General features: G+C 62.5%; 118 protein-coding genes and 3 pseudogenes (1 of these 121 running past the window's edge). 51 read left to right on the forward strand and 70 right to left on the reverse strand.

All coding sequences use genetic code 11. From position 1 onward, the window contains the following. On the forward strand, positions 1-717 hold a 717-nt coding region (locus BM110_RS05280), incomplete at its 5' end, for an RHS repeat-associated core domain-containing protein (protein ID WP_139220310.1). Beyond that, positions 717-1133, forward strand: a complete 417-nt coding sequence (locus tag BM110_RS05285) for a hypothetical protein (RefSeq protein ID WP_071493052.1) — start codon at positions 717-719, stop codon at positions 1131-1133. The genes BM110_RS05280 and BM110_RS05285, both read left to right, overlap by 1 nt. 216 nt (positions 1134-1349) lie before the next feature. On the opposite strand, the gene BM110_RS05290 is transcribed toward BM110_RS05285, so the two are convergent. Continuing rightward, complete coding sequence (locus BM110_RS05290; protein ID WP_071491699.1) at positions 1350-1937, reverse strand: NUDIX domain-containing protein; 588 nt, start codon at positions 1935-1937, stop codon at positions 1350-1352. 245 nt (positions 1938-2182) lie between these two features. Here BM110_RS05290 and BM110_RS05295 point away from each other — a divergent pair, with 245 nt between their 5' ends. Then, complete coding sequence (locus tag BM110_RS05295) at positions 2183-3109, forward strand: alpha/beta hydrolase (RefSeq protein WP_093512619.1); 927 nt, start codon at positions 2183-2185, stop codon at positions 3107-3109. 192 nt (positions 3110-3301) lie between these two features. Here the strand turns inward: BM110_RS05295 and BM110_RS05300 are convergent, their stop codons facing one another. After that, complete coding sequence (locus tag BM110_RS05300) at positions 3302-4462, reverse strand: alpha-hydroxy acid oxidase (RefSeq protein WP_092245482.1); 1161 nt, start codon at positions 4460-4462, stop codon at positions 3302-3304. A gap of 121 nt (positions 4463-4583) precedes the next feature. On the opposite strand from BM110_RS05300, the gene BM110_RS05305 reads away from it, so the two are divergent. Beyond that, positions 4584-5369 carry a DeoR/GlpR family DNA-binding transcription regulator gene (locus BM110_RS05305; RefSeq protein ID WP_093123406.1) on the forward strand — a complete coding sequence of 262 codons (786 nt, stop codon included), beginning with the start codon at positions 4584-4586 and terminating at the stop codon, positions 5367-5369. On the opposite strand, the gene BM110_RS05310 is transcribed toward BM110_RS05305, so the two are convergent. The 3 genes from BM110_RS05310 to BM110_RS05320 are packed head-to-tail and all read right to left on the reverse strand — an operon-like array spanning position 5334 to position 6714. Then, entirely contained in the window at positions 5334-6071 is a 738-nt protein-coding gene (locus tag BM110_RS05310) for a DUF72 domain-containing protein (protein WP_093512622.1), read from the reverse strand. The two genes, BM110_RS05305 and BM110_RS05310, sit on opposite strands and share 36 nt — an antisense overlap. Next, positions 6068-6499: a DNA methylase gene (locus tag BM110_RS05315; protein ID WP_071491704.1), complete on the reverse strand. Its 432-nt coding sequence runs from the start codon at positions 6497-6499 to the stop codon at positions 6068-6070. The genes BM110_RS05310 and BM110_RS05315 overlap by 4 nt, the downstream gene beginning before the upstream one ends. A 2-nt stretch (positions 6500-6501) precedes the next feature. Continuing rightward, a complete protein-coding gene (locus BM110_RS05320; protein ID WP_093512624.1) occupies positions 6502-6714 on the reverse strand; it encodes a hypothetical protein in 213 nt (70 codons plus the stop codon). A 193-nt stretch (positions 6715-6907) separates the two neighbouring features. On the opposite strand from BM110_RS05320, the gene BM110_RS05325 reads away from it, so the two are divergent. After that, a complete protein-coding gene (locus BM110_RS05325; RefSeq protein WP_071491706.1) occupies positions 6908-7468 on the forward strand; it encodes a type 1 glutamine amidotransferase domain-containing protein in 561 nt (186 codons plus the stop codon). Positions 7469-7529: 61 nt separating this feature from the next. On the opposite strand, the gene BM110_RS05330 is transcribed toward BM110_RS05325, so the two are convergent. Continuing rightward, entirely contained in the window at positions 7530-7736 is a 207-nt protein-coding gene (locus BM110_RS05330; RefSeq protein ID WP_071491707.1) for a PLDc N-terminal domain-containing protein, read from the reverse strand. A gap of 266 nt (positions 7737-8002) precedes the next feature. Between BM110_RS05330 and BM110_RS05335 the strand changes: the two genes are divergently transcribed. Further along, entirely contained in the window at positions 8003-8479 is a 477-nt protein-coding gene (locus tag BM110_RS05335) for a hemerythrin domain-containing protein (RefSeq protein ID WP_092245471.1), read from the forward strand. A gap of 8 nt (positions 8480-8487) precedes the next feature. On the opposite strand, the gene BM110_RS05340 is transcribed toward BM110_RS05335, so the two are convergent. Continuing rightward, positions 8488-8718 (reverse strand): DUF3079 domain-containing protein, encoded by a 231-nt coding sequence (locus BM110_RS05340; RefSeq protein ID WP_093123420.1) that lies wholly within the window; start codon positions 8716-8718, stop codon positions 8488-8490. 179 nt (positions 8719-8897) lie between these two features. On the opposite strand from BM110_RS05340, the gene BM110_RS05345 reads away from it, so the two are divergent. Genes BM110_RS05345 through BM110_RS05360 form a run of 4 tightly spaced genes read left to right on the forward strand, consistent with a single transcriptional unit; the run spans position 8898 to position 11943 of the window. Further along, positions 8898-9428 (forward strand): iron transporter, encoded by a 531-nt coding sequence (locus BM110_RS05345; RefSeq protein ID WP_093123425.1) that lies wholly within the window; start codon positions 8898-8900, stop codon positions 9426-9428. Beyond that, positions 9428-9751, forward strand: coding sequence for a cupredoxin domain-containing protein (locus tag BM110_RS05350; RefSeq protein ID WP_093512626.1), 324 nt, complete (start codon positions 9428-9430; stop codon positions 9749-9751). Before BM110_RS05345 ends, BM110_RS05350 begins: the two co-directional genes overlap by 1 nt. A 9-nt stretch (positions 9752-9760) precedes the next feature. Then, positions 9761-10600, forward strand: coding sequence for an FTR1 family iron permease (locus tag BM110_RS05355; protein ID WP_093512628.1), 840 nt, complete (start codon positions 9761-9763; stop codon positions 10598-10600). Then, complete coding sequence (locus BM110_RS05360; RefSeq protein ID WP_093512630.1) at positions 10597-11943, forward strand: 4Fe-4S binding protein; 1347 nt, start codon at positions 10597-10599, stop codon at positions 11941-11943. The genes BM110_RS05355 and BM110_RS05360 overlap by 4 nt, the downstream gene beginning before the upstream one ends. Positions 11944-12136: 193 nt before the next feature. Here BM110_RS05360 and BM110_RS05365 read toward each other — a convergent pair whose 3' ends face one another. From BM110_RS05365 to BM110_RS05415, 11 genes and pseudogenes are all read right to left on the reverse strand, one after another. Continuing rightward, positions 12137-12832, reverse strand: a complete 696-nt coding sequence (locus BM110_RS05365; RefSeq protein WP_093512632.1) for an anaerobic ribonucleoside-triphosphate reductase activating protein — start codon at positions 12830-12832, stop codon at positions 12137-12139. Next, a complete protein-coding gene (gene nrdD / locus BM110_RS05370) occupies positions 12829-12984 on the reverse strand; it encodes an anaerobic ribonucleoside-triphosphate reductase (protein ID WP_093123442.1) in 156 nt (51 codons plus the stop codon). Before nrdD ends, BM110_RS05365 begins: the two co-directional genes overlap by 4 nt. A gap of 31 nt (positions 12985-13015) precedes the next feature. Next, positions 13016-15024: pseudogene (locus tag BM110_RS05375) on the reverse strand (ribonucleoside triphosphate reductase). Between the two features lie 565 nt (positions 15025-15589). Continuing rightward, positions 15590-16576 (reverse strand): GTP 3',8-cyclase MoaA, encoded by a 987-nt coding sequence (moaA, locus tag BM110_RS05380; protein ID WP_093123450.1) that lies wholly within the window; start codon positions 16574-16576, stop codon positions 15590-15592. Position 16577: 1 nt separating this feature from the next. Further along, positions 16578-17393 carry a peptidylprolyl isomerase gene (locus BM110_RS05385; protein ID WP_092245442.1) on the reverse strand — a complete coding sequence of 272 codons (816 nt, stop codon included), beginning with the start codon at positions 17391-17393 and terminating at the stop codon, positions 16578-16580. Positions 17394-17403: 10 nt separating this feature from the next. Then, positions 17404-18084 carry a respiratory nitrate reductase subunit gamma gene (gene narI, locus BM110_RS05390; RefSeq protein WP_093123456.1) on the reverse strand — a complete coding sequence of 227 codons (681 nt, stop codon included), beginning with the start codon at positions 18082-18084 and terminating at the stop codon, positions 17404-17406. After that, a complete protein-coding gene (gene narJ / locus BM110_RS05395; RefSeq protein WP_092245436.1) occupies positions 18077-18832 on the reverse strand; it encodes a nitrate reductase molybdenum cofactor assembly chaperone in 756 nt (251 codons plus the stop codon). Before narJ ends, narI begins: the two co-directional genes overlap by 8 nt. Positions 18833-18835: 3 nt before the next feature. Then, positions 18836-20374, reverse strand: a complete 1539-nt coding sequence (gene narH, locus BM110_RS05400; protein ID WP_093512636.1) for a nitrate reductase subunit beta — start codon at positions 20372-20374, stop codon at positions 18836-18838. 1 nt (position 20375) lies between these two features. Next, positions 20376-24149: a nitrate reductase subunit alpha gene (locus tag BM110_RS05405; protein WP_093512638.1), complete on the reverse strand. Its 3774-nt coding sequence runs from the start codon at positions 24147-24149 to the stop codon at positions 20376-20378. Positions 24150-24206: 57 nt separating this feature from the next. Then, entirely contained in the window at positions 24207-25604 is a 1398-nt protein-coding gene (locus BM110_RS05410) for a NarK family nitrate/nitrite MFS transporter (RefSeq protein ID WP_093512640.1), read from the reverse strand. A 2-nt stretch (positions 25605-25606) separates the two neighbouring features. Then, complete coding sequence (locus tag BM110_RS05415) at positions 25607-26857, reverse strand: MFS transporter (RefSeq protein ID WP_093512642.1); 1251 nt, start codon at positions 26855-26857, stop codon at positions 25607-25609. 310 nt (positions 26858-27167) lie between these two features. Here BM110_RS05415 and BM110_RS05420 point away from each other — a divergent pair, with 310 nt between their 5' ends. After that, on the forward strand, positions 27168-28970 hold the full coding sequence (locus tag BM110_RS05420) for a HAMP domain-containing protein (RefSeq protein ID WP_093512644.1): 1803 nt from the start codon (positions 27168-27170) through the stop codon (positions 28968-28970). Continuing rightward, positions 28967-29614, forward strand: coding sequence for a two-component system response regulator NarL (gene narL / locus BM110_RS05425; RefSeq protein ID WP_092245419.1), 648 nt, complete (start codon positions 28967-28969; stop codon positions 29612-29614). Before BM110_RS05420 ends, narL begins: the two co-directional genes overlap by 4 nt. Before the next feature lie 425 nt (positions 29615-30039). Here the strand turns inward: narL and BM110_RS05430 are convergent, their stop codons facing one another. The 11 genes from BM110_RS05430 to BM110_RS05480 all read right to left on the reverse strand — a co-directional run bounded on the left by BM110_RS05430 (position 30040) and on the right by BM110_RS05480 (position 40018). Then, the gene (locus tag BM110_RS05430; RefSeq protein WP_092245416.1) at positions 30040-30507 is read right to left on the reverse strand and encodes a ubiquinone anaerobic biosynthesis accessory factor UbiT; all 468 of its coding nucleotides are present in this window, start codon (positions 30505-30507) and stop codon (positions 30040-30042) included. Further along, positions 30501-31391, reverse strand: coding sequence for a U32 family peptidase (locus BM110_RS05435; protein ID WP_092245413.1), 891 nt, complete (start codon positions 31389-31391; stop codon positions 30501-30503). The genes BM110_RS05430 and BM110_RS05435 overlap by 7 nt, the downstream gene beginning before the upstream one ends. Before the next feature lie 10 nt (positions 31392-31401). Next, positions 31402-32397 (reverse strand): ubiquinone anaerobic biosynthesis protein UbiU, encoded by a 996-nt coding sequence (locus BM110_RS05440; RefSeq protein ID WP_092245410.1) that lies wholly within the window; start codon positions 32395-32397, stop codon positions 31402-31404. A 9-nt stretch (positions 32398-32406) separates the two neighbouring features. After that, positions 32407-33633 carry a molybdopterin molybdotransferase MoeA gene (gene glp, locus BM110_RS05445; RefSeq protein ID WP_093512645.1) on the reverse strand — a complete coding sequence of 409 codons (1227 nt, stop codon included), beginning with the start codon at positions 33631-33633 and terminating at the stop codon, positions 32407-32409. Next, complete coding sequence (gene moaB / locus BM110_RS05450) at positions 33630-34184, reverse strand: molybdenum cofactor biosynthesis protein B (protein ID WP_093512647.1); 555 nt, start codon at positions 34182-34184, stop codon at positions 33630-33632. The genes glp and moaB overlap by 4 nt, the downstream gene beginning before the upstream one ends. An 83-nt stretch (positions 34185-34267) precedes the next feature. After that, entirely contained in the window at positions 34268-34915 is a 648-nt protein-coding gene (gene pdxH / locus BM110_RS05455) for a pyridoxamine 5'-phosphate oxidase (protein WP_092245401.1), read from the reverse strand. A 100-nt stretch (positions 34916-35015) separates the two neighbouring features. Next, entirely contained in the window at positions 35016-35432 is a 417-nt protein-coding gene (locus tag BM110_RS05460; RefSeq protein ID WP_093512649.1) for a hypothetical protein, read from the reverse strand. 9 nt (positions 35433-35441) lie between these two features. Continuing rightward, the gene (locus BM110_RS05465) at positions 35442-36617 is read right to left on the reverse strand and encodes an NnrS family protein (protein ID WP_093512651.1); all 1176 of its coding nucleotides are present in this window, start codon (positions 36615-36617) and stop codon (positions 35442-35444) included. A gap of 292 nt (positions 36618-36909) precedes the next feature. Continuing rightward, on the reverse strand, positions 36910-37353 hold the full coding sequence (locus tag BM110_RS05470) for a CopD family copper resistance protein (protein WP_092245392.1): 444 nt from the start codon (positions 37351-37353) through the stop codon (positions 36910-36912). A gap of 76 nt (positions 37354-37429) precedes the next feature. Next, positions 37430-38746 carry an OprD family outer membrane porin gene (locus BM110_RS05475; RefSeq protein WP_093512653.1) on the reverse strand — a complete coding sequence of 439 codons (1317 nt, stop codon included), beginning with the start codon at positions 38744-38746 and terminating at the stop codon, positions 37430-37432. 249 nt (positions 38747-38995) lie between these two features. Beyond that, entirely contained in the window at positions 38996-40018 is a 1023-nt protein-coding gene (locus BM110_RS05480; protein ID WP_093512655.1) for a zinc-dependent alcohol dehydrogenase family protein, read from the reverse strand. A 155-nt stretch (positions 40019-40173) separates the two neighbouring features. Between BM110_RS05480 and BM110_RS05485 the strand changes: the two genes are divergently transcribed. Further along, positions 40174-41055, forward strand: coding sequence for a LysR family transcriptional regulator (locus BM110_RS05485; RefSeq protein ID WP_093512657.1), 882 nt, complete (start codon positions 40174-40176; stop codon positions 41053-41055). Positions 41056-41122: 67 nt separating this feature from the next. On the opposite strand, the gene BM110_RS05490 is transcribed toward BM110_RS05485, so the two are convergent. Together BM110_RS05490 and BM110_RS05495 are read right to left on the reverse strand one after the other, a co-directional pair. Next, positions 41123-41668: a putative natural product biosynthesis protein gene (locus tag BM110_RS05490; protein WP_093512659.1), complete on the reverse strand. Its 546-nt coding sequence runs from the start codon at positions 41666-41668 to the stop codon at positions 41123-41125. A gap of 62 nt (positions 41669-41730) precedes the next feature. Further along, positions 41731-42114, reverse strand: a complete 384-nt coding sequence (locus BM110_RS05495; RefSeq protein ID WP_093512661.1) for a DUF2946 domain-containing protein — start codon at positions 42112-42114, stop codon at positions 41731-41733. Positions 42115-42278: 164 nt separating this feature from the next. Between BM110_RS05495 and BM110_RS05500 the strand changes: the two genes are divergently transcribed. After that, entirely contained in the window at positions 42279-42887 is a 609-nt protein-coding gene (locus BM110_RS05500; RefSeq protein WP_034106413.1) for an SCO family protein, read from the forward strand. Next, positions 42887-43369, forward strand: a complete 483-nt coding sequence (locus BM110_RS05505) for a copper chaperone PCu(A)C (protein ID WP_093512663.1) — start codon at positions 42887-42889, stop codon at positions 43367-43369. Before BM110_RS05500 ends, BM110_RS05505 begins: the two co-directional genes overlap by 1 nt. 16 nt (positions 43370-43385) lie before the next feature. On the opposite strand, the gene BM110_RS05510 is transcribed toward BM110_RS05505, so the two are convergent. Next, positions 43386-43715 carry a DHCW motif cupin fold protein gene (locus BM110_RS05510; protein WP_092245360.1) on the reverse strand — a complete coding sequence of 110 codons (330 nt, stop codon included), beginning with the start codon at positions 43713-43715 and terminating at the stop codon, positions 43386-43388. A gap of 125 nt (positions 43716-43840) precedes the next feature. On the opposite strand from BM110_RS05510, the gene BM110_RS05515 reads away from it, so the two are divergent. Next, positions 43841-44329 (forward strand): HIT family protein, encoded by a 489-nt coding sequence (locus BM110_RS05515; RefSeq protein WP_093512665.1) that lies wholly within the window; start codon positions 43841-43843, stop codon positions 44327-44329. Between the two features lie 9 nt (positions 44330-44338). On the opposite strand, the gene BM110_RS05520 is transcribed toward BM110_RS05515, so the two are convergent. After that, positions 44339-44809, reverse strand: coding sequence for a GNAT family N-acetyltransferase (locus BM110_RS05520; protein WP_071491718.1), 471 nt, complete (start codon positions 44807-44809; stop codon positions 44339-44341). Between the two features lie 175 nt (positions 44810-44984). Here BM110_RS05520 and BM110_RS05525 point away from each other — a divergent pair, with 175 nt between their 5' ends. Then, complete coding sequence (locus BM110_RS05525; RefSeq protein WP_033896666.1) at positions 44985-45320, forward strand: hypothetical protein; 336 nt, start codon at positions 44985-44987, stop codon at positions 45318-45320. Here BM110_RS05525 and BM110_RS05530 read toward each other — a convergent pair. Then, positions 45310-46923: an ATP-binding response regulator gene (locus BM110_RS05530; RefSeq protein WP_071491719.1), complete on the reverse strand. Its 1614-nt coding sequence runs from the start codon at positions 46921-46923 to the stop codon at positions 45310-45312. The genes BM110_RS05525 and BM110_RS05530 overlap by 11 nt on opposite strands. 116 nt (positions 46924-47039) lie before the next feature. Here BM110_RS05530 and BM110_RS05535 point away from each other — a divergent pair, with 116 nt between their 5' ends. Then, positions 47040-47642 carry a LuxR C-terminal-related transcriptional regulator gene (locus BM110_RS05535; RefSeq protein ID WP_093123539.1) on the forward strand — a complete coding sequence of 201 codons (603 nt, stop codon included), beginning with the start codon at positions 47040-47042 and terminating at the stop codon, positions 47640-47642. Here BM110_RS05535 and BM110_RS05540 read toward each other — a convergent pair. From BM110_RS05540 to BM110_RS05550, 3 genes are read right to left on the reverse strand one after another with little or no spacing between them, the layout of a single operon-like run. Next, a complete protein-coding gene (locus BM110_RS05540; RefSeq protein WP_092245349.1) occupies positions 47639-48073 on the reverse strand; it encodes a GNAT family N-acetyltransferase in 435 nt (144 codons plus the stop codon). The genes BM110_RS05535 and BM110_RS05540 overlap by 4 nt on opposite strands. Before the next feature lie 5 nt (positions 48074-48078). Beyond that, a complete protein-coding gene (locus tag BM110_RS05545) occupies positions 48079-48630 on the reverse strand; it encodes a hypothetical protein (RefSeq protein WP_093512667.1) in 552 nt (183 codons plus the stop codon). Positions 48631-48636: 6 nt separating this feature from the next. Beyond that, positions 48637-49137, reverse strand: a complete 501-nt coding sequence (locus BM110_RS05550; protein WP_092245344.1) for a hypothetical protein — start codon at positions 49135-49137, stop codon at positions 48637-48639. A 169-nt stretch (positions 49138-49306) separates the two neighbouring features. Here BM110_RS05550 and BM110_RS05555 point away from each other — a divergent pair. The 5 genes and pseudogenes from BM110_RS05555 (at position 49307) to BM110_RS05575 (ending at position 53413) form a co-directional block, all read left to right on the forward strand. Beyond that, a pseudogene (locus BM110_RS05555) lies at positions 49307-50639 on the forward strand (flavin-containing monooxygenase). Between the two features lie 24 nt (positions 50640-50663). Beyond that, a complete protein-coding gene (locus tag BM110_RS05560) occupies positions 50664-51074 on the forward strand; it encodes a RidA family protein (protein WP_016969085.1) in 411 nt (136 codons plus the stop codon). A 10-nt stretch (positions 51075-51084) separates the two neighbouring features. Continuing rightward, entirely contained in the window at positions 51085-51762 is a 678-nt protein-coding gene (locus tag BM110_RS05565) for a DUF1028 domain-containing protein (RefSeq protein ID WP_093123555.1), read from the forward strand. Continuing rightward, positions 51759-52901: an acetylornithine deacetylase gene (gene argE, locus BM110_RS05570; protein ID WP_093512671.1), complete on the forward strand. Its 1143-nt coding sequence runs from the start codon at positions 51759-51761 to the stop codon at positions 52899-52901. The genes BM110_RS05565 and argE overlap by 4 nt, the downstream gene beginning before the upstream one ends. Positions 52902-53092: 191 nt before the next feature. Beyond that, entirely contained in the window at positions 53093-53413 is a 321-nt protein-coding gene (locus tag BM110_RS05575) for a hypothetical protein (protein WP_093512673.1), read from the forward strand. 160 nt (positions 53414-53573) lie between these two features. Here the strand turns inward: BM110_RS05575 and BM110_RS05580 are convergent, their stop codons facing one another. Further along, entirely contained in the window at positions 53574-54485 is a 912-nt protein-coding gene (locus BM110_RS05580; protein ID WP_071491725.1) for a LysR family transcriptional regulator, read from the reverse strand. Between the two features lie 218 nt (positions 54486-54703). On the opposite strand from BM110_RS05580, the gene BM110_RS05585 reads away from it, so the two are divergent. The 3 genes and pseudogenes from BM110_RS05585 to BM110_RS29725 all read left to right on the forward strand — a co-directional run. After that, positions 54704-56119: a purine-cytosine permease family protein gene (locus tag BM110_RS05585; protein WP_092245328.1), complete on the forward strand. Its 1416-nt coding sequence runs from the start codon at positions 54704-54706 to the stop codon at positions 56117-56119. Positions 56120-56357: 238 nt separating this feature from the next. Beyond that, positions 56358-56849: a GNAT family N-acetyltransferase gene (locus BM110_RS05590; RefSeq protein WP_092245325.1), complete on the forward strand. Its 492-nt coding sequence runs from the start codon at positions 56358-56360 to the stop codon at positions 56847-56849. A 37-nt stretch (positions 56850-56886) separates the two neighbouring features. Beyond that, positions 56887-57033, forward strand: a pseudogene (locus BM110_RS29725) (GNAT family N-acetyltransferase); the annotation flags it as partial. Between the two features lie 4 nt (positions 57034-57037). On the opposite strand, the gene BM110_RS05600 reads toward BM110_RS29725, so the two are convergent. Then, positions 57038-58243 (reverse strand): TPM domain-containing protein, encoded by a 1206-nt coding sequence (locus tag BM110_RS05600; protein ID WP_093512676.1) that lies wholly within the window; start codon positions 58241-58243, stop codon positions 57038-57040. Positions 58244-58371: 128 nt separating this feature from the next. Here BM110_RS05600 and BM110_RS05605 point away from each other — a divergent pair, with 128 nt between their 5' ends. Both BM110_RS05605 and BM110_RS05610 read left to right on the forward strand, forming a co-directional pair. Next, positions 58372-59187, forward strand: coding sequence for an alpha/beta fold hydrolase (locus BM110_RS05605; RefSeq protein WP_093512678.1), 816 nt, complete (start codon positions 58372-58374; stop codon positions 59185-59187). Then, positions 59177-60319 (forward strand): PAS domain-containing sensor histidine kinase, encoded by a 1143-nt coding sequence (locus BM110_RS05610; protein WP_093513165.1) that lies wholly within the window; start codon positions 59177-59179, stop codon positions 60317-60319. The genes BM110_RS05605 and BM110_RS05610 overlap by 11 nt, the downstream gene beginning before the upstream one ends. Here BM110_RS05610 and dapF read toward each other — a convergent pair. Next, complete coding sequence (dapF, locus tag BM110_RS05615) at positions 60307-61110, reverse strand: diaminopimelate epimerase (protein WP_093512679.1); 804 nt, start codon at positions 61108-61110, stop codon at positions 60307-60309. The two genes, BM110_RS05610 and dapF, sit on opposite strands and share 13 nt — an antisense overlap. Positions 61111-61183: 73 nt before the next feature. On the opposite strand from dapF, the gene BM110_RS05620 reads away from it, so the two are divergent. Continuing rightward, entirely contained in the window at positions 61184-61726 is a 543-nt protein-coding gene (locus tag BM110_RS05620; RefSeq protein ID WP_092245314.1) for a P-loop nucleotide/nucleoside kinase family protein, read from the forward strand. Between the two features lie 135 nt (positions 61727-61861). On the opposite strand, the gene BM110_RS05625 is transcribed toward BM110_RS05620, so the two are convergent. Next, a complete protein-coding gene (locus BM110_RS05625) occupies positions 61862-63457 on the reverse strand; it encodes a L,D-transpeptidase family protein (protein ID WP_093123581.1) in 1596 nt (531 codons plus the stop codon). Positions 63458-63497: 40 nt separating this feature from the next. On the opposite strand from BM110_RS05625, the gene BM110_RS05630 reads away from it, so the two are divergent. Together BM110_RS05630 and BM110_RS05635 are read left to right on the forward strand one after the other, a co-directional pair. Next, on the forward strand, positions 63498-64211 hold the full coding sequence (locus tag BM110_RS05630; protein ID WP_071491735.1) for a murein L,D-transpeptidase catalytic domain family protein: 714 nt from the start codon (positions 63498-63500) through the stop codon (positions 64209-64211). 28 nt (positions 64212-64239) lie between these two features. Then, a complete protein-coding gene (locus tag BM110_RS05635; protein ID WP_092245308.1) occupies positions 64240-64986 on the forward strand; it encodes a creatininase family protein in 747 nt (248 codons plus the stop codon). A 131-nt stretch (positions 64987-65117) separates the two neighbouring features. Here the strand turns inward: BM110_RS05635 and BM110_RS05640 are convergent, their stop codons facing one another. Further along, positions 65118-65459, reverse strand: a complete 342-nt coding sequence (locus tag BM110_RS05640) for a hypothetical protein (protein ID WP_092245304.1) — start codon at positions 65457-65459, stop codon at positions 65118-65120. 34 nt (positions 65460-65493) lie between these two features. Further along, positions 65494-66138, reverse strand: coding sequence for an ATPase (locus BM110_RS05645; RefSeq protein WP_093512682.1), 645 nt, complete (start codon positions 66136-66138; stop codon positions 65494-65496). A gap of 131 nt (positions 66139-66269) precedes the next feature. On the opposite strand from BM110_RS05645, the gene BM110_RS05650 reads away from it, so the two are divergent. Then, positions 66270-66533: a hypothetical protein gene (locus BM110_RS05650; protein ID WP_071491739.1), complete on the forward strand. Its 264-nt coding sequence runs from the start codon at positions 66270-66272 to the stop codon at positions 66531-66533. Here the strand turns inward: BM110_RS05650 and BM110_RS05655 are convergent. From BM110_RS05655 to BM110_RS05675, 5 genes are all read right to left on the reverse strand, one after another. Then, the gene (locus BM110_RS05655; protein WP_093512684.1) at positions 66510-67343 is read right to left on the reverse strand and encodes an amidohydrolase family protein; all 834 of its coding nucleotides are present in this window, start codon (positions 67341-67343) and stop codon (positions 66510-66512) included. The genes BM110_RS05650 and BM110_RS05655 overlap by 24 nt on opposite strands. A gap of 27 nt (positions 67344-67370) precedes the next feature. Further along, positions 67371-68651: an MFS transporter gene (locus BM110_RS05660; RefSeq protein WP_093512686.1), complete on the reverse strand. Its 1281-nt coding sequence runs from the start codon at positions 68649-68651 to the stop codon at positions 67371-67373. 98 nt (positions 68652-68749) lie between these two features. Next, positions 68750-69481, reverse strand: a complete 732-nt coding sequence (locus BM110_RS05665; protein ID WP_093512688.1) for a GntR family transcriptional regulator — start codon at positions 69479-69481, stop codon at positions 68750-68752. Between the two features lie 110 nt (positions 69482-69591). Next, positions 69592-70209 carry a glutathione transferase gene (gene yfcF / locus BM110_RS05670; protein WP_092245290.1) on the reverse strand — a complete coding sequence of 206 codons (618 nt, stop codon included), beginning with the start codon at positions 70207-70209 and terminating at the stop codon, positions 69592-69594. 97 nt (positions 70210-70306) lie between these two features. Beyond that, positions 70307-70843, reverse strand: coding sequence for a DUF924 family protein (locus tag BM110_RS05675; protein ID WP_092245287.1), 537 nt, complete (start codon positions 70841-70843; stop codon positions 70307-70309). Positions 70844-70936: 93 nt separating this feature from the next. Here BM110_RS05675 and BM110_RS05680 point away from each other — a divergent pair, with 93 nt between their 5' ends. Then, a complete protein-coding gene (locus BM110_RS05680) occupies positions 70937-72091 on the forward strand; it encodes an acetyltransferase domain-containing protein (RefSeq protein WP_093512691.1) in 1155 nt (384 codons plus the stop codon). 39 nt (positions 72092-72130) lie between these two features. Here the strand turns inward: BM110_RS05680 and BM110_RS05685 are convergent, their stop codons facing one another. The 8 genes from BM110_RS05685 to BM110_RS05720 all read right to left on the reverse strand — a co-directional run bounded on the left by BM110_RS05685 (position 72131) and on the right by BM110_RS05720 (position 79804). Continuing rightward, positions 72131-72739 (reverse strand): LysE family translocator, encoded by a 609-nt coding sequence (locus tag BM110_RS05685; protein ID WP_093512693.1) that lies wholly within the window; start codon positions 72737-72739, stop codon positions 72131-72133. 249 nt (positions 72740-72988) lie between these two features. Then, positions 72989-74308 (reverse strand): OprD family porin, encoded by a 1320-nt coding sequence (locus BM110_RS05690; RefSeq protein WP_093512695.1) that lies wholly within the window; start codon positions 74306-74308, stop codon positions 72989-72991. A 7-nt stretch (positions 74309-74315) separates the two neighbouring features. Continuing rightward, a complete protein-coding gene (locus BM110_RS05695; RefSeq protein WP_093512696.1) occupies positions 74316-75149 on the reverse strand; it encodes a phosphodiesterase in 834 nt (277 codons plus the stop codon). Between the two features lie 9 nt (positions 75150-75158). Then, complete coding sequence (locus BM110_RS05700) at positions 75159-76190, reverse strand: ABC transporter ATP-binding protein (protein WP_093512698.1); 1032 nt, start codon at positions 76188-76190, stop codon at positions 75159-75161. Then, entirely contained in the window at positions 76187-76981 is a 795-nt protein-coding gene (locus tag BM110_RS05705) for an ABC transporter permease (RefSeq protein ID WP_093512700.1), read from the reverse strand. The genes BM110_RS05700 and BM110_RS05705 overlap by 4 nt, the downstream gene beginning before the upstream one ends. Further along, positions 76978-77796 (reverse strand): ABC transporter permease, encoded by an 819-nt coding sequence (locus tag BM110_RS05710; protein WP_093512702.1) that lies wholly within the window; start codon positions 77794-77796, stop codon positions 76978-76980. Before BM110_RS05710 ends, BM110_RS05705 begins: the two co-directional genes overlap by 4 nt. Beyond that, entirely contained in the window at positions 77797-78801 is a 1005-nt protein-coding gene (locus BM110_RS05715) for an ABC transporter substrate-binding protein (protein WP_071491753.1), read from the reverse strand. Continuing rightward, positions 78785-79804, reverse strand: coding sequence for a LacI family DNA-binding transcriptional regulator (locus tag BM110_RS05720; RefSeq protein ID WP_093512704.1), 1020 nt, complete (start codon positions 79802-79804; stop codon positions 78785-78787). The genes BM110_RS05715 and BM110_RS05720 overlap by 17 nt, the downstream gene beginning before the upstream one ends. 334 nt (positions 79805-80138) lie before the next feature. Between BM110_RS05720 and BM110_RS05725 the strand changes: the two genes are divergently transcribed. Together BM110_RS05725 and BM110_RS05730 are read left to right on the forward strand one after the other, a co-directional pair. Then, positions 80139-81236, forward strand: a complete 1098-nt coding sequence (locus tag BM110_RS05725; RefSeq protein WP_093512706.1) for a carboxynorspermidine decarboxylase — start codon at positions 80139-80141, stop codon at positions 81234-81236. Positions 81237-81264: 28 nt separating this feature from the next. Beyond that, positions 81265-82509 carry a saccharopine dehydrogenase family protein gene (locus BM110_RS05730; protein ID WP_093123631.1) on the forward strand — a complete coding sequence of 415 codons (1245 nt, stop codon included), beginning with the start codon at positions 81265-81267 and terminating at the stop codon, positions 82507-82509. A gap of 121 nt (positions 82510-82630) precedes the next feature. On the opposite strand, the gene BM110_RS05735 is transcribed toward BM110_RS05730, so the two are convergent. Beyond that, the gene (locus tag BM110_RS05735; protein ID WP_093512708.1) at positions 82631-83410 is read right to left on the reverse strand and encodes an IclR family transcriptional regulator; all 780 of its coding nucleotides are present in this window, start codon (positions 83408-83410) and stop codon (positions 82631-82633) included. A gap of 215 nt (positions 83411-83625) precedes the next feature. Here BM110_RS05735 and BM110_RS05740 point away from each other — a divergent pair, with 215 nt between their 5' ends. The 4 genes from BM110_RS05740 to BM110_RS05755 are packed head-to-tail and all read left to right on the forward strand — an operon-like array spanning position 83626 to position 87087. Continuing rightward, positions 83626-84408: an ABC transporter substrate-binding protein gene (locus BM110_RS05740; protein ID WP_093512710.1), complete on the forward strand. Its 783-nt coding sequence runs from the start codon at positions 83626-83628 to the stop codon at positions 84406-84408. Further along, positions 84405-85073 carry an amino acid ABC transporter permease gene (locus BM110_RS05745; protein ID WP_092245245.1) on the forward strand — a complete coding sequence of 223 codons (669 nt, stop codon included), beginning with the start codon at positions 84405-84407 and terminating at the stop codon, positions 85071-85073. The genes BM110_RS05740 and BM110_RS05745 overlap by 4 nt, the downstream gene beginning before the upstream one ends. After that, on the forward strand, positions 85070-85822 hold the full coding sequence (locus BM110_RS05750; protein ID WP_093512712.1) for an amino acid ABC transporter ATP-binding protein: 753 nt from the start codon (positions 85070-85072) through the stop codon (positions 85820-85822). The genes BM110_RS05745 and BM110_RS05750 overlap by 4 nt, the downstream gene beginning before the upstream one ends. Further along, the gene (locus tag BM110_RS05755; protein WP_092245242.1) at positions 85819-87087 is read left to right on the forward strand and encodes an NAD(P)/FAD-dependent oxidoreductase; all 1269 of its coding nucleotides are present in this window, start codon (positions 85819-85821) and stop codon (positions 87085-87087) included. The genes BM110_RS05750 and BM110_RS05755 overlap by 4 nt, the downstream gene beginning before the upstream one ends. A 213-nt stretch (positions 87088-87300) precedes the next feature. Here the strand turns inward: BM110_RS05755 and glsB are convergent, their stop codons facing one another. Continuing rightward, positions 87301-88209 (reverse strand): glutaminase B, encoded by a 909-nt coding sequence (glsB, locus tag BM110_RS05760; RefSeq protein ID WP_071491761.1) that lies wholly within the window; start codon positions 88207-88209, stop codon positions 87301-87303. 168 nt (positions 88210-88377) lie between these two features. Beyond that, entirely contained in the window at positions 88378-88788 is a 411-nt protein-coding gene (locus BM110_RS05765) for a hypothetical protein (protein ID WP_093512714.1), read from the reverse strand. Positions 88789-88899: 111 nt separating this feature from the next. On the opposite strand from BM110_RS05765, the gene BM110_RS05770 reads away from it, so the two are divergent. Then, positions 88900-89742, forward strand: coding sequence for an AraC family transcriptional regulator (locus BM110_RS05770; RefSeq protein WP_093512716.1), 843 nt, complete (start codon positions 88900-88902; stop codon positions 89740-89742). Positions 89743-89784: 42 nt separating this feature from the next. On the opposite strand, the gene BM110_RS05775 is transcribed toward BM110_RS05770, so the two are convergent. Then, positions 89785-91110, reverse strand: coding sequence for an LLM class flavin-dependent oxidoreductase (locus BM110_RS05775; RefSeq protein WP_071491764.1), 1326 nt, complete (start codon positions 91108-91110; stop codon positions 89785-89787). After that, positions 91107-92045 (reverse strand): aliphatic sulfonate ABC transporter substrate-binding protein, encoded by a 939-nt coding sequence (locus tag BM110_RS05780; RefSeq protein WP_093123661.1) that lies wholly within the window; start codon positions 92043-92045, stop codon positions 91107-91109. The genes BM110_RS05775 and BM110_RS05780 overlap by 4 nt, the downstream gene beginning before the upstream one ends. A 245-nt stretch (positions 92046-92290) precedes the next feature. On the opposite strand from BM110_RS05780, the gene BM110_RS05785 reads away from it, so the two are divergent. Beyond that, positions 92291-93235, forward strand: a complete 945-nt coding sequence (locus tag BM110_RS05785) for an aliphatic sulfonate ABC transporter substrate-binding protein (RefSeq protein WP_071491766.1) — start codon at positions 92291-92293, stop codon at positions 93233-93235. 175 nt (positions 93236-93410) lie between these two features. On the opposite strand, the gene BM110_RS05790 is transcribed toward BM110_RS05785, so the two are convergent. Genes BM110_RS05790 through BM110_RS05800 form a run of 3 tightly spaced genes read right to left on the reverse strand, consistent with a single transcriptional unit; the run spans position 93411 to position 96662 of the window. Further along, positions 93411-94898: an FGGY family carbohydrate kinase gene (locus BM110_RS05790; protein WP_093512718.1), complete on the reverse strand. Its 1488-nt coding sequence runs from the start codon at positions 94896-94898 to the stop codon at positions 93411-93413. Positions 94899-94903: 5 nt separating this feature from the next. Then, a complete protein-coding gene (locus BM110_RS05795; RefSeq protein ID WP_092245224.1) occupies positions 94904-95836 on the reverse strand; it encodes a transketolase family protein in 933 nt (310 codons plus the stop codon). Then, complete coding sequence (locus BM110_RS05800; protein ID WP_092245221.1) at positions 95826-96662, reverse strand: transketolase; 837 nt, start codon at positions 96660-96662, stop codon at positions 95826-95828. Before BM110_RS05800 ends, BM110_RS05795 begins: the two co-directional genes overlap by 11 nt. A gap of 362 nt (positions 96663-97024) precedes the next feature. Here BM110_RS05800 and BM110_RS05805 point away from each other — a divergent pair, with 362 nt between their 5' ends. The 7 genes from BM110_RS05805 to tal all read left to right on the forward strand — a co-directional run bounded on the left by BM110_RS05805 (position 97025) and on the right by tal (position 104225). Then, positions 97025-98032 (forward strand): ABC transporter permease, encoded by a 1008-nt coding sequence (locus BM110_RS05805; RefSeq protein ID WP_071491770.1) that lies wholly within the window; start codon positions 97025-97027, stop codon positions 98030-98032. A gap of 50 nt (positions 98033-98082) precedes the next feature. Then, a complete protein-coding gene (locus BM110_RS05810) occupies positions 98083-99015 on the forward strand; it encodes a sugar ABC transporter substrate-binding protein (RefSeq protein WP_092245215.1) in 933 nt (310 codons plus the stop codon). Positions 99016-99030: 15 nt separating this feature from the next. After that, complete coding sequence (locus tag BM110_RS05815; RefSeq protein ID WP_092245212.1) at positions 99031-100542, forward strand: sugar ABC transporter ATP-binding protein; 1512 nt, start codon at positions 99031-99033, stop codon at positions 100540-100542. A 131-nt stretch (positions 100543-100673) separates the two neighbouring features. After that, a complete protein-coding gene (locus BM110_RS05820; protein WP_256575376.1) occupies positions 100674-101453 on the forward strand; it encodes an SDR family oxidoreductase in 780 nt (259 codons plus the stop codon). Between the two features lie 9 nt (positions 101454-101462). Next, entirely contained in the window at positions 101463-102263 is an 801-nt protein-coding gene (locus tag BM110_RS05825) for a glucose 1-dehydrogenase (protein WP_092245205.1), read from the forward strand. Between the two features lie 62 nt (positions 102264-102325). Further along, on the forward strand, positions 102326-103279 hold the full coding sequence (locus BM110_RS05830) for a sugar-binding transcriptional regulator (protein WP_071491775.1): 954 nt from the start codon (positions 102326-102328) through the stop codon (positions 103277-103279). A 22-nt stretch (positions 103280-103301) separates the two neighbouring features. Beyond that, the gene (gene tal, locus BM110_RS05835) at positions 103302-104225 is read left to right on the forward strand and encodes a transaldolase (protein WP_093123694.1); all 924 of its coding nucleotides are present in this window, start codon (positions 103302-103304) and stop codon (positions 104223-104225) included. Between the two features lie 64 nt (positions 104226-104289). Here tal and aqpZ read toward each other — a convergent pair whose 3' ends face one another. From aqpZ to BM110_RS05850, 3 genes are all read right to left on the reverse strand, one after another. Beyond that, the gene (gene aqpZ / locus BM110_RS05840; RefSeq protein ID WP_092245530.1) at positions 104290-104991 is read right to left on the reverse strand and encodes an aquaporin Z; all 702 of its coding nucleotides are present in this window, start codon (positions 104989-104991) and stop codon (positions 104290-104292) included. Between the two features lie 103 nt (positions 104992-105094). Continuing rightward, positions 105095-106279: a sugar transporter gene (locus BM110_RS05845; RefSeq protein ID WP_093123699.1), complete on the reverse strand. Its 1185-nt coding sequence runs from the start codon at positions 106277-106279 to the stop codon at positions 105095-105097. 231 nt (positions 106280-106510) lie between these two features. Beyond that, positions 106511-107509 (reverse strand): bile acid:sodium symporter family protein, encoded by a 999-nt coding sequence (locus BM110_RS05850; protein ID WP_093512721.1) that lies wholly within the window; start codon positions 107507-107509, stop codon positions 106511-106513. 86 nt (positions 107510-107595) lie between these two features. Between BM110_RS05850 and BM110_RS05855 the strand changes: the two genes are divergently transcribed. Further along, positions 107596-108384, forward strand: a complete 789-nt coding sequence (locus tag BM110_RS05855) for an AraC family transcriptional regulator (protein ID WP_093512723.1) — start codon at positions 107596-107598, stop codon at positions 108382-108384. Here BM110_RS05855 and BM110_RS29250 read toward each other — a convergent pair whose 3' ends face one another. Beyond that, the gene (locus tag BM110_RS29250) at positions 108385-108909 is read right to left on the reverse strand and encodes a hypothetical protein (protein WP_170856074.1); all 525 of its coding nucleotides are present in this window, start codon (positions 108907-108909) and stop codon (positions 108385-108387) included. Here BM110_RS29250 and BM110_RS05865 point away from each other — a divergent pair. Continuing rightward, positions 108883-109287 carry an MFS transporter gene (locus tag BM110_RS05865; RefSeq protein WP_256575354.1) on the forward strand — a complete coding sequence of 135 codons (405 nt, stop codon included), beginning with the start codon at positions 108883-108885 and terminating at the stop codon, positions 109285-109287. The genes BM110_RS29250 and BM110_RS05865 overlap by 27 nt on opposite strands. Before the next feature lie 23 nt (positions 109288-109310). On the opposite strand, the gene BM110_RS05870 is transcribed toward BM110_RS05865, so the two are convergent. Continuing rightward, the gene (locus BM110_RS05870; protein ID WP_092245191.1) at positions 109311-110312 is read right to left on the reverse strand and encodes an ABC transporter substrate-binding protein; all 1002 of its coding nucleotides are present in this window, start codon (positions 110310-110312) and stop codon (positions 109311-109313) included. Positions 110313-110475: 163 nt separating this feature from the next. Between BM110_RS05870 and BM110_RS05875 the strand changes: the two genes are divergently transcribed. Then, positions 110476-110904 carry a hypothetical protein gene (locus BM110_RS05875; protein ID WP_093123719.1) on the forward strand — a complete coding sequence of 143 codons (429 nt, stop codon included), beginning with the start codon at positions 110476-110478 and terminating at the stop codon, positions 110902-110904. A gap of 16 nt (positions 110905-110920) precedes the next feature. Here the strand turns inward: BM110_RS05875 and BM110_RS05880 are convergent, their stop codons facing one another. Then, positions 110921-110999, reverse strand: the 3' portion of a protein-coding gene (locus BM110_RS05880) for a carboxylate-amine ligase (RefSeq protein ID WP_093512727.1). 1040 nt of this gene lie beyond the right edge of the window; only the last 79 of its 1119 coding nucleotides appear in the window; its start codon lies beyond the right edge, outside the window; the stop codon is at positions 110921-110923.

The following is a 110999-nucleotide window of genomic DNA, read 5'->3' on the forward strand; positions in this document are numbered from 1 at the left end:
CTGCACTACAACCGCCATCGCTACTACAATCCGGATGTTGGTCGGTACTTGACGCCGGATTCAGTGAAGTTGGCGGGTGGGATCAATGCTTACCAGTACGTACCCAACCCGACGGGATGGGTAGATCCATTAGGGCTGAGCTCATGTCCTGGCGCCGGTGAATGCAAGCCCGGCAGTGAGGTCGAAAACCCAATTATAAAAGCCAGGGCCAACGAAAGTCAGCCAGCACTACCGAGGCTAACAAGGAAAGATCGAAGCGAACGAATTGGGGCCCTAACTGAGGCAAATGCAAAACGACGCGTGTTAGAACTTGAAGAAAAATATGACATGCACACTGTCGCCAAGCACGGCCCTGAGATCACCGATACTGCGCTAAAACAGAGAGCAATTGATGGAACAGACCCGAGCACCGGATTGCATAAGCCTGGAGCGAAAGGAAACTTAAGCTCTCAGTTTCATGGTTGGAAAATGCAACTCAACGCATTGAACAAGGCGTTGACACGTGAATCGCTTGGGCTAGATCCGTTCAACGGAATGGATCACAATAAAAATCCGATGCTCAAGCTGGAATTACCCGGAGCAGGACGAGGCTATCGCCCTAACAAAAAACAGGTTGAAAGCCCAACCCTTAATGAAAACCTAAACTGGTTCGAAGTGAAATTTGATAAAAAAAATAACACCAGGCCATTTACCGCCTTTCCAGCCGAGAAGAAATAATGTTGAAAAACCCATTTTTAAATGAGCCGTTCGATCCTAGCCTGAAATGGTTCATTGGTGTATTTGATATATATGATCAAGAGCAAGGGCCAGGTCTAGACCTGGAGAAATATAATCCAAACGAAAGAGCCGACCGAGAGTTCCTCATAAAAAATTACGCCCTGAATTTAAGCTACCTTTCTTACAGACATAAATATGTTTTGATCAAGGCCCTAGAAAGCAGCCTGAACAATGAAAGTTATGACTTCCAGAGCTTATTCGATATAAATGAAGATGAGGCCGCGTCATGGCCAAGAGAAGAATGGTACGAACTTGAAAACCCTAGAGAATTTTTAGTGGATGTATATCAACTCGCTCAAATCAGTTGGAAAGAAGACCTCCAAAAAGCCAGCCTCGAAGACCAGTCAACCTGGTAACCGAAACACCGCCCTCCAAGGCAACACCGCCCCTCTGTGGCGAGCAGGCTTGCCCTGCGTTGGGCCGCGAAGCGGCCCCAGTCCAGGCGATGGGTGTTTTCAGGTAACCCCGCATTGTCTGTTTTGGGGCTGCTGCGCAGCCCAACGCAGGGCAAGCCTGCTCACCACAGGAAGGCTGCGAACCACAACAAGCGGGATCACCCAAACAAAGGGAGTTCACCAACCCTCTTTAAGCATCCGCAACTCCAAATGCTGCAACAACATGATGGTCTTGCCATCCACAATCTCGCCGTTTTGCACCCTTGCCAAAGCCTCCTCAAAGCCCAGCTCCAGCACTTCGATATCTTCGCCCTCCTCTTCCAAGCCACCGCCAGTCCCAACCCGATCACCCGGCTGGTACTCCCCCATGAAAAAGTGAATCCGCTCGGTCACCGACCCCGGGCTCATGAACGCTGCGTAGATTTTCTCGACATGGCCGACGCGATAGCCGGTCTCTTCCTCGGCCTCCAGGCGAATGCGCTCTTCGGGGCTGGCGTTATCCAGCAGCCCGGCCGCCGCTTCGATCAGGTAACCATGGTAGTCGTTGACGAACGTCGGCATGCGGAACTGGCGAATCAGCAACACCGTACGCTGGGCGCGGTTGTACAGCAGGATGGTCGCGCCATTGCCGCGGTCGTACACCTCGCGGGTCTGGGTTTGCCAGCTGCCGTCGCGGCGGCGCAGGTCGAAGCTGTACTTTTTCAGCAGGTACCAGTTCTTCGAAAGGGTCTCTTCGGCGGTGATGCGAACGGGGCTGGTGTCCATGGTCGTACTCTCAAGAAAGGGCGAGTGTTTGTTTCATGCGATCCCAGGCAAATGGATCATTGCTGGCGCGCAGGATGTAACCCACATGCGTCGCCGGTGACAATCACCCACCCTAACAATCTCTGCACGTCTTGTTCAATGCAGTAACACTTTGTAAGAAACACCCATGGGCGGCTGTCGAATTAATACCTGCCTGGGCAAGCCATCTGGTAAAACCCCAGCTTGACCTTTTACCTGGAACCTTCATGTCTTCACGTTTTCTCTCACGCCTGAGCCTGCGCTGGTTTCCCCTGGTGTGCATGGCGCTGCTGATTGTCGGCCTGCCGGTGGGCTGCGCCGTGCTGCAACACAAGGAACGCGAACTGGTGTTTCGCATCGAGCCAGGCACCGCCAGTTGGTACAGCGGCTTGCCCAAGGCGGTGCAGGAATTCGAACTCAAGCCGGCCAGCTTCAAATCGGGGCAGAACATCCATGGCTGGTGGTACCCGGCGGACAAGAAAGATGCTCCCGCGATCCTCTACCTGCACGGCGTGCGCTGGAACCTCACCGGGCAGCTGTTTCGCATCGAGCAACTGCACGCCCTGGGTTATTCGGTGCTGGCCATCGACTATCGCGGCTTCGGCAAGAGCCACGGCGAGCTGCCGTCGGAAACCACCGTGTACGAAGACGCACGCATCGCATGGGAACGCTTCCAGGTGCTGCAACCCGACCCACAGAAACGCCTGATCTACGGGCACTCGCTGGGGGGCGCGGTAGCCATCGACCTGGCTGCCGAATTGGGCAAACAGACACCGTTGCCGGTACGTGGCCTCGTCATCGAATCCACCTTTACGTCGCTGGCGGATGTGGCCACCGCCGTGGCGAATACCTCACTGCCGGTGCGTTGGTTGCTGTCACAGAAGTTCGACTCCATCGACAAGATCGCCGACATCCATATGCCGCTGCTGGTGGTGCATGGCCTTGACGACCGCTACGTACCGCCGCGCTTCAGCCAGCAGTTGTTTGAAGCCGCCCGGGAGCCCAAGCGGCTGTTACTGGTGCCCGGTGCCAGCCACAACAACAGCATGAGCCTGGCCGGTCGCAGTTATGGCCAGGCGCTGGACAAACTGATGCAAGCGAAGATGCCGACGCAGGTTGTCACCCACTCCACAGGCCGCAACGGCGACTCGTAAAAATGTTTTTCGGCACTGGGTTCGTGCTTGCCTGTCAAGCGCAAACCCAGGCCATGCTGGGCCAAATCCGAAGTTGATCAAATATTGATCTTGGCTTAAATCGCCAACCCTGCCGGGGCTTCGCAAAGTTATCCACAGAGATACCCACGGTTTTCGTGGACAACTCTTTTTATTTTTTTACGCTTTTTTTGCTCAGTAAACGTTTTCCGGGAATGTCCCCGGCAACAAAATTTCGCGATTCACATCGCGTATATCGTTATACCCACACAGCGCCATCGTCACGTCCAACTCGCGGGCAATGATCTCGAGCGCCTTGGTCACACCCGCCTCGCCCATCGCCCCCAGGCCATACAAATGCGGCCGACCGATCATCGTGCCTTTGGCACCCAACGCCACCGCCTTGAGCACGTCCTGGCCGGAGCGAATGCCGCCGTCGAGCCACACCTCGATGCGCTCCCCCACCGCCGCCACGATCGCCGGCAACTGGCTGATGCTCGACGGCGCGCCATCCAATTGCCGTCCTCCGTGGTTGCTCACCACCAGCGCATCGGCACCGGCATTTGCGGCCAAGCGTGCATCCTCCACATCAAGAATGCCCTTGATGATCAACTTGCCGCCCCAGCACTGCTTGATCCACTCCACATCGTCCCAACTCAGGCGCGGGTCGAATTGCTGGGCGGTCCAGGACGACAGCGAACTCATGTCGGCCACGCCTTTAACATGCCCGACGATATTGCCGAAGCCGCGCCGTTTAGTGCCAAGCATGCCCATCACCCAACGCGGCTTGGTGGCCATGTCGAGGATATTCGGCAGGGTCAGTTTGGGCGGCGCGGACAGGCCATTGATCAAGTCCTTGTGGCGTTGCCCGAGGATCTGCAAGTCGAGGGTCAGCACCAATGCATCCACGCCGGCGGCCTTGGCGCGCTCGATCAACTGCTCGATAAAGGCGCGGTCGCGCATCACGTACAACTGGAACCAGAACGGCTGGCCGACGTGCTCGGCGATGTCTTCCAGCGAACAGATGCTCATGGTCGACAAGGTGTAGCGCAGGCCAAATGCAGCGGCAGCGCGGGCGGTGAGAATCTCGCCATCGGCATGCTGCATGCCGGCCAAACCGGTCGGCGCCAGCGCGACGGGCATGGCCATGTCCTGGCCGATCATGCTGGCGCGGATCGAGCGCTCGTCGATATTGCGCGCCACCCGCTGGCGGAACTTGATGCGGGCAAAGTCGCTTTCGTTGGCGCGGTAGGTGCTCTCAGTCCAGGAGCCGGAATCGGCATAGTCGTAGAACATCCGTGGCACACGTTTTTGCGCGAGCTTGCGTAAATCTTCGATGGTTGTGATCAACGACATCTAGGTCACCTCTCCCTGGACTGAATGCTGAGAGTAACCGCCCATCGCCCGCACAACCAGCCATTGCGTTTACGGCATGAGACGACTAATCTCGCACAAACCCGCAAAAAGACGCAAAACCATGCACAACACCCATCAAGCCATCGACCTGCCTTCTTTGCGCAAACAGAAGATTTTGTTGCTGCTGGAACGCGACGGCAAAGTCACCGCCTCGGAGCTGGTGGAGCACTTCGCCGTGTCCCAGGACACCATCCGCCGCGACCTTGGCGAGCTCGCCGCTGCCGGCCTGCTGCAACGCGTGCACGGCGGCGCCCTGCCCCGACCCAAAGACACCGGCAAGGATTTTTTCACCCGAGTGGGCGAAACCAACGACGCCAAGCGCCATCTCGCCCGCCTGGCCGCCGAACGGGTCGAAGATGGCCAGATCGTGCTGTTCGATTCCGGCTCCACCACCCTGCAGATCGCTCAGTCCTTGCCGCACTCGATCCGCCTGACGGTGGTCACCACCTCGCCGATGATCGCCATCGCCCTGGCGGACCATCCCGATGTAAAAGTGATCCTCACCGGCGGCCAACTCAACCCGGCGACGCTGTCCACCAGCGGCCATGAAACCGTGCGGTTGATCCAGAGCATCAAGGCCGACCTGCTGTTTACCGGCGTGTGCGCGCTGCATCCGCAAGTCGGTATCAGTTCGCTGCATTTTGACGAGGTCGCGGTCAAGCAAGCCTTGCTCGACAGTGCGTCCCATGTGGTGGCGGTGACCATGGCCGACAAGATCGGCGCCGTGGAGCCGTTTGTGGTGGCACCGTGCAGCCGCATACACACGTTGATTACCGAATGGCACGTCCCGAATGTGCAAGCGTATGAACAGCTAGGTGTGGAAGTGCTGCGGGTAGAGGTCGAGTAGGCACAGCGCATCGGAGGTTGCCAGGCCGCTGGCCGTGTTGTCGAAGATGCACCAGGTGGGCACGCCATCCTCCATGGACGCGCTGACCAAACGGGCATAGGCCTGGACCCGTTCAGGTCCATAGGCGCTGTGATAAATGCGCGGCGTCCCGTGCAGGCGCCAATAACGCACGCCCTGCCAACCGGCCGGTGTGTCTCCCGACGCAATAAGCGGCGGGTCGGCCGCCACTCGCCCGACCTGCAGGTGGCGCAACATCTCCTCAGCCGCAAGCCAACTCCCATGACGTGGCTCAAGCACTACGTGGCCCATGAAACGTTGGCGCAACGCCGCGAAGAATGCGCTGGCAACGAGCGGTTCGTAATGCAACGAAGGCGGTAATTGCACCAACAGGCAACCCAGCTTTTCGCCCAGTTGCAGGCATTGCCCAAGAAACTCATCCAGTGCAGCCTCACAGCCTTGCAGGCGCAGCTCATGAGTGAGGCGCTTGGGCACTTTGACCGAGAAACGGAAGCCTGAGGGTACCGAATCCGCCCAGCGTGCATACGTCTTCGCCAGGTGCGGACGATAGAAGGAGCTGTTGATTTCCACCGCATTGAAGCGTGAAGCATAGCGCTGCAGGTGCGTGCCCTCACCGCTGAACCTCGGCCAGTATTCACGCGGCAAACTCCAGCCGGCACAGCCCACATAGGGAGCTGCAGTCAAAACAGCACCTTGGCAGCATCGCGCATGAAAATCTCGATGGTCTTGGGGCCCACCCCGTCGAATTCCCCAAGGCGTTTTTCGAAGGCCTCACGGCTTTCGCTGACACTGCGCATATGGGTGATCTTGCCGGCGTATTCGGCGTTCAACCTGGCGCTGAGGTCGAGCAAGCGTTGCGCGGTGGTTTCGTCATAGCGCACGTAATGCGCGCGTCCCAGCATGGCCACCAATTCACGCGATGTGCAGTGCTGCAGCTTGCGCGCAGTGTCACGGCCTTCTTCCTCGACAATCACCTTATAGGCCTGCGCGGCAATCGGTGCCTGGATACGCTTGCCCATCAGGAAGCTGGCGATAAACCACTTGAACAGACTGTGGTCGTCGCCGGGCTTGAGTTCAATGCCCAACTCCGACGCGCTGATGGCGCGGGCCATGTTCAGTGGCCCAGTTTGCGCTCGGCCTTGGCGGCCTGTTCATTGATGGCATCGGTCTGACGCTCGATGTCTTTGATCTCGGTGGGCGTCACTACTTTATCGACGGTTTCGGTCTTGGGATTCGGGCGTTCCAGAGTCTGGCCCTTGTCAGCCTTGTCGGTGCCCCGCTGGGCTTCTTCAGAGCTGATGGGTGCTGGGGTTTTATCGGCATTCATGGTGAGTCTCCAGTCAATTGAAGGCCCGTGAAAATGACGGGCGCTTAAGCAGCAGAGGCCTGCCGATGTGGATAGTTCAAGGAAATTGCCCGCGCCAACCGCCCGGAAAATAAGCGCAAATTAATTTAAACCTTTGTCGCCCGCGCTGGATCAACTCTCTCAGATCCCATTCCCCATCAGGAGACACTCGATCATGAGTTCACACCTAAACGGCAAGAATATTCTGGTTATCACCTCCAATACCGGCATTGAGCGCGATGAACTGCTCAAACCGTTGGAAGCACTGCGCGGGCATGGCGCGACGGTGACCCACGCCTCCAGCAAGGGCGGCACCACACAGACCTTCGTCGGCGACACCGAGAAAGACCAGACGGTGGAATCCGCTGCAAAACTGTCCGAGCTCTCCGGTGCTGATTTCGATGCACTGGTCATTCCCGGCGGCACCGTCAATGCGGACACGCTTCGCCAGGATGCAGCCGCGTTGAAGCTGATCAACGAATTCGTGCAGGCGGGTAAAACCGTCGCGGCGATTTGTCACGGACCCTGGGCACTGATTGACGCAGGCGTGATCAAGGGCAAGACCCTGACCTCCTACAAGAGCGTGCGTATTGACCTGGAAAACGCCGGTGCCGCCGGCTGGGTCGATGCCGAGGTCAAGGAATGCAAGGCCAACGGCTGGACCCTGATTACTTCGCGTACGCCGGACGATCTGCCGGCATTCAATGAGGCAATTGCGAGGGCTGTGGCAAGCTGATGCCCGAGTGCTGAACGAAAACAGGCGCCGTCGAGGCGCCTGTTTTTTATGGGCTGATGCCTCAGCTTTTACGATGCTCCGGCATTTCCCGTTTCGGCCCGAACATCGCCCAGGCGATCAGCCCCAACAGCGGCACAAAAATCAGCACCACCAGCCATAATCCTTTGGACTCCCAGCCCCCCGTGCTGCGCAACACGATATTGATCGCCCACAACTCCAGCAGCAACAGAATCACCGCCAGCCCAATCCAGATATATTGAATTTCCATGCTTCACCTCCTAGGTCGTATGCGTTAGGTCAAGCATCGGCCGTGAGGGTTCATTTAAATTTGCGCGAACCTTGCGCCGTGGTGGAATGCAATGCGCCACAGGGCCAACCATGCAACCTGCACGAACAGCACCGTCACGCACTCGCTGTAGGTCATTGAATTTGTAGAGGTATTTCAAAAATCTCAGGTTGGTACACCTGATGCACTCCTGCACTGGACGAGGCGTGCATTTCGACACGCCCTGAGTTTCCCGTGAGGTGTCACCCATGAATGCGATTGACCTGCTCAAAGCCGACCACGAACGCGTCAAAGCCCTGTTGACTCAACTGAGTGAATCCACCGAACGCGGGGTCAAGAAACGCACTGAACTGCTGGCCAAGCTGGAAGCGGAAATCAGCCTGCACACCAAGCTGGAGGAAGAAATCCTGTACCCGGCGTTCAGAAAAGCCGGCGGCAAGGAACAAGACATCATGTACCACGAGGCCAAGGAAGAGCACCGTACCGTCGACGCCCTGGTACTGCCCGACCTGAAGCAGACCGAACCTTCGACAACAGAGTTTTCCGGCCGCGTCAAAGTGGTCAAGGAGCTGTTGGAACACCATATCGAAGAGGAGGAAAGCGAGATGTTTCCTCAAGCGAGAAAATTACTCGGGAAAGCACAACTTGAAGAACTGGGCGCCGAGATGGAAGCGATGAAAACAGCGCATAAAAAGCAGCAGGCAACCAAGACCCTGGCAGCCTGAAGCATGTTTCACCGAAGCCTCACGGGTAGTGCCGGGGCTTCGGTGCAGGGTGCTGGCGAAGGTTCGGGCGCCAATCCCCAATCGCCCTGTTCGTACCAGTCATCACCGAGCATTTCGGCCGGATGCATGGTGCGATCGGCACCGTTGCCGCAGGCCAGGTCAGAGGCGCCGCAATAGCGGTCACACCCCCAGCAGATGCGTTCAGGGTGTTTGGGATGCAGCGGAAATGGCTTGGCCATGAAGCAGCTTCCTACCGGTGAACTGTAGGTCAAGTCTAATGCCACGATACCAACCCGGCCTTGACACGGATCAAGCCGGGCAATCATGAAATATCCTGCAAATTTGACAAGAATCATTATTATTCACGGCAGACCTTCCTAGACTCGGGCCCTCTCCCCTTTCCCGTCAGGAAGCCCTCATGCGTACCTCATCCCTGCTGCCCATTCTCCTGTTGATGACCACCTTCGCGGTGTCCGCCAAGGAGTACCCGATCGGCGAACCGCAACACTGCCCGGGGCTGGAAATCGGTGCGGTGTACCTGCAACCGATCGAGATGGCCCCCGCCGGCATGATGCGCGCCACCGCCGATTCCGACGTGCACCTGGAAGCCGATGTGCGCGCCACGGCAGACAACGCCCAAGGCTTTCAGGAAGGCAGTTTCGTGCCTTACCTGAACCTGTCCTTCGCGCTGAAAAAACAAGGTGACACGCCGCCCATCAACGGTGACTTCCACGCCATGGTCGCCAATGACGGCCCGCACTATGGCGACAACGTCAAACTACAAGGGCCGGGCAAGTACAGCCTGACCTTCACCGTTACCCCTCCTTCCGGCCACCCCTTCCTGGGCCGTCACACCGACAAGGAAACCGGCGTCGCCCCTTGGTTCGAACGCTGCGAAGTGCATTACGAATTCGTCTATGCCGGCATCGGCAAGAAAGGCGGCTATTGATGCGCCGCGCCCTGCTGCTCGGCGTTTTTTCGCTGAACGGTGCAGCCTTGGCGGCGCCTTTGCCCAGCTATGAGCTGACTCTGCAAGACGGCCGCTTCACGCCGCCCCAGTTGGCGGTCAAGGCCGGCGAGCGTTTCAAGATCGTACTCAAGAACCTCGGCCAAGGCCCGGCCGAATTCGAGAGCACACCGTTGCGGGTGGAGAAAGTCTTGTCCCCTGGGGTGACCACCTTTGTGGTGATCCATCCTCTGAAGCCAGGCACCTATCCGTTCTTCGACGAATTCAACCCTCAACTGCCCCAAGGCAGCATCCGCGCCGAATAGGAGCCGTTGATGAACACATCGATGTTTATTGTGTGGCGCGAAAGCGTCGAGGCGCTGCTGGTGATCGGCATTCTGCAGGCCTGGATCAGCTGCCAGGCCGGTCGCTCACGCCTGGCCCGTTACCTCTGGGCCGGCGTGCTGCTGGGCCTGCTCGGTTCCGCCGGGCTGGCGGGGTTGATGCTGTGGGCCGGCGAAACCATGACCGGCCCCGAGGGTGAATGGCTGCAAGCGGCGCTGACCCTGGTCGCCAGCGGCCTGATGGTGCAGATGGTGTTCTGGATGCATCGCCATGCGCCCACGCTCAAACACCGGCTGGTCAATGAAGCCGACCAGCACCTGGCCCGGCACGGCGGTTGGGGCGTGTTGCTGCTGGCCCTGCTGGCAGTGAGCCGCGAAGGCAGCGAGACCGTGGTGTTTTTGTATGGCGCCGGTGCCCGTCTGCACGACGAAGCTCTGGGCCTGTTCGCCGTCGGTGGCGTGCTGGGGCTGGTGCTGGCCGGGCTGAGCGTGGTGCTGTTGCGCAGCAGCCGACGCTTTATTTCCTGGGCACGTTTTTTTGCCGTCAGCGAAGCCTTGCTGTTGCTGCTGGGCGGCGCTTTGCTGGTGTCTGCGGTGGACCGCATCAGTGGGCAACTGTTGGCGATGGACATGCCCGACTGGGTCTACTCGGCCTTTGGCGACAGCCGCTGGGACAGCAGCCTGCTGCTCAGTGACAGCCATGGCCTGGGCGCGTTGCTGGCAGACTTCGCCGGCTACCGTGCCGCGCCCAGCCTGATCACGGTAATGGTGTTGCTCGGCTATTGGCTGCTGGTGGGTAACGGCCTGCGCCGGTCACGGCAAGCCGCATGAGCTGGCTACAGCGACTGGGCGATGGCATGCGCCGCCATGGGCGGCTGATCCAAATTGTGCAATGGGTGGTGGTGCTGGTGTACGCCGTGCTGCTGGTGTTGCCGACGCTGCTGCCCCTGCCGGACAGCCAGGCGCGCCTGCTCAACAACCTCACGCTGCTTGCACAATTCATCTTCTGGGGCCTCTGGTGGCCCTTCGTGTTGCTGTCGATGGTGCTGTTCGGGCGCCTGTGGTGCGGCGTGCTCTGCCCGGAAGGTGCCTTGAGCGAATGGGCCAGCCAGCACGGACGCGGCCTGGGCATTCCGCGCTGGCTACGCTGGGGCGGCTGGCCGACCCTGGGTTTTTGCTTGACCACGCTCTATGGCCAGTTGATCAGCGTGTACGACTACGCCCCGGCCGCGCTGCTGATCCTCGGTGGCTCGACTCTCGCGGCGGTTGTGGTGGGCCTGCTGTTCGTGCGCGGCAAACGCGTCTGGTGCCGCTACCTGTGCCCGGTCAGCGGCGTCTTCGCCCTGCTCGCCCGCCTGGCGCCGGTGCACTTCGCCGTGGATGAACAACGCTGGAAGGCCAACGCCGCGCCGCGCCTGCCGTTGCCCAACTGCGCGCCGCTGCTGGACATCCGTCGCCTGCAAGGCGCCAGCGAATGCCACGCCTGCGGCCGCTGCAGCGGGCAACGCGGCGCGGTGCAATTGATCGCCCGCTCATGCAACCAGGAAATTCTGCAGGCTCCGTTGCAACACGGTTCGGCCTGGGACGTACGCCTGCTGCTGTTCGGCGTGATCGGCCTGGCCATGGGCGCGTTTCAGTGGACGCTGAGCCCCTGGTTCATCGCCCTCAAGCAACACCTGGCCGAGTGGATGGTGAGCCGCGACTGGCTATGGCCGCTGCAAGACAACGCCCCCTGGTGGTTGCTCACCCATTATCCGCAACTCAATGACAGTTTCAGTTGGCTGGATGGGGCGTGCATCGTGCTGTATCTGGCCGCCAGTTCGCTGGTGGTGGGCGGCGGGTGCTGGCTGTTGTTGCACCTGGCTGCGCGCTGGGCGAGTGATGGCGCAATGTTTCGGCCCCTGGCATTGACGTTGACGCCCCTGGCGGGCGCAGGATTGTTCCTGGGGTTGTCGGCGACCACGGTGAAGCTGTTGCGGTATGAAGGCTTGGTATTGGCGTGGGTGCAACCGCTGCGAGCGGGGATCTTGATGGCGGCGATCGGCTGGTGCCTGTGGTTGGCGTGGCAACGACTCGAGGGACTGCCTCGCGGACGGGCGTTCCTATGCATGCTGATGAGTACCGGGTTGATCGGCTATGGCTGGTGGCTGCAGTTCTGGGGCTGGGCCCACTGAAGCAAGCGCTATATCAGAACCTGCCAGGATTGAAACTGTGGGAAGGGGCTTGCCCCGATGGCAGTGGGTCAGCCAGTCCATCTGTCACTGATACTGCGTCATCGGGGACAAGCCCCCCTCCCACATTTGCCAACCCGCGCACTGCTGCGGTGCATGGCTGGGGGCCAGCCAGGTCGTGCAAGGCGTAGGGTGATCACCCGCGCAAGACAAACGCGGGAAACAACTCGCGCAAACGGCCCCACAGCTCGGGTAACGCGGCCTGTGCCGGCGCACTCGGCAATTGCCGGTCGAGCATGCTGACGGTGCGCACCATTTGCACGGCGAAGCGCTGCACACCGGTGGCTTGCAGACGCTGGGCCAGCAGCAACAACCGGGGTGGGTCGATCAAGTGCCAATGCACCGTGGTGCGGCATTCATAGTCCACGCCACTGGCGAGCAAAGTGTCGAGGCTGCGCCAGTTGGCGGCGCCGCTGCCCTTGACCTGGGTGATCGACTGGCAGTCTTCGGCCAGGGCCTTCACGTCGAACCCGACCCAGTCGGCATGACGCAACGCATTGGCAAACCCTGCCGGTTTGATCCCCGCGCTGTGCAAGCCGATGTGAAAACCCATCGCCCGCACTTCATCCATCGCCGCCCGCAAGCCTTCCTGCAAGGTCGGCTCGCCGCCGCTGAACACCACGGCATCGAGCAGGTCCCGGCGCCGTTGCAGAAACAGCAGCACCCGGCGCCAATCCACTTGCGTGCTGGCGCGCGGCGGGATCAGGTCCGGGTTATGGCAATAACGACAACGCCAGGCACAGCCCTGGCAGAACAGCACGCAGGCGAGCATGCCGGGGTAGTCGAGGGTGGTCAGGGGCACCAGGCCCCCGACCCGTAGCGCTCGGCTCATTGACGCCCGGCCGCCGCAGCTGTTTCGGTGAAGTGCACGCGCTCCTTGTGCTCGGACTGCTTGCCGGGGTTGAACGCCGACACCGGCCGGTGATAACCCATCACCCGGGTCCAGACTTCGCAGCGCTGACGTTGTGGCTGGGATACTTGCATGGTGAATCTCCTTGGGGTTGAAAAGCTTGGTTTAACGAGCGGCTGCCAGCACTTCATCGCACTTGGGGCAGAACTCGTGTTCACCGGCCAGATAGCCATGCACCGGGCAGATCGAAAACGTCGGCGTCACCGTGAGGTACGGCAGGCGGAAGCGCCCCAGCGCCTTGCGCACCAACTGCTTGCAGGCCTGGGTCGAGGAAATCTGCTCGGCCATGTACAGGTGCAACACGGTGCCGCCGGTGTATTTGCATTGCAGTTCGTCTTGCAGTTCCAGGGCTTCGAACGGGTCCTGGGTAAAGCCCACCGGCAGTTGCGACGAGTTGGTGTAGTACGGCGCGACATCGCTGCCCGCCTGCAGGATGCCGGGGTAGCGCTTGCGGTCTTCCTTGGCGAAGCGATAGGTGGTGCCTTCGGCCGGCGTCGCCTCCAGGTTGTAGAGATGGCCGGTGTCCTCCTGGAAGCGCAGCAAGGTGGCGCGCACATGGTCGAGCAACTTGAGCGCAAAGGCGCGGCCCTGCTCGGTGTGCATGCCCTGTTCATCGCCGCTGAAATTGCGCAGCATCTCGTGCATGCCATTGAGGCCGATGGTGGAGAAGTGGTTGCGCAGCGTGCCCAGGTAGCGCTTGGTGTAGGGGTAGAGACCGGCGTCCATGTGATGCTGGATCACCTTGCGCTTGACCTCCAGGCTCTCCATGGCCATGTCCATCAGGCTGTCCAGGCGTTGCAGCAAGCCCGAGGGGTCACCCTTGAACAGGTAGCCCAGGCGCGCACAGTTGATGGTCACCACCCCCAGGCTGCCGGTCTGCTCCGCCGAGCCAAACAGCCCGCCGCCACGCTTGAGCAATTCGCGCACGTCCAGTTGCAGGCGACAGCACATCGAGCGCACCTGGTTGGGCTGCATGTCTGAATTGAGGAAGTTCTGGAAGTACGGCAGGCCGTAACGTGCGGTCATCTCGAACAGGCGATCAGCGTTGTCACTGTCCCAGGGAAAATCATGAGTGATGTTGTAGGTCGGGATCGGGAAGGTGAACACCCGGCCCTTGGCGTCCCCGGCCTGCATCACTTCGATGTAGGCGCGGTTGATCAACGCCATTTCGGCTTGCAGGTCGCCATAGGCAAACGGCATTTCCTCGCCGCCGATCACCGGCACCTGTTCACGCAGATCTTCGGGGCAAACCCAGTCGAACGTCAGGTTGGTAAACGGCGTCTGGGTGCCCCAGCGTGACGGCACGTTGAGGTTGTAGATGAACTCCTGCACCGCCTGGCGCACTTGCGAATAGCTCAGCTGATCCTTGCGCACATAGGGCGCCAGGTAGGTGTCGAAGGAACTGAACGCCTGTGCACCGGCCCATTCGTTCTGCAGGGTGCCGAGGAAGTTGACCATCTGCCCGAGCGCGCTGCTCAAGTGCTTGGGCGGCCCGGCCTCCACACGCCCCGGCACGCCATTGAGGCCTTCGTGCAACAACGAACGCAGGGACCAGCCGGCGCAGTAACCGGCGAGCATGTCCAGGTCATGGATATGCAGGTCGGCTTCGCGGTGCGCACGGCCGATCTGCTCGCTGTAGACCTCATCCAGCCAGTAATTGGCGGTGACCTTGCCCGCCACATTCAGCACCAGCCCACCGAGGGAGTAGCCCTGGTTGGCATTGGCCTGCACGCGCCAGTCTTCGCGGTCGAGGTATTCGTTCATGGAGGTGGCGACTTCCACCAGGGTCTTGCGGTCGCGGCGCAGGCGGCCGTGTTGTTCGCGGTAGACGATGTAGGCGCGCATCGACAGGAAGTAGCCGGCGTCCATCAACACGCGTTCGACACTGTCCTGGATTTGTTCGACGTCCAGTTGGTCGATGCCCCTCAGGCGGGCCAGAACGGCGCCCAGCAGCAGGTCGACGTCGGGGGGCTGGTATTCGCCGGTGGCGGTGCCGGCGGCGATCAGGGCCTGGCGGATTTTTTCGGCGTCGAAGGGGACGAGCGTGCCGTCGCGTTTGTGCAGGCGGGTGCTGGCCAGGGGGGTGAGCGTGGTTTGCATTGGGGAGGCTCCAAACACTACATATAGGTATTTTTTAGTCTTTAAACACAATATGCGGTGATATTACGAAGATTGGCCTTGGATGCCCTTGATCGGGGTCAAGGTTTTTCAGATCGGAGGCATATCCGTTTCTTCGGTAACGGCGGCTCACTTTTGAAAAGCGCAAAAGTAAGCAAAACGCTCTTGCCCTAACACTCGGCACCTCGCTTAGGCTCGGTGTACCCGTAATTCGACAGTGATTTGGGGGGCCGCCTAAGATCAAAATCAAAAGCCAGATCAAAAGCAGGCGGATATCTAACTGATGTATGGAGATCAAACTGTGGGAGGGGGCAAGCCCCCTCCCACACTTTGACCGAGTACCGGCCATACAATCCGGTCGGCTCTAAGGCCGCCGCGCTCTTGCTTTTGATCTGGGATCGCCCCGTCAAACACGCTGGCCGAACGCAGGCTTGAATCCGTGGGTAACCCGGCAGGACGCCGGGTTAGCCGCACTGGGCCATGGATGGCCCATTGCGGCGGAACCATAAGCCGCCGTGACCGAAGAAACGGATATGTACACGACGACCAAACAACCCACGATCACCCCCCACTCACGCTCATAAACCTCACCACCTGCACCTCCCCCGCCCCCGTAAAATCATGCCCCAAAGGCTTCCCCCGCAATGCCCGATGCAACGCCTCAACCAACGGCCCATCCTCCAAGGGATAGCGCCTGAGCAACCCACGCAGGTCCAGCGCATCCTCCTGCCCCAGACACAACAACAACCGCCCCTCCACCGTCATCCGCACCCGATTGCAACTGCCGCAAAAACTCTGCGAATTAGGCGAAATAAACCCGATCCGCGTCCGCGGATGCCCCACCAACCGCACATACCTGGCCGGCCCACCGCTGCTCTCGGTGCTGTCGAGCAACACATGCTCACGGGCAATCACCCCACGCACGTCATCACTGGCACAGAACGTCTCCCCGCGCGAACGCCCCACATCCCCCAAGGGCATTTCCTCGATAAAACTGATATCGATCCCGTGCTTGATCGCATACCGCACCAACCCCGGCACCTCGTCGAAATTGCGCCCTTTCATCACCACGCAATTGAGCTTGACCCGCTCGAACCCCGCATCCCGCGCCGCCTCGATACCGTCCAGTACCTGGCGCAGGTCACCGTTGCGGGTGATCGCCCGAAACCGCTCGGGGTCCAGGCTGTCGAGGCTGATGTTCATGCGCTTGACCCCTGCGTCCACCAGGGGGCGCGCCAATCGCGCCAGTTGCGAGCCGTTGCTGGTCATCACCAGTTCACGCAAGCCCGGCAGCGCCGCGATGTTGCGGCACAGCCCGACAATCCCCGGCCGGATCAGCGGCTCACCGCCGGTCAGGCGGATCTTGCGCACGCCCTGGCCCACGAACAGCCGGGCCAGGCGCTCCAGTTCCTCCAGGCTCAACACCTGCTGGCGCGGCAGGAAGGTCATGGTCTTCGCCATGCAGTACACACAGCGAAAATCACACCGGTCGGTCACCGACAAGCGCAGGTAATCGATGGTACGGCCGAGCCCATCCACCAGGCTCATGTCACTGCACCAGCGGCGAGTCGGCGCCCTGCAGCGCAAGGCCACGAATGTCCGCCGCGCCGATCAGGGTTTGCAGGTACTGCACCAATGCCCTCTGCCACACGCCTTGTTGCAGCTGGGTGCGAATCGCCCCGGCCACCGCTTCATAAGGCAACGGCTGCCCTTCGATACGCTGGTCGATGCTGATCACATGCCAGCCATAGCGGCTTTCCAACGGTTTGTCGGCCAGGCCCGGTGCCAGGGTGAACAGCTGGCGCTCCAGTTCAGGCACGGTCTGGCCCTTGCTGATCTGGCCCAGCGAACCGCCCTGGGCCTTGGAGGGGCACGCCGAATACTTCAGCGCCAGCTCGGCGAAACCGCCGGGGGTCTGTGCCAGGCTCAGCAACAGGATTTGCGCCTGCACATGGGCCATCTGGCGCGCCTCGGCATCGTCTGGCGCGCACTCGAACAGGATGTGCCGCACCGCCAGCAACGGCGCGCTGTGGAAGCGCCCGCGATTGCTCTCAAAGTAATGCCGGCATGTCGCTTCGTCGCACTGCGGCACGCTGATTTCGCGCTCCAGCAGCAAGCGCGTGGCCGCTTCCTCTTCGTTCTCGCCGGGGGCGATGTCCACCGTCAGGCCGAGCTCGGCAATGCGCTGTTGCAGCAACTCGCGAATCACCAGGGCGCGGGCCGCCAGGTACACCGCTGCTTCGCGGCTTTCGGCCGGGTGGTATTGCAACTCCAGGGCCATCGCCTCGGGCGTGATCGACACGCCGTTGACGCTGACGATGGGCCATTCCTGTTCACTGCTGGCAATCAATTCAGGCTGGGTCATCACGCGCTCCTCACGACTTCTGCCGCACGATTTGGTAGCGCCGCCCCAGGTACCAGATCGGCGCGCTGACCATGTGCACCAGGCGGGTAAACGGGAACAGCACGAACAGGGTCAAGCCCAATGCCACGTGGGCCTTGTAGATCAGCGACACCGGCGCAATCGATTCCGCCGCCTGCACCGGCCGCAGCAACACCACGTTCTGCGCCCAGTCGGCGAGCATCACCATCACCGAGCCGTCCATGTGCCCGGTCGAGGCGACGATGGTCAGTAAACCGAGCAGTAACTGCGCGAGCAGCACCAGCAGGACCAGGATGTCCGACGCACTCGATGTGGCGCGTACCCGCGGGTCGCTCAAGCGACGCTTGACCAGCATCAGTAACCCCACCAGACACAGCAGGCCGAAGAATCCGCCGGAGACCATCGCCAGCAGTTGCTTGTTTTCAGTGCTGATTACGTGGTGATAGACCGACGCCGGTGTGAGCAGGCCGACAAAATGCCCGGCCAGCACAAACAGCACGCCGATATGGAAAAAGTTGCTCGCCACGCGCATGCCACGGTTGTTCAGCATCTGGCTGGAGCCGGCCTTCCAGGTGTACTGCGACAGGTCGAACCGCGCCCAACTGCCCAGCAGACAGACCGCCAGGGCCACATAGGGGTACACCCCGAATACCAGCAAATTCCACTTAGACATTACCCACCTCCCCGGCCGGCATGGCGGCCGGCGCTGCTTGCTGAAAATCCACCCAATGCAGCGGCACGGCGCTTTCTTCCCGTGCCTTGCCGGGTGCGCTTGGCATCGCGCTGCAACGGTCCTGCTGCTCGGCCTGCATAAAGTCCACGGCCTCCTCTTCCCAGACCTTGTCGAGGGCTTCGAGGGAGTCGTCGCGTGGCTCGGCCGCCACTTGGGCGCGCACCTCGGCCACGGCCTGGTGCGGCTCGGTGCCGGCGATCTGCAACAGCGCACGCATGCAACTGGCGTAGGCGCTCTCACGCTCTTCCAGGCGCGCCGCAAGCAACGCCAACAGGTGCGCCACATCCGCCAGGCCTTCGCGGGCTTCGATGTCTTCGCGGGTGGAGAGGAACTCCAGGTACAGCGGGATATAGTCCGGCAGCTCCTTGACGCCGATGGCAAACCCCGCGGCCTCGTACTGGGCCATCATGTCGACCATCGCCTGGCCACGATCCCGGGACTCGCCGTGCACGTGTTCAAACAGCAGCAGCGACAGCGAACGACCACGACCGAACAACGCGCCGTAGTGTTCCTGGCCATCCATCAGGTCATTGGCGCAGATCAGCTCCAACAGCTCGAACAACGCGCCGCGTTGCTTGGGGCTGATTTCCCGCGACTCGATAATTGCCTGCTCCAGTTCATCGCGGCCATTCACCAGGGCCTCGGTGGGATAGTCCAGCAGCAACGAAATCACTTTAAGAATGCGCATGGCTCAGTCCTCCCAGATCTGGACGGTTTTCAGCACGTCGCGACGGTTGGCTTTCCTGGCACCGAACATGTTGGTGTCGGAACTGCCGCTGCAACCGCTGCCAAAGCTGAAGCCGCAACCGGAGCGTTCGGCGAAGGCGTCGCTCATGGCGTCCTCACGGTGCGCGCTCGGCACCACAAAGCGGTCTTCGTAGTTGGCAATCGCCAGGTAGCGGTACATCTCTTCCACCTGCGGCACGCTCAGGCCCACGTCTTCGAGCACTTGCAGGTCCTGCACGCCGTCCACCTGCTGCGAGCGCTTGAAAGCCCGCATCGCCAGCAGGCGTTTGAGGGCACGCTTGACCGGTTTCTCATCGCCGGCGGTGAGCATGTTGGCCAGGTAGCGCAGCGGAATGCGCAGGCTGTCCACGTCCGGAATCACCCCGTTCATGCCCACGGTGCCAGCAGCGGCAGCGTTCTGGATCGGCGACAGCGGCGGCACGTACCAGACCATCGGCAAGGTGCGGTATTCCGGGTGCAGCGGCAGTGCGAGCTTCCAGTCCACGGCCATTTTGTACACGGGGGAACGCTGCGCCGAGTCGATCACCGACTGCGGCACGCCATCGGCCAGGGCCTGGCGGATCACCGCCGGGTCATTCGGGTCGAGGAAGATCTCCAGTTGCTTTTCATACAGGTCGTGCTCGCCGGCCGTGCTCGCCACTTCGCTGATGCGGTCGGCGTCGTAGAGCAGAACGCCGAGGTAGCGGATGCGCCCGACGCAGGTTTCCGCACACACGGTGGGCATGCCGGCCTCAATGCGCGGGTAGCAGAAGATGCATTTCTCGGACTTGCCGCTCTTCCAGTTGAAGTAGATTTTCTTGTACGGGCAACCGCTGATGCACATACGCCAGCCGCGGCATTTTTCCTGGTCGATCAGCACGATGCCGTCTTCTTCACGCTTGTAGATCGCACCACTGGGGCACGACGCCGCGCACGCCGGGTTGAGGCAGTGCTCGCACAGGCGCGGCAGGTACATCATGAAGGTGTTTTCGTACTCGCCGTAGATATCGGCCTGGATCTGGTCGAAGTTCTTGTCCTTGCGGCGCTTGGCGAACTCGGTGCCGAGGATTTCCTCCCAGTTCGGGCCCCACTCGATTTTCTGCATGCGCTTGCCCGACACCACCGAGCGCGGCCGCGCGGTCGGTTGGTGCTCGCCCAACGGCGCGGTGTGCAGGTGCTGGTAATCGAAGTCGAACGGCTCGTAGTAGTCGTCCAGGCTCGGTAGGTCCGGGTTGGCGAAGATATTCGCCAGCACGCGGAACTTGCCGCCGATACGCGGGTTGATGCTGCCGTTGGCGTTGCGCACCCAGCCGCCCTTCCATTTGTCCTGGTTTTCCCACTCCTTGGGGTAGCCGATGCCGGGCTTGGATTCGACGTTGTTGAACCAGGCGTACTCCATGCCTTCGCGGCTGGTCCACACGTTCTTGCAAGTGATCGAGCAGGTGTGGCAGCCGATGCATTTGTCCAGGTTCAGCACCATGCCGATCTGTGAGCGAATCTTCATCTCAGTTCTCCTCGATATCGGTCGGCAAGGGGCGCGGCAAGTCATCGCCGGTGGCACCGTCGAGCCAGTCGACCTTGGCCATCTTGCGCACCACGACGAACTCGTCGCGGTTGCAACCGACCGTGCCGTAATAGTTGAAGCCGTAGGCCTGCTGGGCGTAGCCGCCGATCATGTGGGTCGGCTTGAGCACCACGCGGGTCACCGAGTTGTGATGGCCGCCACGGGTCTTGGTGGTCTCCGAACCGGGCACGTTCACGATGCGTTCCTGGGCGTGGTACATCATCACCATGCCCTCCTTCACGCGCTGGCTGACCACCGCGCGGGCGGTCAGTGCGCCGTTGACGTTGAAGCATTCGATCCAGTCGTTGTCCTCGATGCCGGCGCGTTTCGCGTCGATCTCCGAGAGCCACACGATCGGCCCGCCACGGCTCAGGGTGAGCATCAGCAGGTTGTCGCTGTAGGTGCTGTGGATGCCCCATTTCTGATGCGGGGTAATCCAGTTCAACACGATCTCGGTCTCACCATTGCTGCGCTTGCCCTTCACCCCTTCGATGGTGCGGGTGTTGACCGGTGGCCGGTAGCTCATCAGTTGTTCGCCGAACGCCTGCATCCACGGGTGGTCCTGGTAGAACTGCTGGCGGCCGGTGATGGTGCGCCATGGGATGTTTTCGTGGACGTTGGTGTAGCCGGCGTTGTAGCTCACGTGGTCGTCTTCCAGGCCCGACCAGGTGGGGCTGGAGATGATCTTGCGCGGCTGCGCCTGGATGTCGCGGAAGCGGATCGCCTCATGCGCCTTGGGCAGCGCCAGGTGGCTGTGGTCGATGCCGGTGAAGGCCGACAGCGCCGCCCAGGCCTTGACCGCCACATGGCCGTTGGTTTCCGGGGCCAGGGACAGGATCACCTCGGCCGCATCGATGGCGGTATCGATCTTCGGCCGGCCATGGCTGATGCCCGCGTCGCCTTCGTGATGGTTCAGCTCGCCGAGGAAGGCCACCTCGTCATCGGTGTTCCAGTTGATGCCCTTGCCGCCGTTGCCGAGTTTTTCCAGCAAGGGCCCAAGGGAGGTGAATTTCTTGTAGATGTTCGGGTAGTCACGCTCCACCACCGCCATGTTCGGCGCGTTCTTGCCGGGTACAGGCGCCACACCGGCGCTTTTCCAGTCGGTGCCACCGAACGGCTGGGCCAGTTCGCCGACGCTGTCGTGCATCAGCGGCACGGTCACCAGGTCCTGCTCGACGCCCAGGTGCCCGACCGCCATGGCCGAGAACGCCTTGGCAATGCCCTTGTAGATTTCCCAGTCGGAACGCGACTCCCACGCCGGGTCGATGGCTGCCGACAACGGGTGGATGAACGGGTGCATGTCCGAGGTGTTCATGTCGTCTTTTTCGTACCAGGTGGCGGTCGGCAAGACGATGTCGGAGTACACACAGGTGGACGACATGCGGAAGTCCAGGGTGGTCACCAGGTCGAGCTTGCCGATGGCGCCGTCGTCGACCCATTCGGCTTCGGTGGGCTTGCTTTCGCCGCCAAAGCCAATGTCTTCGTTCATCACGCCGTTCTTGGTGCCGAGCAGGTACTTGAGCATGTACTCATGGCCCTTGCCCGACGAACCGAGCAGGTTGGAACGCCAGATGAACATGTTGCGCGGGAAGTTCACCGGGCTGTCCGGTTGCTCGCAGGCAAAGCGCAAGGTGCCGTCCTGCCAGGCCTTGATGACGTAGTCTTTGGGCTCCATGCCGGCAGCGGCCGCGTCCCGGCAGATATGCAGCGGGTTGGTGTTCAGTTGCGGCGCGCTGGGCAACCAGCCGGCGCGTTCGGCGCGGATGTTGTAGTCCAGTGCATGGGTGGGGAACTGCGACTTGTCCGCCATCGGCGACAACACGTCGTGCATGTTCATTTTTTCGTGGCGCCACTGCGAGCTGTGGCCGTAGAAGAAGCTGGTGCCGTTCATCTGGCGTGGCGGGCGGCTCCAGTCCAGGCCGAACGCCAGGGGCAACCAGCCGCATTGCGGGCGCAGTTTTTCCTGGCCGACATAGTGGGCCCAGCCGCCCCCGGTCTGGCCGACGCAACCGCAGAGCATGAGCATGTTGATCAGCCCGCGGTAGTTCATGTCCATGTGGTACCAGTGGTTCATCGCCGCGCCGACGATGATCATTGAGCGCCCCTTGGTCTTGTCGGCGTTGTCGGCGAACTCACGGGCGATCTGGATGGCTTTCTCGCGGCTGACGCCGGTGATCGCTTCCTGCCAGGCCGGGGTGCCCGGTACGCTGGCGTCGTCGTAGTCCCGGGCCACGTTGCTGCCGCCCAGGCCACGGTCGATGGCCAGGTTGGCCGCCGACAGGTCGAACACCGTGGCGACCTTGGCCACGCTGCCATCGGCCAACGTCACGTTGAGCACCGGCACGCGGCGGAACTGCACCGCGTCACCGGCCACGTGCTGGAAGTGTTCGTGGGCTTCACCGGCAAAGTACGGGAAGCCGACTTCGGCCACGTCTGCGCCGATCAGGCTGAGCTTGAGGTCGATGGCACGGCCTTCGCCGCCCTCTTTGGCGAGAATGTTCCACTTGCCCTTCTCGCCCCAGCGGTAGCCGATGGAACCTTGTGGCGACACCAGCTCACCGCTCTCATCGAGGGCGATGGTTTTCCATTCCGGGTTGTTGTCCTGGCCCAGGTTGCCGGTGAGGTCCGAGGCGCGCAGGAAGCGGTCGGGCTGGAAGCCGGCGCCGGGGGCAAACCCGGTCATGGGTTTGAGCATCACCAGCACCGGCAGGTCGGTGAAGCGCTTGGCGTAGTCGGTGAAATAGGTACTCGGGTGGTCGAGATGGAACTCTTTGAAGATCACATGATTGAAGGCCTGGGCCAACGCCGCGTCGGTACCCTGCTTGGGGTTGAGCCACAGGTCGGTGAGCTTGGCCACTTCCGAATAGTCTGGGGTGATGGCCACGGTCTTGGTGCCCTTGTAGCGCACCTCGGTGAAGAAATGCGCGTCCGGCGTACGGGTCTGCGGGACGTTGGAACCCCAGGCAATGATGTAGTTGGAGTTGTACCAGTCGGCCGATTCCGGCACGTCGGTCTGCTCGCCCCACACCATCGGCGAGGCCGGTGGCAGGTCGCAGTACCAGTCATAGAAACTCAGGCACACCCCGCCCAGCAGCGACAGGTAACGCGAGCCGGCGGCGTAGCTGACCATGGACATGGCCGGGATCGGCGAGAAGCCGACGATGCGGTCCGGCCCGTATTGCTTGATGGTGTAGACGTTGGAGGCAGCGATGATCTCGTTGACCTCCTCCCAGTTGGAGCGAATGAAACCGCCCATGCCGCGCTTGCTCTTGTACGACTCGGCCTTGGCCTTGTCCTCGACAATGCTCGCCCAGGCCTCCACCGGAGCCATGGTCAGGCGCGCTTCACGCCACAGTTTGAGCAACGGCTTGCGGATCTTCGGGTACTTGAGCCGGTTGGCGCTGTAGATGTACCAGCTGTAGCTGGCGCCACGCGGGCAGCCACGGGGTTCGTGGTTGGGCAGGTCGTTGCGGGTGCGCGGGTAGTCGGTCTGCTGGGTTTCCCAGGTGATCAGGCCGTTCTTCACGTAGATCTTCCACGAGCAGGAGCCGGTGCAGTTCACCCCGTGGGTGGAGCGCACGATCTTGTCGTACTGCCAGCGCGAACGGTAGACGTTTTCCCAGTCGCGGGACTCCTTGCGGGTCTCGCCGTGCCCCTCGGAGAACTCGTCTTGCTTGCGGTTGAAGAACCGCAGTTGATCCAGTAAGTGACTCATGGTGCTTTCCTCATCAGGCGTGCCGTGGGGTGCGTTGCCCCGCGAATTCAGGTCGGACTAGCAGGGTGTGGCGCAGCCCTTGCGGGCGTACCACCACCAGGTCACGACGATGCAGCTCAGGTAGAAACCGACAAACATGTAGAAGGCCATGGCCGGGCTGCCGGTGGCGGCCATGGAACTGCCGAAGGATTTAGGGATAAAGAACGCGCCGAACGCGCCCATGGCCGAGCTGAACCCCAGCACCGCAGCAGATTCCTTGCCGGCGTCCTTCAGGGCCTGTTCACGCACCGCAGCGGGTCTGCCGGCACTGGCCTTCTCGTGAACGGTGCGGAAGATCACCGGGATCATGCGGAAGGTGGAGCCGTTGCCGATGCCGGTGGTGATGAACAACAGCATGAACAGGCCGAGAAAGCCGTAGAAGCTGCCGCCCTGCCCGTTCTGCGGCAGAAAGTGCAGCACGCCGAACACCATCACGATCATCAGCACGAAATTCCACAGGGTCACCCGCGCACCGCCCAATTTGTCTGCCAGCCAGCCGCCGAGCGGGCGTACCAACGCGCCCACCAACGGGCCGAGGAAGGCGAATTTCAGCGCGACCACCTCGGGAAACGAGGTCTTGATCAGCAGCGGGAACGCCGCCGAAAAACCGATGAATGAACCGAAGGTCGCGAGGTACAACCAACACATCAGCCAGTTGTGCTTGCGTTTGAAGATCACCGCCTGGTCGCTGAACGACGCGCGGGCGCTGGACAGATCATTCATGCCGAACCACGCGGCCACGGTGACGGTGAGGATGAACGGCACCCAGATGAAACCGGCGTTCTGCAACCACAGCTGGCTGCCGTCGGCCAGGGTTTGCGGTTGCCCGCCCATCAGGCCGAACACCCCGAAGGTGATCACCAGCGGCACGCAGAACTGCATCACCGACACGCCCAGGTTACCCAGGCCGGCGTTCAAACCGAGGGCGGTGCCCTGCTGCGCCTTGGGGTAGAAAAAGCTGATGTTGGACATGCTCGAAGCGAAGTTGCCGCCGCCGAAACCGCAGAGCAACGCGATCAATACGAACACGCTGTACGGCGTGTCGGGGTCCTGCACCGCGAAGCCCATCCACAGCGACGGCAGCAGCAACGACGCGGTACTCAGGGCGGTCCAGCGGCGCCCGCCGAAGATCGGCACCATGAACGAGTAGAGCACCCGCAACGTCGCGCCAGACAGGCCCGGCAGTGCCGCCAGCCAGAACAGCTGGTCGGTGCTGAAGCTGAAGCCGATGGCGTTGAGGCGCACGATCACCGTGCTCCACACCATCCACACGGCAAAGGCCAGCAACAGCGCGGGGATCGAGATCCACAGGTTGCGGGTGGCGGTCTTCTTGCCGCTGGCGCCCCAGAACGCCGGGTCTTCGGGGCGCCAGTCATGGATCACCGGGCCCGAGGTGGGCTTTTGCGCAATGGACATGATCATTCTCCTTGGAGCGCGGGCTTGCCGAGCAGCGGTTGTTTGCGGATTTCGCTGAAGTACATCCAGGCGAGGGACACCCAGACCACGCCGTACATCAACATGAAGCAGGAAGAGCGCACGCCGGAGAGGTCCACCAGGGCGCCGAACATAATCGGCAGCACAAAGCCACCCAGACCACCGGCCAGGCCGACGATGCCGGACACCGCGCCCATGTTTTGCGGGTAGTCGTTGGCGATGTACTTGAACACCGAGGCCTTGCCGAACGCGAAGGCGATGCCCATCACGAACAGCAGCACGGTGAACAGCGCAGGCGTGAGGCCGATGTGGAAATCCAACGGGCCGTTGACGGTCATCACCTGCAGTTGGGTCTGCGGGTAGCTGAGCAGGAACAGGCACACCCAGCTCACCCACAACACCCACCAGGTCACGCTCTGCGCGCCCCAGCGGTCGGACATCCAGCCGCCCACGGCGCGCAGCACACCACCCGGCAGCGAGAAACACGCAGCCAGCAGCGCAGCGCTTTGCAGGCTGAAACCGTACTCCTGCACGTAGTACTTGGTCACCCACAGCGCCAGCGCCACATAGCCGCCGAACACAATCGAGTAGTACTGGCAGTAGCGCCACACGGCCGGGTCTTTGAGGCACAGCAACTGCTGGCGCAAGGAAGCGCCGCCGGCGCTGCGGTGGGCCTTGTTTTCGCTGGTGAGGAACCAGAACAGCAGCGCGGTGATAAACAGGATCGCGCTGAACACCTTGGGCACCAGGTGCCAGGTGCCGAGGGCGATCAGGCCCGGCGCGAGAAACTTGGTCACCGCCGCCCCCGCGTTGCCGGCGCCGAACACGCCCATGGCGAAGCCCTGGTTGTGCTTGTCGAACCATTTGGCGACGTAGGCGATGCCCACCGAAAACGAGCCGCCGGCCAGGCCGACAAACAGGCCCAGCACCAGGAACTGCCAGTAGGCGGTGGCGTAGGTGATCAGGTACAGCGGCAACACGCAGGCGAGCATCAGCAGGAAGAACACGATGCGCCCGCCGAAACGGTCGGTGAGCAGCCCCAGTGGCAGGCGTACCAGGGAGCCGGTCAATACCGGCGTAGCGGCCAGCAGGCCGAACTGGGTTTCGTTGAGTTGCAGCAGCTCCTTGATGGGCACGCCAAGCACGGCGAACATCATCCACACCATAAAGCAGACGGTGAAGGCCAGGGTGCTCATGCCCAGCACCAGGCCTTGTCTTATAAGGGGTTGAGTCACGGTATGCGCTCCAGAAAGTGATTCCATGGGCGCAGGTTAGGGGCGGCACTTGGGTGGAACTTGACCCAGGTCAACGTCCGCCGGGTGGGTATGGGGCTATGCTCGCCGCGTCTACCTCCAAGGAGGTAGGCACCAGAACAAGAGAAAGCCTTTATTTATCAATGGATTGTTCTCTTGTGCCGGCTTTTGTCCGTGGGAGGGTTTGCCGGCAATTCTTTAGAGGTAGTGCGCCAGGGAAGGCCATTGACACCCCCCTTTCCCGCTCCAGGTGCGACCATGCTGCTCTGCCATCCACTCCGACTGCACCGTCATGCTTGACTGGCTGCGCAGCTCCCTGCCCGCCCGCGCCGGCCTGGCGGTGATCCTGATCGCGATCCTGGCCCTGGCCAGCTCCCTCAGCGCCGGGCTGATCGCCTGGTTCAGCCAGGGCGACGCCGCAGCGATCAACACCGCAGGCTCGGTGCGCATGGAGACCTACCACCTCAGCTGGAAGCTGGCGGCCGGCGCGCGCGCGGATGAGGTCGCCGAGGTCAGCCAGAGCCTGCAACGCCGGCTCGACAGCCCCTCGCTCAAGGCGGCGCTGGAAGACGGCCCGCAAAGCGCCCTGTTGCAGAGTTACCAGCAGATCCGCCAACGCTGGGACACCGAACTGCGCCCGGCGGTAATCCGCGGTGATGCCGACTTGTTCCAGGCCCGCGCGCCGGCGTTCGTCGAGCAACTGAACCAGTTCGTCAGCCTGTTGCAGCAACAGAGCGAACAGAAGCAGAGCTGGCAGCAAGGCATCCAGGGCCTGGCATTGTTCAGCACCTTGATCATCCTGCTGCTCGGCCTGTACGAGTTGCAGTACGGCGTGGTCAACCCGCTGGAAGAACTGGTGCACGCCACCCGGCGTTTTCGCGACGGCGACTTCAAGACCCGGGTCAACCACCGCTCCGAGGATGAACTGGGTCAACTGGCCCTGAGTTTCAACGCCATGGCCGAGACCATCGAGGCCTCCCATCGCACCCTGGAAACCCAGGTACAGCTCAAGACCCTCAACCTGCAACAAGCCAACGCCGCCCTCGAACTGCTCTACCAGAGCAGCCGCAGCCTGGCCACGCGCCTGGCCAACGCCGAGGGCCTGGATGAACTGATCCGGCGCTTCCAGAAACGCCTGCCGGGCCTGCGCCTGTCGCTGTGCCTGCAAGGTCACTTCCTTGCCCCGGCCCAGCAGATGCTGGCCCTGCACGGCGAGAACAGCCGCAACGTGTGCGCCATCGGCGACTGCGCCACCTGCCAGAAACACAAGGCCGCACCACCGCAGGTGTTCAGTATCAGTAACCAGGGCACGGAACTGGGCGAACTCAAGGCGCACTTCCTCGATGGCCACCCGCCCCAGGACTGGGAAAAACAACTGATCCAGGCCCTGGCCAACCTGATCGGCACCTCGCTGTCGCTCAAGCGCCAGCGCGAGCAGGACCACCGCCTGTTGCTGCTGGACGAGCGCACCATCATCGCCCGCGAACTGCACGACTCCCTGGCCCAGGCGCTGTCCTACATGAAGCTGCAAGTGAGCCGCATGCAAACCCTGATCCGCCGTGGCGAGCCGGTGGAAACCCTGGCCTCCGTCACCAGCGAACTGCGCGATGGCCTGAACAACGCCTACCGCCAACTGCGCGAATTGCTCACCACCTTCCGCCTGCAGATCCACGACGCCGGGCTGGTGCAGGAGCTGCAGGACACCGCCGAAGAATTCTCCCGACGCGGCGAATTCCAGGTGCACTTGCACGCGGACGCCCTGGCCTTCCAGCTGTCGGCCAGCGAGCAGATTCACATGCTGCAGATCACCCGCGAGGCGCTGTCCAACTGCCTGCGCCACGCACATGCACAGAATGCCTGGCTGCAACTGCGCCAGGTCGGCGAAACCGTGAGCCTGAGCATCGAAGATGATGGCCGGGGCTTCTGCGGCGCCGTCGACCAGCGCGAACACCACGGCCTGACCATCATGGACGAACGCGCCCGCAGCCTGCACGGCCTGCTTGAGATCAGCCCACGCGAGCCCCAGGGCACCCGCGTGCAACTGCGTTTCCAGCCGGAATTCCTCGGCCACACCCTACAAGGCAGCACCTCATGAACGTCCCTCTTCGTCACCGGATCCTGCTGGTCGACGACCACCCGATGATGCGCCACGGCATGCGCCAGATCCTCGAACTGGAAGATGACCTGCACGTGGTCGGCGAGGCCGGCAACGGCCAGGAAGCCCTCGACCGGATCGCCAGCCTGCAACCGGACCTGGTGCTGCTGGACAACAACATGCCGCAGATGAACGGCCTGGAAACCCTGCGCCGCCTGCGGGCCATGGACTACGCGGGCAAGGTGTTGCTGTTTACCGTGTCCGACGCTGAAGACGATATTCGCGATGCGCTGCGCCTGGATGCCAATGGGTACCTGCTCAAGGACATGGAACCGGAATTGGTGGTCGAGTTTATCCGTGATGCGTTGCATGGTGCATTGGTGATCAGCCCTGGCTTGACCAGGGTCCTGGCCCAGGCGTTGCGCTCGCCGCAACCCCATGCGGCGGTGGAATTGACCGAGCGGGAGCGGCAGGTGTTGAAGACGATTGCCAGTGGCTACAGCAACAAGGTGATCGGGCATAAGTTGGGGATTACCGAGGGGACGGTGAAGGTGCATGTGAAGAATTTGCTGCATAAGCTGGGGTTGAGGTCGCGGGTGGAAGCGGCGGTTTGGGCGATGGAGCATTTGAGGCAGGTCGGGTGAGTTTTTTTGAGGTTGAGGGGTGTGAGTACATATCCGTTATTTAGGTAACGGCTGCTGACGGTTCCGCTCTTACAGCGGGTCACTTTTGGAAGAGCGCTGTATGGACCGGACACAGGGTTGACGGGGCGCCGAAGATCAAAAGCAAGAGCGACTCGCTGCACATCGCAGATACGCTTTTTGTGCTGTGTAACCCACTTACTGTGGCGAGCGGGCTTGCCCCGCGTCGGGCTGCGAAGCAGCCCCAAAAAACAGTGAGGTCGCCGCGTTCATCCTGGTTTGGTTACTTTTGGGCTCTTTTCAAAAGTGACCCGCCGTAAGGGCGGAACCATAGGCGGCCGTTACCGAAGAAACGGATATGCCCACCGACATATGCCCACCGAGCCCCCCCAACGAGGCATACCCCAACCCCCGGGGCGCAGATGCCGTCAGGTCGCAAGCCCCCGCCCGGCCCGCTCCAGATTGCGCCACAACCAGGGCGGCAAGACCTCCGGGTCGAGGCTGTCGATCAGGTTCTTCAAACCCAACCCCAGCTCCGTGTCCCCTTCGATCACCAGGCGCCGCCGGAAGAACAACGTATCCGGGTCTTCCTGCCGACTGGCCAGCAATAGAAATTCGCGCCAATTGCCGCTGATGGTCACCTGGGCCTGCGCCTTCTGCGCAATCCGCAACCCGTCCCGCGTCAATGTCAGGTACCAGCACAAACCCAGGTCCGGAATCCGCAGGCACAGCCAGCGCCCGCGCAGCAGGTCAAAACCGCCGTCGCGCAGCGGCTCGGCCAGGCAGCGGTTGAGCCCCTGTTGCAACGCCAGGCGCTGCACTGCGAAAGGCACACGGCGAACCAGCGGCAATACCCGGTCAGCGCCCTTGAGCAACCATTGCTTGCGACTCAACACAACCCCACCTCCTCGACCCGTAACATGCCGGCCTGCCCATGCCAGTAACCGTTGCAGCCACTCACCACCAACGGCGGCGTGGCCCCCTGGCGCACCTCGTCGAAGGCACGCACCACCTCGGCCATGCCCTCGGCCCGTGGGCTCAGGCGCAACAGGTCGGCGCCACAGGCCACCAGACCGGGATAGTCCGCCAGCAAGTTGGTCACCTCGGCGGACATCGTCTGAATCCCATTCAAGGTAAACAGCGCCTGCCCCTCCTGGCTGGTCAACGCCATGCCATCCGGGTAATTGATGCAACAGAACTGACAGTCGTCCTTGGGCCGGTTTTCCGCACGGGCGCTGAAGCAGCGCGCCGAGTACGCCAGGGGCAAATGGCCGTAGGCGAAGATCTCCACCTCGGGCAGCGGCCGCCCCAGTTCGCGGACCTGCTCCAGCACATCGGCGATCAGCCCGTGGGAGCATTCCACCGGCGGCACCCAGCGTTGCATGCCTGCGTCGAGCAGTTGCACCAGAGCGTGGCCGTTGTAGAGGTTGAGCGCCGGGCCACCGACAAAGGGCACTTTGCGCTCGATCAGCAACTGCACGGCGCCCATGTCGTTGGCCTCCACCAGCAACTCGCCGTTGTCGCACAGGCGGCGCAGGCTGGAGAGTTCGGACGCGGCTTCGATCAGGGTAAGGCTCGACAGCACGATCTGCGCCGGGCTGCACGCCTGCAACTCACGCCCCAGGCCCAGCCATTGATCCAGGTTCAGCGCGCGGCGTTTGGCGCACACGGTTTCCCCCAGGTAAATCACGTCCAGGGGCAAGGCGGCCATGTCGGCGTAGAAGCGCCCCAACTGTTCCTTGTCCCAATAAAACAGCACCGGTCCCAGGCTGAGTTTCATGTGTGTGTCCTCATTGCCATGCACGATGGTAAGCCCCCAGGGTGGTCTGGCTGCCTTCGGAAAGCCCGGCAAGCACCTGGCGCCATTGGTCCTGGACCGCGAAATGGGCCGGGCTGCTGCGATGGGCGTCGAGGGCGGCGCGCCATACGCGGGTAACTTGCTCCACATAGGCCGGGCTGCGTTGCCGGCCTTCGATCTTCACCGCTTCCACGCCGATGGCACTGAGTTCGGGCAACAGGTCCAGGGTGTCGAGGCTGGTGGGCTCTTCCAGCGCATGAAAGCGCTTGCCGCCCACCAGGAAGCGGCCCTTGCAGAGGGTCGGGTAGCCGGCGGGTTCGTCCGGGGTGTAGCGGTCGATCAGCACTTCGCTCAGGCGTGCGCTGAGGCCATCGGCGTCCTCGCTCCAGCGCACCGCCTTGGCCGGCGAACACACGCCGCACAGGTTGGGGGATTCGCCGGTGATGTAGGAGGACAGATGGCAACGCCCTTCGGCCATGATGCACAGGCTGCCAAAGCCGAACACCTCGATGGGCACCGTGCCGCTGGCCGCCACCTGCTTGACCTGGGCCAACGACAACACCCGAGGCAACACGGCGCGCCGGATGCCGTAGCGTTCCACATAGAATTTCAACGCCGCCGCATGGGTGGCCGAGCCCTGCACCGACAGGTGCAACGCCAGCTGTGGATGACGTTGCGCGGCGTAGCCGAGAACGCCGGGGTCGCCGGCGATCAGGGCGTCCACGCCATGGTCGGCGGCACGGTCCACGGCGCGTTGCCAGCGCGACCAGATTTTCGGTTGCGGGTAGGTGTTGACCGCCACGTAGAGCTTGCGCTGGTGCTGGCGGATATGGGCGACAGCAGCGTCGAACTGCTTGTCGTCCATGTTCAGCCCGGCGAAGTGCCGGGCATTGGTGTCATCGCGAAAACCCACGTACACCGCGTCGGCGCCTTGGCGTACAGCGGCTTTCAGCGCAGGCAGGTTGCCTGCCGGGCAGACCAGTTGCATGGTGGCTCCTTATTGAAAATCGGCAAACGACAGGAACGGCACGGCGGCACCCTTGAGCACCTGCTGCTCGCGCTCGACGATCACCAGGCCATCGGCCCAGCAGGCGGCGGCGAGCATCGCCGAGCTTTGCTGGGGGTGCAGGATGGCGCGCAGCTGCCCATCGCTGTCGGGGCTCAAGCGCGCACGCAGGTACTGGCGGCGCTTGTTGGGTTTGAGCCACTCGAAGGCCGCCGGCACGCTGACAGGCACCGGCAACACCCGCTCCACACCTTGGGCGCGCAGCAGGAACGGGCGCACCACGATCAGCGTGGTGACCAGCGCGGCGGTGGGGTTGCCCGGCAGGCCGATCCAGGGTTTGCCGGCCACTTGGCCGAACGCCAGGGGTTTGCCGGGCTGGATCGCCAGGCGCCAGAACTCGACCTTGCCCAGTGCCTGGATCGCCTGTTTGAGATGGTCCTCTTCACCCACCGACACGCCGCCGGTGGTCAGCGGCAGGTCGCACTCAGACGAGGCCAGCATCAACGCATCGCGGCTGGCCGCCAGGGCGTCGGCCATCACGCCGTAGTCGTGTACCTCCACGCCCCAGCCACGCAGCAACGCCGCCACAAGGTAGCGATTGCTGTTGTAGATCTGCCCCGGCGCCAGCGACTCGCCCGGCTCGCGCAGTTCATCGCCACTGCTGAGCAGGCACACGCGCAGTGGCCGGTAGACCTTGACCCGGGGAATGCCCGCCGCCGCCAGCAGGCCGAGCTCCTGGGCGCGCAGGCGTTTGCCGGTGCTCAGTACCCGTTGCCCGCGTTGCAGCTCTTCGCCGCGCTTGCGAACGTGTTCGCCCAGGCGCAACGGCGGGCACCAGATGCGCTGGCCATACACCCGGCAGCGTTCCTGCGGCACCACGCTATCGGCGCCCGGCGGCAGCGGCGCGCCGGTGAAGATGCGCACGGCTTGCCCGGGCTGCAACGGCACATCCGTGCTGTGCCCGGCGGCGATCCGCCCGACCACTTCCAGGTAGCCGCCCTGCTCCGGCACGTCAAACGCGCGCAGGGCGTAGCCGTCCATGGCGCTGTTGTCCCAACCCGGCAGGTCGCGGGGCGAGAACACCTCTTCGGCGGTCACCCGGCCCAGGGCCTGGGCCAACGCAAGCATTTCGGTGGCCGGTGGCGGCGGCGCCTGGGCCAGCAACTGCTCGATGGCCTCCTCTACCGGCAGCAGGTCGCCGCTGTCGCAGGTACTCATGAGCGTGCCTCACAGGCAGCGAGGCTCTGATCGAGTTGCGGCTTGAGGTGCGGCGCAAAATTGCACGGGCCGGTACGGCTGTCCAACTGGCCAACCAGGATCTGGTCCCAGGCAGTACGACAGGCCCCCGGCGAACCGGGCATGCAGCACACCAGCACGCCGTTGCTGAAACCGGCCAGGGCCCTGGATTGCAGGGTCGACATGCCGATTTCCGCCAGCGATACCTGGCGGAACAACTCGCCAAAGCCATCCACCTGTTTGTCCAGCAGCGGCAACACCGCCTGGGGCGTGTTGTCGCGCGCGGTGAAGCCGGTGCCGCCGGTCATCAGCACCACTTGCACCTGCGGGTCGGCGATCCATTGCGAGACGCGTGCGCGGATCTGGTAGATGTCATCCATCACGATGCCCCGGTCGATCAGCATGTGGCCGGCACGTTGCAGGCGGTCCACCAGCGTGTCCCCGGAGGTGTCGGTGTCGTAGGTGCGGGTGTCGCTGATGGTCAGCACCGCGATGTTCAGGGAAACGAAACTGCATTGGGTCAGATGGGCCATGATCCAGGCTCCAGGCGTTGAAAAGATGCGTCCAGCCTGCGCCGCATCGGGCGCAGGGCCTATTCCTCGAAGGAGGTATGCCGTCAGGGGGCCAGGCGCGTGCGCTGCCACCCGCTGTCATGCAGGCGGTAGTCGAGGCGGTCGTGCAAGCGGTCTGGCCGGCCTTGCCAGAACTCGATGCGCCGGGGTTGCAGGCAGTAGCCGCCCCAGTGCTCGGGCCGGGGCGGCTGGCGCCCGGCAAAACGCTCGGTGACCTCGCGCAGGCGCCCTTCCAACTCGCTGCGATGGGCCAGGGGCTGGCTCTGGGGCGAGGCCCAGCTGCCCAACTGGCTGGCGGCCGGGCGGGCATCGAAGTAGTCGTCCGACAGCTCGGCATCGGCCTTCACCACCGGGCCTTCGATACGCACCTGGCGCTCCAGGCCCGGCCAGAAGAACGTCATGGCGGCATGGGGGTTGTCCGCCAGTTCATGGCCCTTGGCGCTCTGGTAATTACCAAAAAAGAAAAACCCGTCGGCGCTGAAGCCCTTGAGCAGCAGGATGCGGCAGTGGGCATGCCCCTGGCCGTCCACCGTGGCCAGGGCCATGCTGTTGGCCTCGGCCGGCGGCACTTCGGTCTTGCGGGCCTGGTCCAGCCACTGGCCGAACAGCTCCAGCGGGTCGGCCTGCGGGCAGTCGTCGCGAAGGCCGTAGAGGGTGTAGTTGCGGCGCAATTGCGCAAGGGACAGGGGCATGGCGCGGTCCTCCAGAAAGTTCGCCACAGTGTGGGAACTGGCGCACCGTTATCCCTTGACCGCGATCAACAATCGGCCGCGGCATGACGCCGCATACCGCTTACCACAACGACTTGGCGATGATCACGATCAGCACCATGCGCGCGAGGATGCTGCGCCGAATCCACCGTGCACGCTTGGCGCTCAGGCGCTGTTTACCCAGCCAGTACGCCAGCAACAGGTAGTGCCCGATGATGCTCAGGGCCAGCAGGATTTTCAGGCTCAGCAGCCACGCAAAACGACTGTTCCACGGCACGCCCCAGTAGTGCCAGGCCAGCCCCAGGCCCGCGCCGTACAGCACGATGACCACCAGATGCAGCACCCGTCGCGAGCGCCGGGCAATCGCCTGGTCGCAGGTGAACTGCGCGGACCAGGCCAACTCCTCCCGGGCGCTGTGCCAGATCACCACTTCAAAAAACAGCGTGCCGATGAACGCGCTGGCCGCCAGCAGATGAACCATCAATAGCACTGAATACATGGATCTCTCCTAACCCGGATGCCCGTCGACACGCGCCTGCCACAGCATCGGCCCGTAGCGCCACAGGTACAGCCCCAGGCCGACGGACCAGCACAGCGCGGCCAGCCACAACGCCGCCACCGGCCACACCAGCACCAGCAGCACCCGGCACACACACGCCAGGTTCAGCAGCGCAAAGGCCAGGGTCATCCCCGAGGGCGGCTGCAATGGCCGGCCGGTATGGCCCAGGCTGACCCGCGCGATCATCGCCAGGATCAACCCGGCCATGGCGCCGATGGTCAAGGCGTGCACCGCCAGGCTCGGGTTGAGCGGCACGCCAAAATGCCACAGCGCCATGCCCAGGCACGCCAGCGCCAGCCAGGCATAGGCCAGGTGCAGGGACCACAGCAGCGGCACCCGCCACAGGCCGCGATCATGCCAACGCGCCAGGCGCAGCAGGTGGCCCACGCCCAGCAGCGCGAACAGCACACCGATCCAGGCCCGTGGCAACAAGGCCACCCCACCGGCATACAACAGCCCCACTAGAATCGAACCGCCCAACAGCAGGTGATCCAACCAGGGCCAGGGCTTGACCGCCGCGACCCGACCCAGGCCGCGCTGGGTGAAAAACGGGATCACCCGCCCGCCGATCAGCCCCATCATCGCCGCCACCAGCCAGAGGCCGGTCAACACCGCCTGGCGCCGCAGGCCCTGGTCATACAGTGACAAGCCATCGGCCACCGCCAGCAATACCAGCACCAGCACAATCGGATAATTGCGCGTCTGCCGCACCTGCCACAGCGTCCATCCCATCACGCCCGCCACAGCCAGCGGGAAGCTCAGTTCCAGCACCACCAGCAATGGCAGCGGGAGGTCGAGCAACCAGCCCACGCGCGCCGCCAGCCACAGCGCCGCCAGTGCGCCCAACGGTGCCCCGCTGAGTCCGGGACGACCGGTCCAGGTCTGCACCGCCGTCAGCAAGAAACCGGCGATGATCGCCAGGCCAAAGCCGAACAGCAGTTCATGCCGATGCCAGGCCAGCCAGCCGCAGGCCGGTTGCCAACTGCCGGTCATGCCGCCCAGGGCCAGCAGCCACAGCGGCACCGCCAGCGCGGCCAACAGGCAGGCACCGAGGAAAAACGGCCGGAAGGCCAGGCGAAACAGCGGGGTAATCGACATGGCCTTGCGTCGATCCAGTACGTGCATGGCAGGGCTCCTGAATTTATCACTGCGCCGATGGTGCGCCGGTGTGCGCATCTTGCCCTTGTCGCAGATCAAGCTGCGCCAAGGGCAACCGGATTAACCTCGGAGCAAGTTCGCCTTGCTCGGCACGCTGTGCGTGCGCCTGCACCAGCGGGTCAACAAGATCGAGTTTGCCGAGGGCACGTCCCGCTAGTGTCAGCCGAACAGACCCAGACCAATGCGGCTGCAATCACCGTGCACCGTGAAACCCTCATCGGTGCGACGCCACGGCGTACCTTGATGTGCATCAAGGGCTTTACCAGGTCAGGTAAAACATGCTCTTGGCCAACAGCACGATGGCGACCATATGCCCGAACAGGCTCAGATGGATAACCCGCAGGTAAGCCGCACTCACCCGGCCACGGCGCATGCGCAGCATCGTCAGCAGAAAGTGCAGCAGCACACTGGCGGCGAGGATCAGCTTGAGGGTCAACAGGGTGCCGAACGACGACGCGAACGGCGCGGCCAACACCGGCAGGTAACGCAAGCCGACCATGCCCAGCCCGGCGCCGAACAGCACCAGCAACACCCACGGCATAAGCGCCCGGGCACGCACACCGATGCCTTGCTCGACCTGCAGCATCACCCGCGCCGGCAATTGCCGATGCAGACCGCCCAGGATCAGCACTTCGAAAAACACCGTGCCGATGAAGATCAGCGCGGCGAACAGATGGGCCAGCAGAAACAGCAGGTAAAGCATGGTGGCCTCGCAGGTGGCGTCGAGGCGACAGTGTGGCGGCCTGGAGGCTTGCGCGCCTTGACGTCGGTCAAGCCCGTTACAGCCACGGGATGCTGTAGCTGACAATCAGCCGCGTCTCGTCCTTGTCCGCCGTGTCATTGCCGCGCAATACCGCACTGCGCCAGGTAAAGCCCAGCCCTTTCAAGGCGCCGGTGGGGATCACGTAGTCCAGGCGCAGGTCGCGCTCCCATTCGCTGTTGTCGCGGCCGGCGGTGCGGATATGGCTGCCGTGAATGTAAGTCACACTGGAGCGCAACCCCGGTACGCCCAGGCTGGCAAAGTCATAGGCATAACTGCCCACCATGGCCTGTTCGCCGGCATTCACAAACTTGAGCGACTGGGAGTTGGTGATCAGGTAAAGCGAACGGCCCTGCCCCTGGTTGATGTGCGGGAAGTCACTTTGCCCGGTGGTTTTCTGGTAGCCCAGGCTCAGCGAATGCCCGCTCAAGCCATAGGTGAACAGTGCGCTCCACAAGCGGTTGTCGACCTTGCCTGTGGTGACGCCGGGCGCGTAGTAGCCCGAGCCGACATAACCTTCGCTCCGGCCCGACGCACTGCCGTTCTTACCGTCGGCGGTGCTGTAGAAATACCGCAGGTCGCTCTTGAGCTGCCCCACCGGCAGTTGCCAGTTGTGCACCAGGCCCAGGAAGTGCTGTTGGTAGAAGTTCTCCAGGCTGGCGTAGTAGTACTGCACCTGCAGTTGCTTGCTGACGGTGTAATCCACGCCGCCGTAGTAGAACTGGTGACTGGACTTGCCCTTGACCGGGTCATTGGCGCCGGCAATCGACAGGCCTTGGCCGTTGCTGGAATTGCGGTCCACGACCTGCTCGATCTTGCCCGCGATCAGGTTGATGTCCTTGAAGTCCCTGGACTCCACCTGATAGCCGCGGAAAGTCTGGGGCAACAGGCGCCCGTCTTCGGTGGTCAGCACCGGCAGCCTGGGCGTCAGGCTGCCAGCCTTGAGTTGGGTCTGGGCAATGCGCAGTTTGCCGGTGACGCCGGTCTTGCTGAAGTCATGGGCGGCCTTGCCATCGTCCAGCGGGAAGACGCTGCCGGGGGTGTTGTCGGCACCGGACTTGCCGGCCCGGCCCGAGGCGTCCAGGCGCAGGCCGTACCACTCTTGCAGGTCCAGGCCCAGGCCGACCGTGCCTTCGGTGAAACCGGACTGGTAGTTGAACATAAAGGCCTGGCCCCATTCCTTGTCCGAGGCGGCCTTGGCGTTGCGGGTGTCCTGGTTGTAGTAGAAGTTGCGCAGGTCGAGGCTGGCTTTGCTGTCATCGATAAAACCCGACGCAGCCGCCTGCTGCGCAGCGCCGATAGAGACGGCGAGCACCAGGCAAGTCTTGTGGTTCATGAAGGCTCCGAGCAGTAAGTGAGGCGATCCGTCGCAGCCCCGGCCTGTTCTTGTCGCAGGCCTGTAGAGCGGCACTCGACGGGAGCGCGCACGGTATAGGCTTGATCCCTGGGGAAAAAGCCACGAACTGCACGATTCACTTTTTCAGTTTGCGTAACAATCCACCGAGCGGCGAGCGCGTGTCCAGCAGTGAGGTGCAGTGCAGACACGGCCCTGGTACGAGCCCGAATACCCTCTGGATGATGTAGATCACGGGCCGACCTCGATCACGACTTTACCGAAGGCGCCGCGCTGCAAATGGGCGAAGGCCCGGGGCGCTTCGGCAAAGCGGTAGGTGTGGTCGATCACCGGTTCGAGGCTGTGTCGCTCCACCATGCGAACCAGGTCTTCAAGGGCACGCCGTGGCCCCACCGCTACACCGACGATGGCGGCGCGCTTGGCCAGCAGGCTCATCAGCGACGCGCTCAACTGGTCGCTCTCGAGCAGGCCGATCACTGAGACACGCCCACCGTTGCTCACCGCTTGCAGTGAACGCGCCAGGTTGTCGCCACCGGCCATTTCCAGCACGTGCTCGGCGCCGCGTCCGCCGGTCAGTTCCAGCACGGCGTGGTGCCAGTCCGGCACCCGGCCACGGTGGATGCCATGGGTGGCGCCCAGTTCGACGGCACGGGCGATTTTTTCATCGCTGCTGCTGGTGATGATCACACGGGCGCCATGGGCCGCCGCCAATTGCACGGCAAACAGCGAGACGCCGCCGGTGCCCTGCACCACCACGGTCTGGCCGGCGTGCAAGTGGCCGAGTTCGATCAGCGCCATCCAGGCCGTCAATGCCGCCACCGGCAAAGTGCTGGCCTGGGTGGCGTTCAACGAGCGCGGCGCGAGCACGCACCATTCGGCGGGGGTGGCCACGTACTCGGCAAGCATGCCGGGGATCGGGCCGCCTTGCGGTGGCGCGTCGGCCCAGGACAACGGCCTGCCGTCGACCCAGCCGGCGAAGAAACTCGACAGCACCTTATCGCCCACCTTGAACCGGCTCACACCCTCCCCCACTGCCACCACCGTGCCCGCCATGTCGGACGCCGGGGTGAAAGGGAATTGCAGGCTGGCGCCCATGCCGTTTTCCGCTACCTCGGCGTCACGGTAGTTGAGCGACACCGCCGCGACGCGCACCAGCACCTCCCCGGCCTTGGCCAGCGGTCGCGGCACACGGGCCAGGCGCAAGGTATGCAGGCCAAAGGTCGGGATTTCCCAGCGTTGCATCAAGTCAGTCATGTTCAGGTCTCTCGTGAGGGTTTTGCGCAAGGATAAGAACCTCGCTCCACGGGATTAAGTAGGGGGCGATTCCTGGGTCTGCGGAGCTTTCATTCCGCAATGCTGGCAATTGCGTTAGGGTATCGGGCAATTCCCGTCGGCAATCGGTGCATCAGATGGACAACCTCACGACCCTGAATGCCTTTGTGCAGGTCGCACACACTCACAGCTTTGTCGCCGCCGGGCGGGTGTTGGGGGTGACGGCGTCGGCGGTCGGCAAGAGCGTTGCGCGCCTGGAGGAGCGCCTGGGTGTGCGACTGTTCCACCGCAGTACGCGCAGCGTGACGTTGACTGCCGAGGGCGAGCTGTTTTTGCAGCGCAGCCGGCGCATCCTGCGGGAAATCGAGGAAGCCGAGGCGGAGTTGTCCCAAGTCAGCCAGGCGCCCAGTGGTCGCCTCAAGGTCAGCCTGCCGTTGGTGGGCCATCCGTTTTTGCCGGTGCTGGCCGACTTCAAGCAGGCCTACCCCGACGTCGAGCTGGACCTGAGCTTCACCGACCGCCGCGTGGATGTGGTTGAGGAAGGCTACGACGCGGTGTTGCGCAGCGGCGAGGCGCCGGACTCGCGCTTGAGTTCACGGCTGGTGGGGGATTATCGGATGATCGTCGTGGCGGCCCCCGCCTACCTCGAGCGTCACGGCACACCGCAGCGCTCCAGCGACCTGGCCCAGCACAGTTGCATCCTGTTCCGCTTCCCGAATACCGGCAAGTTGCAGCGTTGGCCGTTGCACACCCAGGGCATCGAACTCGACCAGCACCTGCCGGCGGCGATGATCTGCAACAACCTCGAAGCCCGGGTATGTTTTGCACTGCACGGCATTGGTATCGCCTACCTGCCGGACTTCGCCATTCGCGAGGCCCTCGACAGCGGGCAATTGCTGCAGGTGCTGCCTGACTGCACCGAGCATGGCAGCTTTCGCATGATGTGGCCGTCGAGCCGGCACCCGTCGCCCAAGTTGCGGGTGTTTATCGACTTTCTCAAGGAACGCCTGTTTCCCTGATCAAGTACTGTCGAAGTGCTGCCGCGCCTGAGGATGACGGACGTTGTCACGTGGATCCGCCAACACCTCAGGGCACCGGCAACCATCGACTGAATTCACCCCGGCTGTTCAACGGGCACCAGGCGAAGTCCGTTTGCGCAGGGGGCAATGCCTGGCGTTCAACCATCGCGTACGGCGAGCCCTTCCAATCAAACAGCGTTGCGCCCTGCCAGGCCAGGACCACACCCCTGGCCTGGCTTTTATCCGTCTGCACCCAACGCGCGGCAGCCGCCGCCATGAACGCCTCGATGGGTTCGTCATCGATCTGCGCCCGATACTCCGAGCCCAGCAGCCAGCGGCAGACGTTCACGTGGTAGGTCCAATCCAGCGGCGGCCGGTGGCGATAGGCCCAGGTCATGAAGCTGCGAAACAGGTTCAGGCCCTCGGGCGGGTCCAGCTTGAGCAGCGCCGGGCAGATGTCGAACAAAGTGTGCCAGTACGGCAGCAGGCGAGCATCCAAGTGCACGAAACTGCGGGAATTGCTGGGGTATTCAGGCGGCGCCGGCTCCGCGTGCAGGCGGCGGGACGCCTTGCTGACCAGGCGGTTGGCGCCTGTGGGCAACAGGTGGTTCATGAAACGCACTCACAGTCATGACGATGGGACGCCTCCCGGTTTCAGGAGGCCCAAGGCAAACGTCAGAATGCAGGGGAAGCGCGGGGGTTGGCCGACGGCCAGGAATATCGTGGCGGCGCCTTGTTGCGCCGTTCATGGGCCGGACGCGGGGGGTGTCCCATGCCCAGCAGCCAGGCCAGGCCGACCAGAAACACCAGCGCAACGGTCAGTGCGTTGCAGACCGGGCAGGCAAAGTAGTTCGAGATGTTGCTGGAAGATGGGCTACCCAACCCTTTGTCGGAAAGTGGCGCCTGGTTGCCGCTCACCGAACAGAACGCCCCACCGATGCCATTGAGCGCCTGCCCCGTCATCTGCCCATGCCCCAAACCGCAGACGAACAGGTTCATGAGCACGCAGAAGTACAGGGCCCAGGCGATCAGCGAACGGTCGGGGTGGCTCGATTTCATGGCGGCGACTCTACCACCCGCGCCGCAAAAGGATGAAGCGCGACATGCCCCTGTGGCAGAACGTCGCAGATTACGTGCGCTTCCCAGGGTTGGTAGACTGGGCGCCCTCAAAGCCTGACGTATTGATCCAGAGCAATGCAGGCGCTTCACAGGATGCACAGTTGATGAGTACGTTATTCACCCGCCGCAAGGTGCTGACCGGTATGGGCCTGTTGGGCCTGGGCAGCCTGCTGGGCGGCTGTGACTACAGCCCCAAGCTGAACTTCAAGTACGGCAAGGACTTGAGCGACAAGATCATGGGCCGCACCTTCAAGCTCAAGAACACCGACGGCGAGACCGTCACCCTCAGCTCGTACCGTGGCCTGATGCCGGTGGTGTTCTTCGGTTTCACCCAGTGCCCGGCCGTGTGCCCGACCACCCTGGCGCGCGCCGCCCAGGCCAAGAAGCTGATGGGCCGCGACGGCGAAATCATGCAGGTGGTGTTCATCACCCTGGACCCGGAACGCGACACGCCGGAGATTCTCGACAAGTACGTCAAGGCCTTCGACCCCAGTTTCGAAGCGCTGTACGGCACCCCGGAAGAAATCGCCGTGGCCGCCAAGGAGTTCGGGATCTTCTATGAAAAGATCCCCGCCGGCGACACCTACACCCTGTCCCACACCGCCACCAGTTTCGTGTTCGACACCCGTGGCAACCTGCGCCTGGGCCTGCAGGCATCCCTTACCGCTAAAGAGTGCGCAGAAGACCTGCTCACCGTCATGGAGGTCTGCTAATGACTGCCGTTCAACACCTCAAACGCACCCTTATCGGCATGACCCTGCTGGGCCTGGCCGCTCACGCCAGCGCCCAGGTACAAGTCACCGACGCCTGGGTACGTGCCACTGTGCCGGGCCAACCGTCCAGCGGCGCGTTCATGACCGTCACCGCCGACAGCGACAGCAAGTTGCTGAGCGTGGCCTCGCCGGTGGCCAAGGACGTGCAGATCCATGAAATGAGCATGAAGGACGACGTGATGCGCATGGGCCCGGTGAACTCGGTAGCCCTGCCGGCCGGCAAGGCCGTGACCCTCGACCCCGACGGTTACCACGTGATGCTGATGGGCCTGACCGGCCAGATCAAGGAAGGCGACCAGGTGCCGCTGACCCTGACGGTGCAGAACGCCAAGGGCGAAAAGCAGGCGATTGAAGTGAAGGCGCCGGTGCGTGGCCTGGATGGGATGGACCATAGCAAGATGGACCATGGCAAGATGCATTGAGACGTGCGCACCCGCCTCAATCCACGATAAATAGCCTTGCCCCGGCACTCGTCGAAGATCGATGCCCTTCCATGTCATTGCCCACCTGGTAACTCATCCCGGCCGTCAGCGTAAACTGACGGCCGTCTTCCAGTTCCGTGTGCAACTCGCCTTCCAGGCATAACAGCACATGCCCCCGCCAGCACCAATGGTCCGCCAGGTAGCCAGGCGTGTATTCGACCATCCGCACACGTGTTGTGCCGAAATGGCAGGTGCGCCACAGGGCATTGCCAGTGATGCCTGGGTGAATCACCGGTTCGACCGTGGACCAGTCGGTGGTGCCAAAAGGAACAGCAGTGAGATCCATGGCGAGCGCTCGCGTTGATTGATGTGACTTGAGGCTATTCACAAGACACGGTGGACGGTAGACACAGATCGACCCGTTTTATGAGATACGGGTATCCTGCCCGCAAAGAGCTCACGGACACGCCTATGCAGATCGACCCTGCCTACATCCTTCACGAAACCGAACACTGGCGGCTCAACCATCATCTGGCATCTGCGTTGCCCGGCTACCTGATGCTGGCGGCCAAAGCGCCGATCCACTCCCTGGCTGACATGCCGGAACCGGCGCTGGCCGAGTTGGGCGGGTTGCTCGCGAAGGTCCAGCGGGTAATGGAGGCGCAGCTGGAGCCGAAATGGCTGTACATCGGCCGGTATGGGCACATGCCGGGCTTCCCGCTGCACTTTCATTTCATCCCCGTGTATGACTGGGTAGAGGCGGCGTTTTGGCGTGATGAGCGTTATCGGGTGCTGCAGGGTTTTGGAACACAGGAACTGGCGCAAACATCGACCGATGGGGCTGAGTTGACGCTGTTTGTATGGCGTGAGTTTGGAGAACGCCTCACGCCACCGCAGGTCCAGGGAGACACGGTGCATCAAGTCATTGAGAGGCTGCGCGTAGCGTTTGCGCGTCAATGACGAGTGGTCTCAGGGGATCAGTTGTTTTGTCATCGGGATACACGCCAACGTCAGCCCCGACGGCGAGTAATAAACCGCCTGTTCATCCCCCGCATAGCCACACGCCCGGTAAAAGCTCGCCGCATTCAACGTCGCATCCAGCACCACGGTCTTAACCGCCATCTCCCGCGCAACCGTCTCAAGGTGATCGAGCATCGCCTTGCCATATCCGCGCCCGGTGCACTCGGGCAATACGAACAGTGCGCCGACTTCATTGTTGTCCAGATCAAGCATTCCAGTGACGACCGCCCTACCGTTCAGCCACCCCAGGTAAAACGGTTTATCCATCAGCGCACTGTAACCATCCTCGGCCTTGCCCCGCGTCCACAGCAGCATTTGCTCGCGCGTGTAAGCGCCGATGCATTGGCCACGAATGGCCTGCAAGCGGATGTCGAACGCCACCTGGGCGTGTTCTGGGGTAGCCCGTTTTATCTCCAGCATTTCACGCTCCTTCCATGAAATCATCGTGCCATTAGCACACTTGTGCTAATCGACCCCTCCCCCCTGCGGCGCTATATTCCCCGGCACTTCCAGCGCTCCTCCGGCACCGTGCATTTCTTGCGCGTGGGCGCGTTGTGCGCTGGAAAAACCATAACAACCCCAAGGAAGAAGCACCATGAAACTGCAATCCTCCGTTACCCGCCTCACCCTGCTGGGCGCCCTGATCATCGGCGTCGCCGGCTGCAGCAACATCAAACCTACCGAAGATCACCTCAAGACGCTGTCGGAGACCAACCTGGGCGAACCGGTCAAGCGTATTTCCAATGTGCGCAGCGACTCGATGACCACCTACTACGTCGCCAGTGCCGCCTCCGGCGAGTACAACTGCTCAGTGCCCAGCGGTGCCAGCGGCGGTATGTTCGCCGTGGCCAGCTTTGGCATGATGAAGCCTGCGGCCTACTGCCAACCCAAAGGTGCACGCGGCAACCCACTGCAGGGCTTCACCCAGTAACCGTCTGCTGGCTCAGGTCGCGCAAGGTCCCGCGCAGTTCGGCGGGACGCACCGGCTTGGAGAGAATGGCGATCCGGCGGTCGTGCAAGGCAGCCTGGATTCTCTCCACGTCATGCCCGGTGAGGATCAGCGCAGGGACGGCCCAGCCGCGTTGCTCGCGCAGGGCATCGATGCATTCGATACCAGTAGCGTGGTTGCCCAGGTCGTAGTCGGCGACGATGATGTCGCAGTCACTGACCAGAGCACGCCCCGAAGACTCCGCCTGTACCTCGCAACCCCAGCGCTCCAGCAGGGCCTGGGTGGCGAGCAGCACGTTGTGGTCATCTTCTACCAGGCACACCTTCAACCCGGTCAGCAGCCCGGCCTGGCGCGTGTCGTCGCGCGGTGCCGTGGCACGTGGCGCAGAGGCCAGGGTCAAACCATACAGGCTTACAGAAGTACCATGGCCCACCCGTGAGCGCAGGCCTACCTGCACGCCCATCAACTGCCCCAGGCGCTTGACGATGGACAGTCCAAGGCCGACGCCTTCGACGTCCTTGTCACGCAGGTGGCGCACTCGATAAAACTCCTCGAAGACCTTTGATAGATGCTCCTCGGCAATCCCCCGGCCCCGGTCATGAATCTCCACCGCCAAGCCGCCGTCGCGAACGCGCACGCCGATCAGCACAGGCCGTTGCGCGCCGTATTTGAAGCAGTTGGACAGCACGTTCTGCACCATGGTCGCCAGCAGCGCAGGGTCGACCAGCACCCAATGCGTGCAGGGCCGCAGGCGCAGCTCCACCCCGGCCCAACGCGCGGCCTCGGCGTTCTGGCGCACCAGGTCGGCAAGGAACTCGCCCAGGTGCACCGCCTGGTACTTGGGCAACACGCGGCCGTTGTCGAGGGTGTAGAGATCGAGAATCGAGCGGAACAATTGCGATACGTTGAGCAGCGAACGGTCGATGTTGTCGACCAGGCGCCGCTCTTCATCACCCAGCCGGGCTTCGCGCAGGCAAGCGGTGAACAGGCCGATGGAATGGATGGGTTGACGCAGGTCATGGCTGGCCTGGGCAAGGAAACGGGATTTTTCCAGGTTGGCGGCAATGGCCTGCTCGGAGGCCTTGCGCGTGCGCTCCAGCAGGATATGCGCGTACACCGGGATCACCGTGCTGGTGATCATCAACATCAGCACCATGAAGGGTTGCGCCTGCCACACCGGCGTCAGCCGATACACGATCAGCAGCGCCAGCAAGGCCAGCGCCGTGGCGATCGCCAGGTAGCGCGAGCCGTAGCGCATGCCGTTGCCCAGGTTGACCCATACCATCACCGCATACAACGGCAACGCCGCTTCACCGCCCACCACCATGCCGAACGAGGTGCCGGTGTAGTCGTGGATCATGCCGAAGATGCGCCGCGCCGGGTAATGCCCCGGCCAGCGCACGATGACTTGGCGCAAGGCAATGGAGGCCAGCAGGAACAGGAAGATATACAGGATCACCGGCAGGTAGGTGTCCACCGACTGTCCCGGCAGGAAGCCCAATGCACCGATGTAGACGATTGCAATGCTGGCGACCACGATGCGCAGGTTGGCCTGGTCGAGTTCGGAGTTAGTCTCAAGACTCATGGGTTTACGTCCTTGTGCGGCAGTCATCAATTCCTTAACGCACCGCAGGCAGGCCCTGGGCACGGTGGTAAGGTAGCATGCAACGGCACAACCTTGCCCCAGGGAGGAGCACCCCCATGACCGGCCGTATCATCATCGCCGATGACCACCCGATGTTCCGCGAAGGTATGGTGCGCACCGTGCAGCGCCTGCTGCCGGACGCCCTGGTGCAGGAAGCCGGCGACCTCGACGGTGTGCTCGCGCTGATCCGCGACGGCGGCGAGATCGACACGCTGATCCTCGACCTGCGCTTCCCCGGCCTGACCTGCATGAGCCAACTGGTCGAACTGCGCCAGCAATTGCGGCGCACCACGCTGATCGTGGTATCGATGGTGGACGACCCGGCGCTGATCGACCAAGTCATGGCCCTGGGCACGGACGGGTTCATCGGTAAGAACATTGCCCCCGAAGAGATCGGCCAGGCGCTGCTGGCGATCCGCGAAGGCGAAGTACTGGTCAAGTTCGCGCCCTCTGGCCTGCTGCCACTGGACACCCATACCCTCACCGCCCGCCAGCAAGACGTGCTGCGTCTGATCGCCCAGGGCAAGACCAACAAGGAAATCGCCAAGGCCCTGGATATCTCGCCGTTTACCGTGCGTATCCATGTGTCGTCGCTGTTGCGCGCGCTGGATGTGCCCTCGCGGGCGGCAGCTGCGGTCAAGTATTCCGGGGAGTTCTAGGCGTTTTCGTCGCCTGTGCGGGTAAACGAATAGCGGTCGATATCGGTGCGCAGTGTCCAGCCCTGGCCTTGCCAATACTGGGCGGCGCTGGTGTTGCTCTTGAACACGTCGAGGTGGCATTTGTAGATGCTCAACTGCTCCAGCGCGCCTAGGCAGCGCTGCGTCAGCATCTGGGCGATGCCTTGGCGGCGATAGTCCGGCACTACCAGCAGGTGTTGCAGGTAACCGCGACGCCCGTCGTGGCCGCACATCACGCACGCGATCAATCGGCCATCGGCTTCGGCGACAAAACTCATCTCGGGATTGCGCGCCAGGTAGCGCTCGGTGGCCTCACGGGAGTCGGCGTCGCGCAGGGAGATGCCGGGGGTGCCTTGCATCAGGGCGAGGATGGCGTCGTAGTCGGCTGGGGTCATGAAACGGATGCTGGGCATAGTGGTCAGAAACCTTTGAAGTCCGAGGCAACTTGTCGCCATTTCGATCTGACCCGGCTCAGGCACTCATAGATCAAGGCGAAATTGAATTGCTGCAAGGATGCACGGCCATGTGCCAACGCATTGCGATCAACGTATAGCCCTCGCAGTTCGGCCAGATAGTTTTTGAAATAGCTATCGCGCCCAAGCGCCCCCTGCCAGGCATCGATGATACTTCTTAAGGAAATATGGCCTGCGCCGCTATTCAAACGTTGAAACCTGCGATGGTGGACGTTCCCGCTGTTACTGTCTGCGCCCCGCCATGCACAGTCCCTGCGAATCCCACCTTCACAGGCTGCCAGTAACGCCAATGATGCAAACGCTTCATGCTCATCTTCCCGACGGCGAATGAAGGCTTTCCACTCTTCCTGGGTCATGAACATGATTTGATCCAGCGTTTCTTCCGAGACATGCTGCGGTTTGGCCCCATCCACTACACGCTTGAGATGTCGCAGGCCGTCCAAGCTGACGACGTACCAGTTCCGGGCTTCATCAATAGTGGGAAATCGTTCTGTCATCAGCACTCATTCTCCAACCATCAATTCAAACAGGCGTACCAGACCCTTGTCGTCGAAGTCGAACCCGCCTCTGGCACCAACACCCGGATAGACCCGCCATACCCACTCTCGATCGTAGGGGGGCCGAGTGTCGTCGACAGGTGACTCGTCAGGTTGCTGAGCAATCAACTTGACCCGCTCGCCACGCCCCGCCTCAATCACATCTACCCGGCCAAACCCACCAATGATCACGCTGGCTACTGGCGTGAACTGCACCACGCCGGTCGGCATTTCAACACGCAGCCCACAGACCTGATATGAGCCAAGGGTTTCTTCCTGGAGAGCATGGGTGGTGGGCGTGAACGCCGACTCATCAAGCCCGGCTTCGACCAATGCCAGGCGGATCCGAACGAAAAGCTGCTCAAGCTCATCCAGCCATCGCGCTTTGCGTTGAGCCCAATCGACATGTCGCTCCTGCGACTGTTTTTTTGCCTGCTGCTCGCTGATAAAACGTTTCAAATCGGTCATGACAGTTCTCCTTGGGTTAAGCCTACCCCAGTTGGCATTGCGCCGGTAACCGTCATTAAGTAACGGCATGCATTTGACCTGAGCAATCACTCTTGCATCCGATATTTATGCTCACTTCCCAGCTTAATAATATTTTATTAATAACCGCCCTCCCCCTAGCCTTGAAGTCATGCCAACGCTGAATCCAACGGCATTACGCAAGGACAGAGGACATGACTGAAGCAATAACAAAAACAGACACGCTGGTGGTGGGCGCCGGCCAGGCTGGCGTGGCCATGAGCGAGCATCTGAGCAAGCAAGGCGTGCCCCACCTGGTGCTGGAGCGCAGCCGCATCGCCGAGCGCTGGCGCACCGGGCGCTGGGATTCGCTGGTGGCCAACGGGCCGGCGTGGCATGACCGCTTTCCCGGCCTCGCATTCGACACCGTCGCCCCGGACGGCTTTGCGCCGAAGGAACGCGTGGCCGATTACTTTGAAGCCTACGCCCGCAAGTTCAACGCGCCGATTCGTACCGGCGTCGAGGTGCTGTCCGTGGTACGCAATGTCGGCCGCCCCGGCTTCACCGTGCACACCAGTGAAGGTGTGATCGAAGCCAACCGGGTGGTGGCCGCGACCGGACCATTCCAGAAACCGGTGATCCCGGCGATTGCGCCGAAAGATACGGCCCTGCACCAGATCCACTCCGCCGAGTATCGCAACCCCGCGCAACTGCCGACCGGCGCCGTGCTGGTGGTGGGCGCCGGCTCATCCGGCGTGCAGATTGCCGATGAATTACAGCGTTCCGGGCGCCAGGTGTACCTCTCCGTCGGCGCCCACGACCGCCCGCCCCGCGCCTACCGCAATCGCGATTTCTGCTGGTGGCTGGGGGTGCTGGGTGAGTGGGACCAGGCGGCGATGAAGCCCGGCCGCGAGCACGTGACCATTGCGGTCAGCGGCGCGCACGGCGGCAAGACCATCGACTTCCGCGAGCTGGCCCAGCAAGGCATGACCCTGGTGGGCCTGACCCAGGCGTTCAAGGGCAGCGTCGCCACGTTCCAGCCGAACCTGGTGGAAAACCTGGCACGCGGCGATGAAAACTACCTGGCCCTGCTGGATGCCGCCGATGCCTACATCGAACGCAACGGCCTGGACTTGCCCCTGGAGCCCGAAGCCCGTCGCGCCTTCCCAGATGCGGACTGCATCAAGAACCCGATTCTGGAACTGGACCTGGCCAGGGCCGGCGTCACCTCGATCATCTGGGCCACCGGTTTTGCCGTGGACTACAGCTGGCTGAAAGTCGCAGCCTTCGACGAGGCCGGCAAGCCCCGGCACCAGCGCGGCGTGTCCAGCGAGGCCGGGGTCTACTTCCTCGGGTTGCCGTGGCAGTCGCGCCGGGGGTCGTCGTTCATCTGGGGCGTGTGGCACGACGCCAAATACGTCGCCGACCACATCGCCATCCAGCGTCAATACCTTGAATACCGCGAAGCCGCCCCGCTGGCTCGCCCATCCCCTGTCAACGCCTGAGCCTTCATTGCCGGAGTTTTCTCGATGCCCACTCACACCCGAATCCGCATGTTCAACACTAAAGAAACCTACCCCAACCAGAGCCTGGACAACGACCTGTGCCAGGCCGTGCGCGCCGGCAATACCGTGTATGTGCGCGGCCAGGTCGGCACCGATTTCGAGGGTAACCTGATCGGCCTTGGCGACCCACGCGCCCAGGCCGAGCAAGCGATGAAAAACGTCAAGCAACTGCTGGAAGAAGCCGGCAGCGACCTCAGCCACATCGTCAAGACCACCACCTACCTGATCGACCCGCGCTACCGCGAGCCGGTGTACCAGGAAGTCGGCAAGTGGCTCAAGGGCGTGTTCCCGATCTCCACCGGGCTGGTGGTGTCGGCCCTCGGCCAGCCACAGTGGCTGATGGAAATCGATGTGATCGCCGTTATTCCCGAGTAAGGAGCCACACATGACCTTTTCAATCGTCGGTCGGTGCGCCGAAACCGGCCAACTGGGCATTGCCATCAGTTCCTCGAGCATTGCCGTGGGCGCCCGCTGCCCTTGGTTGCGACCCGGAGTGGGCGCGGTGTCGACCCAGAACATCACCTTGCCGGCGTTGGGCCCGGACGTGCTGGACCTGCTGGAGCAAGGCCTGGCCCCTGCCGACGCCCTCGACAAAGCGCTGACTCGCAACGGCTACAGCCAGTACCGGCAACTGACGGCGATTGATCACCTGGGACGCAGCGTGCATTTCAGCGGCAGTGAAACCCTCGGCACGCACAACGCGGTATCGGGCGAGCAGTGCGTGGCGGCGGGCAACATGCTGGCCGACCGTGCGGTGATCGAGGCAATGGTCAGCGCTTTCGAGCAGGGCGAAGGCCAATTGGCCGACCGACTGCTGGCGGCCATGCACGCCGCGATTGCCGCCGGTGGCGAAGCCGGCCCGGTGCATTCGGCCGCGCTGGTGGTGGTGGGCGAATTGACCTGGCCGATCATCAACCTGCGGGTGGATTGGGCCGATGAACAGCCGATCGTTGCACTGCAAACACTCTGGGACGCCTACCGTCCGCAGGTGCAGGACTACATCGACCGCGCCCTCGCCCCGGACCGCTCCCCCGGTTACGGCGTGGCCGGAGATGACCGATGAATACCAGCCGCGAACTGCTGCAGACGCTGGTTGCATTCGACACCACCAGCCGTGAATCCAACCTGCAACTGATCGAATTCGTGCGCGACTACCTGGCGGATTTCGGAGTGGCCTGCGAGTTGGTCTACAACCCGGAACGCAGCAAGGCCAACCTGTTTGCCAGCGTTGGCCCGGTGGAGTTGCCCGGCATTGTGCTGTCGGGGCATACCGATGTAGTGCCGGTGGACGGCCAGCCCTGGACGGTGCCGCCGTTCGAGCTGACCGAACGCGATGGCAAGCTGTTTGGCCGTGGCACCGCCGACATGAAGGGCTATATCGCCTGCGTACTGGCGCTGGTGCCGGCACTGGTTGCAGCGCCGCTGCGGATGCCGGTGCACATCGCCCTGTCCTATGACGAAGAAGTCGGTTGCCTGGGCGTGCGTTCATTGCTCGCGGTGCTGGAGCAACGCCCGGTCAAACCCATGCTGTGCATCATCGGCGAACCCACCGAACTCAAGCCGGTGCTCGGGCACAAGGGCAAGTTGGCGATGCGTTGCGATGTGCATGGCGAGGCGTGTCACTCCGCCTATGCGCCGTATGGGGTGAATGCGATTGAACATGCCGCCGAGTTGATCGGTGAGCTGGGGCGAATTGGCCAGCGCCTGCGCGATACCCAGGACGCGCGGTTTGACCCGCCGTTCAGCACGGTGCAGACCGGGGTGATCAGTGGCGGCAAAGCACTGAACATCGTACCGGCGGATTGTCGGTTTGATTTTGAGGTGCGCGCGTTGCCGTCGCAGGACCCGGCTGAGGTGGCTGACGAATTGAAGGCTTACGCCGAGCAGCAGGTGCTGCCGCGTATGCAGTCGGTGAGCGCGCAGAGTGTAATCCGGTTTACCGAGTTGTCGGCCTACCCCGGGTTGGCGACCGATGAGCGCAGCCAGGCGGCGCAATTGATTGCCGCGTTTTCCGGTTCACGGGAATTCGGCACAGTGGCGTTTGGCACCGAGGGTGGTTTGTTTGATGCGGTGGGCATTCCCACGGTGGTGTGCGGGCCGGGCAGCATGGACCAGGGGCATAAGCCGGATGAGTTCGTGGGTGTGGAACAGCTCGACGGCTGTGATCGGATGTTGCAGCGGATGCTGGCAACATTGCTGTAGCACGTCCGAGCTGAAGTATCCCGCCTCTGAATGAGGATGAAACACTTGAAACGGGGCTTTATCCAATGATCAGGAACCAAGCCTGTTGAGTCACCACCTATTGTCGCCATCAGCTCATAGGTCCGATTATGCCAAGTATCCATTCATCTTCCACTCCTTCGTCACTTCAAGGAGCACATCAGGCGTCGCACGTGCGCACTCCTTACAACATGCTGCACGAAACCGGGATGCGCTTCACGATACAACTGCATGACTACCAAAGCGCGAAAAAGATCTTCGATGAACTCGCCAGGTCAAAAGACATCGGTGTCAAACAACAATCTGACATCTATGATCTCAATGATTTTGGTGGCGGGTTTGGTATGTACAACACACTTCATTTCAGTTTCAAACCTGACTCACGTGACGGTAGCTTCAGCCTTGCCTTACAGATGAGAATCAGTGATTTCCATCGAGAGTTCCAACAAAAGCTTGATGAGGCCGGCATCAGGAATTACGCCCCATCAGAATAAAGATTGATTGTTCCCTGGTGCCGCAAAGAAACGCATCCTCAGGACGAATTTGATACATCTGTGAGTAGCAGTCCGGTCAGGAGACACCCAGTACCCTGCGAGCATTCACGATGTAAAACATTCAACCCTCTTTCCCACGTTCTGCGTGAGAACGATCATGTCAGCCGAGCAAGCGGGCAAGTTCTTCGCGGCAGTAGTCGACAAATAGCTGCACCGGCTTGGTCAGCGGTGCGCGGCGCAGCCAGACTGCCGACAGGCCGGAACCGGTGACGGTCTCGGCCAACGGCACGCACACCACCTTCTGCCCATCGTAGGTGTATTCGGTGAACGGCTTGGTCACCAGAATCGAAAACCCGAACCCCCGCCCCACCATGCCCCTCACCATCTCGATCGACGGCGAGCTGAACACGATATTCGGCGTCAGCCCGCGCTCTTCGAAAATGCTCACGAAGTAGGTGCGGCTGGGCAGCACGTCCAGCAGGATCATCGGCTCCAGCACCAGGTCTGCCAGCGACACCCTGGCCTGTTGCGCAAAGCGATGATCGGCTGGCAACAGCGCATAGGGCTGCTGCGGCGGCATCAACGGGGTGGTTTCGATAGTCGCGCCCAGGTCGTGCTCGAACAGCATGGCCACGTCGATACTGCCCGCCGTCAGCGCCTGCACCAGCTCCTGTTGTTCGCCATCGCGGATACGGATTTCCACCCCCGGCCAGCGCGCCTTGAAACCGGCTATCAGACGCGGCAGGTACAGCGGCGCCACGGTTTCAAAGCAGCCGATATCGATCTGCCCGGCCACCACGTCATTGTCCGCCAGGGCGTTCTGCTCGAACTCGTGGGCCACCCGCAACAGCTCCAGCGCCTTGCGATAGAAGCGTGCGCCGCTGGGCGTCAGCGACACGCCCTGGGCGTGATGACGGATAAACAATTGCACGCCAAAGCTGTCTTCCAGCTGCTTGATCGCCGTGGACACCGACGGCTGCGCGATATACAGCTTGCGCGACGCCTCGGCGACGCTGCCGCACTCGGCCGTGGTGACGAAATATCTGAGCTGGCGCAGGTTATAGGCAGCCATCGGGACCTCCAGAAACGTGGGGCTTCGCCCGTCAATCAGGTGTAGGCAACATACCGGAGCGCGACAAGACGCGAGCTATATTTTTTAAGGTCTATAGCAACAAACTTACTAATTTACCTCCCCGCGCCCATTGCAGATGATCACGCCAACAACAAAGCGCCGCGCAGGTGGCGCACAGCGAAGTACGTCAACGTACTCACCTTGCCTTGGAGCTCGTCATGGTTACCACTGCAACATCCTCCGCCCCGCTTATCGAAAAACACACGATTGGATACGTGCCCCCGGAAGACCGCCATGGAAAGGTCAGAGACCTGTTCACCCTGTGGTTCGGCGGCAACATCGCACCGTTGCCGATCGTCACGGGGGCGCTGGGAGTGCAACTGTTCCACCTCAACCTGCTCTGGGGCATCGTCGCGATCCTCGTCGGCCACCTGGTCGGCGGCGTGTTGATGGCGTTGCACTCGGCCCAGGGCCCGCAGATGGGCATCCCGCAAATGATCCAGAGCCGTGCCCAGTTCGGCTCACTCGGTGCCCTGCTGGTGGTGGTGATTGCCGGCGTCATGTACATCGGCTTTTTCGCCTCCAACATCGTACTGGCGGGCAAGTCCCTGCACGGCGTGGTCGACGCCGTGCCCGTGCCGGTGGGCATCGTGATCGGCGCCATCGGCTCCGGCATCATCGGCATCATCGGCTACCGCTTCATCCACGTACTCAACCGCATCGGCACCTGGGTGCTGGGCGCCGGGATCGTGCTGGGGTTCGGCTACATCTTCACCCATGTACAGACCACCGACTTCCTGACCCGCGGTGAATTCAACATCTCCGGTTGGCTGGCAACGGTGTCCCTGGCGGCGCTGTGGCAAATCGCATTTGCGCCCTACGTCTCCGACTACTCGCGCTACCTGCCGGCCGACGTGCCCGTAGCGTCGACGTTCTGGACCACCTACCTCGGCTCGGCCCTGGGCTCCAGCCTGTCGTTCATCTTCGGCGCCGTCGCCGTACTCGCCACCCCGGTCGGCATGGACACCATGGACGCCGTCAAACTCGCCACCGGTGCCATCGGCCCGTTGATGCTGGTGCTGTTTCTGCTCAGCGTGATCAGCCACAACGCGCTCAACTTGTATGGTGCGGTGCTGTCGATCATCACCCTGGTGCAGACCTTTGCGTACCGCTGGATTCCCACCGCCAAAAGCCGCGCGGTGATCTCGATCCTGGTGCTGGGGGCCTGTGCGATTGCGGCGGTGTTTGCCTCCAAGGACTTCATCGGCCACTTCGTCGACATGGTGCTGGTGCTGCTGGTGGTGTTGGTGCCGTGGACAGCGATCAACCTGATCGACTTCTACGCGATCCACAAAGGCCAGTACGACATTGCCTCGATCTTCCGCGTGGATGGCGGGATCTATGGGCGATACAACCCACAGGCACTGCTGGCCTACGCAGTGGGAATCGTGGTGCAGATTCCGTTCATGAACACGCCGCTGTATGTGGGGCCGATTTCGGCGCACATCAACGGGGCGGACCTGTCCTGGGTGGTGGGGTTGGTGGTGACGTCGCCGTTGTACTTCTGGTTGGCGAGTCGAGACAGTGCGTATAAGCGCCGGATGGACGGAGGGAAGTTGGTGGGTGGGGTTTGATGTACCCGCTGTGAGTTGAGTGATGAGGTCATTGTGGCGAGCGGGCTTGCCCCGCGTTGGGCTGCGCAGCGGCCCCAGTAAGGTTGAATGCGGTGTGCCAGGCAGGTCTCCTGTGCTGAATTTGGGGCTGCTTCGCAGCCCAACGCGGGGCAAGCCCGCTCGCCACAGGGGATCTGTGTCGCTCGGGTCGATGTTTGTCTATCATGTGGCCTCTCGCTCAACGCCTCAGGAAACGCCCATGCCCGCCCTCACCTTGCGCAACGCCCTCCCCGCCGACGCCGCCCGCTGCTTTGAAATCGAGATCGGCGCCTACGAAGGCGACGAAGCCGCCACCCTGGAAAAGATCGGCACGCGTATTGCGCAATACCCGCAAGGCTTTCTGATCCTGGAAGCGGCTGGCGAAGTGGTGGGTTTCATCAACTGCGGCTGCGCCCACCACGTGGTGATGTCGGACGACGCGTTCAAGGAGTTGGTAGGCCATTCGGCCGACGCACCGAATGTGGTGATCATGTCGGTGGTGGTCGACCCAGCGCACCAGGGCAAGGGCTATTCGAAAATACTGATGACCGAATTTGTGCAGCGCATGCGCGGCATGGGCAAGCAGACAATTCACCTGATGTGCAAGGAGCAACACGTGCCGCTGTATGAGCGCATGGGCTACCAGTATGTGCAGCCGTCGCCATCGGATCACGGTGGCATGGCGTGGCATGAAATGGTCATGGCGCTCTAGAGATGAACGCACCGCACATTGAAATCAGCGACCAACCCGACGCCGAGCGCGTCGTAATGCTGTGCTGTACACCCTGAGCTTTCAAGCACCAGGGTTTTACGAGAAGCATGGCTGGGTGCGCTTTGGTGAGATTCCATGCGAACCGGACGGCAGCAGCCGGGTGTTTCTGTCTAAATCGCTGTGATGTTTTACCAGCTCCCTGACGCCCCGCCGCCGCCACTGGAACCACCGCCGCCCGATGAACTGCTGCTGGAACTGGACCGGGAGCTGCCGGAGCTGGAACCGGAACCTCCGCCCGACCCCGAGCCGCCCTCGGAAATACTCTGGATAAACACAATAAACGCCACGATCGTCGCAGCCGGTATCGCCACTATCCAGCCTTGGTAACCCTGCCCCAGCAACATCCCCACGGCCACATAGACCGCCAGCACCACCAACACACGCAGGATGAAAAAGCGTGGACGTTTTTTCCAGGATTCACGGATGACGAAAAACAGCCCCACGTACAATCCCAGCACCAAGGCGCTGCCAAATGGCCACACCAGCCAATGGACGAAGTTGACCTCGACGAAGTGGTTCGCCACCAGCACCGCGACGAGGTACGCCAGCAGTCCCAACACGCTGTAAAACACCCCACGCGCCAACCACAATGCGCCGAATGTGGCGCCGCCGATCAGCAACGTCAGCGGCACTACAAACAGGTACATCGGCCAATCGCGCCCGCCGCCATAGATCGCCAGAAGCGCTGTCACTACCGCGGTGGCAATCAACGCGCGGCGCCAATGCAGCTTGCCGGCGGCGATGAGCACACCGCCGATGGCTCCGATGACAAACGCCAGCAGTATCGCAATGAACTGTGGATTGAGCCCCGGCGCCGCAATCGCGGGCAGGTCACCGCCGTCGACCAGCACCACCAGATCGTTCACGCCCTGGGAAACACCGCCCGCGAAATCGCCCTGGCGAAACGCTGGCGTGATGTGTTCTTCGATGATGCGATGGGCCAGCAGGTCGGTCACCGTGCCTTCCAGGCCGTAGCCCACTTCGATACGCACCTTGCGATCGTCCTTGGCCACCACCAGCAGGATGCCGTCGTTGATGTCCTTGCGCCCCAGCTTCCAGGCACGGAACAGCTGGTTGGCGTAGTCCTCGATACTCGCGCCGCCAGTGGTGGGCACCAGCAGCACCGCAATTTGCGCGCCTTTGCGCTGTTCAAGGTCGGCGAGCTGGTTTTTCATACGGGTGGCGGTGGCAGCGTCCAGGGTGTTGGTGAGGTCGATCACCCGCTGGTCGAGGGCCACGCCGATGGGCGAATCCTCCGCATGGGCGGTGCTCAACAGGCCGATGAGCACCAGCGCCACCAGGCCCAGGATCGATTGCCGCAAAATCGCCATCATGCTTTGTTACCCGAAGTTTCTTCCTGAAGGCGCCGACTTTACCTTATCAACGCTATAACGCGTGACCCCACGGCGTTGACTATCTAAACTGCGCACATACATAGCAATACGCCATAACCGAGAAGCCGATGGATCTACGTCAGCGCAACAACGTCAATGTGATGGGCACCGGCGCGTCGACTTTGGTGTTCTCCCATGGTTTTGGCTGCAACCAGGCCATGTGGAACTACCTGGCACCGCATTTCCTCGAGCGTTTCCGTGTGGTCCTGTACGACCTCGTCGGCGCAGGCCTGTCGGACCTGAGCGCGTACGACAAAGACAAATACAGCACGCTGGACGGCTATGCCCTGGACCTCAATCAGATCATCGACGCCCATGCCGCAGGCCCGGTGATTCTGGTGGGTCACTCGGTCAGCGCGATGATCGGCACCCTCGCCGACCGCCAGGCACCGGGACGGATCGCCGCTCACGTGATGATCGGCCCGTCGCCGCGCTATATCGATGAAGACGGCTATATCGGCGGTTTCAAGCGTAGCGATATCGAAGACCTGCTCGACACCCTCGACAGCAACTACCTCGGCTGGTCCAGCGCCATGGCCCCGGTGATCATGGGCGCGCCTGATCAGCCCGCGCTGGGCGAAGAGCTGACCAAGAGTTTCTGCCGCACCGAGCCGGATATCGCCAAGCAATTCGCACGGGTGACGTTCATGTCGGACAACCGCCAGGATGTGATCGACCTGGCCACCCCGGTGCTGATCCTGCAATCGACCGACGACCTGATCGCACCGGTGGCTGTCGGCGAATACCTGCACAGCGTGTTGCCCAACAGCATCTATCACCTGGTGGATAACGTCGGCCATTGCCCGCACATGAGCACGCCCCAGGCTTGCGCGGTGGCCATGGACAGCTTCCTTGCGCCGTGGGCAACTGCACGTGCCAGCTGATCTATTCGATAGCGCCGCTTGCGCACTGGCCGTCACCTCGGAAGATGGCACCTTGGTGCAAACCAACGCACGCTTCAGCGAATGGCTGGGGTTCAGTGCCGCCGAGCTGTGCGGCAAGCGCTTCCAGGACCTGCTGACCATGGGCGGCCGGATTTTCCACCAGACCCACCTGGCGCCCATGTTGCGCATGCATGAGAGCATCACCGAAGTGAAGCTGGACATGCTGCACCGTGACGGCCACAAGATCACCGTGCTGCTCAACGGCAACAAGCGCGAGCAGGCAGACGCTACGGTGTACGACCTGGCTCTGTTCGGCACCACCGACCGCGACAAGTACGAACGCGAGCTGCTCAACGCACGCAACCTGGCCGAAGCCCTGCTGCAGGAAAAAACCGCCACCGAACTGGCCTTGCAGCAAGCCCAGGCCGAACTGCGCGAGGCCTATGCCATCGCCCAGCGCCGCGCACTGTTCGCCGAGCAGATGGTGGCGATTGTCAGCCATGACCTGAAAAACCCGCTCACCGCCATCCGCATGGCCTCCGACTTTCTCAGCCGCAGCGAACGCACGGCCAAGGAGCGCCAGTTGCTGGGGCACATCGGCCAGTCGTCCGAACGCGCCCAACGCATGATCGCCGACCTGCTGGACTTCACCCAGGCCCGGGTCGGCCAGGGCATCTCCATCAAGGCCCTGCCGTTGGACTTGCATGGCGTGATTCATCGCACCGTGGACGAACTGCGCGTGGCGTTTCCCAAGGCGACGTTGGAACATCACGCAGAAGGCCATGGCGACGCCTGCCTGGACGCCGACCGCGTGCAGCAGATCATCGGCAACCTGGTGGCCAACAGCGTGGCCTATGGCGACCTGCAACGGCCGATCCGGATTACCTCACGCCTGGGCGTTGGCGGCTGCGAAGTGGCGGTACACAACCACGGCGCGGCCATTCCCGAAGCGTTGCTGGCCGGGCTGTTCGAGCCCATGACCCGAGGTACCGACCAGGGCAGTGATGTGCGCAGCGTGGGCCTGGGCCTGTATATCGTGCGCGAGTTGGCCAAGGTGCACGGCGGGGATGTGGCGGTGAGTTCCTGCGCCACCGGCGGCACCACCTTCACCGTGACGTTTCAGAACACGTAGGCGCTGCCTTGCATCACCGGCTCGACACTGCCGGTCAGCACCACACCGCCCTCACCCGCCCAGTGCACGGTCACGATGCCGCCGTCGCACTCCACCTGCACCGTGGCATCCAGCAACCCGCGCCGGATCCCATTGACCACCGCGCCGCAGCAGCACGAGCCGGAGCCCAGCGGCACGCCGCCGCCACGCTCCCAGATGCGCAGGCGGATACGGCCACGGTCCAGCACCTGCACGAAATGCACATTGGTCTTGTCCGGGAACAACCGATGTTTTTCCAGTGCAGGGCCCACGGCGGCGACCTCGATCGTGGTGAGGTCATCCACGAAAAACGTACAGTGCGGATTGCCCATGCTGCACGCGGCCGGTTCGCCCTCGATAGGCAGAACAAGCGTATCCATGGCCCCGGCCAGCGGCACTGCATGCCAGTCCAGCGACGGCTCGCCCATGTTCACCGAGACTTGCCGCCCGGGGGCACGTACGCAGGTCAGCAGGCCCCGGTCGGTACGCAACAGCACCGAATCCGTAGCGGCCTCATGCATCAAGCGATCAGCCACGCCACGGGTCGCGCTGCCGCAGGTGGCCAGCGGCGTACCGTTGGGGTTCCAGAACTTGATGCGCGCGGCGGCGTCATCGCAGTCGAGTACCACGGCAAGCTGGTTGAAACCGATACCGGTGTGACGGTCGCCCAGGCGGCGGGCGATCTGCGCGGTGATGGGATCGTGCAAGCCACGGCGGTCGATGATGATGAAGTCATCGCCATGGGCGTGCATTTTCACGAACGGCAAAAGCATCGGTTGTCCTGTGGTCGACCTGTGGGGGAACTGAAGGATACTCTGAACCGGCCCACTCTTATGAGACCCACCTATGCTAATTGTCTTCAGTGGCCTGCCCGGCACCGGCAAAACCACGATTGCCCGCGAACTCGCACGCCAGACCGCGGCGGTTTACCTGCGTATCGACTTGATTGAACAGGCTATACGCGAGGCCGGTGTGCTGGCAGGGGACGTGGGTGCCAGCGGTTATGGCGTGGCGAATGCACTGGCGCTGAGCAGTCTGCAACTGGGCCACACCGTGGTGGCGGACTGCGTAAATCCGGTCAGGGAAAGCCGGCAAGCGTGGAAGGCCGTCGCTGCAGCAGCAAAGGTGGCATTACTGAATGTTCGGGTGATCTGCTCAGACCAGCAGGAACATCAACGACGGGTGGAAACCCGCACGGGGGATATTCCCGGCCTGGTTCCGCCCTCCTGGGCGTCTGTGTTGGCGCATGAGTATGAGGTTTGGGATGAAGTGCCCTTGACGCTCGATACCGCCTGCATGACACCGGAGCAAGCCGTGACAACAACGATGGCGAACCTCACCTCTGTGGCGAGCGGGCTTGCCCCGCGTTGGGGCGCGAAGCGGCCCTGAAACCAGGCAATGCGTTCTGACAGGGGAAATGCAGGAGCTTACCGGGGCTGCTGCGCAGCCCAACGCGGGGCAAGCCCGCTCGCCACAACAAGCCCGCTCGCCACAACAGGCCTGCTCGCCACGAGGTTGAGCCGCCTACAACACGCTGCCCATCGCCTTCATCAACACCAGGTCCCGCCCATAGATATCCGGCGCGTATACCAACCCGCCCTCACGGTTGACCTCAACCGTCCAGTAACTCAACAACACCGGCACCGGCGTGGCCAGCCTGAATTCGTGGGTCACGCCGGTGGCCAGCAGTTCATCGGTGCGCGCGCGTTCGGCCGGGCTCACCAGCAGATCGCGCAGGAGCAGCGGTTGCTCGACCCGCACACACCCCGAACTGAACGCCCGTGGCCCTTTGGTGAACAGCGGCTGGCTCGGCGTGTCGTGCAGGTACACCGAGTACGGGTTGGGAAAGCGCATCACGATCTTGCCCAGCGGGTTGCGCGGGCCAGCTTCCTGGCGCAGCAGGATATTGCCCGGGCGCGCCCAGTCGATCTGTTCCGGCGCCAGCGGGTGGCCTTCGGCATCGAGCACTTGCAGGTTCTGTTGGCGCAGGTATTCAGGGTTGAGGCGGATGGCCGGGAGTTTGTCCTCGCGCATGATGGTGGGCGGGATGGTCCACGTGGGGTTGAGGGTCAGCCGGGTAATACGCGATTTGAGCAATGGCGTCTGGCGCTCGGCGCGGCCCACTTGCAGGCGGGTCTGCCACACCGGGATGCCGCTCTGGTACACGCTCAATTGCGCAGCCGCGACGTTGACCAGCACGCCCTCGGGCTCCAGGTCCTGGGCCAGCCAGCGGAAGCGTTCGAGGTTGATGCGCAGTTGCTCGCGACGGATCGCCGGGCTGATATTGAGCTCGGCCACCGTACCGGCGCCGATCACGCCGTCGGCCTGCAACGAATGACTCAGCTGGAAGGCCTTGACCGCCTTGACCAACTCGTCACCGTACTGCCTGCCGCCGGGGGCCTTGGCCAGGTAACCTCCGCCGATCAGGCGCCGCGCCAGTTCCGGTACGCGCGGGTCGTCCATCCCGGGGCGCAACAGCGGGCCGTTGGCGACCGGGTCCCAATGCGGCAATGGCTGCTGGCGCACAGTGGCATAGGCATTGCGCAGGCTGCGGTAGAGGTCCGCGCTGGGGCGTGCCTGATCGAACGCCTGGGCCATGTCTTGCAGGCCGGTGGCGGCAAACGCCAGCACTTCAATATTGGGGTCGCGGGTCGGCGGCTGGGAATGCCACAGCGGCTCGAAGCGCGATTGCTGCAGGCGCCCGTAGTGCAAATCCTGCAGGGCTTGCAGGTAGTGCTGGCTGCTGGCGATGTCGCTGCACAGCACGTTGGCCGTGGCATCTGGCGCAGGCAGGCTATAGTGGGTGGGGTCCAGGCCGTCATCGGCAAGCATCAGCAACTGAGATTGCAGGGCTTGCCGGCGCTCGTCGGCGGACCACAGTGGCCCATTACCCTGCTGCTGGTAGAACGCTTGCAGACGCAGTTGGGCAGCCGCGTCAATCTGCGGCACCAGGCCGGGGCAGACGCTCGGCAATTGCGCCAAGGCCTGCTGCACGGGTGCCAGGTCGACCGGTGCGGGCGTGGTCACCGGCAACGGCTCGACCGGCAGCGCATCGGCTGTCGCGACCAATGGTGCAACGAGCAGGCAAATGCTCAAGTAACATGCGTGTTTTTTGAACAATTGACCTGGCTCCAATCCACAGCGGGGGGATACTTTGTAGATGCTGACTTTCATGCGCCGCCTCGGCTTGATGACCGTGACGTTGGCCACGCTGAGCAATTTCGCGCTCGCCGCCAATCAGACCTCGCCTAACTTGTATAGCAGCCTGGCGCGCTCGGCTCCAGAACTCAATCCCACTGTACTCAAAAGCGCCCTGAACGCGGTGCAGTGCGCAGTCAATAACGGCGAAGAGCGCTCCGAACGCCTGGCGGTCATTGACTACTCCCAGCCTTCCACCGCCCGTCGGCTGTGGATCTTCGATTTGCGCAAGAAGACCCTGGTACTGCGCGACCTGGTGGCCCACGGCGCCAAGTCCGGGGAAAACTTCGCCACCCAGTTTTCCAACCTGGAAGGCAGCCACCAGTCCAGCCTGGGTCTGTTCCGCACCCAGGAAAGCTACCTGGGCACCCACGGTTACTCGTTGCGCATGGACGGCCTGGAGCCGGGTTTCAACGATCAGGCCCGCGACCGCGCCATTGTGATCCACGCCGCCGACTACGTAAGCCCCCTGTGGAGCAAGCGTGAAGGTCGTATCGGTCGCAGCCAGGGTTGCCCGGCCGTGCGCCCGCAGGTAGCCCGCCAGGTAGTGGACAAGCTCAAGGATGGGCAGTTCATGTTTTCGTGGTACCCCGACCAGCGTTGGTTGAAGTCTTCGACCTACCTCAATTGCAAACCCCAACAGGTGGCGAGTAGTCGTACAATCCGTGGCGGATAGCCTGTCCCCATAGATAAGAGAGCGCCGCATGCTTCTACATAAGTCCACCTGGATCGAGATCGGGCAGTTTCTGGAACGCAGCCGCACGGTGGTGATTCCCATCGGCTCCAACGAACAGCACGGCCCCACCGGCCTGCTCGGCACCGACTGGATGTGCCCGGAAATCATCGCCCATGAGGCGCAAAAGAGCGCCGACATCCTGGTCGGCCCGACCTTCAATATCGGCATGGCCCAGCATCACCTGGGGTTTCCCGGCACCATTTCCCTGCGCCCGTCCACCTTTATCGCCGCGATTGGCGACTGGGTGCGTTCGCTGGCCGGGCATGGTTTCGAGAAGATTCTGTTTCTGAACGGCCATGGCGGCAATATCGCCACGATTGAAGCGGCGTTTTCCGAGCTGTACGCCGAAGCAAGCTTCGCCCGCCGCCCCGCCGGGTTTGCGTTGAAGCTGGTGAACTGGTGGGACCTGGAAGGCGTGACCGACCTGGCCCAGCGCCAGTTCCCGGTGGGCCATGGCAGCCATGCCACGCCGTCGGAGATTGCGGTGACCCAATGGGCCTACCCGGACGCGATCAAGACCGCCGACTACTCGCCGCAAATCGCCAACACCGGGCCGATCCGCGAAGCCCTGGACTTCCGCGCGCGCTTCCCGGATGGGCGCATGGGCTCGGACCCGGCGCTGGCGACGGTGGAAAAAGGTGGGGAATTGGTGGCGCTGGCCGCGCAGGGGTTGGTCAAGACAGTGAACAGCTTCAGCAACGAAGCCAAACCTTAAGCCCTACGCAAATCCAATTGTGGGAGGGGGCTTGCCCCCGATAGCAGTATGGCAGTCACAGATGTATTGACTGATCCACCGCTATCGGGGGCAAGCCCCCTCCCACATGTGGTTTTATGTATGGCCTGGGATTACTGGCAGTCCTTTGCCGCCAGCTCAAGCCGCGACGGCGTGATCGTCGACGCCAGCGGCTTGCGCTCATACAGGAACACCTTGCCGCCCTCCTGGGACTTGTAGGCTTCCAGCACGTCATCGGCGGCAATCTTGCTGGTCAGCACCACTTTGGCGTGACGCGAGTTCTGGGTGACGGTCGAGGTGATCCCGTGTTTTTCCAGCTTGGGCAGCACGCACTGCACATAGGCTTGCGGGCTCTTGCCGGTTTGCAGGGTCAGGCTCGGGGCGTTGGGGGCGGTTACACAACCAGCCAACAACAGGGAAGCAATGGCCAAGGCCGGGGCGAAAAAAGCGCGCATGAAAAATTCCTGACTATAAAAATGAAGGTTCACATCAACCAGCACGGACCAACGCTTTGAGCGACGCATCGAACTGCTTCAAGGCATCGAGTTGCACATCACGCTGCTGCTCGATCTGCGCGGCAATCTCCGGCGCGGCCTTGTCATGTACCCACACCGATGGCACCTGCTTGTGCACCGAGCCTTCGGCCTTGGCGATGTACTGCAGGTTCGCGTCGTAGAACCGCGCGATAAAGCGCGCCTCCACCACATCGTTACACTGGGTCAGCAGTTGGTTATGGGTATCGAGCATCACCACCACATCGGGGTGCGCCTGCACCAGGGCGTCCAGGTTGTCGTAGACCGTTACCGACAAAAAGGTGCCTTGCAGCGAGCTCATCAACCAATCGATGGCCAGTTCCGGGTCGGAACTGTTGACGAACGCCTGGCGGATACGTCCGTCGAGGGCATCCTTGGCGCCATTCAAGGCCATATCGTGGTAGCGTTCGAGGTAGCTGAGGTTGTCGCGGGTGTTGTCGCTCAACAACACACCCACTGACTGTGCGTGCTGCAGGGAGTCTACGCTACCGATGATAGGTAGCAAATGGCTGGTATGCAGATCATCGGCGATTGCCGCGTTGTTGATGACCACCGTGCCAAGCATCAGAGCCATCAAAGCCACCTGAATAAACGTCCTCATCGCGCATTTCCTTGAACAGCGTCTCGATGGGGCGATTTTCCGCTTTTCCTGCAAAAACAGAACTTGCGATGCTTGATGGTGACTATTATCTGAACCGATAGTGCTGACATAAAACCTATAAGGACAACGCCATGAAGCCCTACCAGAAAACCTTCGACCGCATCCGCGAAGCCGTACTACCGGAGTTCCGCGAACGGGTCGCCGATTACCTGGTCGACTATGAACACGTGCTGCAGGACGAGGCGGCGGACGCGGATCGGATCAGCGCCAGTGCCCAGCAACTGCGCGGCTACCTGCGCGGCCTGAACACCACGCGGGTACTGGGCATGGCCGACTGGGAGGAGCTGGACCGCCGTGTGAAAGAGGATTGGCTACGGGTGGTCGAAGCCGAATAACGCGCGAGGCGTATCGATCAGCAAGGCCTGCGCGACCGGCGCCGACCAGCCGAGGGCCTGGCGTTGCTCGATCACCGTGGGGTAGTCGACTGACGTTTCATGCTGGGTGTGCGGCCAGTCACTGCCCCACACCAAGCGGTGCAGACCAAAACTCTGCTGCAGCACCGGCATGGCCTGGCGGGCTAACTCAAGGTTCTGCGCCGGGCTGCCGCCCAGGCGATAGATCCCCGAGACTTTCAACCACAACTGACCGCTGAGGCCCAAGTCCAGCAACTCGGCAAAATCGCGCTGGGCGACGCCGAGTCGTGCATCCGGCCGGCCAAAATGGTCGACCACCAGCTTGATCCCGAACGGCAGCAACTGGCGCACCAATTGCGACAGGTCGGCTACCTCGCGGTGCAATTCCACATGCCAGCCCAGGGCGACAAGGTGCTCGAAAAAAACCTTCCAGCCGGGCTCGGCAAAGTCCGGCAGCGCCCGGCCCACCAGGTTCAAGCGCACGCCAACCACGCCTGCGCGGGCCATCGCCTGTAAAGCGTCGTGCGGGATATCCCGCTTCAGCACCACCACGCCGCGCAACTGATCCGGGGCTTGCTGCAAAGCGGCCAACAGATAGCCGTTGTCGGTGCCCAGGAAACTGGGCTGTACCAGCACACCGTGGCTCAGGCCATTGGCGTGCAAGTGGCCGAGGTAGTCCGCCAGCGTGGCGTCGTAGCCTGGGGTGTAGCGACGCTCACCGGCCAGGGTCAGCGCCTGGCTGAATACATGGGCGTGGGCGTCGATGCCGGTGATGGAACGGTTATCAAGCATGGGGTCGTCTTTCAAAAGTAAAAAGGATCAGGCCTGGGCGCGCTGGCCGGTCACGACGCGCTCGGCGGGTGCCGCTTCCAGCACACGGCCACGGGTTTCCGGCAGGCACAGCGCGGCGATCACCGCGACGCCGTAGGCGATCCCGGCATCGATGCCGATGGCCGAGCCGAGGGACATCGAGTCGCTCATATGCCCCACCAGGAAGGGAAACACCGCCGACAGCACGCGCCCGAAGTTGTAGCAAAAGCCCACGCCGGCGCCGCGCACATCCGCCGGGTACAACTCGTTGAACAACGCCCCCAGGCTGGCCGGGATACCGGCGGCGAAAAAGCCCAGCGGGAAGCCAAGGAACAGCATCTGCGTATTGCTCAGCGGCAGGAACACATAGGCCTGCACGGTGATCACGCAGCACAGCGCAAACAGCACGATGTTCTTGCGGCGACCAATGCGGTCGATCAGCCAACCACTGGCGATGCAGCCACACCAGAAGGCAAAGATGATCACCGCCAGGTAGCCGCCCGAGTTGAGTACCGACAGGTTGCGCTCGGTCTTGAGAAAGGTCGGCAGCCAGGTCATCACCGCATGGTAACCACCGTGGGCACCCAGGCCCAGCAGGCCGCCGAACAGCGTGACGCGGATCAGCTCAGGGCGAAAGATGCCCGCCAGCGACTTGAAGAAACTCTGGGGAATCGCCTGTTCCTTTTGCAGGCGCTGAAAGCTGTCGGGTTCTTCAACGTTACGCCGCACCCAGATAATCAGGAACGACGGCAGCAGGCCCACCACGAACATCACCCGCCAGGCCATGTCCTGGGGCACAAACGAATAGATCAGCGCAAACACCCCGACCGCCACGCCCCAGCCCACGGCCCAGGCGCTCTGCACGGTGCCCATCACGTTGCCGCGATATTTCGGGTTGATGGTCTCGGCCATCAACACCGCGCCCGCCGCCCATTCACCACCGATGCCGAAGCCTTGCAGCGCCTTGACGATCAGCAGTTGGTGGAAGCCAGTGACGAACGCCGACAAAAACGTGAAGAACGAGAACCACAGGATCATCCACTGCAACGTGCGCACCCGGCCGTAGCGGTCGGACAAGGTACCGCCGACCCAACCGCCGATGGCCGAGGTCACCAGCGTGACGCCGCTGATCAGCCCCGCATCGCCCTTGCTCAAGGCGAAGGCCGCGATGAGTGCCGGGATCGCCAGGCCGAACATCTGCACTTCCAATGCATCCAGGGACCAGCCGCCGAAGCAGGCCCAGAACGTTTTGCGCTCCCGAGGAGTGACTTGGCGATACCAACTGAACATGATTTTTATCCTTATAGGTCAAACGCGAGGCAGCCGGGCGCGAACCGCGCCACAGCCGGGCCAGTGTTGGGCAAACAGTTAACGGTGCGGATGTGCGGTCAGCGAATGTCCACGCGGTAGCGGAAGTGTTTGGCATGCCCACGGGAGCGTCGCCACTCCAGGGGCTGGCCGGCGTAGTCGCGGGCCAGGCGCTCGATCACCACCACCGGGCTGTTGACCGGTACTTGCAGCAAGCGCGCATACACCGCGTTGACCGATTCGGCCGTGAGGGTTTCCTCGGCCGAGGCCACCACCTGCCCGCAGACACTCTCATACACCGGATACAGCAACGGGCCTTGCGCGGCCAGGTCGATGTCGAGCAGCGCCTGGAAGCGTGCGCGCGGCAGCCAGATTTCTTCGGCGAGCAGCGGCTGCACGTTAAACAGACGGGTCCGGACGATGCGGATCACTTGGGCTTCGGGGGCCAGGCCCAGCGCCTCGCTGACCGCCGACGGCGCGGCCACGGACTCGACCGTGAGGATGCGGCTTTGCGGCACCTGACGCTCGCCCGACGGGCCTTGAAAACGGAAAAAGCGAAACAGCGACGACTGGAATTGCGGACGGCGCACAAAGGTGCCACGGCCCTGCTGACGCTCCAGAATGCCCTCGCTGACCAGAGCATCCACGGCCTTGCGCACGGTACCGGTCGACAGCGCGTACTCGGCGGACAACACCGCTTCGGTGGGAATCGCTTCGCCGGGGCGCCAGCGATTGTTGGCGATCTGCTCGATCAGCTGGTCGCGCAAGCGTTGGTAAAGCGGCAGGCGGGCATCACTGGACAGCGTATTCATGGGGTCACATTCACTTTGTTATTTAGTCATATATATGAATATGACCAGAGTATTCTTCCGCCGGGTGATGCCTGTCAAGCGCCTCACCGCAGACGGAAGATGAATGGTGGTTACTGCGCCGGGCGTTGTTGCTGCACCCACGCCTGCACGGAAGGCCGCTGCCACTGGCGTCGGGCGTATGCCACCAACTCGGCAGGCACGCTGTCACCGTTGAGGATCAAGCGATTGAGCATCACCGCCAGGTCCACATCAGCGATGCACCACTCACCGAACAAGTACGGCGGATTACCCGCCAACAGCGTCTGGGCCGCACTGATCAACTTCGTTGCCGCCGCTTGAGCCACAGGCGACAGTGCGGGCATCTTCTGCCCATAGAACACCACCATCGTCGAGCGCTCCTGACGGATCGGCAGCAAATCGCTGCGCAGCCATGCCTGGACCTGCCGCGCCCTCGCCCGCTGTTTTGGATCGGCCGGATACACCGGCACTTCAGGGTAGGCTTGCTCCAGGTACTCGGTGATCGCCGACGACTCCGACAAGGCAAAGTCGCCCTCCAGCAAGGTCGGTACGCGTTGGGTCAGGGACAGTTGGGCAAAGTCGGCCGCGTGCTGCTGCGCGGCATCCAGGTCCAGGGTAACCGTGTCGAACGCCAGGCCTTTTTCGCGCAGGGTCACGAACACCGACATGGCGTAGGGGCTGGTGTACAGATGATCCACATACAGGCGCATAACGATTCTCCTTGAGGGGGAACACCACGCTACGAGATGCGCCACAAGAAAGACAATGCGCTGTTTTTATGGGGGCATTCCTGGGTGGAATACCGGGTTAACCGGCAAATCCGCCCTCGTCCAGAAAGGCACGTTCCTCATCCGTGGTCTCACGCGCCAACACCTCGTTTCGATGGGGAAAACGCCCGAATTGCTCGATGATGCGCGCGTGCTCCTTGGCCCAATGGTAGGTGTTGGCATCCAGTTGCCGGTTCAGGTCCAGGGAGCGCTGTTGATCGGCCGGGTCTTCCGAATGCTCGAACGGCAGGTAGCAGAACGCACGCAATGCCGGTTCGACCTGCCGGTCCAGCCCGGCGTCCACCATGCGCCGCGCATACAGCCGCGCCAACGGGTCGGTGGCGAACATATGGGCGGTGCCACGGTAGGCATTGCGCGGGTACTGGTCGAGCAGGATCAGCAACGCCAGGGCACCGTGCGCCGAGTCCAGCCAGCTTTCCAGCTCACGCCGGGCGGCTTGCAGATGCGCGCTGTGGAAAGTGTCGCGGAAGCTGGCGTCGAAAGCAGCGTCCTTGGCAAACCAGCGCTTGGGGCCGGCGTGTTGCCAGAAGTCGATGACATCCTGCGGCGTCGTCATGGTGAGTACCTGGAAAAATGATTTAGCTGACGGTATCAGAATCCAATGTTATAGGATAACGCTCCCTTGCCACCTTGCCCTGTGATCACGCCCATGACCGACGCTGTTCCCCTGCGCCAACGCTTGCTTTCCATCGACGCCCTGCGCGGCCTGGTGATCCTGTTCATGCTCCTCGACCATGTGCGCGAAACCTTCCTGCTGCACCGCCAGGTCAGCGACCCGATGGCCATCGACAGCACCGAGCCCGCACTGTTTGCCAGCCGCACCCTCGCCCACCTGTGCGCGCCGGTGTTTGTGTTGCTCACCGGGCTGTCGGCCTGGCTCTACGGCCAGAAGTACCAGGGCCGTCGCGATGTGTCGGCGTTCCTGTTCAAGCGTGGGCTGTTCCTGGTGGTGCTGGAGTTCACCCTGGTCAACTTTGCCTGGACCTTCCAGTTGCCGCCCAGCGTGATCTACCTGCAGGTGATCTGGGCTATCGGCGTGAGCATGCTCGCCCTGGCGGCACTGGTGTGGTTGCCGCGCCCGCTGCTGGTCGTGTTGGCGCTGCTGATCATTGGCGGGCATAACCTGCTGGATGGGCTGCACTTCGAGGCCGGTTCGGCACTGCATATTCCGTGGACAATCCTGCATGAGCGCAGTTGGATCGAAGTGGGCGAGTCGCTGCGCCTGCGCGTCACTTATCCGGTGCTACCGTGGATCGGCGTGATCGCCCTGGGCTACAGCCTCGGCCCCTGGTTTGCCAAAGACATGCAGCCGGCGCAGCGCCAGCGTTATCTGTGGCTGGGCGGTGCAAGTGCATTGATAGGGTTCGTGGTAGTGCGAGCGGTCAATGGGTATGGCGAAAAACCATGGCAAGCCTATGACAACGGCGTGCAAACCCTGATGAGCTTTTTCAACATCACCAAGTACCCGCCTTCGCTGCTGTTTCTGGCGCTGACGCTGGGGATTGGGCTACTGCTGTTGCTGGCGTTCGAGAAGGCGGGAAGCAAGCGCTGGATCAGCATGCTCGCCACCTTCGGTGCAGCGCCTATGTTCTTCTATCTGCTGCACCTGTACGTGCTGAAAATCCTCTACGTCACGTGTGTGGCACTGTTTGGCCTGAATCACGGCAACTACTTCGGCTTCGACGGCATGGGCGCCATTTGGCTGGTGGCGTTGCTGCTGCCGCTGGCGCTGTACGCGCCGGTACATTGGTTCGCCGGGCTCAAGGCCCGGCGCCGCGACCTGGTCTGGCTCAAGTACCTGTAGAAACTCGATCTATGCGTGAGTCGAGGTGACAAGATCCATTCATGTTGCGACCAGATGCGCATAAAACGCGTGAAACATGAAATACGCACACACCGCCAGCGCCAGCCCCATGCACCGGTTGAACACGGTGAACGCCGACGTCCCGTTGATCCGCCGCCCCAGCACCGCCCCCAGCAGCGCATAGACCCACGGCGCGCCGAACGCCCCGAAGGCCAGGACCGCCGAGACCACGGCAATGGACGCCCCGGTGATATGCGCCGCCGGCAGCATCACACTGGTGATCGGCAACACGGCCATGATGCCCTTGGGGTTGAGCAACTGGATCACCAGGCCATTCCAGAACGTAAGGGTTCTGACGGGTGCCGATGAGGCGCTTTCATCCACCACCGTGCGTGCGGTGAACACTTGATAGGCCAGGTACAGCGTGTACACACCGCCGACCAACGAGATATACGGCAACGCGGCCTGGGAGATGATCGCCTCGCCGGTGTAGCCGAACAGTACGAACAGCAGCAGCATCGCGCAGCCCACGCCAATGAAGAATCCAGTGGAGCGGCGGAACTGACCGGTGAGCCCGGCGTTGAGGCCCATGAAATTCACGGGACCGGGGCTGTACATGACGCTGAAGGCGTAGAGGAAGATGTCCATGGAAACCCTGCAGTAGAAGAAGTCGAGCGAGTCTACTGAGGAGGGTCGGGGCGTATCTTGTACGTTTGTGGTCGGCCCGTACCTATCCATTACCCACACTTGAATCACAAAAACACTCACATGAGCACGCTGAACTGCTGCCTGGCACGACCGATGGCGAACCCCTGCGTTTTATCGACTGGTGGCCAGGGGCTTGACGTGGTGAGCGGGCTTGCCCCTCACCACAGGTTGGTGCTTTCCTCAAACCGCTTACATCAACGGAATCGAATAACTCACGAACACCCGATTCTGATCCTGGTCCCGCGCCACTTCACTGCGCGACACACCGTTGCGCCAGCCGAACCCGACGTTCTTGAACGTGCCGCTCTGCACCACGTAATCCAGTGAGATATCGCGCTCCCACTCGCTGGCATCGTTGCCGCTGGCAGTGAGAATGTGCTCGCCCTTCAAGTACATCACCGACGCCTTCAGGCCCGGCACGCCAAGCGAGGCGAAGTCATAGGCGTATTGGGCAAAGGCCGTGCGTTCGCCGGCCTGGATGAAGGTCTGCACGGTACGGTCGGTGTAGAGGTACAGGCTGGAACCGCCCTCCCCTTTGTTGACCAGGCCGCCCTGGTTGAGTTGAGCGAAGTTGCTGTCATCCGAGACTTGCTGGTAACCGGCGGTAACCGCGTGCGGGCCCAGGGAGTAGATGAACGCTGCGCTCCAGGTGTTGTTGTCGATTTCACCCGTGCCGTTTTTGGTATAGCCGCCGAGCTTGTAGCCTTCGGCACGGCCGGCGACGCTGCTGTTCTTGCCGTCGGAGCTGGTCTTGAAGTAGCGCAGGTCGGTTTTCAATGAGCCGTAGTCGCCCAGCGGCAATACATGGATCAAACCGGCGAAGTGCTGTTGGTAATAGTCTTCAAGGTTGGCGTAGTAGTACTGGACCAGCAGGTCCTTGGTCACCTGGTAATCGGCACCGGCGTAGTTGAATTTATTGCTTTCCTGGGTGCCACCGGCCGCCGCCAGGCCGCTGCGGTCGCTGGAACCACGGCCGGTGGCGTGCTGCAGTTGGCCGCCGATCAGGGTCAGGTTGTCGATGTCCTTGCTGGTGATCTGCCCACCTTCGAACGACTGCGGCAACAGGCGCCCGTCGTTGCTCACCAGGATCGGCAGGTTCGGGCGCAGGTAGCCGTAGCGCAGTTCGCTCTTGGCGAAACGCGCCTTCGCCGTCGCGCCGCCACGGGCCCAGGTGTCGGCGGCCTTGCCGTCATCGGTGGGGATCATCGAACTGCCCACATGACGACCGGCGCCACTGTCGAGGGTGACGCCGAGCATGCCCACGGCATCCAGGCCGAAGCCGACAGTGCCGTCGGTAAAGCCCGACTGGTAGTTGAGGATAAATGCCTGGCCCCACTCTTCGGTCTTCGACGGTGCGGCGGCGCCGTCACGGTTGTCGTTGTTGAAGTAGAAGTTGCGCAGGCTCAAGTTGGCTTTGCTGTCACTCAGAAAATCAGCCGAGGCCAGGGGGCTCAGGGCAATGCCCAGGCCGCCGGTCAATACGCTTAACACATGCAAAGTGGCTTTCATCACAACCTCAGTCAATTAATCCATGGGCGTCATAGAACGGATACGGCCCCGGGTACTCCCCGAACACGCCGTTGTGGCTGATCAAACCCTGCTGCACGTCCCAGCGATGCAACAGATAGCCCGCCGGCTCCAGGTTGAAATGCGCGGGCGCCGCTTCTTGCAAATCCAGCACGATCTGGTGGGAGGTGCCGGGGCACACACAACTCAGGCTGCCACCGAAACGCCGCTGCATCGGCCGGTGCAGATGGCCGCACAGCAAGCGCTCCACTTGCGGATGGCGGGCAACGACTTGCTCCAGGGCGCCGGCATTGATGAAGGGTTCGCGGTCCATGTGGCCGATGCCAGTGATGAACGGCGGGTGATGCAGGATCAGCAGCGTCGGTGCATCCGGGCGCAACCCCAGTTGCTCGTCCAGCCAGTGCAATTGGTTATCGAGCAACTGGCCGCCGTGGCCGCCAGGAATGGTCGAGTCAAGGCCGATCAGGCGCAGTGGATGGTCGTCGACCACCCAGTCCAGCGGGCCCTCGGCCGACAACGGCAGATACGCGTGATCACGAAATGCTTCCAGTAACGGCCCACGGCTGTCGTGATTGCCCGGCACCAGGTAGCACGGCATGTGCAGGCGCGCGAGTTCGGGGTGCAGCACGGCGTATTCATCGGCGCGGCCGAAGTCCACCAGGTCACCGCTGATGATCACGATATCGGGCCGTGGGTGGCTGGCGTTCAAGTGGTCGACGGCGCGGCGCAGGGCGCCTAACGTATCGACAACCCCGTAAGTGAGACGCTGGCCGGCTTTAAGGTGCAGGTCGCTGATCTGCGCGACGAGAAACGGACGATTCACGATAGAGTCTCAAGCATTCAGGGTGAACAACATGTGCGGCGCGATCGCCAGGGCAATCGGTGCGCCGACGGCGTACAGCTGGTTGTCGCTGCTGTCGACCAGCAGCGGTTGCGGGCCGCCCACATCCACCAGCAGGCGGCTTTGCGCGCCTTGGAAGAACTGCGCCAGCAGGTGGCCGTGCAAGTGCCCTTCGCTCTCCATCACCCTCAGGTGTTCGGGGCGGCAATAGACGGTGCTGGGCAGGTTGACGTCATGCCACGGCAACTCGCCGCCACAGACTTTCAAACCATGGGCCGATGGCTCGAGCACGGCAAAGGCATTGAGGTTGCCGACAAAGCCCGCGACGAAGGCATTGGCCGGTTTCTGGTAGATGTCACGCGGACTGGCCAATTGCGCGACACGTCCATGCTCCATCACCAGGATGCGGTCGCCCAGGGCCATGGCTTCGCCCTGGTCGTGGGTGACGAACACCGAGGTGATGCCCAGACCGCGCAGCAACTCATTCAGCTCGCTGCGCAGGCGTTCGCGCAGTTGCGCATCCAGGGCGGCCAGCGGTTCGTCCAGCAGCAACACTTTCGGGCGCGGCGCCAACGCACGCGCCAAGGCCACGCGCTGGCGCTGGCCGCCGGAGAGCTCATGGATGCTGCGTTTGCCGTGGTGCTGCAAGCCCACCAGTTCCAGCAACTCGTCGCAGCGCTGGTTACGCTCCACCACCGACATACCGCGAATCTTCAAGCCATAAACGATATTCCCGGCCACATCCAGGTTGGGAAACAGCGCGTAATTCTGGAACACCATGCCCACATCGCGGCGTTCGATGGGCAGGCGCGTCACGTCCTGGTCGCCGAACCACACCTGGCCCACATCCGGGCGTTCGAGGCCGGCGATCAGGCGCAAGGTGGTGGTTTTGCCACAGCCGGACGGACCGAGAATGGCCAGGGTTTCGCCGCCTTCGACGGTCAGGTTCAAGTCATGCACGGCCACAGTGCCGTCGGCGAACGCCTTGCGACAGCCTTGCAGGCGGATAGTGATAGCGGTCATCGACGCTCTCCACGGGACAAACGGGCACTGATGGCCTGCAGCGCAATCAACAGCGGCACGATCATCAGCAAAAAGATAAGGGTGTAGGCGCTGGCGATTTCCAGGCGCGCCGAGGCGTAGCTGTCGGCCAGGCCCACGGGCAAGGTCTTGGTCATCGGCGTGTGGAGCATCCAGGTCAGGTTGAATTCACCCAGGGACAAGGTGACGACCATCAGCACACCGGCCAGGATCCCGGCCCGGCAGTTGGGCACCACCACGCTGAAAAAGCGCTTGATCGGACCGGCCCCCAGGCTGGCCGCCGCTTCTTCCAGCACCGGCAGTTGCTGGCGCTGCATCACCGCCATCACCGGGCGTACCAGGAACGGCAGGGTGAACAGCACATGGCCGACCAGGATGAACAGCCAACTGCTGCGAAAACTGCCGAATTGGCCGTAGGTCAACAGCAAGGCCAACGCACTGGCCAACCCCGGCATGGCCACCGGCAGCACCATCAATTCTTCAAAGGCGCGGCTGAAGCGGTTGTTCATGCGCACCAAGGCGTAGGCCGCCGGCACGCCAATCACGCAGACGCACACCGCGCAGGCCAGCGCCAGTTGCAGCGACAACCACACGGTGGGCGAATATGCCTGCCACACCTGCATCAGCCAATCGAAGGTCAAGCCACTGGACAGACCGACGAAGAAATTGCGGGTCAGCCCGGCCAGCAGCGACATCAGCACCGGCACCAGCATGAAGGCGCACACCATCAGGGTGAACAGCAGTTGCAACACAAACAGTGATGAGCGCTTCACAGCACAGTCCCCGAATTTTTCACCAGCCGTCGCGTGAGCAGCAGCACGGCCCAGGTCACCGCGCCAAGCACCACCGACAGTGCGGCCGCCACGGCGAAGTTGGCGTAGTTGGTGAACACGTTGTAGATGGCCACCGGGGTGACGTTCAGACGCGTGCCCAAGGTAAAGGCGGTGCCGAAGGCGCCCATGGAGGTGGCGAAACAGATCGCCCCGCAGGAGGCCAGCGCCGGCGCCAGGCCTGGCACGATCACATCGCACACTACTCGCCAATGCCCGGCGCCCAGGGAATGGGCGGCTTCTTCCAGGCTGCGGTCGAGGCTCTCGCATGCCGCCATTACCGTGAGGATCACCCGTGGGATCGAGAAATACAGGTAGCCCACGAACAGCCCCGCCAGCGAGTAGGCGAAGATCCAGCGCTCACCGGCCAATTTCAGGCCCAGTGAGGCGAGCAGGCCTTGACGGCCAGCCAGCAGAATCACCAGGAAGCCCACCACCACACCGGGAAACGCCAGGGGAAACGTGAGCAATGCCACCAGCGCCGAACGCCCGAAAAACTGCTGCCGGGCGAGGAACACCCCGCTGATGCCGCCGATCAGCAGCGCCACCAGTGTCACCACCACCGCCAGCAGCAGGGTTTGCCCAAGGCTGCCCAGGTACTGCGCACTGCTGAGCACCTGCCAGTAGCCGCTGCCATGGCTGTCGCGGCTCTCGGCGCCGAGCACCATCAGGTGCGCCAGCGGCAGCAGCCAGAACGCGAGCAGCACCGCAAAGGCCGGGGCCAGCGCCCAGGCTGCGTGTCTTGCCGATGCGGCCACTTACTTGACCTCGTTCAGGTAACGGGCGGCGAAGGCTTCCTGCACAGCGGCCATTTTTTCGTAGTCCACCACACCGGCACGGGCGTAGTCGCTGTCGGGCAGGAACTGTGCGGCCACCTCCGCCGGCATCTTCATCGGCCGTACCGGGCGCAGGTAGGCTTTGGCCCAGAGCGCCTGGCCTTCGTCCGACAGCACGAAGTCGAGGACCTTTTCTGCGTTGGCGCGGTGCGGCGCGTTGGCCACCAGGCTCATCACGTAGGGCACGCTGATGCTGCCTTCCTGGGGAATCACGAAGGCGACGTTGGCCTTGTCTTTGTAGCGCGCGCGATAGGCGTTGAAGTCGTAGTCCACCAGGATCGGCAACTCGCCGGACAGCACCCGCGCATAGGCGGTCTGCTTGGGCACGATGGGCGCGTTTTTCGCCAGTTTCTGGAAGTAGTCGATGGCCGGCGCGAAATTGTCCAGGTCGCCGCCCATGGCGCGGTTGATCGCCACCGCCGACACGTAGCCGACGAAGGCACTGGACGGGTCGAGGTAACCGACCATGCCTTTGTATTCAGGCTTGAGCAGGTCGGCCCAGCTTTGCGGCACCGGCAGACCACCGAGCGCATCGACGTTGACCATGATGCCCAAGGTGCCGGAGTGGATCGCAAACCAATGGCCGGCCGGGTCTTTCAGCCCGGCAGGAATCTGGTCCCAGGCCTTGGGTTTGTAGGTGCCGACCACCTCGGCTTTTTGCGCCTGCAGGCCGAAGGTCACGCCGTAGTAAACGACGTCGGCCACCGGTGCGGCTTTCTCTGCCACCAACTGCGCCAGGGATTGGCCGGAGTTCTTGTTGTCCAAGGGCACTTGCACGCCGGTGCTGGCGGCGATGGCCTTGAGCTGGGTGGCCCAGTCGGCCCAGTCCGGCGGGCAGTTGTAGCAGATCGCGGTTTCGGCGGCCTGGGCCAGGCTGGCCACACCGCACAGCAGCACGGCTGCCAGGGTTTTACGGAATGCGCGCATCAGGGGTTTCCTCGTGGGGTTGAGTGCTTTCGCCCGGCCGGATATGGCAAGGCAGGCAATGGGACGTCGGGGCATGGCCGGCGATCTGCGCCAGCAGTTGGTCAATCACGGTGCTGGCCAGCAGCGCAATCGGCTGCACCACGCTGCACAGGGTCGGGTGCATCTGGGTGCCGAGGCTGATGCCATCGAAGCCCATCACCGACAGTTGCCCGGGCACGTTCCAGGCGTTGCGGCGCAGTTCGGCGATCAGGCTGATGGCCAGGAAGTCGTTGGAGCACACCAGTGCGGTGGGTGCATCCTCGCCTTGGAGGAATGGCGCGATGGCGGCGAATTCCGCCTGGGTGTGTGCCGGCATTTCGATGACCGCACGCGCTGGCAAGCCGCATTCGCGCATCGCCTCGCAATACCCGGCGTACCGCAGGCGCGCACGGTCCGACTGCAAGGCGGGACCGGCGACCATGCTGATGCGGCGGTGCCCCGCTTGCAGCAAATAACGCGTGGCCAAGGCCATGCCCGCGCGGTTGTCCACCGACACAGCGCTGTAGCTGGGGTTGCTGGGTTGGTGGTAGGCCAGCACAAACGGGGTTTTCTCTGTATTCAGGCTGCTGAGCACGACGTTGCTTTCAGCATCCGTGACCGTCAGCACCAGGCCGTCCACGCGCTGGCGCAACAACTCTTCCACCACAATGCTTTCGCGCTCGCTGTTGTAGTCGGTAGTCGCCAACAGCAGGCTGTAGCCGCGTGCACGTGCCGCGCGCTCCATGGCCTGGAACTGTTCGGCGAACACCGGGTTGAGCAGGTTGGGCACCACCACGCCGATCAACCGGGTGGTTTGCAGGCGCAATTGGCGGCCCAGCAGATTGGGCCGGAACCCCAACTCACGGGCGGCGGCGAACACCTGCTCACGGGTGGTCGGGCGCACCTGGTCGGGGGAGGCAAAAGTGCGGGCGGCGGTGGCGCGGGATACTCCGGCCAGCCGCGCGACGTCTTTCAGGTCAGTCATTGTCACTCGCTTGAGATCGATCTCATTGGCGAGGACAGTAACGGCGGAATGTGGCAATTCGGCAGTAGGGTGATGACAGTTTGATGTCGGTGGACCCGATATACAGGGGCCAAACTGTGGGAGGGGGCTTGCCCCCGATGGCAGTGGGTCAGTACTGGATTGGGTGGCTGACACACTGCTATCGGGGGCAAGCCCCCTCCCACATTGGACCGGTGCCCATCCATAGGGTCACAAACCGGACGCAGCAAAATCCGCCCACTAACCTTTCGATTCGATCCAAGTGCGGGCACAATGCGTGTCCTTTTTTGGCAGGCACCGCCGCAGGCTCTCAAAAATGATCAAAACGCCGTACTACCTCATCGATAAACAGAAGCTTCTGGTCAACATGCAGAAGATTGCTTACGTGCGCGAACAGTCCGGCGCCAAGGCTCTGCTGGCGCTCAAGTGCTTTGCCACCTGGTCGGTGTTCGACCTGATGCAGCAATACATGGACGGCACCACCTCGTCGTCGTTGTATGAGCTAAAGCTCGGCCGCCAGAAGTTCGAAGGCGAGGCGCACGCCTACAGCGTGGCCTGGGCCGACGACGAAATCGAAGAGATGCTGGATAACTGCGACAAAATCATCTTCAACTCCATCAGCCAGCTGCAGCGCTTTGCCGAGCGCAGCGAAGGCAAGACCCGCGGCCTGCGCGTCAACCCGCAGGTGAGCAGCTCCGACTACCTGCTGGCCGACCCGGCGCGTCCGTTCAGCCGCCTGGGCGAATGGGACCCGGTGAAGATCGAAGGTGTGATCGAGCAGATCTCTGGCTTCATGTTCCACAACAACTGCGAGAACGGCGACTTCAGCCTGTTCGACAAGATGCTCGGCGTCATCGAAGAACGCTTCGGCGCGCTGCTGCACAAGGTCGAGTGGGTCAGCCTCGGCGGCGGCATCCACTTCACCGGTGAAGACTATGCCGTGGACGCGTTCTGCGCCCGCCTGAAGGCGTTCTCCGAGAAGTACGGCGTGCAGGTGTACCTGGAACCCGGCGAAGCGGCAATCACCAACAGCGCCTCGTTGGAAGTGACCGTGCTCGACACCCTCTACAACGGCAAGAACCTCGCCGTGGTCGACAGCTCCATCGAAGCCCACCTGCTGGACCTGCTGATCTACCGCCTCAACGCCAAGCTGGCGCCGAGCGACGGTGAACACACCGTCATGGTGTGCGGCAAATCCTGCCTGGCCGGGGACATCTTCGGCGAGTATCAATTTGATCGTCCGTTGGCCATCGGCGATCGGCTGTCGTTCATCGACACCGCAGGCTACACCATGGTCAAGAAAAACTGGTTCAACGGCCTGAAAATGCCGTCCATCGTAGTGAAACAACTCGACGGTACAGTCGAGGTGGTTCGTGAATTTGGTTACGACGACTACCTGTCCAGCCTTTCGTAAGCTGGCGGATAAAGGAGAGATAAAGCAATTGAAAAAGAACGTTCTTATCATTGGTGCAGGAGGTGTCGCCAAGGTGGTGGCCCACAAGTGCGCGCAGCACAACGACGAACTCGGTCGTATTGCTATCGCGTCGCGCAACATCTCCAAATGCCAGGCCATCATCGACAGCGTCAAGGCCAAGGGTAGCCTCAAGGTGCCCGCCGATATCCAAGCCTTCGCGCTGAACGCCCTGGACGTGGAAGCGACCAAGGCCCTGATCCGCGAGACCGACTCGCAGATCGTCATCAACGTCGGTTCCGCGTTCCTCAACATGTCGGTTTTGCGGGCCTGCATCGACACCGGCGTTGCATACCTCGACACCGCCATCCACGAAGAGCCGGGCAAGGTCTGCGAGACCCCGCCGTGGTACGGCAACTACGAGTGGAACCACCTGGAAGAGTGCAAACAGAAGAACATCACCGCCATCCTTGGCGTGGGCTTCGACCCGGGTGTCGTCAACGCGTACGCCGCGCTGGCGCAGCAACAGCATTTCGACCGCATTGATTCGATCGACATTCTCGACGTCAATGCCGGCTCCCATGGCAAATACTTCGCCACCAATTTCGACCCGGAAATCAACTTCCGCGAGTTCACCGGACAGGTGTGGAGCTGGCAGAACAGCCAGTGGACCAGCAACACCATGTTCGAAGTCAAACGCACCGATGACCTGCCGGTCGTCGGTTCGCAGAACCTCTACCTGACCGGCCACGATGAAGTGCACTCGCTGTCGAAAAACCTCGACGTGCCCAACGTGCGTTTCTGGATGAGCTTCGGCGAACACTACATCAACGTGTTCACCGTGCTGAAAAACCTCGGCCTGCTTTCCGAAAAACCGGTCACCACCGCCGAAGGCCTGGAAGTCGTGCCGCTGAAAGTGGTCAAGGCCGTGCTGCCCGACCCGTCTTCGCTGGCACCGGGCTACACCGGCAAGACCTGCATCGGTGACCTGGTCAAGGGCACCAAGAATGGCCAGCCCCACGAGATGTTCATCTACAACGTGGCGTGTCATGAAGAAGCCTTTGCCGAGACCGACAGCCAGGGCATCTCCTACACCGCCGGCGTACCACCGGTGGCCGCAGCGCTGCTGGTGGCCCGTGGCGAGTGGGATGTGAAGCACATGGCCAACGTCGAGGAACTGCCGGCCGAGCCGTTCCTGAAGGCGCTGGATGTGATGGGCTTGCCGACTCGGATCAAAGACGAGAACGGTGATCGGGCTTGGGATGCGATTGCCTGAATAGGCAGCTGCAAGTGGGAGGGGGCTTGCCCCCGATAGCGGTGGATCAGTCACAGCTGTATTGACTGACCCACTGCAATCGGGGGCAAGCCCCCTCCCACATTGGGTTTCAGGGTGTCTGTTATTCCAGGTTACGGGCCGAGTTGCTCAGTGCCCTTGAGCATTGCAGAAGCGCCGGCGCCAACTGTTTCTCTGCATCCGCCCGAGTCCAGCGGCTGGTCGGCGCCACCACATGCACCGCCGCCACCGGTCGACCATTGGCACCCAGTACCGGCGCGCCGATGGTCATGTCGCCCAGGAACAGTTCCTGGCCGTTGACCGCATAGCCCTGCTCACGCACCTGCTGCAACGACGCCATGATTTCGTCGACTTCAGTCAGCGTCTGGCTGGTGTGGGCAATACGCTGACTGTTCTCGATCAACACCAGCGCTTCCTCCTGCGGCAACGCGCTCAAATACGCCCGCCCCGACGCCGTGCAGTACATCGGTACCCGCGAGCCGATCGGCATGTGCACCGGCACAAAGCCCGCGCTGACGAACCGTGCGATGTAGGTCATGTCGTAGCCCGCAGGCTCGGTGAGGCACGAGGTCTCGCCGGTCAGCCGGGTCAACTCCGACAGAAACGGATTCGCCACCTCGATCAACGAATGCGCATCCAGGTAACTGAAGCCCAACTCCAGCACCCGGGGTGTGAGTTGGTAATGCCGGGTGCGGGAGTGTTTCCGAAGGTAACCCAGGCTTTCGAGGGTAAACACCATGCGCTGGGCCGAGCTTTTGGTCATGCCGGCGGCCTCGGCCACCTCTGCAAGGCTCATGCTGCGGCGCTGTGCACTGAATGCCTTGAGAACCGACAGGCCTTTTTCCAGGGATTGGTTGTGCAGACTGTTGCGTTCTTCGGACATGGCGGACTCGCGGTCAGGTCGATCAGGCGTGGTGATATTTCTACCTTAAATCACAGAAATAGACCAATTAATATCGCATATCGATACGAACAGTTCATTTTGTCGATTTTCTATAGCGATATTCGATTCTAATCAATCGAAATGGCACAGAGCTTGCGATTTCATCGGCAGCCGCTTGCGGTACTGACTATCCGTTTTCCTTCTGGAGTAACCCGATGAACAGTCTTTCGCCCTTGTTTCGCCGCCTCGCCTTCGGTCTTTGCGCCACGCTGTGCGTCACCGCGGTGCACGCAGAAAGTGCGTCCTCGTACAAAGTCGGTGCAACGGCCAGTGGTTCGCCGTTTACCTTTCTCGACATCAAGAGCAACAGCATCCAGGGCGTGATGGTCGATGTGGCCGAGGCCGTGGGCAAGGCTGGCGGCTTTACCAGCCAGATCGAGCAGACCAACTTCGCTGCGCTGATCCCCTCTCTCACCTCCGGCAAGTTGGATTTTATTTCCGCCGGCATGCTCAAGACCGAAGAGCGCACCAAGGTCGTCGACTTCAGCGCCCCGGTGTACGCCTACGGCGAAGGCCTGATCATCAACGCCGACGACAACACCGCCTACCCCGACCTCATGCCTCTCAAGGACCAAGTGGTCGGCGTACAGGCCGGCACCGTCTTCTATGACCAGTTGAACAAGCTCGGCATCTTCAAGGAAATCCGCACCTACGACTCCATCGGCGAGATGGTCCGCGACCTGTCCCTGGGCCGCATCAAGGCCGCCGTGGGTGACCAGCCGGTGGTCGCCTACCAGATCCGCCAGAAGTTGTTCAAAGGCGTGAAACTCGCCCCTGACCACAAGCCCACCAACGTCGGCCAGGTGTGCCTGGTGGTGCGCAAGGGGGACGCGCAAACCCTGGAGCGCCTGAACACCGCCATTGCCAGCATCAAGGCAGACGGCACCCTTGACAGCATTCTCAAGAAGTGGGGCCTGGATACCCAGGTGCGCCCATGAAACCGGCGGAGTTCCTGCAGAACGCCCAGGACTTTTTGCCGATTCTGCTGCAAGGCGCGTGGGTGACGATCCAGATCACCGTGCTGTCGTTCCTGCTCAGCAGTGCCATCGGCCTGGTGCTGGCGTTACTCAAGCTGTCGCCGATCCGTGCACTGTCGTGGGCGGCGAGCACCATCATCAATGTGATCCGTGGGCTGCCGATCATCGTGCAGTTGTTCTACATCTACTTCGTGCTGCCGGACATGGGCGTGCACCTCACCGCGTTCTACGCGGGCGTGATCGGCATGGGCATCGCCTACTCGGCGTACCAGGCCGAGAACTTCCGCACGGGCATCATTGCCGTCGAACAGGGCCAGCGTGAAGCCGCCGAAGCACTGGGCATGCGCTCGGCGCTGATGATGCGCCGGGTGATCCTGCCGCAAGCGTTTCGCATCGCCCTGCCGCCGTACGGCAACACGTTGGTAATGATGCTCAAGGACTCGTCGCTGGTGTCCACCATCACCGTCGCGGAGATGACCCGCCAGGGCCAACTGATTGCCTCGTCGACCTTCCAGAACATGACCGTCTACACCCTGGTCGCCCTGCTCTACCTGCTGATGAGCCTGCCGCTGGTGTATGGCCTGCGCCGCATGGAACAGCACCTGGGCCGGAGGAAAAAAGCATGATCGAGATTCGCCAACTGCAAAAACACTACGGCAGCCACCGCGTGCTGCATGGCGTCGACCTCGACGTGGCCAAGGGCGAAGTGGTGTGCCTGATCGGCCCCTCGGGTTCGGGAAAATCCACCTTGCTGCGCTGCATCAACGCGCTGGAAGCCTACGACGGCGGCCACATCAACGTGTTCGGCGAAACCGTGCAGCGCGGCAGCAAGAGCGTGCACGCCCTGCGCAGCCGCATGGGCATGGTGTTCCAGCGCTTCAACCTGTTCCCCCATCGCACCGTGCTGGAGAACGTGATGGAAGGCCCGGTGTACGTCAAAGGCGACCCGCCCAGGCAGGCTCGCGAAGAAGCCCTGGTGCTGCTGGAAAAAGTCGGCCTGAGCGCCAAGGCCGAGGCCTACCCGGAGCAGCTCTCCGGCGGCCAGCAACAACGCGTGGCCATCGCCCGTGCACTGGCGATGAAACCCGAAGCCATGCTGTTCGATGAGCCCACCTCGGCCCTCGACCCTGAACTGGTCGGTGATGTGCTGGCGGTGATGCGCACCCTCGCCGATGAGGGCATGACCATGATCGTCGTCACTCACGAAATGGGCTTTGCCCGCGAAGTGGCCGACCGCGTGTGCTTCCTGCATGGCGGCTACATCGTCGAAAGCGGGCCGGCCGAACAGGTGCTGGGCAACCCGCAGCATGCGCGGACCCAGGACTTCCTGCGGCGCGTGCTGCACCCCACCGGCAACACGCGGAGCCTGTCATGAAGTCATTGTGGTCAGCGACTGCGCCCTCAGTGGTGCCGACGCCTGCGTTGAGCGAGTCGGTGAAGGTGGACGTGGCGATTGTCGGCGCCGGGTATACCGGCTTGTCGACGGCGCTGCATTTGGCCGAGCGCGGCGTCAGCGTGTGCGTACTGGAGGCCAACGAGCCGGGCTGGGGCGCATCCGGACGCAACGGTGGGCAAGTCAACCCGACGCTCAAATACGACCCGCAGCAACTGGTGCAGATGTACGGAGCGGAGCGCGCCGAACCGTTGATCTCGACTGTATCGAACTCGGCCGACCTGGTGTTCAAGCTGATCGAAAAACACGGCATCGATTGCGCGCCGGTACGCAAAGGCTGGATGCAAGTGTCGTACAGCGAAAAAGGCGTCGCCGGGCTGCACGCACGGGCAGATCAATGGGCCAGGCGCGGTGTACCCGTGCAGCGGCTGGATGCCGCAGCGGTGGCTTCGCGCATGGGCAGTGAGGCGTTTGCCGGTGGCTGGCTGGACGGTCGCGCCGGGGCGATTCAGCCTTTGGCCTATGCCCGTGGGCTGGTGGGCGCGGCGTTGGTGGCGGGTGTGCGGATCCATGGGCAGAGCGCGGTGACCGGGTTGCAGCGCCAGGGTTGCGGCTGGCAATTGCAGACGGCTGGCGGTGCGCAGGTCACGGCCGATCAAGTGGTGTTGGCCACCAACGGCTACAGCGGCAACCTGTGGCCGGGCATGGCGCAGAGCATCCTGGCGGCGAACAGTTTTATTGTCGCCACCAAACCCTTGAGCGGGCAAGCGGCGGACAGCATCTTGCCGGGGCAGGAAACCGTCTCCACCGCACAACGGCTGCTGCTGTACTTTCGCAAAGACAGCCATGGCCGCTTGCTGATGGGCGGACGCGGGCTGTTCAACGACCCCACGTCACCCACGGATTTCGCCCACCTGGAACGCTCGCTGGCGCTGCTGTTTCCGCAATTGGGGCCACTGGAATTCGAATATCGCTGGGCGGGCCGTATTGCGATCACGCGGGACTTCATGCCCCATGTGCACCAGCCCGCGCCAGGGTTGACGTTGGCACTGGGCTGCAATGGCCGTGGCATCGCACTGTGTACCAGCCTGGGGCAGCAATTGGCGGGGCGGTTGTGCGACAGCACGGCGGAGTTCGCCTACCCGGTAACGCCGTTGCAGCGCTTGCCGATGCATGGGTTGCAGCGGTTTTACATAGGGGCCGGGGTGGCGTGGTACAGCTTGCTGGATCGGCTCAATGTGAGCTGAACAGAGCCCTCACTCACACCACTCCCCATGTGAGAGTGGGCTTGCCCGCGACAGCGGTGTGTCAGCCGCTGGATGTGCTGGCTGATGTACCGCCATCGCAGGCAAGCCAGCTCCCACACTGGATCTCCTTTTCTGGGAGAACCTATTGCACGCGTAAAGCGATTAATACTCTCAATCGCCAACGGCGATCGCTCCCATGAACGGGGCGCACCCTCAAAACACCGACCACCCAATCCGCTCACTCAACAATTCCAACGCCTTCATCCCCGCCAGCGAGTTCCCCGCCGTATTCAACTCCGGCGACCACACGCACACCGTAAATTGCCCCGGCACCACCGCGACAATCCCGCCGCCCACCCCGCTCTTGCCCGGCAACCCCACGCGATAGGCAAAATTGCCTGCCTCGTCGTACAGCCCGCTGGTGGCCATGATCGAGTTGACCTGCTTGGTCTGGCGCGCCGTTAAAATCTGTTCGCCGCTGTGGGCACTCGTGCCTTCATTGGCCAGGAAGCTGAATGCCTTGGCCAAGTCCAGGCAGCTCATCTGCAAGGCGCAGTAGTTGAAATAGCTGTGCAGCACCGCGTCCACGTCGTTGTGGAAGTTGCCAAAGGATTTCATCAGGTAGGCCATGGCGGCGTTGCGGGCACCGTGCTGAGCCTCGGATTCGGCGACGACGCTGTTGACCAGGATCTGCGGGTTGCCCGACAGGCGCCGGACGAAATCGCGCATTGACAAGATCGGCACGGCGAAGCGCGATTGGTTGATGTCGCAGATCACCAGCGCACCGGCGTTGATGAACGGATTACGCGGGCGGCCACGTTCGAATTCCAGCTGCACCATGGAGTTGAATGGCTGCCCCGAAGGCTCATGGCCCAGGCGTTCCCAGATGGTTTCGCCACCGTGGTCGATGGCCTGCACCAGGCTGAACACCTTGGAAATGCTCTGCACCGAGAACAGCGTGTCGGCGTCACCGGCGCAGTAGGCCGAGCCGTCGTTGCCGTACACGGCGATGCCCAATTGGTTGGCAGGCACATCGGCCAATGCCGGGATGTAATCGGCAACTTTGCCGAGGCCGATCAGGGGGCGCACTTCGTCGAGGATCGACTCCAGCAGCGCCTGCATGTCTTGTCCAGTCATCTGTCTTTGAATCGGTGGTAAGCGGGGCGCGGAGGATACCTGAAACACGCAGGTCAAGCTTGATCAGGGGCGCTTCGCCCCCCAACGCGGGGCAAGCCCGCTCGCCACAGAGGGAGTGGGGACTCCCTCGCCACAGCTCGATGTTGCGTGCGTTCAAAAGTGCGCCACATCCGACACCCGCTCATCCAGCACATCCCGCGCCAGTGCCCAGGCCCGGTCACGGGATTCCACCACCAGCAACGGATAACCCCAGGCCTTGCTGAACATCGCGGCAAACGGCTTGAGCGCCAGGCGCTGCGCGGCACTGGGCTCGACCTGGATCATGCCTTTGACGTAGGTATGCAGCGCCTGTTTGTTTTTCTTCATCCAGATCGACGCTTGCTTGCGCTCCTCATGGGAGTGTTGGTGATTGTTCTCGTCCACGGATTTTTCGTGCAGCAGCAGGAACGGTTGCTGCCGGGCCAGCAGGCTTTCGAACACGGCGAAGGCATCCTCCGGCCCACCTTCATTGGGCGCATCAAAGACGATTTTCACCACCGGGAATGTTGAACTGTCGAGTCGCATGGCCGAGCTCCTTGTTGAGAATTTATCTCACTATAAGGTTCAAGCCGCTGGACGGCATTGCACAGAATAGCCAGACTGTTTCGCAATTCAGCCAACCTGCGATCCCTTGTCATGAAACACCATCGCCTGGAAATGCACGATCCGTCACTGTCCAGAGACGCCGACGTATTCCCCCGCGCCGTAGTGGCCGTAGGGGCCACCGCCACGTCGGATACCTGGGAACATACCCAGCATGCCCATCGCAAAGGCCAACTGATGTACACCTTGCGCGGGGTCATCCATTGCGAGATTGAGGCCGGTATCTGGATCGTGCCGCCGCAATGCGCGCTGTGGATTCCCGGCGGAACGCCTCACGCGGCACGGGGGGCTGGCGCTGCGGAAGTCTATTGCCTGCTGATCGACCCCGATGCCGCCTGCGCCCTGCCCCGGCAATGCTGCACGCTGGCGGTGTCGGCCCTGTTGCATGAGCTGATCAGCAAGGCGGTGAGTTTCCCGCAACTGTATGACGAGCACGGCGCCCAGGGCCGTTTGATCAGTACCTTGCTGGATGAATTGGCCGTCGCGCCTGTTGAAGCCCTGCACCTGCCCATGCCACAAGATCCGCGCCTGCGTCGCCTGGCCGACAGCCTGCTGGCTGAACCGGCGGACAAGTCCACACTCGGTCAATGGGCGGTGCGCATCGGCATGAGCGAACGCAGCATGACGCGCCTGCTGCTGGAGGAACTGGGCCTGAGTTTTGGCCGTTGGCGCCGGCAGTTGCATGTAATCCTGTCGCTGCAACGCCTGGCCAGGGGTGAGAGCGTGCAACGCGTGGCCCTGGACCTGGGCTATGAGAACGCCAGCGGTTTTATCACCATGTTCCGCAAGACGGTAGGCCAGCCGCCGGCGCGTTACCTGGCGGACCGCGCCGGGGCATTGAGCTCGCTGGCCCCGGCGACGATTGCGCTGAACTGAAGGGGCTGGCTACCCGGACCTGCAGGCCTGCTCGCCACACAGTCAACTGTCCAGATCAGCCAAGCCCAAATGCTCACGCAACGTCGCCCCTTCATACGCGGTGCGGAACAGCCCCTTGCGCTGCAAATGCGGAATCACGCTCTCGACAAACTCCGTGAACGAGCCCGGCAAATACCCCGGAGAGATCACAAACCCGTCGCAACCGCCCTGCTCGAACAGCTCGGCCAGTTGATCGGCAATCTGCGCGCCGGTACCCACCAATTGCGGCACGCGCACGCTGCTGGCGAAGATGCGCCCGAGTTGTTCCAGGGTGGTTTGCGGGCCTTGCATCAATAGCTTTTCCGCCGCAGCCGGGTGGATCAGTGGCGACTGGGCGATCTCGGCCAGTGTCGCCGAAAGCGGGAATGGCGACAGGTCCACATTCAACTGCGAGGCCAGTGTCACCAGCCCCAGTTCCGGACGGGCCAGCGCATTGTGCCGATCGCGCTTGGCGCGGGCCTCCGCCTCGCTGCCGCCCATGAACGGCATCACCGCCGTCAGCACTTTGCAGCTGTCGGCGTCGCGCCCCTGCTGCACCACCTGGGCACGCACGTCATCGCGGAATGCACGCATGGCCGCCAAGTGCGGATGGATAGTGAAGATCGCCTCGGCCCAACGCGCACCGAAGCGCCGACCACGCCCGGAAGAGCCGGCCTGGATCAGTACCGGTCGGCCCTGGGGCGTGCGCGGGATATTCAGCGGGCCTTCGACCCTGAACCACTCGCCCTGGTGCTGCACCGAACGGATCAATCCAGGGTCTGCCAGCACGCCGCTTTCGCGGTTCAGTTTCAGCGCGTCCTTGCCCCAGCTGTTCCACAGTTTCAGCGCAACTTCAACAAACTCATCGGCGCGGTCGTAGCGCAGGTCGTGCTCCAGGTGCTTGTCCTTGCCGAACAGGCGACCCTCGCTGTCGTTCATCGAGGTGACGATGTTCCACGCCGCGCGGCCCCTGGACAGGTGGTCGAGGGTGGCGAATTCACGGGCGATGTGCGCCGGTTCGTAATAGGTGGTGGACCGCGTTGCGCCCAGGCCCAGCCTGCTGGTCTTGCCGACCAGGTAAGACAGGATCGGCAACGGGTCCAGACGCGTGGCGTCCTGGGCGCCGTAGCGCAAGGCCAACTCGCGCGAGCCGCCCATCTGGTCGCCCACGGCCAGGCGGTCGGCGAAGAACAGGAAGTCGAACAGCCCCTCTTCCACCACCTTGGCGACCCGCGCGTAGTACTCGGGGTCGAGGTAATTGCCGACGGTTTCCGGGTGGCGCCACACCGCGTGGCTGTGCACCACGGGCCCACTCAACAGGAACGCGGATAAATGGATCTGGCGGCTCATGGCTTGGGCGTCCACACGGTAATGGCGCTGACCTGCAACGGCTTGGGAATCAGCTTGGCGGCGTAATAGGTGTCGGCGATGCGCTGTTGCTCGGCGAGGTTGTCCAGCTTGACCGGGATGATGTCGTAGCTGCGGCGGCTATTGGCGCGCTCGACCGTGGCCGGGGCGATATTGCCCCACAGCGGGCCAAGGATGGCGGCGGCTTCCTTGGGATGGGCCTTCACCCATTGGCCGGTCTCGCGCAGGGTGTCGAAGGTCACCTGCAACACGTCCGGGTGGGCCTTGGCGAACGTCGTCGTCGCCAGATAGAAACGGTTGTAGTCGGCCAGGCCGTCCTTGCCGTCGGCGATTACCCGCACATGGTGATCCAACTGTTGGGTGGCGAAGAACGGGTCCCAGATCACCCACGCGTCGACACTGCCATTAGCGAAGGCCGCGCCGCCATCCGGGGCTTCCAGGTAACGCGGGGTGATATCGGCCAGGGTCAGCCCGGCCTTTTTCAACGCCGAGATCAGCAGGTAGTTGCTGCCCGAGCCCTTGGACACGGCAACGGTCTTGCCCTTGAGGTCGGCGATGCTGTGGATCGGCGACGAGTCCTGAACGATGATCGCCTGGGCGCCCGGCGATGCGTTTTCCTGGGCGTAATAGGTCAGCGGTGCATCGGCGGCCTGGGTAAACAGCGCGAAAGCGTCAGCCACATCGGCGTGCAGGTCGACGCTGCCGGCATTCAGCGAGCTGAGCAGGCCGGTGCTGAATTCATGCCAGTTCACCGTGAAGCCCAGGGGCTTGAGGCGCTGTTCCAACTGGCCATTTTGCTTGAGCAGGATCCACAGGGTGGATGAGCGCTGGTAGCTGATATCCAGGGTTTGCTCGGCCTGGGCCGCCGTGGCGGCGAACAGCAGGCTGGCGGCGACGATTAGTTTTTTGAACGTCATGGGAGGCCTTGGCGAGGAAGAAATGAAGGGCGCTGCTTATGCCAAAAAACCGCGTCAGGCCTGGCAATAAAGCTTGTTCGATTATATTAACGATGAGCAATGATGAAAGAATCTTATAATTCTATGGTTATGCCCAATTCATAGGCGGCAGGGAAAAGCGTCCTAAGCTCAGATCGAAAGAGTATTTAACGAATAGTTTTTAGAACTTTAAGCTCAGGCCTATTTCGTCGCAGATCGAGCTCGCCATGTCCCTACGTCACCCCTTCGCCGCACTCCTCGGCTTGCTGGCTCTGTCCGTCGCCATCAGCGCGCAGGCCCAGGAAACCGTACGCATCGGTTACCAGAAGTCCTCGACCCTGATCACCCTGCTGAAAACCCAGGGCACCCTGGAAAAAGCCCTCAAGGCCGACAACATCGACGTGAGCTGGCACGAGTTCCCCAGCGGCCTGCCGCTGCTCGAAGCACTGAACGTGGGCAATGTGGATATCAGCGCCGACGTGGCCGACACCGTGCCGATCTTCGCCCAGGCGGCCCAGGCCAAACTCACCTACTTCGCCCAGGAAGCGCCCTCGCCCGCCGCCCAGGCCATCGTGGTACGCAAGGACTCGCCGATCCAGAACCTGGCGGACCTCAAGGGCAAGAAGATCGCCGTGACCAAGGCCGCTGGCACCCACTACTTGCTGATCGCCGCACTGGCCAAGGCGGGGCTGGCCTTTTCGGATATCGAACCGGCCTACCTGTCACCCGCCGACGGTCGCGCGGCGTTCGAGAACAACAAGGTGGACGCCTGGGTTACCTGGGAACCCTTCCTGACCAGCGTGCAGCGCCAATTGCCCACACGCACCCTGGCGGACGGCGCAGGGCTGGCCAGCTACAAGCGTTACTACCTGACCGGTACGCCGTACGCCAAGGCGCACCCGGAAGTATTGAGGGTGGTGTACGAGCAGTTGGAAAAAGCCGGGCAGTGGGTGAAAACCCACCCCCAGGATGCAGCCAAGGTACTGGGGCCGTTGTGGGGCAACCTGGATGTAGCGACGGTGGAAGCAGCCAATGCGCACCGCAGCTACCTGGTGCAGCCGGTGACGCTCGATCAGTTGGGCGAACAGCAAAAAATCGCCGATGCGTTCTTCAAGGCGGGGTTATTGCCCAAGGCGGTGGATGCCAAGGATGTACAGACCTGGAAACCTTGAGGGCGTAACAGGGAATACTGCAACTGTGGCGAGCGGGCTTGCCCCGCGTTGGGTTGCGAAGCGACCCTGGAAGGAGGAATGCGGTGAGTCAGGCACTCTTCGGCCGCTGGTGTGGGGGCTGCTTCGCAGCCCGACGCGGGGCAAGCCCGCTCGCCACAGATTTGGATCACGATGGTCACAACAGGGTGCGGGCCAGGGCCTTTTTCCATTCGCTGTAACGCCCCGCCATCGCGGGATCATCCTGCGGCTCAAACCGCTCCCGCTGCCGCTCCCGCTGCCGCTCCAGCGCCCCCAGCGCTGCATCGCTCGCCCACACCCCCGACGCCCTCCCCGCCAGGTGCGCCGCGCCCAATGCCGAGACTTCGGGTGACAGGCTGCGCACCACCGGGCGTTGCAGCAGGTTGGCGAGGAACTGCATCAGCCAACGGTTGCGCGTCGCACCGCCGTCCACCCACAGCTCTTTCAACGGGCTGCCGATGTCCTGCTGCATGGCCTCGAACACATCGCGAATCTGATAACCGATGGACTCCAGCGACGCCCGCAGGATATGCGCACCGGAGGTGGCCTCGGTCAGCCCACAGATCAGACCCCGTGCATCGGCCTTCCAGTGGGGCGCGCCCAGCCCGGACAACGCCGGCACGAAATACACGCCGCCGTTATCCGACAGTTGCGCCGCCTGCTCGGTCAGGGCATCGAGGGATTCCCCCGCCACCAGGCGCGAGGCCCACTGCACGGCGGCGCCGGTATGGACGATGTTGCCTTCCATGCCGAACGTCGGTTGACCACCGTCGTGCCAGGCCAGGGTGGTGGACAAGCCGTGAGTCGAGGCAATCGGGCCGCCCATGGGCGTCATCAACGACGACCCTGTACCCAGTGTCGCTTTCACCAGCCCCGGCGCAAAGCCGCCCTGCCCGTACAGCGCAGCGTGGGAGTCGCCAATCATCGACATTACCGGGATGCCGGCGGGCAACCCGCCCGCCGCAACGGTTTCGGCAAAAAAGCCTGCACTGGGCTGGATGGGGGCCAATGCGGCCAATGGAATCTTGAACAGCGCCAGCAGCGCCGGGTCCCAGGCACAGGTGTGCAGGTTGAACAGTTGCGTGCGGGCGGCATTCGAGTAGTCGGTGGCGAACGCCTGGCCGCCGCTGAGTTTCCACAGCAACCAGCTGTCCACCGTGCCCAGGCAGATATCACCGGCAGCGGCGCGTGCGTGGCCATCCTCAAGGTGGTCGAGAATCCAACGGAACTTGCCGGCCGAGAACATCGGGTCCAAGGCCAACCCGGTTTTTTCCAGGATCAGCGCTTCGTGCCCCTGCTCATGCAACTGGGCACACAACGCGGTGGAGCGCCGGCATTGCCAACTGATGCACGGCGACAGCGCTTCGCCGGTATGCCGGTCCCAGGCCACCACCGATTCTCGCTGGTTGCTGATGGCCAGCGCGGTGATCGGCCGGTCCACCTGGGCCAGGCACTCCTCAATGGCGGCCAGGGTGCTGTGCCAGATCAGCAGCGGGTCCTGCTCGGAAAACCCCGGCTGCGGATGGGTAATGCTCAGCGGCCGCGAGCCCCGCGCAATCACCTGTCCGCGCTCGTTGACCAGCACCGCCTTGGCGTTGCTGGTGCCTTCATCTATCGCCAGGATCAGCGGCGTATTGTCTGTCATCGCATTCACCGCAACCGAGTGGCAGCCGCCACAATCCCAGCCGCGTCGATGTTATGCAAGGCGCGGGTCGGTTCGCGAGCGCCGGCGGCGGCATATTCACCATCGCCGATGCCCAGGCGCACCAGGGCAATCCCCAGCCCGGCTTCGGCCAGCACTTCGGCCACCAGGCTGCCGACGCCACCGTTGATGTTGTGCTCTTCGACCGTGATGACCGCCCGCGTGCCTCGCAGGGCGCTGAGCAACACGTCACGCTGCAATGGCCGGATCGACGACAGGTTGATCACCTGCGCCTGGATACCCTGCTCCGCCAGCACCCGTGCCGCATCCAGCGCTTCATGCACCACCGAGCCCAGGGCGACGATGCTCACGTCCGCGCCCTGGCGCAGGATATCCACCTGCCCTGGGGCAAATTGATAGTCGCCCGTGTGCAGGTCCGGCAACGCCTTGCCGTCAAGCCGGATATACACCGGGCCGTGGTAGCGCAGCGCGTAGTCGACGATCTGCCGGCATTCAAGCGCGTCGGCCGGAGCAAAGATCTGCACGTTGCCAAAGCCGCGCATTACCGAAATATCGTCGAGGCTGTGGTGCGTGCTGGCCAACGGGCCGTAACTGGCACCGGCATTCAGGCCGAACATCTTCACGTTGGCCTGGTTGTAGCAGACGTCGACTTTGATCTGCTCATTGGCCCGCGAAATCAGGAATGGCGCTGCGTTGCAGGTCGCAGCGATCTTGCCGCCCAGGGCAAGGCCCGCCGCGACGCTGACCAGCGACTGCTCGGCAATCCCCACATTGATCAGACGCTCGGGAAAGCGCTGCACAAACGGCCCGATCTTGGCCGTGGAGGTGGAATCGCTGACCACCGGCACCACGTCCAGCCCGGCATCGACGGCGGCAATAAAGGCTTCCACCATGACGCTCGCCAGATGTTCACTCGCCATGATTCAACTCCTCCAGTGCCGCGTTGATTTCATCACCCTTGGGCACGCGGTGGTGCCATTCGGGACGGGCTTCGATAAACGACACGCCCTTGCCTTTGATGGTGTGGGCGATCAGCACCTGGGGCGCGCCGGTCTTGGCCTGCATGCTTTCCAGGGCTTCGATCAACTGGCCCGCGTCGTTACCGTCGCACTCGCTGACACGAAAACCGAAGGCCGCCCATTTCACGTCCAGCGGGTCCAGCGGCATGATGTCCGCCGTCAGGCCCGCCAGTTGCAGCTTGTTCTTGTCGACGATCACGAACAGGTTATCCAGGCCGTATTTGGCCGCCGCCATCGCCGCTTCCCAGTTGGAGCCTTCAGCCAATTCACCGTCGCCGGTCAGCACATAGATGCGTTTTTTGCTGCCGGACATCTTCGCCGCCAGCGCCAGCCCCACCGCCACCGGCAGGCCGTGCCCGAGGGCGCCGGTGTTCAGTTCGATGCCAGGGGTTTTCTGCCGCACCGGGTGACCCGGCAGGTGGGAGTTGAAGTGCTGGTAGGTGGGCAGCCAGTCGACGGGGATGTAGCCCGCCTGCGCCAGGCAGCAATACAAACCACCGACACCGTGGCCCTTGCTCTGGATATAGATATCGCGCTCAGGGTCTTCAGTGCGTTCCGGCCCGGTATTGAGAATGCGGAAATACAGGGTGGCAAGAATATCGGTTTCCGAGAGATCGGCCCCGGTGTGGCCGCCGGCCGGTGAGTCGGCATTCAGGCGGATCACATGGCGCCGGATCAGGCGGGCCTGTTCTTTGATCTGGTGGGCGTCGTACTGGAAGGCATTCATGCAGCGGCTCCTTTGAGGCTGACCACGCGGGGTAAAAGTGTGCAAAGCTGTATTTGAATATTTATTCAGCAGTGACAATATATTTCTATTTAGACGCCGAACGCTCGACAGGTCAAGTGAATGACCGGTGGAAAAATCAAATAAAACCTGGAAATGTCCCTCGGACAAACGGCCGAAATCCCACACGCGCGTATCTATCCCGTGGCTTTGCGCCGGATGAAAATCGCAATCCAGAGGCCTGTTGGAAAAATTAAGCGCTTGACATTGCCACGGTGGCACTGGAATCTGAATTAACAGTCAAGCACGCATAAATATTCAGCGCACTTGAAAGCACTCCAAAAAAAATAAATCAGGAGAACACTGTGGACGCCAAAGCTACTGTCCAGCATCCGGCCGAACTCAAGCCGCCCCACCGCCCCCGGTTGGTGAAACTGCTTCCCAGCAATATCGGCGGCCCGCTGATCGGCCTGGTGTTGCTGGTGCTGGTCTTCTCCTTCAGTTCCGAATTCTTCTTCTCGCTGCGCAATGGCCTGAACATTCTTGATCAGGTCACGGTGCTGGGCATCCTCGCAATTGGCATGACCGCCGTGATCGTGATCGGCGGCATCGACCTGTCGGTGGGGTCGGTGCTGGCCTTCTCGATGATGATGCTCGGCTGGCTGTACCAAGATCAGGCGGTGCCACTGGGGTTTGCGATCCCGATCTCGATAGCCAGCGGCATGCTCGCCGGGCTGGTGTCCGGCGCCTTGATCACCTATGCCAAGCTGCCGCCGTTCATTGCCACGCTGACCATGATGTCGGTGGCCCGTGGCCTGGCGAACATCCTCACCGAAGGCCGGCAGATCGTCGGTTACCCGGACTGGTTCACCAGCCTGGCCACGGTGCGTCACTTCGGCTTTCTCTCGGCAACCGTCGGGCTGTTCCTGGTGATGCTGGTGGTGGCCTGGGTGTTCCTGCGCTTTCGCGCCGGCGGCCGTAACCTGTACGCCATGGGCGGCAGCCCGGAGGTGGCGCGCCTGTCCGGCATCAAGGTGCGGGCGATCACCCTGTGGGTATACGCCATCAGCGGTGCGCTGGCCGGCATCGCCGCCGTGACCCTGGCCGCGCGCCTGGACTCGTCTCAACCCAGCGCCGGCCTGAGCCTGGAACTGGACGCCATCGCCGCCGTCGTAATTGGCGGCGCCAGCCTCAGCGGTGGCGTCGGCAGCATCGGCGGCACCCTGGTCGGTGTGCTGATCATTGGCGTGCTGCGCAATGGTCTCAACCTGCTGGGCGTTTCGCCCTTCATTCAGCAAGTGGTGATCGGCGTGGTCATCGCCCTCGCCGTGACCATCGACACCCTGCGACGCCGCTCCAGCACTGCCCGTTAAACCTGTTCGACAGTTGACACCCTCCAACAATAAAACCAGGAGTCACCGACATGTTCAGCCCCAAGAAACTGCTGTTGGCCACCGCCCTCGCGGCTGCCACCCTCACCGCTGCCGGCACCACCTGGGCCAAGGACCTGACCATCGGCCTGGCCGTGGCCAACCTGCAGGCCGACTTCTTCAACCAGATCAAGCAATCGGTGGAAGCCGAGGGCAAGGCCAAGGGCATCAAGGTGATCACCGTGGATGCCCAGGGCAACTCCTCCACCCAGGTCAGCCAGATTGAAGACCTGATCACCCGCCAGATCGATGTGCTGATCTATATCCCTGCTGGTGCCACTGCCGCCGGCGTCCCGGTAAAAGCCGCCAAGGCCGCCGGCATCCCGGTGATCGCCGTGGACCGCAACGCACCCGATGCACCGGGTGACACCTTTATCGCCAGCGACAGCGTCGCCGGGGCCAAGACCCTGGCCGAATACGTCGGCAAGATCACCGATGGCAAGGGTCGCATCGCGATCCTGCAAGGCCAGCTCGGCACCACCCCCGAGAACGATCGAGCCAAGGGTTTCGAAGAAGGCTTGAAAGCTTTCCCGGACCTCAAGGTCGTCGCCCAGCAACCCGCCGAGTGGGCCCAGGACAAAGGCTTCGCCGTGGCCCAGGACCTGCTCCAGCGTGACCCGAACATCACCGTGTTCTTCGGCCGTGCCGATGCCATGGCCTTGGGCGCTGCCCAGGCGGTGAAGGTCGGCAACCTCGACCACAAGGTCGTGGTGGTCGGTTTCGACGGTGACGTCGCCGGGCTCAAGGCCGTGGAAAGTGGCGTGCTGAATGCAACCATGACCCAGCAGACCCAGAAGATGGGCCGCCTGGCCGTGGCATCGGCCATCGACCTGAACGCCGGCAAGGCCGTGCCCAAGGAGCAACTGTTGCCCACTGTGCTGACCACCAAAGAAAACGTCGCGCCGTTCCTGCAACAGCACCCGTAAGCCTTGGAGGTCGTCATGCAAGCAGCAGCCCTGGACACCGCCCACGCCGACGCGGTGCTGTGCCTGCGCAATATCGGCAAGGCCTATGGGCCGGTGCAGGTACTGTCGCAGGTCAATGTGGACATCCGCCCCGGCGAAGTGCTGGCCCTGCTCGGTGAGAACGGTGCGGGCAAGTCGACCTTGTCGTCGATCATCGCCGGGCTGGTACAGCCTGAAGCCGGGGGCAGCATGACCTGGCGCGGCGCGCCTTACGCGCCCGCCTCGCCCGGTGCGGCGCTGGGCGCCGGGATCGGTCTGATCCACCAGGAAATCCGCCTGCTGCCGCAATTGTCGATCGCCGAGAATATCTTCGTCGGTCGCCTGCCCATGCGTCATGGGCGGGTGGACCGCGCGTACATGGAGGCCCAGGCGCAGATCCAGCTGGAGCGCCTGGGGCTCAAAGTGCCGGCATCGCACAAGGTCGAAGGCCTGAGCGTGGCGGCCCAGCAATTGGTGGAAATCGCCAAGGCGCTGACCCTCAAGGCCAGCCTGTTGATTCTGGATGAACCCACTGCGGCATTGGGCGGCGAAGAAACCGAGTTGCTGTTCAAACAGGTGGAACGGCTCAAGGCCGAGGGCGTGTCGTTTATCTATATCAGCCACCGCCTGGAAGAAATCGCACGCATCGCCGACCGTGTGCTGGTACTGCGCGACGGACGCCAGATCGCCTTGCACGCCACCGCCCAGGTGCCGGTGCGCGAACTGGTGGAACAGATGGTCGGGCGCAGCCTGGAGCGGATTTTCCCCGCCCTTCAAGCGCCACAGGATCGCGTGATGTTGCAGGTCAAGGACCTCAGCTGCCGCGAATTTGCCTTGCACGGCATCGATTTCAGCGTGCGCGCCGGCGAAGTGTTCGGCATTGCCGGCGTGGTCGGCGCCGGGCGGACCGAACTGGTGCGCACTATTGCCGGCGCAGCACAGGATGTCCAAGGCCACCTGGTACTCGACGGTCAAGTACGCCAGCTGCGCTCGCCCTTCGAGGCGATCCAGGCCGGCGTGGTGCTGGTGCCCGAGGACCGCAAGCAGCAAGGCGTGGTGGTGGAACACCGCATCGAAGACAACCTGATCTACGGCAACACCGACCTGCTGGACAAGCGCGGCTGGGTATTCCCTGCCCCGCTGCGCGAATTCGCCCGCACGGCGGTGGCCCGGCTGGGGGTGAAAGGTGCGCCGCAGTCGCGCATCTCCAGTTTGTCCGGTGGTAACCAGCAGAAGGTGATCATCGCCAAATGGCTGGCGCGCAACCCCAAGGTCTTCATCCTGGATGAACCGACCCGCGGCATCGACGTGGGTGCGCGGGCGGCGATCTATGAAGTGATCGCGGACCTGGCGGCCAAAGGCATGGCGGTGATTGTGGTGAGCTCGGATCTGGATGAGGTGCTTGGTTTGTCGCACCGCGTCCTGGTCATGAGCCGGGGCCGGCAGATGGGGATTCTGGAACGTGGCGAGGCCACCCCCGTGTCGGTGATGGAAATGGCGACTGCCTGACCCACAAACAATGAAGATCCAATGTGGGAGGGGGCTTGCCCCCGATAGCAGTGGTTCAATTGAAAAATTTATAACTGATACACCGCCATCGGGGGCAAGCCCCCTCCCACAGGGGTCGGCTGTGATTTCAAATAACGGAGTTATCCATGCAGCTTTTTAGTCTTCAAGGCCAAGTGGCCTTTGTCACCGGCGCCGGCAGCGGCATTGGCCAGGCGATTGCCGTGGGGCTGGCCGAGGCCGGCGCGGATGTGGCCTGCTTCGATCTACCGGGCAGCCCCGGCATCGCCACCACCGTCGAACGCATCCAGGCCCTAGGCCGTCGTGCCCTGGCCTTGAGCGGTACGGTCACCGAGCGCGCCGCACTGGACGCGGCGGTGGCACGCACCGAAGCCGAACTGGGCCAACTGAGCGTCGCGGTCAACTGCGCCGGCATCGCCAATGCCCAGGCCGCCGAAGACCTGGACCTGCAACGCTGGCAGACCACCCTGGACATCAACCTCACCGGAATTTTCCTCAGTTGCCAGGCCCAGGCCGCCGTGATGTTGCCCCGTGGCAAAGGCGCCATCGTCAATATCGCCTCGATGTCCGGCAGTATCGTCAACCGTGGCTTGCTGCAAGCGCACTACAACACCTCCAAGGCCGGTGTGATTCACCTGAGCAAGAGCCTGGCGATGGAATGGGCCGACAAGGGCTTGCGGGTCAACTGCATCAGCCCCGGCTACACCGCCACGCCGATGAACTCGCGCCCGGAAGTCGCCGACCAGGTGAAGATCTTTGAACAGACCACGCCCATGGGCCGCATGGCCAGCGTGGAAGAAATGGTCGGCCCGGCGATTTTCCTGGTCAGCCAGGCCTCGTCTTTCTGCACCGGTGTCGACCTGTTGGTCGATGGCGGCTTTGTGTGCTGGTAGGAGTTCGTCATGTCCCAACGATTCAACGGTAAAACTGTGGTCATCACCGGTGCCTGCCGGGGCATCGGCGCCGGCATTGCCGAGCGTTTCGCCCAGGAAGGCGCCAACCTGGTACTGGCTTCCAACGACCTGGAACGCGTGACCTTCACCGCCGACCAACTGGCCCGGGAATACCAGGTCGACACCCTGGCCCTGGCCATCGACGTCACCCGTGAAGACGATATCGAAAAGCTCTACCGCGAAGGCCACGCCCGTTTTGGCAGCATCGACGTGTCGGTGCAGAACGCCGGCATCATCACCATCGACCACTACGACAAGATGCCCCGTGCCGATTTCGACAAGGTGCTGCAGGTGAATACCACCGGCGTGTGGCTCGGCTGCCGGGAGGCCGCCAAGTACATGGTCAAGCAAGGCAGCGGCCGGCTGATCAACACCTCCTCCGGCCAGGGCCGCCAGGGGTTCATCTACACGCCCCACTATGCCGCGAGCAAAATGGGCGTGATCGGCATCACCCAGAGCCTGGCGCTGGAACTGGCGCGGCATAACATCACGGTGAATGCATTCTGCCCCGGCATCATCGAAAGCGAGATGTGGGACTACAACGACCGGGTGTGGGGCGAGATCCTCAGCACTGACGAGAAGCGCTACGGCAAGGGTGAATTGATGGCCGAATGGGTCAAGAACATCCCCCTGCGCCGCGCCGGCAAACCCTCGGATGTGGCGGGCCTGGTGGCGTTTCTCGCCTCGGACGATGCCGCCTACCTGACCGGCCAGGCGATCAATATCGACGGCGGCCTGATCATGTCGTAAGGGTTTGGTATCCTCACGGCCATTGAGTCATGCCTTTTACTATAAAGAGCCCTGAGGCCTTCATGAGCCAGATCGAAGAACAGCGCCTGATCACCAAGATCGCGAGCCTCTATTACGAAGAAGGGCTCAAGCAGTCCGAGATTTCCGCGCAACTGGACCTGTCCCAATCGTTTATCAGCCGTGCCCTGCGCCGGGCGCTGCAGGAAGGCGTGGTGAAGATCACGGTGATGCGCTTGCAAGGCCTGCACCTGGAACTGGAAACCCAGTTGCAGCGCCGCTACGGCGTGCGCCGGGTGATCGTGGTGGAAGCCACCGAGCCCGGCAATGACGAGAGCATCAAGCAGGCCATCGGTTCGGCCGCCGCCCACTACCTGGAAACCAGCCTGTCGCCCCAGGACCGTATCGGTATCTCGTCGTGGAGCAGCACCATTCGCGCCATGGTCGGCCACTTGCACGCGCAGCCGGGCAAACAGGCCGCCCAAGAAGTGGTGCAACTGTTGGGCGGCGTCGGCCACAAGGGCGCGTTTGAAGCCACTTTGCTGACCCAGCGCCTGGCGACCCTGCTCAACTGCCCGGCATTTTTGCTGCCCTCGCAAAGCATCGAGCAATCGGTGGAGAGCAAGCAGCGCATCGTGCAGATGGAAGAGGTCAAGGAAGTGCTGCAGCGCTTTGACAGCATCACCCTGGCGATTGTCGGCATCGGCGACCTGGAGCCCTCGCAACTGCTGCGCAACAGCGGCAACTACTACACCGAAGACATGTTGCGCCTGCTCGCCGAACGCGGCGCGGTGGGCGATATCTGCCTGCGTTACTTCGATGCCCAGGGCAAGCCGGTGCTGGAGGAAGATGAAGAATTCGTGGTCTCGGTGGCGCTGCCCAAGCTGCGCGCCATCCACCGGGTGCTCGGCCTGGCCGGTGGGTTGAACAAGGTCCAGGCCATTCGTGGCGCGCTCCAGGGCGGCTACCTGGACATCCTGATCACCGACCTGGACACCGCACAGGCCCTCAACCAATAACCGTTTCTGGAGACTGCCGCTCATGACGTCCAAGCTCGAACAACTCAAGCAATTCACCACCGTGGTGTGCGACACCGGCGACCTGGAAGCCATCAGCCGCTTGCGCCCGGTGGACGCCACCACCAACCCGTCGCTGCTGCTCAAGGCCGCTGCCATCCCGGAATATGCCGAGTTGCTGCGCAGCGCGGTGGGCCAGTCCAAGGGCGATGTGGACCTGGCATGTGATCGCTTCGCGGTTTCAGTGGGCTGCGGCATTCTCAAGGTGATTCCGGGGCGCATCTCCACCGAAGTCGATGCGCGCCTGTCCTTCGACCAAGACGCGCTGTGGGCCAAGGCCAACCAGTTGATCGCGCTGTACGACCAGGCCGGTGTCGGTCGCGACCGCGTGCTGATCAAACTGGCCTCCACCTGGGAAGGCATCCGCACCGCCGAGCGCCTGGAAAAGGCCGGGATCCAGACCAACCTGACCCTGCTGTTTTCGTTCGTCCAGGCCGCCGCCTGCGCCGACGCCGGGGTGTTCCTGATTTCACCATTCGTAGGCCGCATCTATGACTGGTACCGCAAGAACACCGGCCTGGACTACACCGGCACCGAGGACCCAGGCGTGCAGTCCGTGACGCGGATCTACAACTACTACAAGGCCAACGCCATCAACACCGTGGTCATGGGCGCCAGCTTCCGCACCCTCAGCCAGATCGAGCAACTGGCGGGCTGCGACCGCCTGACCATCAGTCCCGAGCTGCTGCAAAAGCTCGATGAAGACCAGGGCCTGCTGGAGCGTCGATTGAATCCGGGGGCAGTTGGGGAGCCGCGCCAGACCCTCAACGAAGCGCAGTTCCGCTGGGGCTCCAACGAGGACGCGATGGCCACCGAGAAACTCGCTGAAGGCATTCGCCAGTTTGCCCGCGACCAGGAAAAACTCGAAGCGGTGCTCGCAACGCTCTGAGCCCTGGACCGTTATGCCGTGCACAACGTCGCCGCCGAGATGATCGGCATGGCGACGCTGGGGTTCAGGCGGGCACTTTTTTACGGCACTCATCCATTGCTCGAGCCGCCACCGCGCCCATCACGCCGCCCACGATCGGCGCCAGCCAGAACAGCCAGAGCTGTGCCAGGTAATCAACTCCGGCAAACAATGCAGGCCCGGTGCTGCGCGCAGGGTTGACCGAGGTGTTGGTGACGGGGATCAGGACCAGGTGAATCAAGGTCAGCGCCAAGCCAATGGCAATCGGGGCAAAGCCAGGCACCGCGCCGGGTGCGGTCACACGCATGATGATGAAGACGAAGAAAAACGTGGCGATCAGTTCGGCCAGCAAGGCAGCCTTCATGTCGAAATGACCGGGGCTGAGCGGGCCATAGCCGTTGGCAGCAAAACCACCCACCGAGAAATCCGCCTGCCCGTTGGCAATCAGGAACAACGCGGCAGCAGCAGTTATCGCCCCCGCAACCTGCGCCACGATGTACGGCAGCACATCAGCGCCCTCGATACGGCGCCCCACCCACAGGCCGATGGTCACCGCCGGGTTGAAATGCCCGCCGGAAATACCGCCCAGCGCATAGGCCATGGTCAACACCGTCAGCCCGAACGCCAGGGAAACCCCCACAAAACCTATACCCAACCCGGGGAACGCAGCCGCCAGGATGGCGCTGCCACAGCCGCCGAAGGTCAGCCAGAAAGTACCCATGAACTCTGCAGTCAAACGTTTTTGCACAATCAACTCCCATTGCTGCTCAAGTGCCGTCGCCACGGGAGGTGGGCGGCCCGAGGCGACGGTAGCAATGGGTATCAATATGTCGTGTAGGACTTGTCTGGTCTTAGCGGCTTACAACGCCCTGCCCAAATTTCCTGATCGCCAGGCAATACCCGATCAGGGCTACCGCCGCCAGCAACCCACCGGCCGCGCCGATCCAGGCGAAGCCGAACTGGCTGCCGACCCAACTGCCCATCAGCGCGCCGCCGCCAATGCCGATGTTGTAGATGCCGGAGAACATCGCCATGGCCACGTCGGTGGCGTCGGGCGCCAACACCAGCACCTTGGATTGCATGGCCAGGCCGAAGCCCATGATCGCCATGCCCCAGAAAATGCTCAGCACCACCAGGTAAGATTCGGCTCCGCTCAAGGGCAGCAGCAACGCCAGGCAGGCGCTCAGGATAAACACCGCGCCCACCACGAACAGGTGCGGGTTGAAACGGTGCACCAGGCTGAACAGCAGCGAGCCGATGATGCCCGCGCCGCCGAACACCAGCAGGATCAGGGTCACCGCGCTGCCGCTCATGCCGGCCACGCCTTCGACAAAGGGCTCGATGTAGCTGTAGGCGGTGAACTGCGCAGTCACCGTCATCGCGGTGAGCACATACAGCGCCACCAGCGCCGGGCGCTTGAACAGCAGTGGCAGGCTGCGCAGCGAGCCGGAGTTCTGGCTCGGTAACAACGGCAACGTACGCGCCAGCCAGAACACCAGCGCAGCGGCGAACGCGCCGATCACCAGGAACGTGGTGCGCCAGCCCATAGCCTCGCCCAGCAGACGGCCCAACGGAATACCCAGCACCATCGCCAGGGAAGTGCCAGTAGCCAGCAGGCCGAGGGCTTGCACCTGCTTGCCTTCCGGCGCCAGGCGCACCGCCAGCGAGGCGGTGATCGACCAGAACAGCGCATGGGACAAAGCAATGCCGACTCGGCTGAGCATCAGGATGCCAAAGCTGGTGGCCACACTGGACAGGACATGGCTGGCGATGAACAGGCCGAACAGCACGATCAGCAGCTTGCGCCGCTCCACGTTGCGGGTCAGCAGCATCACCGGCAGCGACGTCAGGGAGACGATCCAGGCGTAGATGGTGAGCATCAGCCCGACGCTGGACACCGGCATGTCGAAGCTGGCGCCGATGGCACTGAGCAGCCCGACGGGCACGAATTCGGTGGTGTTGAACACAAACGCGGCCAACGCGAGGGCGAAGACCGGTTGCCAATTGGCTTGGGGCGTTGCGGCTGAAATGCTCATTGAAGGGCGCGGTACTCGGACGATGATCAGACGGCCACCCAGGACAAGCGCCGCCGCCGGGCATTCTATAGGTTTCCGGCCCGGCTGTTGACGCTCATCCCGCTCAAAATCACCTCAACCGGGTCAGGGTGCGGTCATGATGAGCACGTAGACCCCGATTGAATGGGCTTGCCGAGGGCATCCGCTCGTATATACCGCTGGTCGTAACAGCGACAAGGCCTTCGGCGTAGATCAAGGGTCCACCTGCCCCATCAATTCCGGAATCGACTCCGGCCGATTCGCATAACGCTGTGCCAACGCCGCGCACACCATCAACTGGATCTGGTGGAACAGCATCAGCGGCAGGATCAGCACGCCCATGCTCGCCCCGGCGAACAGTACCTGGGCCATCGGCACACCGGTGGCCAGACTCTTTTTCGAACCGCAGAACAGGATGGTGATACGGTCTTCCTGGTTGAAACCGAACGCCTTGCCCAGCACCGTGGAGGCCACCAGCACCAGGCCCAGCAACACGCAGCACGCGACCACCAGGCCGACCAGTTCCCACAGTGGGATCTGGTGCCAGATGCCTTCATTCACCGCTTCGCTGAACGCGCCGTAGACCACCAGCAGGATCGAGCCCTGGTCGACGAATTTCAGCCAGGACTTGTTGCGGCCGACCCACGCGCCGATCCAGCGGCGGGCGATCTGCCCGGCGATAAACGGCAGCAGCAATTGCACGCTGATTTTCAGGATCGCGTCGACCGTCGAGCCGCCCTCGCCGTGCACATTGAGCAGCAGCGTCACCAGCAACGGTGTCAGGAAGATGCCGAACAGGCTGGACGCCGCCGCGCTGCAGATCGCCGCCGGGATATTGCCCCGCGCCAGCGATGTAAAGGCAATCGCCGATTGCACCGTGGCCGGCAAGGCGCACAGGTAGAGCATGCCCATGTACAGGTCTTTACCGATCAGCGGCGACAGCACCGGCTTGAGCGCCAGGCCCAGCAACGGGAACAGCACGAAGGTCAGGCTGAACACCAGCAGATGCAGGCGCCAGTGCCCGGCGCCGGCGACGATAGCCTGGCGCGACAGCTTGGCGCCGTGCAGGAAGAACAGCAACGCGATGGCCAGGTTGGTGACCCAGCCGAAGGCCACGGCGGTCTGGCCGCTGGCGGGCAGCAGGGAAGCGAGAATCACCGTGGCGATCAGGGTCAGGGTGAAGTTGTCAGGCAGGAAACGGGGGCGAGTCATAAGCAGGATCTTCCGGGGGTTGCCAAGAGCGTCATCGCGACTCTAACGTAACGGGTTGTTACCGACTAACGCCAATGAGCCAACAAATGCCGCCTAAAGGACATGCCAACACGGTGCGCCGTAGCGTGCCAGGCCTTTCCAGCCTGCCACGGCCGGTGTATGGGCGCACCGAATCGCTGCCCAACCGCGCCCTGACCCGCCGGCACAGTCACCCGTGGGTGCAATTGTCCTACGCGATTTCCGGGGTGCTGGAGATCCAGACCAGCGTCGGCCGCTTCGTCGCACCGCCCCAGCGCGCGGTGTGGATTCCAGCCGGTGTACCGCACCGCGTGTTCAGCTCGCCCCACACCGAAATGCGCAGCCTGTACCTGGATTGCAGCGTCACCACCTGGGCGGCGGAGCGCTGTCATGTGCTGGCGGTGAGCAGCCTGCTGCGCGAGCTGATCCGCAGCTTCAGCGAACTGCCGGTGGAGTATGCCGAGGATGGGCCGGACGGGCGCCTGGCCCAGGTGGTGCTGGATCAGTTGGCGGCGGCGCCGCACGTCGATCTGATGCTGCCATTGCCATCGGATCCGCGCTTGCGGTCGATCTATCGCAGCCTGAGTGCGCACCCGGAACAGCAAACAACCTTGGGCCAGTGGAGCCAGAAACAGGGGGTGAGCGAGAAGACACTCAGTCGGTTGTTCTTGAGCGACACCGGGCTGACGTTCCGCGCCTGGCGCCAGCGCCTGCGGTTATTGAGCGCCCTGCCCGCCCTGGAGCAAGGCGAGCGGGTCACGGATGTGGCGCTGGGGTGTGGCTATGAGTCGACGTCGGCGTTTATCAATGCGTTTCGGCAGCAATTCGAGGCCACGCCCGGTGAGTTTTTCCGCTGATCATTCCGTTACAGGGCGTTGGCTGCGGTCACCGCATTGGATATCAAAAACGCTGGCCAAACGCCTGCGCCCTTTGGCAGTCACCGTCAGCGCGCGCGAATCAAGCGTTCGCGCCAGCCACCCGCCTAGCAGCATATGATCCAGCAGTAACGCCCCCAGCGCTCCTCCCACATGGGCACAGCGTTGGCTCCAGTCCAGGCATGGGTAGGCGAAGCGCCGGCGCGCCTGGACTCGAGCGGTAAGATCCAGGCCCAGTTCTGCCATGCCTTCCATGCCCGTTGGCGTCAATTGGTACATCCCCTGCTGCAGCGCCATCCATTCGCGCTCCAACAAGGCGTCATGCACCTTTACCCCCAACTCACCGGCCAAATGATCGTAGCAACTACGGGCATGGCGCAGATGGCACGGAGTGGACGGCTTGAACGCCGGCAGTTCAAATGAACTGATCGCCAGCAGCGCCTCCAGCGCATGGGCGGGCGATACATCGCCGCGCACTGGATGAGCCAAGGCATTAATCGTCGCCATTTGGCTTGCCTGGCTTATGGGGTTCAACTGCTGGGCACCTTGATGTTGCTTTGCCTGCAATTGGACCCTGCGGTCGCCTGGATAGCAGTCGTGCTGATCGGCTCCGGGATCGGCAACGCCACATCGCTGCCACCGTTGATCGCGCAAACCGAGTTCAGCCACGAGAATACCGCGAAGGTCATCGCTCTGATGGTTGCCCTCAGCCAGGCCATCTACGCTTTCGCACCCGCCGGCTTCGGCCTTATACGCGCGGCATTTGTCGATCCGCAAGAGGCGATTGTTGCCGTGGTGGTGGTGGCCGTCACCGTTCAACTGCTGGCAATTCTGTCCTTCTATCGCGGCGCAGCCCTGCCCCCCTGCAGAACGACCGCTTACTGAGCTCGCGCTTGAACTTGGGCCTCTCAACTGCCATTGCCGCCATGGGCCTCTTCGAAGAAGTAGTCCTTCCAACTGGCGGCCTTGTTTTTCAGCACGCCCAGTGCCTGCAATTTCTCGGCGTAGATGTAGGTACGCTGCGGCACGATGGTGAAGTCGATTTCCGGGTCCTGGACGATTTTCTGCACCAGGTCCAACGGCAACTTCGACTGCTCTACGCGGATATACGCCTTGGCTGCCGCTGGCTTGTCAGCCTTGATGATCGTCTCGGCTTCGGCCAATGCGTCATAGAACGCCTTGTAGGTCTTGGGGTTTTCGTCGTGGAATTTCTGCGTGGTGTAGAGCACGTTGAACGTGGCCGGCCCACCGAGGATGTCGTAGGAACTGAGCACCTTGTGCACGTTAGGGTTCAGCAGTTCCTGATACTGGAACGGCGGGCTGGAGAAGTGCGCGTTGATCTCCGATCCCCCGGCAATCAACGCGGCGGTCGCATCGGGATGGGCCAGGCTGATGGAGATGTCGTCGAACTTCTTGAAGTTGGCATCGCCGAACTGCTTGGCGGTTTCGATCTGCAAGGTGCGCGACTGGAAACCCACACCGGCGGCGGGCACGGCGATGCGGTCTTTTTCGCTGAAGTCCTTGAGGGTCTTCACGTTGGGGTTGTTGGTCAGCAGGTAGTTGGGCATCGAGCCCAGGGAGGCGATGGCCTTGACGTTCTGCTTGCCCTTGGTGCGGTCCCACAGGGTCAGCATCGGCGGCACGCCAGCGGAGACCACGTCGAGCGCACCGGCCAGCAGCGATTCGTTCATCGCGGTGGCGCCGGAAATGCTGTTCCAGTCCACCTGGATATCCAGGCCCTGTTCCTTGCCGTGTTTTTCGATCAGATGCTGGTCGCGCACCACGTCGAGGATCAGGTAGCCGATGCCGAATTGCTGGGCGATGCTGATCTTGCCTTCGGCCTGGGCGCCGATACTGATCATGGCTGTCGCAGCCGCCAAGAGGGTCAGGGAGGAGCGCTTGAAAGTCATGGGAGTCTGCCGCGTTTTTAAGAAGGTGATGGAGCCTAGCGACGATTTTTAAGAGTGGAAAAGAATATCGGGATCTATTGTTATGCAAATGGCCCACAAACCAGCCCCCGGCTGCTATTGTGCGGCGCTTTGAAAAACTGCCGAACCAGCGAGGAAATGGACGTTGAACACTGACGAAAAAATGACCGGGGACCTGTTCGAGGTGGATAAGCGCCTGTCACTCAAACCCGTGGTGGACTTCAACGCCTACCTGCGCAGCGCGTTCGGCGACGGCCCGTGCAGCTGCATCCGCTGCACCGATGGTAACGGCGATGAAAACGGCTATGCGTTCCAGCACAGCTTCACCTTCGACGGCAAACCCACCCAGCGCCGTTTCGCCACCACGGCGGGCAGCGATGTGTTGCAGGTGTTGAAGAAAGCCTGGTTGTCGTACACCAAGGCCGAATTGCCGCTGAGCGGTGTGCTGGCGCTGGATACGGTGAAGGAGTTTGTCGAGCCGCAGTTGCACAAGCGGTTGGTACCGCTGTTTTTGGCCAGTGGGTTGGTCAAGGATGTCGACGGTGCACTGCATCTGCAGCCACAAGCGGCCTGATTGCTCGCGCAGTAGGTCAATGGGCTGCGCGACTCTGGGCCAGCAGGCGGTCGACCACTTGCTGCAGACACACGTGCTCATCGGCGCCCGAGGCC

Source organism: Pseudomonas sp. NFPP28 (assembly GCF_900115535.1).
GTDB classification, from domain to species: Bacteria; Pseudomonadota; Gammaproteobacteria; order Pseudomonadales; family Pseudomonadaceae; genus Aquipseudomonas; species Aquipseudomonas extremorientalis.

Excerpts from the sequence above, each read along its gene's own strand:
- BM110_RS05340 (WP_093123420.1), bottom strand. The coding sequence starts at position 8,718 with ATGGCCAAGCCATTTCCGCTGCATCCCAAACACCCTGAACGCATCTGC.
- BM110_RS05765 (WP_093512714.1), bottom strand. The coding sequence starts at position 88,788 with ATGCGACTCGACAGTTCAACATTCCCGGTGGTGAAAATCGTCTTTGAT.
- BM110_RS05850 (WP_093512721.1), bottom strand. The coding sequence starts at position 107,509 with ATGACTCGCCCCCGTTTCCTGCCTGACAACTTCACCCTGACCCTGATC.
- moaB (WP_093512647.1), bottom strand. The coding sequence starts at position 34,184 with ATGGCCCATCTGACCCAATGCAGTTTCGTTTCCCTGAACATCGCGGTG.
- BM110_RS05735 (WP_093512708.1), bottom strand. The coding sequence starts at position 83,410 with ATGTCCGAAGAACGCAACAGTCTGCACAACCAATCCCTGGAAAAAGGC.
- BM110_RS05580 (WP_071491725.1), bottom strand. The coding sequence starts at position 54,485 with ATGGCTGCCTATAACCTGCGCCAGCTCAGATATTTCGTCACCACGGCC.
- BM110_RS05675 (WP_092245287.1), bottom strand. The coding sequence starts at position 70,843 with ATGACGACGCCGCAGGATGTCATCGACTTCTGGCAACACGCCGGCCCC.
- BM110_RS05590 (WP_092245325.1), top strand. The coding sequence starts at position 56,358 with ATGCCCGCCCTCACCTTGCGCAACGCCCTCCCCGCCGACGCCGCCCGC.
- BM110_RS05620 (WP_092245314.1), top strand. The coding sequence starts at position 61,184 with ATGCTAATTGTCTTCAGTGGCCTGCCCGGCACCGGCAAAACCACGATT.
- BM110_RS05345 (WP_093123425.1), top strand. The coding sequence starts at position 8,898 with ATGCGTACCTCATCCCTGCTGCCCATTCTCCTGTTGATGACCACCTTC.
- BM110_RS05585 (WP_092245328.1), top strand. The coding sequence starts at position 54,704 with ATGGTTACCACTGCAACATCCTCCGCCCCGCTTATCGAAAAACACACG.
- yfcF (WP_092245290.1), bottom strand. The coding sequence starts at position 70,209 with ATGCGCCTGTATGTGGATCATCTGTACACCAGCCCCTACGCCATGTCG.
- BM110_RS05560 (WP_016969085.1), top strand. The coding sequence starts at position 50,664 with ATGCCCACTCACACCCGAATCCGCATGTTCAACACTAAAGAAACCTAC.
- BM110_RS05360 (WP_093512630.1), top strand. The coding sequence starts at position 10,597 with ATGAGCTGGCTACAGCGACTGGGCGATGGCATGCGCCGCCATGGGCGG.
- BM110_RS05330 (WP_071491707.1), bottom strand. The coding sequence starts at position 7,736 with ATGGAAATTCAATATATCTGGATTGGGCTGGCGGTGATTCTGTTGCTG.
- BM110_RS05740 (WP_093512710.1), top strand. The coding sequence starts at position 83,626 with ATGAACAGTCTTTCGCCCTTGTTTCGCCGCCTCGCCTTCGGTCTTTGC.
- BM110_RS05680 (WP_093512691.1), top strand. The coding sequence starts at position 70,937 with ATGACCGACGCTGTTCCCCTGCGCCAACGCTTGCTTTCCATCGACGCC.
- BM110_RS05640 (WP_092245304.1), bottom strand. The coding sequence starts at position 65,459 with ATGCGCGCTTTTTTCGCCCCGGCCTTGGCCATTGCTTCCCTGTTGTTG.
- BM110_RS29250 (WP_170856074.1), bottom strand. The coding sequence starts at position 108,909 with ATGGCGACGATTAATGCCTTGGCTCATCCAGTGCGCGGCGATGTATCG.
- BM110_RS05790 (WP_093512718.1), bottom strand. The coding sequence starts at position 94,898 with ATGACAGACAATACGCCGCTGATCCTGGCGATAGATGAAGGCACCAGC.
- tal (WP_093123694.1), top strand. The coding sequence starts at position 103,302 with ATGACGTCCAAGCTCGAACAACTCAAGCAATTCACCACCGTGGTGTGC.
- BM110_RS05700 (WP_093512698.1), bottom strand. The coding sequence starts at position 76,190 with ATGACCGCTATCACTATCCGCCTGCAAGGCTGTCGCAAGGCGTTCGCC.
- BM110_RS05470 (WP_092245392.1), bottom strand. The coding sequence starts at position 37,353 with ATGCTTTACCTGCTGTTTCTGCTGGCCCATCTGTTCGCCGCGCTGATC.
- BM110_RS05540 (WP_092245349.1), bottom strand. The coding sequence starts at position 48,073 with ATGCCCAGCATCCGTTTCATGACCCCAGCCGACTACGACGCCATCCTC.
- BM110_RS05785 (WP_071491766.1), top strand. The coding sequence starts at position 92,291 with ATGTCCCTACGTCACCCCTTCGCCGCACTCCTCGGCTTGCTGGCTCTG.
- BM110_RS05495 (WP_093512661.1), bottom strand. The coding sequence starts at position 42,114 with ATGAAATCGAGCCACCCCGACCGTTCGCTGATCGCCTGGGCCCTGTAC.
- BM110_RS05685 (WP_093512693.1), bottom strand. The coding sequence starts at position 72,739 with ATGGACATCTTCCTCTACGCCTTCAGCGTCATGTACAGCCCCGGTCCC.
- BM110_RS05285 (WP_071493052.1), top strand. The coding sequence starts at position 717 with ATGTTGAAAAACCCATTTTTAAATGAGCCGTTCGATCCTAGCCTGAAA.
- BM110_RS05715 (WP_071491753.1), bottom strand. The coding sequence starts at position 78,801 with ATGCGCGCATTCCGTAAAACCCTGGCAGCCGTGCTGCTGTGCGGTGTG.
- BM110_RS05435 (WP_092245413.1), bottom strand. The coding sequence starts at position 31,391 with ATGAAACTCAGCCTGGGACCGGTGCTGTTTTATTGGGACAAGGAACAG.
- BM110_RS05865 (WP_256575354.1), top strand. The coding sequence starts at position 108,883 with ATGAGCCAAGGCATTAATCGTCGCCATTTGGCTTGCCTGGCTTATGGG.
- BM110_RS05545 (WP_093512667.1), bottom strand. The coding sequence starts at position 48,630 with ATGACAGAACGATTTCCCACTATTGATGAAGCCCGGAACTGGTACGTC.
- BM110_RS05335 (WP_092245471.1), top strand. The coding sequence starts at position 8,003 with ATGAATGCGATTGACCTGCTCAAAGCCGACCACGAACGCGTCAAAGCC.
- BM110_RS05665 (WP_093512688.1), bottom strand. The coding sequence starts at position 69,481 with ATGAATACGCTGTCCAGTGATGCCCGCCTGCCGCTTTACCAACGCTTG.
- BM110_RS05440 (WP_092245410.1), bottom strand. The coding sequence starts at position 32,397 with ATGCAACTGGTCTGCCCGGCAGGCAACCTGCCTGCGCTGAAAGCCGCT.
- BM110_RS05600 (WP_093512676.1), bottom strand. The coding sequence starts at position 58,243 with ATGATGGCGATTTTGCGGCAATCGATCCTGGGCCTGGTGGCGCTGGTG.
- BM110_RS05305 (WP_093123406.1), top strand. The coding sequence starts at position 4,584 with ATGCACAACACCCATCAAGCCATCGACCTGCCTTCTTTGCGCAAACAG.
- BM110_RS05520 (WP_071491718.1), bottom strand. The coding sequence starts at position 44,809 with ATGCTGGAGATAAAACGGGCTACCCCAGAACACGCCCAGGTGGCGTTC.
- BM110_RS05325 (WP_071491706.1), top strand. The coding sequence starts at position 6,908 with ATGAGTTCACACCTAAACGGCAAGAATATTCTGGTTATCACCTCCAAT.
- BM110_RS05605 (WP_093512678.1), top strand. The coding sequence starts at position 58,372 with ATGGATCTACGTCAGCGCAACAACGTCAATGTGATGGGCACCGGCGCG.
- BM110_RS05655 (WP_093512684.1), bottom strand. The coding sequence starts at position 67,343 with ATGCTTGATAACCGTTCCATCACCGGCATCGACGCCCACGCCCATGTA.
- BM110_RS05830 (WP_071491775.1), top strand. The coding sequence starts at position 102,326 with ATGAGCCAGATCGAAGAACAGCGCCTGATCACCAAGATCGCGAGCCTC.
- BM110_RS05300 (WP_092245482.1), bottom strand. The coding sequence starts at position 4,462 with ATGTCGTTGATCACAACCATCGAAGATTTACGCAAGCTCGCGCAAAAA.
- BM110_RS05795 (WP_092245224.1), bottom strand. The coding sequence starts at position 95,836 with ATGGCGAGTGAACATCTGGCGAGCGTCATGGTGGAAGCCTTTATTGCC.
- glp (WP_093512645.1), bottom strand. The coding sequence starts at position 33,633 with ATGAGTACCTGCGACAGCGGCGACCTGCTGCCGGTAGAGGAGGCCATC.
- BM110_RS05490 (WP_093512659.1), bottom strand. The coding sequence starts at position 41,668 with ATGAACCACCTGTTGCCCACAGGCGCCAACCGCCTGGTCAGCAAGGCG.
- BM110_RS05725 (WP_093512706.1), top strand. The coding sequence starts at position 80,139 with ATGATCAAAACGCCGTACTACCTCATCGATAAACAGAAGCTTCTGGTC.
- BM110_RS05315 (WP_071491704.1), bottom strand. The coding sequence starts at position 6,499 with ATGGCCCGCGCCATCAGCGCGTCGGAGTTGGGCATTGAACTCAAGCCC.
- BM110_RS05720 (WP_093512704.1), bottom strand. The coding sequence starts at position 79,804 with ATGACTGACCTGAAAGACGTCGCGCGGCTGGCCGGAGTATCCCGCGCC.
- BM110_RS05690 (WP_093512695.1), bottom strand. The coding sequence starts at position 74,308 with ATGAAAGCCACTTTGCATGTGTTAAGCGTATTGACCGGCGGCCTGGGC.
- BM110_RS05870 (WP_092245191.1), bottom strand. The coding sequence starts at position 110,312 with ATGACTTTCAAGCGCTCCTCCCTGACCCTCTTGGCGGCTGCGACAGCC.
- BM110_RS05460 (WP_093512649.1), bottom strand. The coding sequence starts at position 35,432 with ATGTATTCAGTGCTATTGATGGTTCATCTGCTGGCGGCCAGCGCGTTC.
- BM110_RS05515 (WP_093512665.1), top strand. The coding sequence starts at position 43,841 with ATGCAGATCGACCCTGCCTACATCCTTCACGAAACCGAACACTGGCGG.
- BM110_RS05480 (WP_093512655.1), bottom strand. The coding sequence starts at position 40,018 with ATGACTGACTTGATGCAACGCTGGGAAATCCCGACCTTTGGCCTGCAT.
- narL (WP_092245419.1), top strand. The coding sequence starts at position 28,967 with ATGAACGTCCCTCTTCGTCACCGGATCCTGCTGGTCGACGACCACCCG.
- narH (WP_093512636.1), bottom strand. The coding sequence starts at position 20,374 with ATGAAGATTCGCTCACAGATCGGCATGGTGCTGAACCTGGACAAATGC.
- BM110_RS05410 (WP_093512640.1), bottom strand. The coding sequence starts at position 25,604 with ATGTCCATTGCGCAAAAGCCCACCTCGGGCCCGGTGATCCATGACTGG.
- argE (WP_093512671.1), top strand. The coding sequence starts at position 51,759 with ATGAATACCAGCCGCGAACTGCTGCAGACGCTGGTTGCATTCGACACC.
- BM110_RS05755 (WP_092245242.1), top strand. The coding sequence starts at position 85,819 with ATGAAGTCATTGTGGTCAGCGACTGCGCCCTCAGTGGTGCCGACGCCT.
- BM110_RS05530 (WP_071491719.1), bottom strand. The coding sequence starts at position 46,923 with ATGAGTCTTGAGACTAACTCCGAACTCGACCAGGCCAACCTGCGCATC.
- BM110_RS05485 (WP_093512657.1), top strand. The coding sequence starts at position 40,174 with ATGGACAACCTCACGACCCTGAATGCCTTTGTGCAGGTCGCACACACT.
- BM110_RS05810 (WP_092245215.1), top strand. The coding sequence starts at position 98,083 with ATGTTCAGCCCCAAGAAACTGCTGTTGGCCACCGCCCTCGCGGCTGCC.
- BM110_RS05845 (WP_093123699.1), bottom strand. The coding sequence starts at position 106,279 with ATGAGCATTTCAGCCGCAACGCCCCAAGCCAATTGGCAACCGGTCTTC.
- narJ (WP_092245436.1), bottom strand. The coding sequence starts at position 18,832 with ATGCGCATTCTTAAAGTGATTTCGTTGCTGCTGGACTATCCCACCGAG.
- BM110_RS05350 (WP_093512626.1), top strand. The coding sequence starts at position 9,428 with ATGCGCCGCGCCCTGCTGCTCGGCGTTTTTTCGCTGAACGGTGCAGCC.
- BM110_RS05645 (WP_093512682.1), bottom strand. The coding sequence starts at position 66,138 with ATGAGGACGTTTATTCAGGTGGCTTTGATGGCTCTGATGCTTGGCACG.
- BM110_RS05385 (WP_092245442.1), bottom strand. The coding sequence starts at position 17,393 with ATGACCCAGCCTGAATTGATTGCCAGCAGTGAACAGGAATGGCCCATC.
- BM110_RS05535 (WP_093123539.1), top strand. The coding sequence starts at position 47,040 with ATGACCGGCCGTATCATCATCGCCGATGACCACCCGATGTTCCGCGAA.
- BM110_RS05855 (WP_093512723.1), top strand. The coding sequence starts at position 107,596 with ATGCCGCCTAAAGGACATGCCAACACGGTGCGCCGTAGCGTGCCAGGC.
- BM110_RS05420 (WP_093512644.1), top strand. The coding sequence starts at position 27,168 with ATGCTTGACTGGCTGCGCAGCTCCCTGCCCGCCCGCGCCGGCCTGGCG.
- BM110_RS05295 (WP_093512619.1), top strand. The coding sequence starts at position 2,183 with ATGTCTTCACGTTTTCTCTCACGCCTGAGCCTGCGCTGGTTTCCCCTG.
- BM110_RS05775 (WP_071491764.1), bottom strand. The coding sequence starts at position 91,110 with ATGAGCCGCCAGATCCATTTATCCGCGTTCCTGTTGAGTGGGCCCGTG.
- BM110_RS05475 (WP_093512653.1), bottom strand. The coding sequence starts at position 38,746 with ATGAACCACAAGACTTGCCTGGTGCTCGCCGTCTCTATCGGCGCTGCG.
- BM110_RS05750 (WP_093512712.1), top strand. The coding sequence starts at position 85,070 with ATGATCGAGATTCGCCAACTGCAAAAACACTACGGCAGCCACCGCGTG.
- BM110_RS05465 (WP_093512651.1), bottom strand. The coding sequence starts at position 36,617 with ATGCACGTACTGGATCGACGCAAGGCCATGTCGATTACCCCGCTGTTT.
- BM110_RS05825 (WP_092245205.1), top strand. The coding sequence starts at position 101,463 with ATGTCCCAACGATTCAACGGTAAAACTGTGGTCATCACCGGTGCCTGC.
- moaA (WP_093123450.1), bottom strand. The coding sequence starts at position 16,576 with ATGAGCCTGGTGGATGGGCTCGGCCGTACCATCGATTACCTGCGCTTG.
- BM110_RS05505 (WP_093512663.1), top strand. The coding sequence starts at position 42,887 with ATGACTGCCGTTCAACACCTCAAACGCACCCTTATCGGCATGACCCTG.
- BM110_RS05405 (WP_093512638.1), bottom strand. The coding sequence starts at position 24,149 with ATGAGTCACTTACTGGATCAACTGCGGTTCTTCAACCGCAAGCAAGAC.
- BM110_RS05525 (WP_033896666.1), top strand. The coding sequence starts at position 44,985 with ATGAAACTGCAATCCTCCGTTACCCGCCTCACCCTGCTGGGCGCCCTG.
- BM110_RS05565 (WP_093123555.1), top strand. The coding sequence starts at position 51,085 with ATGACCTTTTCAATCGTCGGTCGGTGCGCCGAAACCGGCCAACTGGGC.
- BM110_RS05770 (WP_093512716.1), top strand. The coding sequence starts at position 88,900 with ATGAAACACCATCGCCTGGAAATGCACGATCCGTCACTGTCCAGAGAC.
- BM110_RS05800 (WP_092245221.1), bottom strand. The coding sequence starts at position 96,662 with ATGAATGCCTTCCAGTACGACGCCCACCAGATCAAAGAACAGGCCCGC.
- BM110_RS05365 (WP_093512632.1), bottom strand. The coding sequence starts at position 12,832 with ATGAGCCGAGCGCTACGGGTCGGGGGCCTGGTGCCCCTGACCACCCTC.
- BM110_RS05320 (WP_093512624.1), bottom strand. The coding sequence starts at position 6,714 with ATGAATGCCGATAAAACCCCAGCACCCATCAGCTCTGAAGAAGCCCAG.
- pdxH (WP_092245401.1), bottom strand. The coding sequence starts at position 34,915 with ATGCCCCTGTCCCTTGCGCAATTGCGCCGCAACTACACCCTCTACGGC.
- BM110_RS05635 (WP_092245308.1), top strand. The coding sequence starts at position 64,240 with ATGCTTCTACATAAGTCCACCTGGATCGAGATCGGGCAGTTTCTGGAA.
- BM110_RS05630 (WP_071491735.1), top strand. The coding sequence starts at position 63,498 with ATGCTGACTTTCATGCGCCGCCTCGGCTTGATGACCGTGACGTTGGCC.
- BM110_RS05550 (WP_092245344.1), bottom strand. The coding sequence starts at position 49,137 with ATGACCGATTTGAAACGTTTTATCAGCGAGCAGCAGGCAAAAAAACAG.
- BM110_RS05650 (WP_071491739.1), top strand. The coding sequence starts at position 66,270 with ATGAAGCCCTACCAGAAAACCTTCGACCGCATCCGCGAAGCCGTACTA.
- BM110_RS05660 (WP_093512686.1), bottom strand. The coding sequence starts at position 68,651 with ATGTTCAGTTGGTATCGCCAAGTCACTCCTCGGGAGCGCAAAACGTTC.
- BM110_RS05500 (WP_034106413.1), top strand. The coding sequence starts at position 42,279 with ATGAGTACGTTATTCACCCGCCGCAAGGTGCTGACCGGTATGGGCCTG.
- BM110_RS05355 (WP_093512628.1), top strand. The coding sequence starts at position 9,761 with ATGAACACATCGATGTTTATTGTGTGGCGCGAAAGCGTCGAGGCGCTG.
- dapF (WP_093512679.1), bottom strand. The coding sequence starts at position 61,110 with ATGCTTTTGCCGTTCGTGAAAATGCACGCCCATGGCGATGACTTCATC.
- BM110_RS05780 (WP_093123661.1), bottom strand. The coding sequence starts at position 92,045 with ATGACGTTCAAAAAACTAATCGTCGCCGCCAGCCTGCTGTTCGCCGCC.
- BM110_RS05745 (WP_092245245.1), top strand. The coding sequence starts at position 84,405 with ATGAAACCGGCGGAGTTCCTGCAGAACGCCCAGGACTTTTTGCCGATT.
- nrdD (WP_093123442.1), bottom strand. The coding sequence starts at position 12,984 with ATGCAAGTATCCCAGCCACAACGTCAGCGCTGCGAAGTCTGGACCCGG.
- BM110_RS05510 (WP_092245360.1), bottom strand. The coding sequence starts at position 43,715 with ATGGATCTCACTGCTGTTCCTTTTGGCACCACCGACTGGTCCACGGTC.
- BM110_RS05815 (WP_092245212.1), top strand. The coding sequence starts at position 99,031 with ATGCAAGCAGCAGCCCTGGACACCGCCCACGCCGACGCGGTGCTGTGC.
- glsB (WP_071491761.1), bottom strand. The coding sequence starts at position 88,209 with ATGCAGGCGCTGCTGGAGTCGATCCTCGACGAAGTGCGCCCCCTGATC.
- narI (WP_093123456.1), bottom strand. The coding sequence starts at position 18,084 with ATGTCTAAGTGGAATTTGCTGGTATTCGGGGTGTACCCCTATGTGGCC.
- BM110_RS05290 (WP_071491699.1), bottom strand. The coding sequence starts at position 1,937 with ATGGACACCAGCCCCGTTCGCATCACCGCCGAAGAGACCCTTTCGAAG.